We start from the raw sequence: 115,343 nt of genomic DNA on the forward strand, positions 1-115,343 counted from the left end.
CGTCACCGCTTGCCGGCGACATTTATAAATATTATCACCATTTTGTCGCAATTGCAAGAGATTTTTTTGCTGTAATTTTTACCACACGCTTCAAAACCCTGTCTCGCGACACGAGATGTATCTTACCACTTCACGCTCGTCATGTCAATTGGAAAATTAACGATTTTACTCCAGATTTACGAGTTTCCCTGTCTCCCGTTGCCGCCGCCAGAGCATCATGCTGCCGAGAATACCGGCGACACCCAATAGAAAGAGGACGAGCAACTGATATCCCACCGCGGATAGGGGCGCGCCTTTCACCCCGACGATGCGGAAAGCGGCCAGGTAGTGGGTCAAGGGAAGGCAGTTGGAAAAAGCGACGAGCGGCGCTGGCATCTTGCTCAAGGGCCAGGTGAAGCCGGAGACCAGAAAGGACGGTGTGGCGATCAACAGGATGATCTGGTTGGCCCGCAGTTCGTCGGGCACAAGATTCGATACGATCAAGGCAATTCCTACTAGAGACACCGTAAAGGCAAGGGAGATCATAAATAAATCAAAGCCGGCGCCCAGAATGCTGATCTCGGTCAGTTGGTTTGCCAGGACGAGCATAAGGAAGCAGTTAAACAGGCAGATCACAAAGTAGGGCAAGGCCTTGCCCAACACGACGGCCGTGACCGGCATCCGCGATGCGACGAGGATCATGTTGGTCCCCCGCTCCTTCTCCCGGCAGAAGGCGCCCGACATGGTCGTCAGCATCACCTGTTGCAACACCGTCGCCACCAGGCCGAAGAGAAGAAAGACACGGTAGTTGTAAGCGGGGTTATAGCCAACGCGGATGGTGGCGTTGATCGGCTGGAGCATCGCCTTGGCCTTCGCTGGCACGATGCCATTTGCTTCCATCATACGCAACGTAACGCCTGCTGACACTGTCTGAAGAACCGTAGAGGTCCCTTTGGTCGCGCCGTTGGAGATGAGCATGTTGGTGCCATCGATCAGCGTCAACACCTGGGTCGACTTGCCTTCCTTGACATCGCGGTTCAGGTTCTCGGGAATGATGACGGCCACATCGGTCTCCCCGGTCTGGATCCGCTGTTCCGCCTCTTCCGTCGTGTTGACAAGCCCCTGGTAACGGAAGAGTTCCGATTGACCGTACATATTGATGATTTCCCGGCTTAAGGGGCTGCGATCATCATCGACAATGACCAGGTTCATCTCCGTCACCCGCTGACCGTCGTACAGATAGGCGAAAAGCCCGAAGGTGATCAGCGGCGCCAGCAGGATCAAAAAGACCGTTCTCCGGTCCCGCAGGATATGGGTGAATTCCTTTGCCGCCATCAACAGGATTTGTTGCGCCAGTTGCATCAGAATTCCCCCTTCCGATTGCCCAGATCGATCTGGCGGTGGCACCGCCCCACCTCATCGCGGTTGTGACTGAGAAAGGCGATGGCGCGCACCGGATGGGCCTCAGCGGCGCAGCTCTCGGCGAGGACCTGCCAAAAGCGTTCCCGCTCGCGCGAGGGCATCTCCCGCGTGGCTTCATCGAGAATGATCAAGTCGGGATCAACGGACAGAAAGGCGGCCAATTGCAGAAACATCTTGCCCGTAAAGGACAGCGCGGCGGCGCGCCTTTTTGCCTGGTCTTGGAGGTGGCAAAAGGACAAGAGACCCTCCATCCGCCCGTCGATCTGCCGCTCGGGAACGGAAAAGGCGCTGGCCACGAAGCGGACATTCTCCTCCACCGTCAAATCGGCATAGAGGAAAAAACGCTCGGGCACAAAACCGACGCGCCCGCAATGGAGGTTTACCTCACCAGCCGTCGGTCGAGTCAGTCCGGTCATCACCTGAAAGAGCGACCAGCGGGCATCGCCGTCAGGCAGATAGATGCCCGTCAACCCCGCGTCTTCAATATGTAAGGAGATGTCTTGCAGCAGCGGCCGATCGGGCCGCCCGAGCGAGACATTTTTCAATTCCAACAGCGTCTGTGCCATCGGCTATCCACCGCCCTTACCGGCTGGAACCGGTCGTTCCCGCCGGGAGATACACCTTGGCTGTCATCCCCTGTTTGAGGATGCCTTCGGGGTTGGGCAGTTCCACCTTGATGCCGAAGGTTTTTCGATCAAAGTCTCCCATGTCGTGGCTGGCTTTTTTCGTGGCAAAGTCGGCGCTGGCGCTGATCCAGGTGAGTTTGCCGGTCAGCCGGTTTTCCAGGCCTTCGACGGAAACGCTGATCTCCTGATCCTGTTTCAGCTTCGTTACCTGTTCTTCAGGCACATTGGCCTTGACCCAGACGGTGTCGATATCGACCACGGTGACGATGGGCAGCCCGGCCGCCACCATTTCCCCCGCTTGCACCAACTTCGCCGTGACGACACCCTTTTGCGGCGCCCGGATCACCGTGTTGTCCACCATGGCCTGGGCGGCGTCAACCGTCGCCTGGGCCTGATCGGTCACCGCCGCCTTCAACGGCACCTGAATCCGGGAGGCGACAGCCAGCTGCAAGGATGCGGCGGCCTGATCGACCTGCGCCTGCGCCGCGTCGATTTCTTCCTGCCGGGCGCCCGCCTCGATGAGAGACAGTTTTTCCTTCGCCATGTTTAAAGTGGCCTGCGCGGCATCGGTCGCCGACTGGGCGTCATCCCGTAGCTTGGTCGACGCGGCGCCGCTTTCAAAGAGCTTCACCGTTCGATCAAGGTTCAACTTGGCATTGTCATAGGCGGTCTGGGCCTGATCGACGGCCGCCCGCGCCTGTCCAATCTCTTGGGGACGAGCGCCGTTTTTCAAACCGTCCAACTTCGCCCGAGCGGCATCGAGTACCGCCTTGGCCTGGTCCACTTGTCGATCGACCGTATCTGCCGTCAGTGTATGACCATACTGCGCCTGCACCAGGGTCGCTTTGGCCTGATTCAATTGCTCCGCCAGTTCGCGACTTTCGAGGCGAGCCACGATTTGCCCGGCTTCCACACGGTCACCCTCTTTGACGAGAACCTCCTGCACCCGGCCGGCGATCTTGGGCGCAATGCTGAATTCCGTTCCCTCCAGATAACCGGTCGCCGGCTCGCCCGCTTTCACCTTTGCCCGCGAAGCCCAGGGAAAAACGGTGAAACCGATGGCCGTGAACAGCACTGCGCCGATGGCGATGGCAACCGTCAGCCGCTTGTTCATGGTATATTCACCTCTTTATGTACTGACTGGTCAGTTTAATTTGATACCTTGATTATAGAGCCACAATCTCGGGGTCGTCAACTGATAAACACGTTTGCCTTCGCCGGTCAATGACCGACCCCCGTTCGTTCCGCCGGCGATGGGAAAACAGAAAAGGACCGCCAGTTGTCGTTCCAGGCGGTCCTTCCCTCATCCCTATTATATGACGTTGTTCCCTGTCGATCAATGAGCGGCCATAATTTTGAGGCCTTTCGCTTTTATGCGGCTCTTTTCATCGCTCATGCTTCGGCCTTATGGCTTGCTCGTCCCCTGCGACCTTGCTCCATGGACATACTGTTGAAACAGAAAATCCCCAAGTTGTTCACAGTTGATCGCTTCGCCGTCGAGGATCACCCGCAAGGCGACGACCGAGACGAGACCGAAGAGTCCTGTCGCCGAGAGCTCCGCCGGCATGGGGCGCAGTTGGCCTTGTTCCATGCCCGACAGGATGATGCCTGACAGGTGGTTGTAGAACTGGTGGAGGAATTGGCGAAACTGGGTTTGACGCTCCCGGTTAAACCAGACGCCCACCAGCATCAGTTGGCAGAAATCGCGGTTCTGATCAAAAAAGCGGACCAGCGCATGGATCGCCTGGCGCAGTTGTTCGATGGGATCCTCTGTGCCAGCGACGGCTTCGCGGATGTATTCGGATAGTCGTTCGGTCCCTTCCTCCATCAAAAAGGCGATCAGATCTTCCTTGCCGTCAAAATGATAGTACAAGGTGCCTTTGGCCACACCGGACCGCTCGGCCACCTCGTCCATCGTCGCTCGATCAAAGCCCTTTTCGGCAAAGATATCGACGGCGCCCTGAAAAATCTGCTCCACCTTGCGCATGGCTGCCCCTCTTTCCCCGTCTGCCGCTCTTCACTGTCAATCCGCCGGGTCATCCCCGCTAGAAGGTATCTCTCGAGAGAGTATGCTGTGTCAACACCGTTTAGGATTACTCGTCGTCATCGTCCCGCATGGCGACGCGGGCGAGGGCGACCACCTTGTCGTTGGCGCTCATGCGCATGATGTTCACGCCCTGGGTGACACGGCCAAGGATGCTGATCTCATCGACATTTAAGCGGATGATGACGCCCTCGGCAGAGATGACCATCAACTCGTCGCCCGGTCGGACCACCTTGATGCCCGCCATCAAACCGGTCTTGTTGGTGAGGCGCATGGCCAGGATGCCCTTGCCGCCGCGGTTTTGTTTGCGGTACTCCGTCAGAGGCGTCCGTTTGCCCATGCCCAGTTCGGTGATCATCAGCAGCTCATCGTCATCCTTGACCGCGTCGAGGGCGACGACAAAGTCTCCATGGGCCAGTTCGATGCCTTTGACACCGCGGGCCGTCCGGCCCATCTCCCGCACATCTGTCTCGTTGAAGCGAACGGCGTTGCCGTTGCGGGTGGCCAGCAGGATGTCGCTCTGCCCGTCGGTGAGCTTGACGCCGATCAACTCGTCGCCGTCATCAAGGGTCAGGGCGATCAGGCCCTCCTTGCGCGCCGTGTGATAGTGCTGGAGGGAGGTCTTCTTGACGATGCCGCTGCGGGTGGCCGTGAAGAGGTACTGATCGGCGGCAAACTCCTTGACCGGGATGACGGCGTTGACCTTCTCGTCGCCGGTGATCGCCAGCAGGTTGACGATGGCCGTCCCCTTGGCTGTCCGCGACGCCTCGGGGATTTCGTGGGTCTTCAGGCGGTAGACCTTGCCTCGATCGGTGAAAAAGAGCAGGGTGTGATGGGTCGTGGTGACAAAGAGGTGCTCCACAAAGTCGTCCTCTTTCGTCCCCATCCCGGTGACCCCCCGGCCGCCCCGGCGCTGGGCCTTGTATGTATTGACGGGCAGGCGCTTGATGTAGCCGTTGTGGGTGATGGTGATGACAGCGTCCTCTTCGGCGATCAGGTCCTCCACATCGATATCGGCGCCGCCGCCGGTGATCTCGGTCCGGCGGGGATCGGCAAATTTATCCTTGATGTCCGAGATCTCTTTTTTGATGATATCCAAGACCATTTTCTCGGAATTGAGGACAGCGCGAAAATAGGCGATGCTCGATAACAACTCCTGATACTCGTTCTCGATCTTTTCGCGTTCCAGGCCGGCCAGGCGTTTGAGGCGCATGTCCAGGATGGCTTGCGCCTGCTTTTCGCTGAGGCGAAACTCTTCCATCAGGATGGGCCGGGCCTCATCCTCTGTCCGGGAGGTGCGGATGATCTCGATGATGCGGTCGATGTTGTCGATGGCGATGCGCAGGCCTTCGAGGATGTGGGCGCGCGCCTCGGCCTTCTCCAGATCAAAACGGGTCCGGCGGACGATGACGTCTTTTTGATGTTCCAGGTAGTAGTAGAGCATGTCGCGCAGGTTAAGGACCTTGGGCACGCCCTCGACAAGGGCCAGCATGTTGACGCCGAAGGTCTCCTGCATCTGGGTGTACTTGAAGAGCTGGTTGAGGACGATCTGGGGATTGACGTCGCGGCGCAGCTCGATGACGATCTGCATGCCCCGCCGGTCCGATTCGTCGCGCAGGTCGGTGATGCCATCGACGCGTTTGTCCCGCACCAGTTCGGCGATGCGCTCCAGCAGTCGCGACTTGTTCACCTGATAGGGAATTTCATGGACGAGGATGCGCATCTTGTTGCCGTTCATCTTTTCGATGCGGGCTTTGGCGCGCATGATGATGGAGCCCCGACCGGTTGTGTAGGCCTGGCGGATGGCATCCCGTCCCATGATCAATGCGCCGGTGGGGAAGTCGGGGCCCTTGACGACCTTCATCAGATCCTCGACGCCGACCGTCGGGTTTTCGATCATCATGACGACGGCGTCGATCAACTCCGTAAGGTTGTGGGGCGGGATATTGGTGGCCATGCCGACAGCGATGCCCGAGGAACCGTTTAAGAGCAGGTTGGGCACCCGCGACGGCAGGACCGTCGGTTCCTCGCGCTTGTCGTCATAGTTGGGTTTGAAATCGACGGTGTTCTTGTCGATGTCGGCCAGGATGTGGCTCGTGATCTTGGCCATGCGCAATTCCGTATACCGCATGGCCGCCGCCGGATCGCCGTCGACGGAGCCGAAGTTGCCGTGGCCGTCGACGAGCATGTAGCGGGTGGAAAAAGGCTGCGCCAACCGGACAGTGGCGTCATAGATGGCCGCATCGCCGTGGGGATGGTAGCGGCCCATGACGTCACCGACGAGACCGGCCGATTTGCTGTAGGGCTTGTCAGGGGTCCGGCCTGTTTCATAGAGGGTATAGAGAATCCGGCGATGAACAGGCTTGAGCCCGTCTCGCACATCGGGCAAGGCCCGGGAAACGATGACGCTCATGGAGTAATCGAGGAAGGATTTCTTCATCTCGTCTTCAAGTTTGATGGGTACGATTTTTCCGACTATATCTGACATTGGAGTGTTCACCTCATGTCATATTCCGTGCGATGTCCGCGTATACGGTGCTCATCTTTACTATTATAACCAATGTTGCCGCCTCTTTCAAAGGTTGCCTGGTTGGCGCCTCTTGCACAGGGCCAAGGGGCCTGTTTTCACTTTTTTCTCCGCCGCCAGCAGGAATAACGGGGACAGGGTTGAATATATGTTTTCTGAATTTACTGATTATTCTATCAAATTAAACGAAGGGGGTGGTGTCTCTCCGTTGGCCTGGATCCTGACCGGCAAAAGTTAAAAAACCATTTGGAAAGGAAGGCTGCGCAAATGATTTCGTGGCGCCATGGCTCACTCGCCCGCTCGATCGGCGGAATGTCCATCCTCTGTATGTTGACGGCGACGCTCCTGGCCGGCTGTGGCGGGGGTAGCAGCCTCGCGGCGAAAACCGGCGGCGGATCAGCCGGCAACAGCGCCGGCAAGGGGATCAAGATCGGCGCTCTTGTCGACAAGTCCGGAAAAGGCGCCGACTGGGGAAAGAAAAATGAGATCGCCGCCAAAATCGCCGTCGACGAGATCAACGCAGCCGGCGGCATCAACGGTTCCAAAATTGAACTGGTCGTCAAAGACACGGGCGGAAAAAACGAGGAGGCCGTCAACCTGACGCGCACCCTCGCCGAAGAGGGCGTCGCCGCCATCGTCGGTCCCTTTTTCAGCGGCGAATGCGAGGTGGCCTTTCCCCAGGCCAACAAGCTGAGTGTTCCCATCATCTCTCCCTCGTCCGCCAAGGCCGGCGTCTCCGAGAAAAACCGCCCCTGGGCCTTTCGCAACAGCATGACCGACGACAAACTGCTCCATGACGCCACGCCGCGCTTTGTCAACGCCTATAACGTCAAGGCGGTGGCCGTCATCCATGATGAAAAAGACGCCTGGTCCAAAGCGGTCGGCACGACCGATCTCCCCCGCGAATTCAAGGCCCTCGGCGTCACCATCGTCAACGAGGGCAACTTCCTGACCTATAAGACGGGCGAGACCAACTTCGCCGCCATCGTCACCCAGATCAAGACGCTGAACCCCGACGCCATCGCCTTCGGCGGTCTCTACAACGAAGCGGCCAGCTTTGCCAAGGAGATGGAGCGCCAGGGCCTGAAAAAACCGCTCCTCGGCGGCGTGGGCATGTACTCGGCCGCCCTGATCCAACAGGGGGGCAAGGCGGTCGAGGATTTTGTGGCCACTTCCTGTTTCAACGTCTACACCGACAATGCCCGGGTGAAATCCTTCGTCGACAAGTTCAAGCCGGAAGCCGCCAAGATCACCCCGGCCGATGACCTGCCGGGCAGCTTCGAGGCCCAGTTCTATGAGACCTTTTCCATGCTCGCCGACGTGCTCAAGAAGGCGAACAAAACCGACGCCAGCCCGGTGGCGGAGCTGCGCGGCGCCGTCAAGGACGGCCTGTCGGGCCTGAAAGACTTCGAGGGCGTGACGGGCAAAACCAGCATGGACGAGAAGGGGGACGGCGTCAAGGCCAATTACCCCATGGTCGTCAAAAACGGCAAATACGAGGTGTTGAAGTAACCGGCGGTGGACAGTTGCAGAGGGGGAACGCCGCCACCCGGCAGGGTCTGTGGCGTTCCCCCTTTCCATTCGCATTGTTGAAACGGGGGATGGCCCATGCTGCTGCTTCAGCAAATCGTAAACGGTGTGATGCAGGGCAGCATTTATGCCCTCGTCGCCATCGGTTACTCCCTGGTCTTCGGCCTCTTGAACCTGCTCAACCTGGCCCATGGGGAGTTGTTCATGCTGTCCGGTTTTATCGGGCTTTTCCTGATGTCCCATTTTGAGTTTCCCCTGTGGCTCGCCCTTCCGTTGACGATGGTGGCCGCCGGCGCCATCGGCGTCGGCGTCGAGGCGCTCTGTTTCCGTCCCATCAAGAAAGAGCACCACCTGGCGCCGATCGTCAGCACCATCGCCTTCGGATCGGTCCTGGTCAACAGCATGGTCAATCTCGTCGGTTCGGAGCCGCAGGTCTTTCCCGCTCACGTGGAAATCCCCGACATCGCCCTCGGCGCTCTGCTGATCAGCGGTTCCCAATTGCTCAGCTTTGTCATCGCCGTCGCCTTGATGGTGCTCCTTTCTTACATCGTGGAAAAGACGAAGCTCGGCCGGGCGATCCGGGCGATGGCCGAAAATGAAAAGGCCGCCCAGATCCTCGGCGTCAATGTGCGCAAGACGGTGATGATCACCTTTTTCATCTCCGCCGCCCTGGCCGGCATCGCCGGCATCCTGGTGGGCCTGCGCTTCGGCAAGCTGAGCCCCTTCATCGGCGCCACCATCGGCCTCAAGGCCTTGGCGGTCATGGTCATCGGCGGCCTCGGCAACATCTACGGCGCCATGCTGGCCGGATTGATCCTGGGCGTCCTCGAAGCGGCCACCGTCGTCATCCCCGGCCTCTCCCCCTATGTGGACGCCGTCATCTGGGGATTCCTCGTCTTCATCCTGCTCTTTAAACCGACAGGGCTCCTGGGCACACGGGTCCAGACGGAAAGGGTGTGAGCGGGATGGAAGAATCGGTGCTCGTCTTTGCCGGCGTCAACGTCATTCTGGCGGTCAGTCTCTACGTCACCCTCTCCACCGGACAGATCTCCCTGGGCCATGGGGCCTTTATGGCCATCGGCGCCTACCTGGCGTCCGTGCTGACCGTCAATGTTCACGTCCACCTCTATGGGGCCATGGCTGCGGCCGCCCTGGTCAGCGGCCTCGTCGGCATCGCCGTCGGTTTTCCGGCCTTGCGGGTGAAAGGGATCTACCTCGCCATCGGCACCCTCGGCCTGTGCGAAGTGGTGGAGGTCTTCTTTCACAAGTTCGAGTACACCGGCGCCGCCTCCGGTTTCAGTGGCATGAGCGGAACGACGATCCCCCTCGTCTGGACTGTGGCGGCGCTGTGCCTGCTCTTTTGCTGGCAACTCAGCCGCTCTCGGATGGGCTGGGCCTTCAAGGCGATCAAGGAGGATGAGGTGGCCGCCCAGACGATGGGCCTCCCCATCACCTACCTCAAGGTGGCCGCCTTCGGCATCAGCGCCGCCATGGCCGGACTCGGCGGCGCCCTCTACGCCCACTACATTTTTTTTATCGATCCGGCGGCCTTCGGCTATCACACGTCCCTGTTGATCCTCTTTTACGTCATCTTCGGCGGCGCCGAGACCTTCTGGGGCGCCGCGCTGGGCGCCTTGCTCCTGACGTTGCTCCCCACCTTCATCCGGGGACTGGAGGAATGGCGCATCACCGCCTATGGCCTGTTGATCATGGCCATGATGGCGGTTCGTCCCCAGGGCCTGATCGCGCCGGAGACGATCAACAGCCTGAAAGCTGTCTTTTCCCGCTCCCCCGGCGCCGGTGGCGCGACCGGTGGCCTGGTCCATCCCGGCGGCCATGCCTCCTCCCTGTCGGCGTCCCATCCAACTACCGCCGTTGCGCCCGAGTCAACATCCGATGAATCCGGGGGAGGATGAGGCGATGCTGGTCGTCGATGAGGTTCACAAGAGTTTTGGCGGTCTCAACGTCATCCATGAAGTCACCTTCCAGGTGCCTGACGGGGCGATCTTCAGCCTGATCGGCCCGAATGGCGCTGGGAAAACGACCCTGTTCAACATGATCACCGGCATCTACCCCATCGACCGCGGCCACATCTCCTACCAGGGGACGATGCTCAATGAACAGAGCCCCCATGCGATCACCCGCCTGGGCATCGCCCGCACCTTTCAAAACATCCGCCTCTTCCCCCACATGACGGTGCTGGAGAATGTGCGGATCGGCCAGAGCCCGCTGATCGGCGCCGGGTTCAAAAGCCTGATTCCGGGGTATCAGCGGGCTCTGGAAAACCGGTTGCGGACGGAAGCGGAACGGCTGCTCGAACTGCTCCATCTGGCCGATAAAAAGCACCGCTCTGCCGCGGAACTCTCTTACGGCGATCAGCGGCGGCTGGAGATCGCCCGGGCCATGGCCACGGGCGCCCGGTTGCTCCTGCTCGACGAGCCGGCGGCGGGATTGAACCCGGAGGAGAGCCAGGAACTGAACCGGATTATCTTAAAAATCCGCGACGAGGGGCACACGATCCTGCTCATCGAACACGACATGTCCGTCGTCATGGAGATCTCCGACTTGGTCGCCGTGATCAACTTCGGCGAAAAGATCGCCGAAGGGACGCCGGCCGAGGTGCAACAAAACCCGCTCGTCCTCGAAGCCTACCTGGGAAAGGATGACGAATGATGGAGACGATCATCAAGGTGTCGAACCTGTCCGTGTCCTACGGTCCCATCCAGGCGCTGCGGGGAATCGATGTGGAGGTGCGCCGGGGCGAAACGGTGACCCTGATCGGCGCCAATGGCGCCGGTAAGACGACGCTGCTGCGGGCGCTGTCGGGCCTGTTGAAACCGAAGGAAGGAATGATCGAGCTTTTCGGGCGGGATATCGGCCGCAGCGCCCCTCACGAGCGGGTGAGGATGGGACTCATCCACGTGCCCGAGGGTCGCGCCATCCTGGGCCGGATGTCCATCGAAGATAATCTGCTCATGGGCGCCTACTGCCGGGAGGATGAGAAGGAAATCCAGGATGATTTGGAGAAAATCTACAACCTCTTTCCCATTCTCCGGGAGCACGCCCGGTTGCCGGCCCGGACATTATCGGGCGGTCAGCAGCAGATGCTGGCCATCGGGCGCGGGTTGATGGCCCGGCCGAAGGTGATGATGCTTGACGAGCCATCGCTGGGCCTGGCGCCGATCGTCATCCGGGAGATTTTCCAGATCATCCGCACCCTCCATGAGCGCGGCATCACCGTTTTGCTGGTGGAACAGAACGCCAAACAGGCCCTCAAGGTGGCCGACCGCGGCTATGTCCTGGAGAATGGCCGGATCACCCATGCCGACACAGGCGTCAACCTGCTGCACAGCGAGGAGGTCACCAAGGCCTATCTGGGCGAGCGAAAACAATTGGCCTAAAACCGGCATGGACACCGGCAATCAATAATTTCAATGCGCAGCGGATCGGCAGCGGCGCCGGCACCGGCGAGTGGACGGGATGATCGCAGCGGAAAGGCAGTTTTGGATCGTGATTCATTATGGAAAATCATCAAGAAGGGAGAACACCGATGGAACTGATAACCGCCATTGAGGGACGAAGAAGCATCCGCAAATACAAACGGGAAGAGCCGCCCAAAGAAGCGCTTGAGAAAATCATTGACGCCGGTCTCTGGGCGCCGTCGAACATGAACGTCCAGCCCTGGCATTTCGTAATCGTCCGCGGTGAAAAGCGGAACGAACTGTTGGAGGTGATCCGCCACTCCGGCCAGGCGATCCTGCCGAAGCTGGAACGGATTTTCGCCGACAAGCCGAAGGTGATCAAGTTTACGCTCGATTTTTTTCAGGACCTGGGCAAGGCGCCCATCCTCATCTTCTGCTACGGTCCCGAAGCCTGCGCCCCCCTCTCCGGCGACCTGAGCGCCCAGGAGCGGCGTGTCGCCAATTTCGAGTACTCGACAAACCTCCAGAGCGTATCGGCGGCGATCCAGAACATGCTGCTCGCTGCCCACGAGGCCGGCCTAGGGACCTGCTGGATGACCGGCCCGCTCCATGTGGCTGATGAGGTGAATGAACGCCTCGGCGTCAACGGCAAAGAGCTGGTCGCCGTGATCACCCTGGGCTATGCCGATCAGTCGCCGCCGGCGCCGCCCCGCAAACCGGGCCGGGTAGACTGGCTGGGCTTTGACGACTAACGGTCCAAAAAAATCGATTGCAACAGAGAAGCGGAAGGCCGCGCGTCGAACGATGCGTGGCCTTCCGCTTTGTCATCTTGGTCTTTTGGCTTGAGCGCTCGCCTTGCTCACCGCGGGCCTTTGCCCTAGAGGCTTCGCTCCAGCAATTCCGCCAGGTCGAGCGTCTGCACACGCCCCTCAGCTTCCCGGGCCTTGCAGCCGTCGGTCAGCATGGTGAGGCAATAGGGACAGGCCGAGCAGATCACATCGGCGCCGGTCTGCAGCGCTTCGTCGGTGCGGTTCTCGTTGATCCGGCTGCCCAGGTGTTCCTCCATCCACATGCGCCCGCCGCCAGCGCCACAGCAGAAGGATTTTTCCAGGCTGCGCGGCATCTCGGCCAGTTTCACGCCGTTGACGGCGGCGAGAACCTTGCGGGGCGGCTCATAGATCTCATTGTAGCGGCCGAGGTAACAGGAGTCGTGGAAAGTGACCGTCAGTTCGACCGGTTTGGCCGGACGCAGTTTTCCTTCCCGCACCAGTTGTTCCAGCAGGACCGTGTGGTGGATCACCTCAAAGTCGCCGCCGAATTGAGGATATTCGTTTTTGAGGGTGTTAAAGCAGTGGGGGCAGGCGGTGATGATCTTATGGATGTTGAGTTCCTTCCAGGTCTCCACGTTCGTCATGGCCATCTCCTGGTAGAGGTACTCGTTGCCCATCCGGCGCGCCGTCTCGCCGCAGCACCACTCATCGCCACCCAGGATGGCAAAGGAGACGCCGGCTTTTTGAAGCAGGCGGGTCAGGGAGGCGGTTATCTTGCGCGCCCGGTCGTCGAAGGAACCGGCGCAGCCCACATAGAGGAGGTACTCGGCCTCGGGGGCTTCATCCCAGGTGGGCACATCCAGGCCGTCGGCCCATTCGCCGCGGCGACCCTTGGGCAATCCCCAGGGGTTCCCCTGCTTTTCCATGTTGTTGAAGGTTCGCTGCACGTCTTCGGGAAATTCGCTCTCCGTCAAGACCATGTAGCGGCGCATCTCCACCAGTTTGGGGATATGTTCGTTGCTGACGGGACAGGCTTCCATGCAGCCCCGGCAGGTGGTGCAACTCCAAAAGAAGTCTTCGCTGAAGACCTCGCCGGTCACTTTTTTCTCCAAGAGCGCCTGTTCCGCCTCGGTCAGGCAATCGGCCGCTTCACCGGAAGCGGAGTCGGCCGTTGCCGCCGTTTCCCGAGCGGCTTGCAGCGCTTCGTTGGCGGCGCCCTCCTGAGCGTGGCCGCCATTCCGGCGGATCCGCTCCAACAGGGGGCCCTTCTCGTCGATGTGTTGGCGCAATGTCACATGGAGCGCCTTCGGGTTGAGCGGTTTCCCTGTCTGGTAGGCGGGGCACTGGTCGGTGCAACGGCCGCACTGAACACAGGTATAGGCGTCAAATAACTGTTTCCAGGTGAAGTCCTCCATTTTGGCGACACCGTAGGATTCGACCGACTCGTCTTCAAAATCGATCTTGGAGAGCGCCCCTTTGGGTTCGAGTGATTTCCAGTAGGCGTTAAAGGGCGCGAAGACGAGGTGCAGGTGTTTCGACTGGGGGATCAGAACGGCAAAGGCAAACATGGTGACGAAGTGAACCCACCAGAAGATCCAGACGGCTTTTTCCGCCTGCTCCGGCGAATACCCGGCAAAAAATTGCGACGCCAAGGCAGCCACCGGCGCATAGGCCATCTGCTTGACCCCCTCCCCGGCGGCAAACTGGGCGCCATGGGAGAGGGCTTCACTGGAGACGATGATGAGGATAAAGATCAGGATCAAAAAGGCTTCGCCACTGTTTTCCAGCCGCGCCGGCTTAAAGACGGTCCGGCGAAGCAGGCTGCCGATGACGCCGACGGCCACCAGCACGAGAAAGAGGTCTTTGAGCAACAGATAGGCCGGGTTGTCTCCCACCCCGGGGAGGGGGTGGGAGAAGAGGCCCTCGGCGACCATGTTCAGCACACCGAGACCGAGAATCAGAAATCCCCACATGATCAACAGGTGCAGACCGCCGGAAACAGGATCCTGCAGCACCTTTTTCTGACCTAACACATGGGTGAAAAACGCCTTCCACCGTTCATCGGATCGATCGAAGCGATCTTCCGGCTTGCCTAGCTGGGTGTATTGGTAGCGGCGACGGATCTCGTAGAGTGTGTAACCGCCGGCGACAGCGAGAAGGGCCGAAAAGGCTGCTGCGTTGAGTCCGTTCATCCAGCCTGCTCCGCGTTCCAATCGAGAACCCGTTTAAATTCCTCTGTCAGCAGGGGAACCACTTCAAAGAGATCGCCCACGATGCCATAGTCGGCCACTTTGAAGATGTTGGCTTCGGGATCCTTGTTGATGGCCACGATGACCTTGGAACCGCTCATCCCGGCCAGGTGTTGGATGGCGCCGGAGATGCCGGCGGCGATGTACAGGGTCGGCGAGACCGTTTTGCCCGTCTGGCCCACCTGGTCCTGGTGAGGCCGCCAGCCGGCGTCAACAGCCGCCCGGGAAGCGCCGACGGCGGCGCCCAGCACATCGGCCAGGGCTTCGAGGATGCGGAAGTTTTCGGCGCCCTTCATCCCGCGACCGCCGGAGACGATGATCTCGGCCTCCGTCAGTTCCGGACGCGTCGAGATTTGACGAACCACATCGCGGACAAGGACGCGCAGGTCGTCGGCGGCAAGGGACACGGCCGCTGTCTCGACGGCAGCCGTGCCGCCAACGGCTTCGGCGGCGGCAAACACGTTCGGCCGGACCGTCACGATCAGCGGATGGGCGACGGCTGTGACACGTTGAAAGGCTTTTCCGGCGTAAATGGGCCGGATGAATTGGCCGTCGGCATAGTCGATGATGTCGCTGATCTGACCGGCGCCGACCCGCTGGGCGACGCGCGGCGCCACGTCTCGGCCGGTGGCTGTGTTGGCGATCAGCACGATCTCCGGTTGATCGCGCTGGATCAGTTCGCTGAGCACCCGCGCATATTTGGCCGCCGTATAGCTCTGCAGATCGGCATGATCGGCCACAATCACCTTGCTTACGCCGTAGTTGCCCAGTTCCGGGGCGATGGCGGCGACGCCGTCACCGATCAAGAGGGCTTCCACATCCCCCAGCTGGCGCGCCAGGGTGATCATTTCGAGACTGACTTTTTTCAACTTTTGGTCTTGCGCTTCCGCTACGACCCAAATCTTTGCCATGCTCTATGTTCCTCCCTTATCTCGACTGAATATTCCCCGCCCCTTTGTTGCAGCAGGCAGCGAGGAAGCGGTCTGATCAGATGACTTTGGCTTCTTCCCGCAGCGCGGCCACCAGCGACTGCACAGCGGCGGCGGGATCGTCCTTGTAGACCTTGCCGGCCGCCTTGGCCTTGGGCAGGAAGGTTTCGCTGATCTGAACCTTTGCGGCAACGCCGGCCGGCAGCAGGCTGCTGGCGGGGATGGTTTTCAGTTCCTTTTTCTTGGCCTGCATGATCCCCTTCATGTTGGGGTAACGAGGCTCGTTGAGGCCCCGCTGGGCCGTGATGACAGCCGGCAGGGATGCTTCGAGGACCTCGCTGCCGCCGTCGATCTCCCGCCAGGCGACGGCTTTGTTCCCCTCGATCTCCAACTTCGTCACCACATTGAGTTGCGGCAGGTTCAGTTGTTCGGCCACACGGACGGCCACCTGGGCCGAACCGTCGTCGATGGCCCGCCAGCCGCCCAGGATCAGGTCAAAGCCGTCCTGTTGGATCGCCTCGGCCAAGGCGACGGCGATCACCCCTTCATCGGCGGCCAGGCCGTCCGTGTCGATGCGCACAGCCCGGTCGGCGCCCATGGCGAGGGCTTTGCGCAACGATTCCTGCACTTTGGCGCCGCCGGCGGAGATGACGACCACCTCGCCCTTGCCGGCCTTTTCTTTGAGTTGCAACGCCTCTTCCACGGCGAGTTCATCGTAGGGGTTGATGATGTAAGTGACGCCTTCCGGCACGACGGCGCCATCCTTGACGATGATCCGGTCTTCCGTATCAAAGGTTTGTTTGAGCAGTACGGCAATCTTCACTGATGTAACCTCCTCTATTCACCCTTAAATTCGGCTTTGCGCTTTTGCAGGAAGGCGGCCATGCCTTCTTTTTGGTCGGCCGTCGCGAATCCGCTGGCAAACAACTCGGCCTCATAGGCGATCGCCCGGTTGAGATCCAGGTTGCTGCCTTCCCGGAGCGCCGCTTTGGCGGCGATCACCGCCAGGGGTCCCCGGCCGGCGATGCGCCCGGCGATGGCCTTGGCCTCTTCGATCAGCGATTCGGCGGGAACGACCTTGTTGACCAGGCCGATGCGCAGCGCCTCGTCGCTGCCGATCATGTCACCGGTGTACAGGAGTTGGGCCGCCATGCCCTGTCCAACGAGGCGGGGCAGCCGCTGGGTCCCGCCAAAACCGGGGATGACCCCCAGGGTAACCTCGGGCTGGCCGAAGCGGGCATTCACCGAGGCGATGCGGAAATCGCAGGCCATGGCCAGTTCACAGCCGCCTCCGAGGGCGAAACCGTTGACGGCGGCGATGACCGGCTGGGGCAGTTCTTCGATCCGTTGAAAGGCCCGCTGGCCCAACCGGGAGAAGGCCCGGGCTTCGGCCAGGTCGAAGGCGCTCATCTCGGCGATGTCGGCGCCGGCGACAAAGCTTTTTTCCCCGGCGCCGGTCACGATGACGGCGGCGATCGACCGGTTATCGGCGATGGCCGCAAAAGCCTGGTCCAACTCCAACAAGAGGGCCCGGTTCAGCGCGTTGAGCGCTTTGGGGCGGTTGATTGTCACGATGGCGATGGACCCTGCCGTTTCGTAAATCAGGTGTTGAAAATCCATCAGCGCCCTCCCATAAGCAAAAATGATGATGTTGCCGGTTCCCTGTTGGGAAGCCCGGATCGCTTTTTAACTGAGCCATCGCTCATCGAAGGAGATGCCGCGCGATGACCATCTGCTGGACCTGGTTGGTCCCCTCGTAGATCTGGGTCACCTTGGCGTCGCGCATGTACCGTTCCACCGGGTACTCCCGCGTGTAGCCGTATCCGCCCAGCAGTTGCACACAATCGGAGGTGACCCGCATGGCCGTATCGGTGGCATATTTTTTCGCCATGGCCGCCTCCTTGCCATGGGGGCGGCCGGTCGTCTTCAGCCACGCTGCCCGGTAGACGAGCAGCCGGGCCGCGTCGATCTCGGTGGCCCGATCGGCCGCCAGCCACTGGATGCCCTGGTTGGCCGCGATCGGCCGGCCGAACTGTTCGCGCTGTTTGATGTACCGGAGGGCGTAGTCGAAGGCGCCAGCAGCGATGCCGAGACCCTGGGCGGCGATGGCGATGCGGCCGCCGTCAAGCAGTTGCATGGCCACCGTAAACCCCTGGCCGCTGTCGCCGAGAACGTTCGCCTTCGGCACGAGGGCGTTCTCAAAGTGAAGTTCGCAGGTGACCGAGCCGTGCAGGCCCATCTTTTCCACCGGCTTTGAGATTGTCAGACCGGGCGTGTCCCGCTCGACGATCAGGCAGGTGATCCCCTTCGCGCCCCGGCTGGCCGGCTCGGTGCGCACAAAGGTGACGAAGAGTCCCGCCTCGCTGGCGTTGGTGATAAAGACCTTGCTGCCGTTGAGCCGCCAATGGTCGCCCTCATCAGCGGCCATCAAGGCGAGACTGGCGGCGTCCGAACCGGCGTTGGGCTCGGTCAAGGCATAGGCGCCGATCATCTCGCCGGTGACCAGGCGGGTCAGGTATTTCTCCCGCTGGACATCAGACCCGAACCGGGCGATGCTGGCGCAGGCGAGACCCGTGTGAACGGCCACGATCACCGCCGTCGAGGCGCAGACCTTGGCCAGTTCCTCGATCATCAGCACATAGGACAGGTACTCGCCGCCGGAGCCGCCGTATGCTTCCGGGATGGTGAGACCGAGCAGCCCCAGTTCGCCCATCTTTTGGATCGTTTCCCGGGGAAAGCGATGCTCCCGGTCGACCCGCTCGGCGAGGGCAGCCACCTCGTTGCGGGCCAGCTTGCGGACCATCTCCAAAAAGAGTTCCTGCTCCTCGTTCAGCGCGAAGTCCATCAAGCGTACCGGTAAAAGCCGCGGCCCGATTTGCGTCCCAGCCAACCGGCCTTCACGTACTGGCGAAGGAGCGGGCAGGGCCGATACTTGGGATCGCCGTAGCCATCCTGGAGGACCTCCAAAATGGCCAGCACCGTGTCAAGGCCGATCAGGTCGGCCAGGGTGAGGGGGCCCATGGGGTGATTCATGCCGAGCTTCATGATCGTGTCGATGCTTTCCGCTGAAGCGACCCCTTCATAGAGGCACCAGATGGCCTCGTTGATCATCACCTGCAACACCCGGTTGGAGATGAAGCCAGGCACGTCGCGGCAATCGGCCGGTGTCTTGCCCAGTCGCCGGCTGAGGGCTTCCACCGTTTCGTAGGTCTCATCCGAAGTGGCCAGGCCGCGGATGATCTCGACCAGTTTCATCAAGGGCACCGGGTTCATGAAGTGCATGCCGATCACCTGTTCCGGCCGCTTCGTCACAGCAGCGATCTCCGTGATCGGCAGTGATGACGTGTTGGAGGCGAGGATGGCGCCGGCAGGGGCGTGGCGATCGAGTTCGCGGAAGATCTTCGCTTTCACGTCCATGTTCTCCACGACGGCTTCAATGGCGATGTCGCACTCGGCGACGGCGGCCAGATCGTCCGAAGGGGTCAGCCGCGCCAGTGTCGCCTCCATCTCTTCGGGCGACAACTTCCCTTTTTCCACAAACTTGCCCAGGCTCTTGCGGATCCCTTGCAGTCCTCGTTGGACCACATCCATGTTGACGTCATGCAAGATGGTGGGAATACCGGATTGGGCGGCTACCTGGGCGATGCCGCTGCCCATCTGTCCGGCGCCAATGACCATGATGGCGCGAATCTCCATGCTTCTCGTCCTTTCTCTTTTGTGAAATCAGTCGACGCGCAGCATGAGCGCGTCCCCTTGAGCGGCGCCGCTGCAGATGGCGGCAATGCCTGTGCCGCCGCCCCGCCGCCGCAATCCGTGGATCAGCGTCGCGACGATGCGCGCGCCGCTGGCGCCGATGGGATGGCCGAAGGCGACGGCGCCGCCGTTGACATTGACCTTGTCCAGGTCGTAGGCGGCAATTTTTTGACTGATGAGGACGACCGCGGCAAAGGCCTCGTTCACCTCAAAGAGATCCATGTCAGTGAGTTTTTTTCCGGTTTTGGCCAACAGCCGGTTGATGGCGTGACCGGGCGCGCTGGCCAAGTCCCTCGCCTCCAGTGCCACTTCGGTATGACCGAGCAAGGTGGCCAAGGGACGAAGTCCCAGCGCTTCGGCCTTTTCCCGGCTCATCAGCACCAGCGCGCCGGCGCCGTCATTGACGCTGGGCGCGTTGCCGGCCGTGACCGACCCGTTCGGATCGAAGATGGGCGGGAGTTTGGCCAGCCCTTCCCGTGTGGTGGGGCGAGGCTGCTCATCCCGATCGACGACGACCGGCGCGCCCTTTTTCTGCGGCACCGTCACCGGAACGATCTCCTCGGCGATCCGGCCGCCGGCGATCGCATCCGCCGCCCGTTGCTGGCTCCGCAAGGCCCATTCGTCCTGATCTTCCCGGCTGACGCCGTATTGGCCGGCCAGTTCAGAACCGTGCAGGGCCATGTGACGGTCATAAAAGGGGCACCAGAGGCCGTCATGAACCATCAGGTCCACAGCCTCGAAATTGAACATGCGCTGCCCCCAGCGGGCCGATGGCAGATAGTAGGGCGCCTGGCTCATGCTCTCCATCCCGCCGGCGACGGCTGTGTCGATCTCGCCGGCGGCGATCATCCGGGCCGTCAGGGCAACGGAGATCATGCCGCTGGCGCACACCTTGTTCACCGTCAAAGAAGGCGTCTCCCAAGGGATGCCCGCCAGGCGCGCCGCCTGCCGGGAGGGGATCTGACCGGCTCCGCCCTGGAGCACCTGCCCCATCGTGACATACTCAACAGACTCCGGCTCCAACCCGCATTGCCGGAGCGAGCCTTCGATAGCGGCGGCGCCCACCTCCACCGATTTCAGCGACGACAAGGCGCCTCCGAATTTGCCGAACGGCGTCCGGACCGCGCTGACAACGACCACTTCACGCAACAAAGCCACCCCCATTTATTTGCAACCACCCCATGGGTGCGTTGCGGTGTAAGATATAGCTACGCAAAAAAATGCCAAAATCCTGCTAGATTTTTTTCAAAAATCACTTAATTAAGAAAATTACAAATAGTTATATTAATAAGTTGTATATTTGTGTAATTTATGGACGTTCCCTCTAGGGATCATGCCCCTTCCCCGCAGACGCCTCGCCTCGATGGCCCTAAGAATAATTTAATTATTCTGATAAATCAAGCAGGAAGCCTGTCTTGAATGGCGAAGAACTACTCCTGCCCAAAAACAAAATGAATCCTTTTATTGAAATTTCAGGGCCCATCGATGCCCGGGCAGCCAATAAGGCACAGAAGGAGGAAGCGCCATTGCCTGGTTCGTTCAACATGTCCGATTATAAGCAGACCTGCGCCGAGTTTACATGGGAGGTCCCGCCGTCGTACAACTTCGCCCGCGATGTCCTCGATCGATGGGCCGCTGATCCGGATCGGCTGGCCTTGTGGTGGGTCGATGATCACGGGAATGAAGACAAGAAGACCTTCCGGGAACTGAGCGACGCCGCCCAACGGTTCTGCAACGTTCTCGAGGCCCAGGGGGTCGGCAAAGGCGATGTAGTCGTCGTCATCCTCCCGCGCCTCGTCGAGTGGTGGATCATCCACATCGCCTGCCTGCGCATGGGCGCTGTGATCAGCCCAGGCACGATGCAATTGACGGCCAAGGACATCCGGTTTCGCCTGCAAGCGGCCGATGGGCGCTGCATCATCACCACCAACGCCGTCGCCCCGCGGGTTGACGAGATTTATAGCGAATGCCCGACAATGACCAGCCGTATTCTCATCGGCGGTGAGCGGGAAGGCTGGATCGACGGCCACCGGGCTCTCTCAGAGGCCCATGATCGCTTTCCCGCAGCCGACACGGCCGCGGATGACAATGCCATCCTCTACTTCACCTCTGGCACGACGGGCTATCCGAAGATGACGGTGCACACCCATGCCAGCTACCCCATCGGCCATACCGTCACCGGGCGCTACTGGCTCGACCTGCGCCCGGAAGACCTGCATTGGAATCTCAGCGACACGGGCTGGGCAAAGGCGGCCTGGAGCAGCTTTTTTGGCCCCTGGATCTGCGGCGCCGCCGTCTTCATCCATCACAGCGACCGCTTCGATCCAAAAAAGACGCTGCAACTGCTCGACCAGTATCCCATCACCACCTTCTGCGGCGCGCCGACCATCTACCGCATGCTCGTGCTGGAAGATCTGAAGGCCTATCGCTTTGCCCACCTGCGCCACTGTGTCGGCGCCGGAGAGCCGCTCAACCCGGAGGTGATCGACACCTGGAAGGAAGCGACGGGCCTCACGATCCGCGACGGCTATGGGCAAACCGAATCGGTTCTCCTTGTCGGCAGTTTCCCCTGCCTGGAACCGCGCATCGGCTCCATGGGCAAACCGTCGCCCGGCTTTGACATTCAGGTGATCGATGACATGGGCAACATCCTGCCTCCCCACAAAGAGGGCGACATCGCCGTCCGCGTCCGGCCTCACCGGCCGGTGGGGCTGTTCAAGGAGTATTGGCGCGACCCGGAAAAGACGGCCGCCGTCTTTCGCGGCGATTGGTACCTCACGGGCGATCGGGCCTACCGCGATGAAGAGGGCTACCTCTGGTTCGTCGGTCGCGCCGATGATGTGATCCTCTCGGCGGGCTATCGCATCGGCCCCTTTGAGGTGGAGAGCGCTCTGCTCGAGCATGAGGCAGTTGCCGAATCGGCCGTCGTGTCCAGCCCGGACGAGGTCCGCGGCGAGGTGGTCAAGGCCTTTGTCGTGCTCCGTCCCGGCTTCATGCCTTCTGACCAATTGGCGAACGAATTGAAGGAGCATGTCAAAGAGGTGACAGCCCCCTACAAATACCCGCGCCTGATCGAATTCATCCCTTCCCTGCCCAAAACCGTCTCCGGCAAGATCCGCCGTGTCGAGTTGCGCAACCGCGAGTGGAAGGAGCACCGGAATTCCTAACCGCATCATCCCCAAGCGCCAAAAGGCAAAGCACAGGTCCGTTCTCAAAGGGATAAACGAAAAGACCTCTGCGCAGCCACCTTGTCATGAGGTGGCTCGCCCAGAGGTCTTTTTCCTGTTTTTTTTCTTCAGACCGATTGTGCTCACCGCAGACGAGTGGACAGGGGAGGACAGGGAAAGGTCACATATTCCGCCGGTACCGGCCGCCCACCTCATAGAGGGCGGCGGTGATCTGCCCCAGGCTCGCCACAGGGACCGTCTCCATCATTTCGGCAAAGATATTGCCGCCGTTGCGCACCACATCTTTCAGCCGCGCCAAGGCGAGAGCCGCCTCTTCACGATGGCGGTGCTGGAATTCGCGCAGGCGATCGATCTGTTGGCGCTTCTCCTCTTCCGTGGCCCGGCTCAGTTCGATATTTTCTTCCACGTCGGAACCCTCTGGGTTGAGGAAGGTGTTGACGCCGATGATCGGCAGTTCCCCCGTATGCTTGCGCGTCTCATAGAGCAGCGATTCCTCCTGGATCTTGTTGCGCTGGTACTGTGTCTCCATGGCGCCGAGGACGCCGCCGCGCTCATTGAGGCGGAGAAACTCAGCGAGCACCGCTTCCTCGACCAGATCGGTCAGTTCCTCGATGATAAAGGCGCCCTGCAAGGGATTCTCGTTTTTGGCCAGGCCGAACTCCTTGCCGATGATCAGTTGGATGGCCATGGCGCGGCGCACCGACGCCTCTGTCGGCGTGGTGACCGCCTCGTCATAGGCGTTGGTGTGCAGGGAGTTGCAGTTGTCATAGATGGCCGACAATGCCTGCAGGGTGGTGCGGATGTCGTTGAAGTCCATCTCCTGGGCATGGAGGGACCGCCCCGACGTCTGGATGTGATACTTCAGCTTCTGGCTTCGCTCATTGGCATGGTACTTCTGCTTCATGACGACGGCCCAGATGCGCCGGGCCACCCGGCCAAGGACAGAGTACTCCGGATCGAGGCCGTTGCTGAAGAAGAAGGAGAGGTTGGGGGCGAAATCATCGATCTTCATCCCCCGGCTCAGGTAGTATTCCACGTAGGTGAAGCCGTTGGCCAGGGTGAAGGCCAGTTGGGTGATCGGGTTGGCGCCCGCTTCGGCGATGTGATAACCGGAGATGCTGACCGAGTAGTAGTTGCGCACCCGCTCCTGGATAAAGTATTCCTGGATGTCGCCCATCATCTTGAGGGCGAAATCGGTGGAGAAGATGCAGGTGTTCTGCCCCTGGTCCTCCTTGAGGATATCGGCCTGGACGGTGCCGCGCACCCGCTGCAGCGTCTCCGCACGCAGGCGAGCCCATTCGTCGGGATTGGGCCGGCGTCCCTCCCGCTCGGTAAATCGATCGACCTGCTGATCGATGGCTGTCTGTAAAAACATGGCCAGCAGGATCGGCGCCGGGCCGTTGATCGTCATCGACACGGATGTATTGGGCGCGCAGAGGTCAAAACCGGCATAGAGCCGCTTCACGTCCTCCCATGTGCAGACGTTGACGCCGCTGTTGCCGATTTTGCCGTAGATGTCCGGGCGGTCGGCCGGATCCTCGCCATAGAGGGTGACGCTGTCAAAGGCGGTGCTCAGGCGGATGGCCGGATCGTCTTTGCAGAGGTAGTGGAAGCGCCGGTTTGTCCGCTCCGGCGTGCCTTCGCCGGCAAACTGGCGCCGGGGATCCTCCCCTTCCCGCTTGAAGGGAAACACGCCTGCCGTAAAAGGGAACTGGCCGGGAACATTTTCGTTGAGGGCCCAGCGCAGGATCTCGCCCCAGTCGGCATAACGGGGTAGGGCCACCTTGGGGATGGGCGTCCCTGACAGGGTTGTCGTGAACAAGGCGGTGACGATCTCCCGATCGCGCGCGGTTGTGACCCACTGGGCCTGGCGATAGGAGGTACAGAGACCGTCCCAGTTGTCCAGGATCCGGCGGCAATCGGGATGGAGCCGTTCCTGCCACGACCGGATCTGTTCGTCCAGTTCGGCAAGAGCGGCGGAACCGTTCCGATTCGCCGCCCCCTCCTCCCCTTCGGCCAGCAATCGCCGCGCGCCCTGAAGTTGATAGAGGCGCCGGGCCACCTCGACCTGCGCTTCCACGAAGGCGCGGTAATCGCGGGCGGCATGAACGATCTCGGCCAGGTAGTTGACCCGCTCAGCCGGGATGACGCCGCCGGAGGGGCGGGCCTCGGGAAATTCCGCAGAATGGAGGGGAGCGAGCGAGGACAGCCCGTCCGGCGAAAGCGACACACCCACTGGCGCCGCTGCCGGCTCAGCCGGCAAAGGCCAGAGGCCACCGGTTTTTTCGCTCACCATCGCCATCAGGCGATGAAAAAACCGCTCGACACCCGGGTCGTCAAACTGGCTGGCCACCGTACCGAAGACCGGCGTCTGATCATCGGGCCTGTCAAAGTCGTTGCGGCTGCGCCGCCACTGCTTGCGCACGGCCCGCAAGGCGTCTTCGGCGCCGCGCCGGTCATACTTGTTGATGACGACGGCGTCAGCGAAGTCGATCATGTCGATCTTCTCCAACTGGGTGGCGGCGCCGAACTCGCTCGTCATCACATAGACGGAGACATCGCTCACATCGATGATCTGGTGATCGCCCTGACCGATGCCGGAGGTTTCCACGATGACGAGGTCATAGCCGGCGGCCTTGACGACAGCGATGGCGTCATCAATGGCGCGGCTGAGTTCGCTGCGCGAATGGCGGGTGGCGAGCGAGCGCATGAAGACGCGGGGATGGTGGATGGCGTTCATGCGGATGCGATCGCCCAGCAGCGCGCCGCCGGTCTTCCACTTGGAGGGATCGACAGACAGCAAGGCGAGCCGCTTGTCGGGATAGGCCGCCAAAAAGCAGCGGACCATCTCATCGATGAGCGAGCTTTTGCCGGCGCCGCCCGTTCCCGTCACGCCGATGACCGGCGTCTTCGCTCGATGAAGGCGCAACCGGTCAAAGAGGGCAGCCACAGCGGAGTCAGGGGCGAGCACATTGTTTTCGGCCAGCGAGATCCAGCGGGCCACCTGGGGCCAGGCGCGCCGTTCCGGTGACAGCCCCTCCATCCCCTGGGGCTCCGCCGCCGGCGGCGCAAAATCGGCCTGGCTGACGAGAAAATCGATCATCCCCTGCAGCCCCATGCGCCGCCCGTCTTCGGGGGAGAAGATCTTGCCGACGCCATAGGACTCCAACTCCCGGATCTCCCGGGGAACGATCACCCCGCCGCCGCCGCCAAAGACGCGGATATGGCTCAGATCCCGCTCACGAAGCATGTCGATGATGTATTTGAAAAACTCGATGTGTCCGCCCTGGTAGGAGGTGACAGCGATGGCCTGGACATCCTCTTGGGTGGCCGCGTCAATGATCTCCTCCACCGACCGGTTGTGGCCCAGGTGGATGACCTCCACCCCGCCGGCCTGCATCAACCGTCGCATGATATTGATCGACGCGTCATGGCCGTCAAAGAGACTGGTCGCCGTGACAATGCGCACGGCATGGCGTGGCCGGTACGGTTCTGTCATCTCACTTCTCCCCGCTCTCTGCCTTTACTTCAGTACCGACGCGGCGATGACGGTGCGTTGGATCTCGCTGGTTCCTTCGTAGATTTCGGTGATTTTGGCGTCGCGCATCATCCGCTCGACAGGGTATTCCCGGGTATAGCCGTATCCGCCATGGATTTGCACCGCTTTGGTGGTGACCGACATGGCCGTCTCGGAGGCGTAGAGCTTTGCCATGGCCGACTGTTTGCTGTAGGGCAGACCGGCGTCCTTCAAGTACGCCGCCTGGTAAACGAGCAAGCGAGCGGCTTCAATGGCCGTCGCCATGTCGGCCAACATCCACTGGAGCCCCTGATTGGCGCTGATCGGCTTGCCGAATTGTTCCCGCGTCTTGCTGTAGGCCACAGCCTGTTCAAAGGCGCCCTGCGCGATCCCCAGGGCCTGGGCGGCGATGCCGATGCGTCCGCCATCAAGGGTCATCATGGCGATCTTAAAGCCCTGGCCCTCTTCGCCGAGCCGGTTTTCCTCGGGGATGGGGCAGTTGTCGAAAACCAACTCATAGGTGCAGGAGGCGCGGATCCCCATCTTATGTTCCTTTTTGCCGAAGCTGAAACCGGGCGTTCCCTTTTCCACGATAAAGGCGGTCGTTCCCCGATGCTTTTTCGCCGGATCGGTCGCTGCGATCACCACGTAGTAATCGGCCCATTCGGCGTTGGTGATGAAGATCTTGCTCCCGTTCAAGACATAGCCGTCGCCATCACGCTGGGCCGTCGTTTTGAGCGATCCGGCATCGGAACCGGCGCCCGGTTCGGTGAGACCGAAGGCGCCAACGGAACGGCCCTCGGCAAGGGGCGTCAGGTATTTTTGTTTCTGCTCCTCTGTGCCGAAGGCATGGATCGGCCAGGCGCCCAGCGACGTATGAGCCGACAACAACACGCCGGAAGAGGCGCAGACGCGGCTCAACTCTTCGACGGCGATGACATAACTGAGGTTGTCCATCCCCGCCCCGCCATAGCTGTCGGAAAAGGGAATCCCCGTCAACCCCAGTTCGGCCATGTCGTCCCACAGGGCGCGATCATAGGTCTCCTGTTCATCCATCTCAGCCGCTTTGGGCGCAATCTTGGCCTCGGCAAAATCGCGCACCGTCTGGCGCAGCATCTCTTGTTCTTCAGAAAGACGAAAAATCATGGTGGAGACCTCCTACTTTCTTTTCTTTCACAGGCAAGAACGGACCGGAGCGAAGCAGGCGCCTGGGCTTATCGGTTACTGCCTTTCCTTCGGTTCAGCCTTTTCGTATTGTTGGACCACGCCGCTGCGCCGGAATTCGGCAATCTCCGCTTCCCGATAGCCCAGTTCGCGCAGCACCTCAGCGGTGTGCTCACCGAGCGCCGGGGAGTGACGGCGGCATTGGCAAGGCGTTTCGGAGAACCGGAAGGGGATGCCGGTCTCCATCAGCGGGCCTTCGGTGGGATGGATCGACTGGAGGATCATCTTTCGACTGCGCGCCTGCAGGTCAGCGCTCACCTGTTCCACATCCTGCACCGGGGTGCAACAGACATCACGGTGTTGAAAAAAGGCGGTCCATTCCGCCTGCGTCCTCGACCGGAACAACGCTGTGAGCGCCTCCATCCCTCGGCGGCGATCGACTTCCCCATCGCCGAGATCGATCAGATCCTCCCGGTCCACGGCGGCACAAAAGCGCTGCCAAAAGGGATCCTCCAGGGCAGCCAAAGCCATGTGCCGGCCATCGGCCGTCTCATAGGTGTTATACCGGGGCAGTGTTCCGGCGATCGGTTCCATCCCCCGGCGCGGCGGTTCTCCCGTCGTTCCAAAACGGGTCACATAGTGGCCCATCATCGCCACCACCGCATCGAGCATGGCCATATCGATGTACTGGCCCTTCCCCGTCTGATGGCGGTTTTCCAGGGCGGCGAGAATGGCGATGGCCGCCAGCATGCCGCTGATCAGATCGGACAAGGGCACAGCGGGGATGACCGGCGGTCCCCCCTTTTGTCCGATCAGATCCAAGAGTCCACCCAGCGCGAGGTAGTTGAGGTCATGGCCGGCCCGATCCCGGTAGGGACCGTCTTGACCGTAACCGGAGATGGCGCAGTAGAGGAGCCTCTCATTTTTTTCTCTCAGCGACGGATAGCCCAGGCCCAACCGTTCCATGACGCCGGGGCGAAAACCCTCCAGCAACACATCGCTGCCGGCAGCCATTCTTTCGATGATCTCCCGACCCGCTTCGGTCTTGATGTTGACGACCATGCTTCGTTTATTCCGGTTCAGGCTCAGAAAAAAATCGCTCTGTTCCCGGATCGGCGGAAACATCGTTCGCAGGTAATCACCTGTTTCCGGCGCCTCGATCTTGACCACCTCAGCCCCCAGATCCGCCAGCAGCAAAGAACAGAACGGCCCCGGCGCTAAGCGGGACAGATCTAGGATCTGCAACCCCTGCAAGGGTCCGGCAGGGGGGGATTGCCGATGATTTGCCAAATTGAGAAGGTCCCTCCTTCCACTGTCAATTTCCTTGACCACATCCCCTTGTGCAGAACGTGCGCTTGCTTTGCTGGCCATGCATTCCTCGCCGGGCATCTTCCACCGGCAGCAATGAAATCAAACCCATGGAAGGGTATGGTTTTTTTCGCTAGAAAAATAATAAAATCCTGCAATTCTTTTAAAAAATTCTGAATATTAATAATAAATAAAAATCGGCCGACTAGCCGTCGACCGATCCAAAGTGCCTATCTCCTGTTTGGGCTTCTATTTGGGCGCCTTTTCGCCTGGATAGTTGTTACACATCCAGGTTCCGCACATCCTTGGCATGGGTCTGAATGAACTCGCGCCGCGGTTCCACTCGATCACCCATAAGGGTCGTGAAGATCTGTTCCGCTTCGGCGGCATCTTCCATGGAAACCTGCAGCATCGTCCGGTGCTCGGGATCCATCGTCGTTTCCCAGAGTTGTTCCGGGTTCATCTCGCCGAGGCCTTTGTAGCGCTGGATGGTGATGCCGTCGCGGCCGGTCTTCTCCAGGTGGCGGTTCAGTTCGTTGTCATGATAGAAGTAACGCACATCGCGGCTCTTTTTCACCTGGTAAAGAGGCGGCTGAGCGATGTAGATATAGCCGTTTTCGATGAGCGGTTTCATGTGACGGTAGAAGAAGGTGAGCAGCAGCGTCCGGATGTGGCTGCCGTCCACGTCGGCGTCGGTCATCAGGCAGATGCGGTGATAGCGCGCCTTGCCAAGATCGAAATCCTCGCCGATGCCGGTGCCCATGGCCGTGATGAGCGCCCGGATCTCCTCGTTGGAGAGCACCTTGTCAAGACGGGACTTCTCTACGTTCAGGATCTTGCCGCGCAGGGGCAAGATGGCCTGAAAGCGCCGATCCCGGCCCTGTTTGGCGCTGCCGCCGGCGGAGTCACCTTCGACGATGTACAGTTCGCAGAGAGCGGGATCCTTGAAGGAGCAGTCGGCCAGCTTGCCCGGCAGGGAGGTCGACTCAAGGGCCGTCTTGCGGCGGGTCAGTTCCCGGGCCTTGCGGGCCGCTTCACGGGCGCGCATGGCGCCCAGCGCCTTCTCGATGATCCGCTTGGCCACGGCGGGGTGCTCTTCCAAGTAGGTGCCGACTCCCTCGCTGACACAGGCGTCGGCGATGCCCCGCACCTCCGAGTTGCCCAGTTTGGTCTTGGTCTGGCCCTCAAACTGGGGTTCACGGACCTTGACGGAGATGACGGCGGTGATCCCCTCGCGGATGTCCTCGCCGGACAGGTTGTTTTCGCTGTCTTTGAGTTGATTCAACCGGCGGGCGTATTCGTTGATCACCCGGGTGAGGGCCGTTTTAAACCCGGCCTCATGGGTGCCGCCCTCCTGGGTGTTGATGTTATTGGCGTAGGAAAAGACGTTTTCTGCGTAGCCGTCGTTGTATTGTAAAGCCACTTCCACATAGACGGTGTCTTTTTCCGTCTGGAAGTAGATGACCTCTCCATGGACAGCATCCTTGTTGCGGTTGAGGAACTTGACGAAGTCCATGATGCCGCCGCTATGGGCAAAGACGCTCTCCTGACCGGATCGCCGATCGTTCAGGGTGATCTTGACGCCGCGGTTGAGGAAAGAGAGCTCCCGCAGGCGGTGAGAGAGCGTATCGTAGCTGTACTCCAGTTCTTCAAAGATCTGGGGGTCAGGCTTGAAGTAAATCGTCGTGCCCGTATCCGTCGCCTGGCCGATCACATTTAGCTCTGATGTGACCACGCCGCGTTCATAATGCTGCTGGTGGATCTTGCCGTTGCGGCGCACCGTCACCCGCAGCTTTTCCGACAGGGCGTTGACGACGGACAGGCCGACGCCGTGCAGGCCGCCGGAGACCTTGTAGCCTTCGCCGCCGAACTTGCCGCCGGCGTGCAGCACCGTCAGGGCCACCTCGACAGCTGGTTTGCCCATCTTGGGGTGGATGTCGACGGGAATGCCCCGCCCGTTGTCGGTCACTTCGATGCTGTTGTCCTCGTTGATGACCACATCGATGGTGTCACAGTAGCCGGCCAAGGCCTCGTCGATGGAGTTGTCGACAATCTCGTAGACCAGGTGATGCAGGCCCCGGGCACTGGTGGAACCGATGTACATGCCCGGTCGACGGCGAACAGCCTCCAGACCTTCAAGCACTTGTATCTGACTGGCGTCATAATTCGACGCGCCGCTGACAGTCCAGGTATCCTGTTCGGCCACCCGAAAAAACCTCCATTCAGGGAATGCACAATCTCCGGGGGGCTATCTCCCCGATCTGGTGCTTCCAAAAGAACATTTTACCATATTCTTTCGTTTCGCACAAATCAGTTAGCGTTGGCTCTCTTCCCAGGCCTTGAGCATCGCTTTGATGTTGTTGCCCCGTTTCATCAGCTTCGTCGATGAGATGGGGGACAGGTAGATGTATTTCGTTGTGACGATAAAGGATTTTTCTTTTCCTTCTTCGGCGATGCGCTTGACAAAGCCCTCATCGTGGACCGTGCTCAAAAACTCCTTCGTCGTGGCCGCCTGGCTGGACGACTTAAGATCGATGATGGCCACGATCTCCTCTTTGGGGACGATGACCTCCCCGCCAAGATGCAGGAACATGGGCGCCCTCCTATTCAGACCTTCGCGAAAGCTGTCCCGCTTGAATGCGGAAGATGCCGGCCCGGCCCAATTGCTCCGGCAAAAAGGCGTGCAAATGGGTGGTGGTAATAAACACCTGGATATGTTTGCTTTCCAATTCGGCCAGCAGCTGCTGCCGGCGATCGGGATCGAGTTCGCTCATCACGTCATCGAGCAAGACCAGGGGGTACTCCCCCTTGATCTGGTGGATATAGGCGATTTCCGCCAGTTTCAACGACAAGGCGATGGAGCGCTGCTGGCCCTGAGAGCCGTAGGTCCGGGCATCCCGTCCGTTGAGAAACAGTTGCAGATCGTCGCGGTGCGGCCCCGTCAATGTGGACTGCCGGGCGATCTCCTCGGCGCGCCGATCCTTCAGGGCAGCGCGATAGACCTCCAGCCATCGAAGGCGATCCTCGGGCAACGGAAAGGAAGAGCGGTAGGTAAGTTCCAGTTGTTCCCTGTCGCGACTGAGACCGCGGTAAATCTGCCGGGCATAGGGGGCGATGCGGGCCAACCCGTCGAGCCGGCGGCCCAGCAGTTCCACCGCCAACGGCGCCAGTTGATCATCCCACAGTTCCAGCTCGGCCGCTGTGACCGCCCCCTCCCGGAACCGCCGCAGCAGGTTGTTGCGCTGGGTGACCACCCGGGCATAGCGGGACAAGACATCGCCATAGGCCGGCGACGCCTGGGACAGTTCCCGGTCGAGAAAGCGCCGCCGCTGGGCTGGCGATCCCTTGACCAGGGACAAATCTTCCGGGGAAAACACCACCGTATTCAGGGTTTCCGACAATTCGGCGATGCGACGCAGCTTGCGGCCGTTGACCTTGGCCAGCTTTCGCCGTTCGCCGCCAAAAGCGAGTTCAAGGGCGACGCTTTGCCCGTCCGATCGCACCGTCGCCTTGATCCGGTAATACTCTTCCTGCCATTGAACCATCTCGGCATCCCGGGCGTCACGATGGGAGCCGCCGCCGCTGAGGAGGGCGATCGACTCGAGGAGGTTGGTCTTGCCCTGGCCGTTGGCGCCGACGAAGATGTTCACTCCAGGCGTAAAGTTGATCTGCAGTCCCTGGTAATTGCGAAAGTGGGCCAACTCGATCGCTTGGATTTCCATGCGCCACGCCCTGATTCATCTCAAACTTTAGAGGTATAATTTTTCTTTTTCACCAAAAAAAGCAATCTAGTCCGCTTGTTAAATCGTCCGAACAGGCACGATCAGGTAGAGGTAGCGCTCGTCGCCGAGCGGCTTTATCAAGCCCGGCGCCAGCGTCCCCGAGAGGTCAAGGCGCACCTGTTCCGTATCGATGACCTTCAGCACATCCTGGAGATACCGGAAGTTGAAGGCAATGGGGATTGGATCGCCATTGATATCCACAAAGACCTCTTCATAGATATGCCCCACCTCGGGCGAGTTGGACCGAATGGTCAACAGGTTTCCCTCTGCCGACAATTTGATGATGTTCGACCCTTCTTTGCCGATGGAGGCCAGGGAGGCCCGGTCTACGGCTTCCGCCAAGGATTTGACAGGGATCGTCAGGCGCGTCTTGTGTTCCCTGGGGATGACCTGTTGATATTTCGGGTACTGGCCTTCAATGATCCGCAGGATGACCCGCAGGCGATCCGTTTCCAGGAGCGCCTGGGAGCGGGTGAGGGTGATCTGCAGCGGCCCTTCCTCATCGGGCAGCAAGCGGGCCACATCGGAGAGGGTTTTTCCGTGGAGAATCACCTGACGGGGCTGGTTGACGTTCATCTCCACCGCCGTACCTGACAGCAGGGCCAAACGGTGTGTATCTGTGGCCACCCACCGGATTTCCTCCGGTTGAATATCCCAGAGCACCCCCGTAAACCAGGGGCGGGATTCGTCGGTTGACGCGGCAAAAGCGACGAGTCGCGTCATCTCTTTAAACTGCCCTTGGTTGACCGTCAACCGATCGCCATCGAGGATCGCCGGCAACAGCGGAAATTCCTGTGGATTCATCGTATTTAAGGTCAATTCCGAGCCATGATAGCGGACCTTCAGGGCCGGATTATCGTCATTGACAAAAAAGGTGATCGGACCTTCCGGCAACCGGCGGGCCATCTCGTTAAAGATGCGCGCGTTGACAACAGTGCTGCCGGTCCGGATCGTGCGAACAGGGATGGTGTATTCAATGCCCAGTTCCGTATCGGTAGCGACAAGACGCAGCGTCTCATCGTGGGCCTCCATGTAGATGCCGCTCAACACCGGCGTTGTCGCTTTGGAAGATACGGCGCGCGATACAGCGTTGACCGCCTCCAACAGCTCAGCCCGGGAACAGGAAAACTCCATGCTGTGGAAACCTCCTTGGTTTGGCGCCTTTTTTCCCTTTTTATATACCGTAGTCATAGTAAGGGGGCGGGATATGTGGAAAAGTGGGGGAACATCACGATTTTCCTTTGTTCAGGGTGTGGATAACTCTGGGGATAAGTGGGTAACTCCGGGGATAACTTTTAAGCTCTCTGGATTTTTTCTTTTAAAAGTTGAATGGTCATTTCCAGTTGGGGATCCTTTTCGATATCTTTTGTAATTTTTTCATGGGCATGAATGACGGTGGTATGATCGCGCCCGCCAAACTCTTCGCCAATCTTCGGGAGCGACACGTCGATCATCTCCCGGGAGAGGTACATGGCGATCTGCCGCGGGAAGGCCACATCGCGGGTGCGCTTTTTCGCCTTAAAATCTTCAACACGCATATTGAAATGCTCGGCCACGACATTTTGAATGAGGGCGATGTTGATCACCTTTGCCCGATGGGAGGGGATGATGCTCTTCAGCGCTTCTTCGGCCACATCGGAGGTCAGCGATTTGCCGCTCAGGGAGGCAAAGGCGATGACCCGGTTGAGGGCGCCTTCCAGTTCGCGGATGTTGGACTGAATGATATTGGCGATAAAGACCATGACCTCGTTGGGGACATCCAGGTTCTCCAAGATCGCCTTTTTGCGCAGGATGGCGATCCGCGTTTCCAGGTCGGGCGGGTTGATGTCCGTGATCAAGCCCCACTCAAAGCGGCTGCGCAGGCGGTCTTCCAAGGTGGGGATCTCTTTCGGCGGCCGGTCGGAGGAGATGATGATCTGCTTGCTCGACTCATGGAGCGCATTGAAGGTGTGGAAAAACTCTTCCTGGGTTCGTTCTTTGCCCGCCAGGAATTGAATATCATCGATCAAGAGTACGTCGATGTTGCGGTAGCGATTGCGAAAATCGACGGTCTTGTCGTCGCGGATGGCGTTGATCAATTCATTGGTGAATTTTTCGGAGGAGACGTAGACAACTCGGGATTGGGGCCGTTGATCGATGACAAAATGGCCGATCGCCTGCATCAGGTGGGTTTTCCCCAATCCGACGCCCCCATAAACGAAGAGGGGGTTGTAGGCTTTGGCCGGCGCTTCGGCGACGGCCAGGGCGGCCGCATGGGCAAAGCGGTTCGAGTTGCCCACCACAAAGGTGTCAAAGGTGTATTTGGGATTCAAAAGCGGAGGGCTGCTTTCTTCCACCGGCGCGCTTCGGCGCGCCGGTTCGGAACGGCGGTTATCCGGGCCGGGTGTGAAAAAGCGGACTTCCACCGACTCGCCGAGAACGACGGAGAGCGCGTTTTTTACCAAGGTGGCGTAGCGGTTTTCCAGCCAGTCGCGCGCCAGGTCATTGGGCACGCCGATATGGGCCTCTCCGTTTTGCATTGTCACCAACTGCGTGTTCTTCAACCATGTGTCAAAACTGGCCGGTTTCAGTTCTTGTTTCAATATCTCCAATGATTGTTGCCATAGACCGGCAAACTGTGAAGTCATCACAGGCTACCCCCAGTTTGAACGTTTTCCCGAGCGGGGATACGGTTATCCCCCATTTTGGCTCCGATATTCACTGCTGTGGAAAAGATGCGTATATATGTAGAAACGCGGACAACATCCGCGGTTGTCCACAAGATCGGCTGTTGTGGACGCTTTTTTTTGGGGAAAAGATGAGATAGGGCGAAAAAAATCCTTCGCCGTCGTCGAAGGTGTTGATGAAATGCGATTTGACGCGTAAATTATCCACAGTCTGTGGAACACTCTTGGGATAAAAATTAGACTTTCCGAGTTATCCACCTGTGGATAATATTCATCCCCAATTGTAACCTGCGTCGAAGTTATCCACAAGGGGATAACCCGAAAAAATGACGCCTGTCCCGATCATGTTCTTTTTCTTGACTTTCCTTGCGCTGATCCCTATAATGTAGATGTTTGTTCTTGCGAGCCGCCAGGATACGTGGCTTATTGTCTTCGCGGATAGATTCAGCAAATCTGGGCAAAAATAAGGGAGGTGTAGACATTGAAGCGCACCTATCAGCCGAAAAATCGGAAGCATAAACGCGTTCACGGTTTCTTGAGCCGGATGAGCACGCCGAACGGACGCAACGTCCTGAAGCGTCGTCGTGCAAAAGGAAGAAAACAACTCAGTGCTTAAGGCCGCTTCGGGGGCCTTCTTTTGTTTTCCGGGGGGGATCGCGGATGCTGGCTCGGCGCTATCGCTTGCGTCGCAATGAGGATTTTCAAAAGGTCTATAAACGAGGGAAATCCTATGGCGGCCAGTATGTGGTGCTGTACCGGTTTCAGCCTCGCCTCCCGGAGGCCCCTTCCCGCCGCCGTTTTGGTTTTTCTGTGTCCAGCAAGGTGGGCAAGGCGATTGTGCGCAACCGGGTGAAACGCATGCTCCGGGAGATCTGTCGCCGCCATGGCCTCCGTGTCGACGACGGCAGTGACATAATTTTGATCGCCCGGTCAAAAATAAAAGGAATTCCTTTTCGTCTGGTCGAACAAGATGTAATCAAACTCTTCAAACGGGCCAAACTGGGACCGGGGGGATGACATGCGGATGGTGGATGTGGTGATCGTCCCGATTCGATGGTATCGCCTCTATCTTTCGCCGCTCAAAGGACCCACCTGTCGGTTTGCGCCCACTTGCTCCGAGTATGCCATTTTGGCCTTGGAGAAGTACGGGGTGATCCGGGGGCTATGGAAAGCCGCCGGACGGTTGTTGCGCTGTCATCCCTTTCATCCCGGGGGCTATGATCCCCCTTGATCGCCATCAGTCGGTACATAAGTAAGGAGGAGTGCTTGCCTTGTGGCAAAGTCTAGTTGACGCATTTTCCTCGATGATCAACTTCTTTTACATCATCACGCAAAAAATCGGCGTTCCCAGCTATGGACTGGCGATCATCCTGATCACGATTACGATTAAAATGCTCCTGTATCCGCTCTCCGCCAAGCAGATGAAATCGATGCGGGCCATGGCGGAACTGGCGCCGAAACAGAAGGCGCTCCAGGAGAAGTATAAAAAAGATCCCCAAAAAGCGCAGGAAGCGATGATGCAGCTCTATAAGGAGCATGGCGTCAACCCCTTGAGCGGCTGCCTGCCCTTGTTGATCCAGTTTCCGCTCCTCATCGCCTTCTATAATGGACTGACACACTTTCCCTACATCAATGAAGCCGACGCGACGTTCCTCTGGATCTCGAATATCTCCTCTCCCGATCCGGTTTACATCTTGCCGCTGCTCGCTGCGGCGACGACCTACCTGCAGATGAAGGTGACGCCTTCCTCGTCCGGCGGCAATGCGTCGGCGGAACAGACACAGAAAATCATGATGTATTCGATGCCGTTGTTGATCGGTTGGATGGCCCACAGCTTTGCTGCCGGTCTGTCTCTCTACTGGGTGACCTTCAACACGGTCGGTATCCTTCAGCAGCTCTATATGAACCGCAGTCTGAATGTTCGGAAGGAAGGTACCGCGTAATGTCCCAACCGATCGTATTGGAAAAGACCGCAAAAACGGTGGAGGAAGCCCTTCGCGCGGCCCTTACGGAATTGAAACTGGAAGAGAAGGATGTAGAGCTCCTCGTTCTTGAGGAGCCTTCGAAGGGTTTTTTGGGTCTGATTGGAACCCGTCCCGCCCGCGTCCGGATTACGGTGAAGCCTGATCCGATGCGCGATGCCATCCGTTTTATTCAGGACATCTTTCGTGTCATGGGGATTCAAGCGGAAATCAAGCCGGAATGGCGCGATTCCACGTTGTTTATCGGTTTTTCCGGCGACGATCTGGGGATCCTGATCGGCCGCCGCGGCGATACGCTCGATTCGCTGCAGTACTTGGTCAATCTGGCGGTGAATCGCCAAGGCCCGGAACGGGTCCGGATTCTGTTGGACGTAGAAAATTATCGCCAGCGCCGGGAAGAAACGCTGATCCGGTTGGCCAAACGCCTTTCGGAAAAAGTGAAGCGAACCGGTGTCAAGGTGGTTTTGGAGCCGATGAGCCCGCAGGAACGGCGAATCATCCACACGACGCTGCAAGGCGACCCCCGCGTCGTCACCTATTCGGAGGGGGAAGAACCTTTCCGCAAAGTGGTGATCGGACCGAAGACAGATGCCAAACGTCCTCGTCCGGAGGGATTCGGTGCTCCGCGCTGGGGTGAACCCCGTCGTCCACGACCGGTTCGTCCGGAGAACAGGGAATCGCAAGGAAACCGTGAACCGCGGGAGTACGGCGGATACCGGGAAAATCGGGAAGCGCGCGACGGTGCGGAGCAACGGGAGAATAAGGCCCGTCCCCATCTCTACTCGGTTGGTGAAGAGAATAAGAACGAAGGATAGTCATCTGGACAAGGAATTCCTGCTTATGTGGGTATGATTGGGAATATCACAGGAGAGAATAAAAAAGCGCTTAGGCGCTTTTTTTCCTGTATTGGGAGAGGATGTTTCGATGGTCGGCGACACGATTGCTGCTGTAGCCACTCCGCCTGGTGAAGGTGGGATAGGGATCGTGCGGGTCAGCGGTCCCGGCGCCCGGGATGTGATCAAGGCGGTGTTTTTTCCGCGTTACGGCCGTGGCGTCGACGAATGGGCTTCCCATACACTGCATTTGGGCACGATCATTCACCCGGATGATGGACGGGAGATCGACGAAGCCCTCGTCGCCTGGATGGTGGGACCGCGCACCTTTACGACGGAAGATGTGGCCGAGTTTCATTGTCACGGTGGGGCTGTGCCGGTTCGAGAGACCTTGACGGCTGTCCTCCGGGCGGGCGCCCGGTTGGCGGAGCCGGGGGAGTTTTCGCGCCGCGCTTTTTTGGGTGGCCGGTTAGACCTGGCTCAGGCCGAGGCGATCATTGAAGTGATCCGCGCCAAGACCCGTGATGGGCTCGGCGCAGCTCTATCCCAGTTGGAAGGGCAGTTGTCTCGCCGGATCGATCAAGTCCGCGCGGACATACTGGCCCTTTTGGCGCATCTGGAGGCCATGATCGATTTCCCGGAGGAGGACCTGCCGGACATGGGGAGCGAGCGGTTGCGCGTAACGGTGGTCCACATTGGGAAGCAGATCGGCGATCTTGTGGAACGGTCACGGACTGGCCGCGTGCTCCGGGAGGGGTGGCGCACGGTCATCGCCGGCCGTCCCAATGTAGGAAAATCCAGTCTGATGAACGCCTTGCTTGATGAACAGCGAGCGATCGTGACGGAGATTCCGGGGACTACCCGTGACGCCATTGAAGAATACATCGATTTGGGCGGCATTCCACTTCGGATCGTTGATACGGCCGGCATCCGTGAAACAGAGGATATCGTTGAGCGGATCGGCGTAGAGAAGACGCGGGAGTACCTTGAAAAAGCCGATCTGGTGTTGGTCGTGCTCGACGGTTCTGACGGGCTGAACCAAGAAGATGAGGCGTTGTTGCGATCGCTCGTTGACCGTCCCGCTGTCGTGCTGGTCAATAAGAGTGATCTGGCGATCCGCCGTTTGGATGATGTGCGTCTTCGTTCCCTGGTGGGGAAGATGCCGATCCTCTCGGTGTCAGCGAAAGAAGGCTGGGGATTGCAGGAACTGTCCGATCTGATCCGTTCCATGGTTTATGGTCAGGATGGCTCGACTGTTGCAGGTCGTGAGGGAGAGGGCCCGGTTACCCGCGATGGCGGCCGCTCGGCCTTGGTCACACAGGCCCGTCATCGTGAGGCGTTGGAACGGGCGGATTTCCATCTGCGGCAAGCCCTGGAGGCTGTCGATGTTGGGGCGAGTCCTGATTTTTTGACGATTGACCTGAAGGCGGCCTGGGAGGCGTTGGGTGAGATCACCGGCGATACCGTTGGAGAGGATATTTTAGATAAGATTTTTTCTTCTTTCTGTATTGGGAAGTAGGCTTGGCGACGACGATGTTGTTTCACGTGAAACATTTAAGGACCCTCACGATATTGTTTCACGTGAAACAGTGACTCCCCGATTTGGGGGTAATTGACGGTGTTGTTTTCGAAGAAATAAGGGTGGAATTGCAATGGAGTATTCAGCAGGAAGGTATGATGTGATCGTCATCGGCGCCGGCCATGCCGGTTGTGAAGCGGCATTGGCCGCAGCCCGCATGGGGGCGAAGACGCTGATTCTGACGATCAGTTGGGACAATGTGGCCCTGATGCCCTGCAATCCGGCTATCGGCGGTCCGGCAAAGGGTCATCTCGTCCGTGAGATCGACGCGCTGGGCGGACAGATGGGATTGACCATCGATGAGACCTGTATTCAGATCCGGCTCCTAAATACAGGAAAGGGCCCTGCTGTCCATGCGCTGCGAGCGCAGGCGGATAAAAAACGGTATCAACGTGAGATGATACGTGTTCTCGAACACCAGGAAAATCTTGATGTGCGGCAAGCAATGGTGGAGTCGGTGGTGGTCGAGCATGGGCGTGTTTGCGGGATACGTACAAATACGGGCGCTTTTTTCGCTGCATCTGCCGTCGTCATCACGACCGGTACATACTTGCGGGGACGAATCATCATCGGTGATCTTCATTACCCCGGCGGACCTAATGGGTATTTTCCCTCTGTCGGACTTGCGGCGTCGCTGCGTGATCTGGGTGTCCGTCTCGGTCGTTTCAAAACGGGCACACCGGCTCGTGTCGATGGGCGCACGATCGATTACAGTCAGATGGTGGAACAACCGGGTGATCGGGAACCGTTGAATTTCTCTTTTCTTTCGCCTCGAGTTGAGCGAACGCAAGTTTCCTGTTGGCTGACTTATACGACAGAGGAAACCCATCAAATCATCCGGGATAATCTTCATCGATCGCCCCTTTACGCCGGTGTGATCGAGGGCACCGGACCGCGATACTGTCCCTCAATCGAGGACAAGGTCGTCCGTTTTGCTGACAAGAAGGGTCATCAGGTCTTTATTGAACCTGAAGGGGAAGACACCCATGAGATGTATGTGCAGGGGATGTCCACGAGCCTCCCCGAAGACGTACAGGTGACCATGTTGCGATCCCTCATCGGCATGCAAGACGTCAAAGTGATTCGTCCCGGCTATGCCATTGAATATGACTATGTCGATCCGACACAGTTAAAACTATCATTGGAACATCAGGAGATCGGGGGTCTCTTTACAGCCGGTCAGATCAATGGCACTTCCGGATATGAAGAGGCCGCTGCCCAGGGGTTGATGGCGGGGATCAATGCCGCGCGACTCATCAAGGGGGATTCGCCGGTTGTATTAAAGCGATCGGACGCCTATATCGGTGTCCTTATTGATGATTTGGTCACTAAGGGGACCAATGAACCCTATCGGATGCTTACGTCGCGTGCTGAGTATCGCTTGTTGTTGCGACAGGATAATGCGGATCAACGGTTGACGGAAATTGGCCATTCCATCGGGCTGGTTGATGATCACCGGTATCAACGGTATTGCGAGAAAGTGGGATGTGTCAAACAGGAGATTGCTCGTTGGAAATCCACTTCCGTCACACCGGGAAATGGCCGTCTGCAATCGATACTGGATAACAAGCAAAGCGCCCCCCTGTCGAAGGGGGTGTCGCTGTATGACTTGTTGCGCCGTCCTGAATTGTCTTTCGATGATCTGAAGATATTATTGGATGATGATGGATCATCGCAGACAACAGATCCAGAGGTGGCTGAACAGGTTGAGATATCAGCCAAGTTTGAAGGTTATCTGTTGAAACAGCAGTCACAGGTGGAGCGTTTTAACAAGTTGGAGAATAAACGCCTTCCTGACGATCTCGATTATGCCGGGATCCACGGCCTTTCCACGGAGGCCCGACAGAAATTAAACGCCAGAAAACCGGTTTCGATCGGCCAAGCATCCCGAATCTCGGGCGTCAATCCAGCCGATATCTCCATCTTGTTGGTCTATCTGGAGCAACGGCGTCGTCTCACGCCAGTGGATGGAGGACAACCGATTGAATGACGGGAAAGAAACAGGAAAGTTAACGCACTGGGATGCTGACCAGGTCGTCCGTTTCCGCCAGTATGTCCAAATGGGCTTGGAGCAGTGGAGGATTGCCCTTTCATCGGAGAGGATTGACCAATTCACCGTCTATGCAGAAGCATTGTTGGCAACAAACGCGCATTTGAATCTGACGTCCATCACAGATCCCGAAGGTGTCGCTGAAAAACATTTTGTTGATTCTATGAGTCCCCTTCTCTTGGATTTGCCTGATACGGCGCTATCGGTGATCGATGTTGGAACGGGGGCCGGATTTCCTGGACTTCCTCTCGCGCTCATTCGATCGCAGTGGCGAGTCGTGTTGCTGGATTCCTTGCAAAAGCGTTGCCGCTTTCTGAATGAAACGACGGAACGTTTGGGATTGACTAATGTTCAGGTTGTTCACGGTCGAGCTGAGGACACCGCTCGTGTTCCTCAACTCCGTGAAAAGCATGGGTTGGTTTTTAGTCGCGCTGTAGCCAGACTTCCAGTCCTGTTGGAGTTATGCCTTCCTTTTCTTGCTGTGGGCGGTCGCTTTATTGCTTTGAAGGGGCCTGATGGGCCCACAGAGGTAGATGAAGCAAAGACAGCACTGCGTCTATTGGGCGGGGAGATTGATGATGTAAAATCAATCACACTACCGATTTCGGGGGATCGTCGAACACTGATTGCTGTTCGTAAACAAAAACCGATTTCGAACGCTTATCCTCGGAAAGCAGGAATCCCTACGCGCAAACCATTGGTGTAAATGTTTCACGTGAAACATTTACGAGTTGGCCATAGCATTGTTTCACGTGAAACATAGGCGAACATTACAGAATTGTTTCACGTGAAACAATGAATTGCGATTGTAATCGACCTACGATTGCGCCATGTGAATTCACCTTGGTTTTTGTAAAAACGAAAATATGTTCCCCGTTTATTTTCCTGTATACGGCTCTAAAGCAACGTACATAAGGTGATTCCCTTTGAAAAGGGGGTAAACTGCTTGTTGCCCTCTTTTTTCTTTTTTCAGAGGGTGCCCGATATTTCTTTGCTTGAGACCTCTGTAACATAACCCTAATGAAGGACTTGCAGTTTATTGTGTTGAACTGAATAAATGAAAAGGTGAATGACAAGGTGGTGGAAACAGTTGGCTCATATTGTCGCCGTAGCCAACCAAAAAGGTGGCGTGGCGAAGACAACGACAGCGGTCAATCTCAGTGCTTGTTTGGCTGAGTTAGGCCAAAAGGTGTTATTGGTCGATATGGATCCGCAAGGCAATGCGACGAGCGGTTCAGGAATTGATAAATTGCGTGTGCGCCATTGCATTTATGATGTGCTGATCAACGGAGCTCCCTCTGATTCCATATTATCGACAACGGATTGGGAGCGTTTTTCTGTTCTCCCGGCGACCATTCAATTGGCCGGAGCAGAAATTGAGCTGGTTTCGGCAATATCACGAGAAGTCAAGTTAAAGCGCGCCCTGGATCCGTTACGGAATCGCTTTGACTACATCATCATCGATTGTCCGCCATCGCTTGGTCTGTTAACTTTGAATTCCCTCACTGCAGCCGACTCATTGCTGATCCCCATCCAGTGCGAGTACTACGCACTGGAAGGTCTTGGTCAGTTAATGAGCACGATCAAATTGGTACAGAAGCACCTTAACAGCGATCTATCCATTCTCGGTGTATTATTAACCATGTTTGACGCGCGGACGAATCTCGCGATCCAGGTCGTCGATGAGGTAAAAAATCATTTTCATGATAAGGTATTCAGGACAATCATCCCGAGAAACGTTCGCTTGAGTGAGGCTCCTAGCCATGGTCAGCCCATCATTGTGTACGACACTCGTTCACGCGGCGCCGAGGTCTATCGGGAGTTAGCGAAGGAAGTGTTGGAACGTGGTTAAAAAAGGGATGGGTCGAGGCCTCGGAAAGGGGTTAGAAGCGTTGATTCCGGGGATAACTGCTGTAGAAGAAACGAAGATAGAAACACAAGCAGCCACAGAAGTTGAACTCAGCCGAATCGAACCAAACCGTGATCAACCGAGAAAATACTTTGACCAAGAAGCGCTAGAGGAATTGGCGCGTTCCATTGCAGAGCATGGCGTGATTCAGCCGCTGGTCGTGAGGCCCTTCGGAAAGGATCACTACCAATTGATCGTCGGGGAGCGCCGGTGGCGAGCGTGTCAGCAATTAGGAATGGTGAAAGTCCCTGTCATCATCCGTGAATGGGATGAGAAAACTGTTGCTGAGGTTGCATTGATTGAAAATATCCAACGTGAGAATCTTAATCCCATCGAGGAAGCTCTCGCTTTTCGTTCACTGATGGATGATCATCAAATGACACAAGAGCAGATGGCTAAACGGGTGGGAAAAAGCCGTTCTTACATTGCAAATTCGCTTCGCCTGCTCACATTACCCGCTTCATTGCAAGAAATGGTATCAATGGGACGTTTAACTGCAGGCCATGCCAAGGTGATCGTTAGCGTCGCCGATGTAGCGGAACAGGAAAAGTTGGCACTGCAAGGTGCTGACGAGAATTGGTCAGTACGAAGAATGGAAGAAGAAGTTCGCCTTCGAAATCAACAGATTTTCGAACGAGGTTCGGATACTGTGATTGAAAAAGCCGATACGGGTAAAGAAGGCGATGATCAATCGGTTACTTTGGATGGTGGAGCGCCAGTTACAACGAAGCCTCGTGTAAAGGCGGCGCCTCTCGCTCCAAACCCAGAAGTCTCCAGTATGGAGGAGCGGTTGCGATCCATCTTGCAGACCCAGGTGCGAATCCGTTCGAACGGTTCGACGGGATTCATCGAACTTAGTTTCTTTAGCTCCGATGAATTACAGCGACTATGTGACTACTTACTCGGATCTGAAGAGGCATAAAGGTAGTGGGCGACGGTTTTTGGTGAAAACATACACGTAACCATACATTTATAAGCCTTATGTTTCACGTGAAACATAAGGCAGAATCAGAAGCAATGTTTCACGTGAAACATACATCAGAGCAGTTGTCTGTTTTCCGTAGATCAGGAAGTCGCGAAGAAATAATGTTTCACGTGAAACAATAGGCTGCGACGGATGCAATGTTTCACGTGAATCATTCGAGCAACTGATGAGAGGATGAACCTTCGTTGATCTATATGGACAATGCAGCCACCTCCTGGCCAAAGCCGGAATCCGTCTGGGAGGCGGTGCTGCGTGTCGGAAAAACCATCGGCGCCAATCCGGGGCGGGCGGGTCACCAGATGGCCATTGACGCAGGTCGAGCCATCTACAACGCACGGGTGGCCATTGCCCGTTTGTTTCAATTTCCCGATCCCCTGAGAGTTGTCTTTACCTTAAACGCAACAGATGCCCTCAACCTGGCCATCTTCGGCTTGCTCAAGCCGGGAGACCATGTGTTGACCACCCGGTTGGAACATAACGCTGTCGCACGACCTCTTTATATCCTTCAGCATCGTGGAGTAGAAGTCACCTATCTGGACGGTGATGATTATGGACGAATCGATCCGGATGAGATCAAGCAAAACAGAAAAGCAAATACAAAAGCCCTGATCCTAAATCATGCCTCAAATGTAACCGGGGCAATGCAGGATCTGGAGAACATCGTTAAAGCGGCCAAGGCGCTCGACCTGCTTGTCATCGTCGATGCGGCGCAGACGGCAGGTGTATTTCCGATCCAGATGGAGGCTTGGGGCATCGACCTGCTCGCCTTTCCTGGCCACAAGGGGCTGCTCGGTCCTCAAGGCACAGGCGGACTCTGTATCATGCCCGGAATTGATCTGGAGCCATTGCGCTATGGAGGGACAGGCAGCCAAAGTGAATCGGAGCTGCAGCCGCTCTGCCTACCTGACCGTTTCGAAAGCGGCACACCGAATACACCGGGGATCGCCGGATTGGCAGCTGGGGTGGAATACATCCACCAATTCGGGCAAGCAAAGATTGAAGCCCATGAACGGATGCTCACCCAACAACTCATGGAGGGTTTAGCCGGCCTAAAAGGGGTGCGGTTGATGGGACCGCCTATCGGTGAATCGAGAGCAGCAGTCCTTTCCCTCACGGTCGACGGGATGGAAGTCGCAGAGATGGGTTTTCTGCTGGACAAAGCGTTCAATATTGCCGTACGAACAGGATTGCACTGCGCGCCGTTGGCCCACCGGAGAAGCGGCACCTTTACGACCGGAACGGTTCGGTTAAGCCCGGGGATATTTAGCACTGAGACCGAAATAAAGGAGGTCGTAGCCGCCATCACCCAACTGGTGAACGAGGCAAATACGATATGACCGGCACAATTGTCAACACAGTCGCCATCATCGGCGGCGCCATCGCGGGCGCCCTCTTTCAAAAAGCGATTGCCGAGCGGTTCAAAGTGACGGTGATGCAGGGGATTGGCTTATCGGTATCGTTGATCGGCATCCAAATGGCGCTGCAATCAAAAAATCCCCTGATTGTGGTGGCGTCGCTCGTCCTCGGCGGCATCCTTGGCGAAGCCATCGGCATCGAAGCCAAGTTGGAGCAATTTGGGCAGTGGCTCGAGAGCAAGGTCGGCAACAATCACGGCGACGTGGCGAAAGCCTTCGTCACCGCCAGCCTGATCTACTGCGTTGGCGCGATGGCAATCATGGGTTCCCTTCAGGACGGTCTTACCGGCGACGCATCCGTTTTGTTTGTCAAAGCCATGCTGGACGGAATCACCTCCATCATCCTGGCGTCCACCCTGGGGATCGGCGTTGCCCTTTCCGCGCTGCCGCTTTTCATCTATCAAGGAAGCATCACCCTGGCCGCTTCATTCATACAACCCTTTTTGCAGCAGAGCATGATCGCTGAGATGAGCGCCGTCGGCGGCCTGCTGATCACAGGAATCGGAACGAACATACTGGGTGTTACCCAACTGCGTGTGGGCAACCTATTGCCGGGGATTCTTTTTGCCATCATCGGGGCGGGTTTGTTTCCGCCTGGCTGATGGCGGAGGAGGAACGGAAAATGAACCCTACCCTTACGAAATTGAAAAAGAAACACTGGCCAACCGACGATGTGTGGACACCGATGGTGATCGTCCGGAAAAAACAACTGCTTGCCAATATTGAAACGATGGCAAGAAAATGCCAGGAAAAAGGCGTCAAATTGCGGCCTCATTTCAAAGCGCACAAGTTGCTTCCCATCGCCCAGCTTCAACAGGCGAACGGCGCTGCCGGATTCACGGTGGCCAAGCTCTCAGAGGCGCAGGTGCTGATCGACGGCGGGATGCAGGATATCCTTGTCGCCTACCCCCTATGGGGGGAGGCCAAGTGGGACGCCTACTTTCACATGGCAACCAGAACCGCCATGGCGACCATCGTCGATTCGGAAGAACGGCTGGAAGCCTGGCGTCGCCAGGCGATCCGACGGGAACAAAAAGTTGACCTCTATGTCAAGGTCGACAGTGGCCTGCATCGCGTCGGTTATCCCCCAGGGGAACAACTCGACAAGTTGATCCGCGCGGTCACCGCCTGCACCGAAGTCCGGTTTCGCGGCCTCTTGACCCATGCCGGTCATATCTATGGCGCCACCTCTTCGGAAGAACGGGAAACGATCGGCCGGGAAGAGGGCGCTGTTTTGCTGCGAGTGGCGCAAGCGATGAGACAAGAGGGGATCGAGATCCCCGAGATCTCTGTGGGGTCTACGCCGTCGGTGCGATTTAACCTGGATACGCCTGGTGTCACCGAGGTGCGGCCCGGCAACTATGTCTTTCACGACGCCACCCAAGTTCGCCTGGGCGTCTGTCCGCCCGACGCATGTGCCCTACATGTCCTGACCACCGTCGTCGCCTGCCCGACTCCGGACCGCCGCATCATCGACTGTGGCGCCAAGGTGCTCGCCCTGGATCAGGGCGCTCACGGGAACCGCGCCGATGTGGGCTATGGGATGTTGTCCGTTCCCGGTTGGAAGCTTTCCCGTCTATCGGAAGAACATGGGGTGTTGGAACGAACCGCCCCGGATGGTCCCCAACTGCCGCTCGGCGTGACGATTTCGGTCATTCCCAACCACGCCTGTCCCGTCATCAATCTGGCAGAGGAAGTGACGATCGTCGATGACGAAGGAAGGCCTGTAGATACATGGTCGGTCGATGCGCGCGGATGCAGTCGCTAGTGATCCCCGTCGCCCTCCCGCTTTGACAGGGGAGGGTTCACTTTTTTCGTGAAAAGGCAGGATGCGTTTATGCGCGTAAGTTCTATCGTTCTTGGGAATACTTGTGAAAGAATTTTGGTGATCCAATCCCTCACGCCTTCCATGGCGCCGCCAGCAGGTGCAGCAGAAACGGAAAAATGTCGACCAAGTAGAGGAAATAAGGCGGAAACGTGGAAATAAAAATGACGGGCGAAGGGGGGTATTTTGGAAATGCCGGGATTAATCGCATGGGCCAATGATAACCTGGCCGGATTGACATTGATGTGCCTGGGACTCACCATCACGATGATTGTGATCGGTCTGGTCGCAGTGGTGAAAACACAAAAGGTCACCCGCATGTATCAGACCTTGATGAGGGGCCAAGAAGGACAAAATCTGGAGGCGCTGCTTCAAGAGAACATGCAGCTCTCACAACAATTGGTGCAGCGGATCGAGACGATGGATCGCTCGATCGCCCTGCTCGAGGCGATCAGCAAAGAGACGGTGCGCCACGTCGGCATCGTTCGATTTAACGCCTTTGAAAACGTTGGGTCGGATCAGAGCTTTGCCGTAGCCATGCTCAACGACCAACGAAACGGCGTCGTGATCAGCAGCCTCTATGGAAGGGAACTGTCCCAAGTTTACGCGAAGCCGATCCAAAACGGAAAATCAACATACCTGCTATCCGCGGAAGAGGAAGAGGCCATTGGTAAGGCCCTCGCAGATATGGATAAATAATTTACCGACATTTTCCCAGCGAAAAGCAGGAAAAATCTACTTGGTAGACGAATAACGATCTTTCCGGGATTTCAAAAAGCGGGGTGAACCCCATCCCAAAAGTGGAATCACCGCGTCGTGGCCGTCGACAACCCTATACGATCATTTTCGCTCCAGGTTCGGGCCAGGAAACATGGAGTATCAACCTATCACCGGAACGCATGCGCAAACTGTTCATCGGCGGAGCGATTGGCGCTGGTCTATTCCTTGTGATCGTCATCCTTGCTCTGTACACCCTATTTGAGTTTACAGAGTTGCAGCGATTGCGATCGGTCAACCAGGAACAAGCTCGTCAAATCGAAGAACTGAGGGATGTTTCGGATTCTGTTCAGGAAAAGCTCGAACGCGTCAAAGCGTTGGACAAGCAGATCCGTCGCATGGTCGGCATCGATGGCGGGTCCGATGCCGGCGCCGAAGGAACAGGCGATGGGGCGTCTGGAGAAGGCGTGAAAGCGCCCTCGCCCCCCCTGAACCAAAGCTCTGCTGCCCCGGAAATGGCAAAACAGGAGTTGCAGGCGTTTCGAACGGTTCCTTCTCGCTCCGGCAGCGCCATGTCGGAACGAAGCCGCATGGGCGCAACCGTCAGGCAACTCTTTCGCGGTGAACCGGATCAACTGGGGCTGTTGGCTGCTTCGATTCGGCAACTGGATTCTGAATTGACGGATCAGGAAAAAGAAATGCAGCAACTCAATCAAGAAGTGACCAACCGGTTGGCCTACTTGGCCGCCGTCCCCTCCAGCTATCCGGTGCGAGGAGAAATCACCTCTCCCTTTGGCAACCGTCGCTCACCCTTTGGAACGAAGAACGAATTCCACTCCGGGCTGGATCTGGCGTCTCCCTACGGAACCCCTGTGCGCGCTGCCGCCAAAGGCACCGTCGTCTTTACCGGGTGGAAACCGGGACTGGGCCGGGTGGTGGAGATCAACCATGGACAGGGGTTTCAAACAGCCTACTGCCACCTCTCCGCCATCACGGCGAAAGTCAATCAGGAATTGGAACGGGGCGATACGCTGGGCAATGTGGGCAATAGCGGGCGCAGCACCGGTCCCCATCTTCACTTCATGGTCTATCTTCAGGGGCAACTGCAAGATCCCGAGCGTTATCTGCTCCATTGATCAAAAAATCTGTCCGAGAACCAAGGCAGGATGAAGGAGGCGAATGGCCCATGTTCGGCCGTAAAAAAGAAGGAAACGCAACCGCCGTTGATCGCATCGATACGGTCATCGGCAGGGAATCTCTGATCACCGGCACATTAAAAGCCACGGGGACGGTCCGCATTGACGGACAGTTCAGCGGTGAAATCGTCGGCAAAGGCGATATTATCATCGGGGAAACCGGTCGTGTCGAAGCGACCATTGAATCACGCAATGTGATCATCGCCGGAACGGTGCATGGGAACATCGACGCCTCCGGACGCCTGGAAATCGCCTCGACGGGACGGCTGTACGGCGACCTGACGGCCACCAGCCTGATCATCGATGAAGGCGCCGTCTTTCACGGCAGTTCCCGGACAGAGACGCGGCCATCCCGTGCCGTCGAAGAGGATGAAGAGGACGAGGAAGCCTTGGAGACGGCGCTCTAAAAAGCGTAAGAGAGATTGCGAAAAGGCTCCCCCGAGAATCGCTGGACACCGGAATTCTCTGGGGAGCCTTTTTTGTTGGGATGCCTTCTCGAAAAGAGCGAAACACGCTCAGGGCCATACCGGCTCGATCGACTGGGTGTCCAAGGCCGTGGCGGACGAATGAAAGGTCAGCGACGCCACCGGCTTGCGGCGAGCCGCTCGGTAGTATCCGTACAAGAGGCCGCGGCTGATTTGGTTCGAGAGCTTCATCACCTCAGAAAGGCGCGTGTTTTGCAGCACCATGAACTCCATGAAACCGCCCACATTGACAATGCCGGTAATGTGCAGATCTCCGATTTCCGGGAGATCTTTTTTTACGCCCGCGCCGGGGCGCAACCCGCCCAGGGAAAGGGTCACCTGACCCACCTGATCGATCCGTCCGAGCGAGGCGTCGATGGCGATGATCAACGCCCCCGGATGGATCTCTTCGATCGCTTTTTTCTTCTCCACCAGGTTGGTGGCGTGAATGGGATCATCCAGGGTGCCGTAGATATGATAGTAATTAGAGGCCAGCGGCGCCAACTGGGTGCCCACGAGGGGTCCGAGACAATCGCCTGTCGAACGGTCGGTGCCGATGCAGAAGACGACGCGCGGGCGGCTCAAGGTGGGATCCAGATAGAGGATGAGTTCAGCCAGGGCATCACCGAGCGAATGGGCGCATTGCCGGCTGTTCGACGAAAAATATTGTTTTTCTCCGGACAGCAGGCGCTGCCAGTCACGTTGTTCTGCCATGTCCAAACTCCTTTGCGCACTGTTTAGTAACAGCATTCCCATCATGAGGGAAAATAAACCATTCTACCTACGGAATGGGGGATGACCATGGGGGCTCTTTGGCAGGTGCAGGTGGCATCGGTCTATATCGGCGCCGTCTTGGGCGCCGGATTCGCCTCTGGTCAGGAGATCTTTCAGTTTTTTGTCCGCTACGGTCCAGCGGGGCTGCAAGCGGTGTTGCTCTCGGCCGCGCTCTTTGGCCTCCTGGGACCGGCGATTTTTTTCGTCTGCCGGATTTATCGGATCAGCCGCTACCAGGACCTCCTTGACGGGCTATTCGGCGCGAAAATCGGCAAAGTCATGGACGGTGTCATCACCTTTTCCCTCTTTGTCGGGGTGATGGTCATGCTGTCCGGGTCGGGCGCGCTCATGTCCCAGCAGTGGGGATGGCCGCCCTGGACCGGCGTGGCCGCCACGACAGCGCTGATCCTGCTGTCCCTCTGGTGGGGGATCGACTCGCTGATCTGGGTCAACACCATCTTGGTGCCCCTCAAATCGATCATCTGCCTGGCGGTGGCCTTGGCGATCGTCCTCTGGACGCCCTCGATCGACGAAGCGGCGCCGGCAGCGTTGACGGCACTAAACTGTCTGGCCGGGTGGGCCAACCCGCAAACCACGGTGGCGGAGCCCAATGCCCTCCTGCCCGATTCGCCGGCCCTGAGCGGCTTTTTGTATGTCTCCTTCAATCTCACCATGTCCCTGGTGGTGCTCGTCGCCCTGGCGCCGCAGGTGCGCCGGCGGGGAGGCTATGCGGGCGCCGCCGCCGGCGGGTTGCTCCTCGGACTCTTCGCCTATCTGCTGACACTGGCCATGCTGCGCTATGTGCCGGAAATCGCCGCCTACCCGGTGCCCATGCTCTTTCTTGCCGGCGCCTTGCATCCTTGGACCGGACAGGTTTACGCCTTTTTGCTCTGGCTGGCCATGTTCACGGCGGCTTTGGGGAGCGCCTTCGGCGCAGCCCTGCGGCTCGCCAAAGCGGATCAAGGACCGGACTTTCGCCAAAAGCTGATCCTGTCGGTGTTGTCAGTCTGCCCCTTTGCCATGCTGCCCTTCGCCGATCTGGTGGCCACCTTGTACCCCTTTTTCGGCTATGTGGGTCTGCCGCTGGTGCTGGCTGTCGCCTGGGTGTCGTTGAAAGAGCTATGGCGGCGGATGGCAAAGGAATATCCATTTTTTACCATGAACCGATGATGTATCTTATGCGCAACCAAAGGCGATCGTTTTGTTGATAGTAGCGTATAAAGAAAATAGAATAATAATCATGGAACATACCGTTGAAGCAGGACGCATCGGGCGACGTGGAGGAATGGCGATGTCAGCGGGAGAGCCGATCCATGCCATCATCGGAACGGCCGGACATATTGATCATGGAAAAACACGCCTCGTCGAGGCGCTGACGGGAGTCAATACGGATCGGCTGAAAGAAGAAAAAGATCGGGGAATATCCATTGAATTGGGGTTTGCCCCCTTGTCGATCCCCGGCGGCCCACGGGTCGGCATTGTCGATGTGCCCGGCCATGAGCGCTTTATCCGGCACATGGTGGCCGGGGTCACGGGGATGGATGTGGCGATCCTCGTCATCGCCGCCGACGAGGGCGTGATGGCGCAGACGAAAGAACACCTGGATGTGATCGAACTGCTGCGAGTGCCCCGGGGCATCACCGTTCTGACGAAGACCGATCTCGTCGATGATGAATGGCTCGCCATGATCACTGACGAGGTGCGCCGGGATCTGGCCGGAACACGCCTGGCTGAAGCGCCGATTCTGCCGGTATCCGCCGTCAATGGGACCGGAATAGAGGAAGTCAAAAAGGCGCTTGCCGCCTTGGTCGAAGGATTGCCTCGGCGGCCCGTCGCCGGTCCGGCCCGCTTGCCTGTGGATCGGGTCTTTACGGTGAAGGGGTTCGGTGTTGTCGTCACCGGCACCCTGGCATCAGGGGCGCTGCGGGTGGGCGACACCCTCACCTTGTATCCGGCGGAGCGGACCGTACGGATCCGGGGGTTGCAGGTCCACGGTGAAAAGGTCGACGCCGCCTGGGCCGGTCAGCGGGTGGCCGTCAATCTGGCAGGGGTGGAGGTCAGTCACGTGGGGCGCGGCGAAGTGCTGGCCCATGCCGGTTTCCTCCGGCCCAGTTACCGGATCAGCGTTCGCCTGCAAGCATTGTCCCGGGAGGACCGGCCTTTGCGTGATCGAGAACGCATTCGCTTTCACGCCGGCACGAAAGAGACGCTGGGGCGGTTGTCCCTGCTCGAAGGCGACCGGCTCGAACCAGGCCGCTCCGCCTTTGCCCAGATCGTCCTGGAGGAGCCTGTGGTGGTGGCCAAGGGCGATCCCTTCGTCATCCGCACCTACTCACCGGCTCGAACGGTTGGCGGCGGCCAGGTGATCGACGCGACGGCCGGCAAGCTGAAAAAAAACCGGCCCGATGGGATCACCCACCTCACCGTCCTCGAACAGGGAGACCCGGCGGAGCGGCTGGCCCATCACCTGTCCTGCACCGGCCAGCCGGTGACGCCGGCGGAGGCGGCCCGATTGCCGGGCCTTCTCCCTGATGATGTGGAACAGATGATCGCAGACATCGAGGCCGCTCCGGAAGGGGCGGCAACGGTAAGGGAGGGGGCCCTTTCGACGGCGGCGTTGGCGCCACCGCCACCGCCACCGGTTACCCTCCTCGCGGGAGAGGGCATCCGCTACCTGGCCCATGGGGGACAGATCGGCGCCTTGGAAAGGGACCTGCACCGCGAACTGGACGCCTATCACCGCCGCTACCCGCTGCGCCGAGGCATGGGGAAAGAGGAACTGAAGAGCCGCCTCGTCCCCGCTTGGAGCGCCAAGGCCTACAGCGCCCTGCTGGAGACCTGGGAGAAGCGCGGTCACATCGTCGTGGAGGCAAAGACAGTCGCCTTGGCGCAACGGAAGGACAAGCTGCCGGCAACCTTGACCCGCCTGCTGGCCGCGCTGGAGGGGCGGTTTCAGCAGGGCGGCCTGCAACCGCCGCTGCTGGCGGAGGCGAAAGGATGGCTGGTCCGGGAGGGACTCAGCGTCGAGAATGCTGAGGAGTGCCTGAACCACCTCCTCGACCGGGAGCGTCTGCGCAAAGTGGGCGACGACCTGATCTTCCACGTCGACGCCCTTGAGGATTTTCGCCGGCAGATCGTCCATGTGTTGCAAGGAGGGCGGGAAATCACCGTCGCCGAGGCGCGCGATCTCACCGGGAGTTCCCGGCGCTATGTGGTGCCTCTGCTGGAGTGGTTGGACCGGGAACGGGTGACCCGGCGCGCCGGCGATAAGCGAAGCCTCTGGTAAAAGCGAAGGGCCTGCAAAAAAAGGGCACTTTGGCAAATGAATGGAAAATGCTGTAATATCACAAAGAAATGGGACATACCCTCTTTGATAGAAGGAGGGTTGTCCCATGCTTTTTTTATCGCGCCGCTCGCTCATCACCGTTTTTGGACTCCTCTTCCTCGTGCCCGGGCTCCTCTATGTGGGATGGATGAAATCGATGACCGCCCTGGCCACGATGAGAACGGGCCATAGCCCGATTGTCCTGGCGGTGGCGGTCGAACTGACCGGCCCTGTCGGTTCCTGGGGGCAGGCGGCCTTCAAAGGGATCCAGATGGCGGTCGATGAGGCGAACAGCCAGGGGGGGATCGAAGGGCATCCTGTCCAAACCATCTCAGCCGACGCCAGTGACGGAGCGGGGCTTGCCGGACTGTCCGAGCAGGCGCAAAAAAACGGCGTCGCCGCCGTCATCGGTCCGGTTACGCCGTCGAAGGCGGAGGCGCTCGTCAAGGCCGGCCTGCCGGTGCCCTTGATCAGCTTGGCCACAGCGTCGACGGTGCCGAGCATCGGCGACAAGGTCCTCCAGGGCAGCTATGACGACCGGCAACAGGGGGCCGCCGCCGCCCAGTATGCGGCGCGCGTCTGGAGCAAAAAGGCGGCCCTCGTCGTCGAGGAAAAGAGCGCCTACGCCCAGTCCCTCGCCAAGGCCTTCCGGGAGACCTATGAGGAAAAGGGCGGAAAAATCGTCAAGAGCCTGACTTACCAGCGAGGACAACAGGATTTCAGCGCACTCATCCAGCAGTTATCCCAGGCCGATCCCGAGGTGATCTACCTGCCGGGCTATGCGAAGGAAGGGAAAGCCTTTTTGCAGCAGGCCCGTCAGAAAGGGCTCCAGACGCCGGTCATCGGCGGCGACGGTCTGGAGTCGGTGGCCAAAGAGATCGCCGGCAAAGAAAAAGAAGCCTGGCAGTGGCGTCTCTACTACACGACACCCAATTTCATCCCAACCGGCGAAGCGGCGGCCTTTGTCCAAACCTACCAAAGCCGCTACAGTGAAGCGCCCCAGCCCATGGCGCTCTGGGCCTATGACGCCACACGGGGGATTTTGAACGGCCTGCGATCCCCCGAGGTCCGCGCTAATCCCGACGCCTTGCTCCGCCAGATGGCCGGGGCCGGCTGGCCTGTCGCCGGCGGACGGATGCGGATCGATGAAAACCGCCACGCTTGGCGGCCGATGGCGATCATGGGGTCCGAACCGGACCTGCGGCTTGTTGAAGTGATCCCCGCTGCCGGGCCGTGAGTCGCCTCGCGCCGGAGTTGGAAGCGGATCGGATGGCGCAGACGGACCGAGGAGCGGAGAAGCGGTGAGTAGGTGAAGGATCAGGTGCTGAGATAGGCACGCGCGTAGACGCGACCCCATCGGTAGTCGTTTATGCGCAGGTAGATGTTTAGCAAAGGGCGCGACCCGGCAAGACTACCTCCTGGATGGAACCAATCCATGAAGGAGGAGAACCGCTTGGCTCGAACGCCCTTTTCTCCTGCCTTCCGGCTCCTGACCCTGTTCACCCTGTTGTTGGCATGTTGTGGCGGAGTGGCCTTCTATCTACCGCACTTGGAGGCCCGTGAAGCTTCGCCGCTGCCGCTCCTGCGCCTGCACGTAGTCGCCCCTTCGGACGACCCGGCCGACCAGGCGCTCAAGCTGAAAGTTCGCGACGCGATCCTGGCCTATGTCGATCCGCTGCTGGCGGACTGTCACTCCGTTGAGGAATCGCGCGAACGGGTCCAGGAACACCTGGACGAGATTCAGACCCGCGCCGCCGCCGTCATCAGAGAAGCCGGCTATGACTACGCCGTCACCCCGGAGGTGGGTCGCTTTCACTTCCCGGCCAAGGTGTATGGTCACCTGAAAGCCCCTGCAGGAGAGTACGAAGCGCTGCGGGTGGTCATCGGAACGGGGCAAGGCGCCAACTGGTGGTGCGTCCTCTACCCGCCCCTCTGCCTGAGCGACCGCACCGGCGCCGTGGCCGCGGAGAGCCCGTCAACGGTGAAGGCAGTCAACGCGATCGAATCGGTCAGCCCACAGGACGGTGAGACCTCCGGCAAACTTGCCGTTGAGGTTCGCTCCAAACTCTGGGACATGATCAACGGCATAGAAAAACCCTGAAGCTCATCGCTTCAGGGTTTTTTTGCTCCGATCGGAGGTTATGTAGACCCACAAAGGCCGTCACCGACACGTTTTCCAACCTTGCGCTCGCAAGTGGGCGCTTCGCCGCCAGCGTTTGCCTTCCCGTCGTAGCGGGCTTGACAGCGGCTGACCAGATCCAGCTCCCGTAAAGTAAAATTATCGATTGAAAACATTAATCGGCAACGCACCCAGCAGGCGCACCGGAATCGTTCCGGCAAGTAGTATTCTACCCAAAAGAGGAGAGATTGTCACTAGGAGGTAGGTGGAAAACAAATGACTCTTCCCGTTTTGCTGTCGTCAATGTACTCCGATGGCTGAGTTGCATGGACTCCGGACGAACGGTACAATATAAGTATTGCTTCAAACTGGGATATTTTCAAAGGGAACTTGGGGGTGAATGGGGACTGGTGTCCTCCCTGGGCTTCAAACCCACGTGGCGCGCGGCCAACCCGGGCGCGGTAGGTTCGATTCCTACCCACTCCCGCCAATAAACGTTTGAGTAAAAATTTCACTGAAGCATAAAGCATAGTTTTGCGCAATACGTAAAACTATGCTTTAAGTTTGGAAAACATAGAACTGGGCAAACTGCTTTTTGAGAAATGAGGTGCTCGTGATGTTGGGATTAAAGAAATTAATTATTGATTTCTTTGATTTTGCGCAAGAAAACGACGTCGAATTATATAATGAATTTAGTTTACAGCATGAATTGGGGATTTATTTGAGAATGACAGTTCCAGATCACAAAGTGCAATTTGAACGAAACACTTCTTTTTTTACCAGCGATCACAATACCATTAAGAAGGAGATCGACATTTCAATCTTTACGATCGATAAAAAAGAAAAGTACGCTATTGAATTAAAATGTCCTTTAAATGGGCAGTATCCAGAACAAATGTACTCTTTTGTAAAGGACATTCGGTTTATGGAAGAAATGAAAGAGAGGGGGTTTACCGGAACGGCCTGTGTCGCCTTAGTGTCGGATAGACCCTTTTACGAAGGAAAAGTTAATAATGGAATTTATAAATATTTTAGGGAGGACTATGCTGTATACGGGAATATCTACAAACCGACTGGCCCTACCAAAACCGATAATTACATAGCTCTTTCCAGAAGGCATGAATTCATATGGAGAGACCTAAACGCTCAAAGAAAATATTACGTGATTGAAATATAGCTGGTCTAATACTAATTGGGCAACGCTCAAAGGGGGACGGAGCTTAACCGTAGGATATTATATTTAGATTATCTTCTCAAAAACGATCTACCTCCTTTGCTTATTCCGCCAAAGGAGGTTTTTCTTCATGCGCAAGTCCGCCATACTGTTCCACAATAAAATCCATAAAATATCTGCTGGCGATCGGCAATACCTTTTTGTTCTTAAAGGCCAATGAAATCGTTCGGACGATCGGCGGAGATATCTCTTTCGTGACAATGTCATAGTCAGATCTGCTTAGCACCAATTTCGGTAGGATGGAGACGCCCAACTCTTTTTCAATCATCGACATGATCGTGTAATCGTCATGGGCGCGGTATTGAATGTTGGGTTGCAGATTTTTCTGCTTGAAATATTCCAAGGGCTCGCTCAATTGCCCTTCGTCCAAAAGGATAAAGGGTTCATGGACGAGATCTTGTAATGAAATCGACTTCTTGGCCGTGAGCGGGTGGTTCCTGGGGATGACGGCCAACATTTCATCCTTTTGCAGGGGGATGGTATTCAGATCGGCGGCTGCATCGGCATCGGGATTGACGAAGCCAAAGTCAACGCTTCCCTCCTTAATCCACAGGGCGATGCTTGTGTACTCACCTTGATGAAGCTCAAAGACCACGGAAGGATACTTTTGCTTAAAATCTTTCATCAAGCCTGGCAGCCAGTTGCTGGACACGCTTGAAAACGTTCCGATGCGCACGATGCCTGTTTGCAGCCCCTGCATCGCTTTGTGTTTTTCCATGAGCTCACGGTAAGCGTGATAGACCCCTTTGATGTATGGCAGCAATTCCTCGCCGTCCGGCGTCAGTGTGACCCCTTTTCTGGAACGGAGAATAAGGAGGGTCGATAATTCCTTTTCTAAGGAATGAATCATCTGACTGATCGCCGATTGGGTGTACCCCAGTTCTTCAGCCGTTTTGGTAAAGCTGCCGGTTTCCATGATTTTGATCAGCGCAAGGTAACGATTCATCTCAGCCTCTTTTCATTAGATTTGCTAATATAATCATTATAGGAATTTGTTTTACTTATGTAAAGGCGGACGGTAGAATGATAAAACCAAAGGAGAAGATTCTGAAGGGGAAGGATCATGAACACCAATATTTCGAACTGGAAAAAGGGCGTTAGAGACGGGATTCCCATATGCCTGGGCTATTTTGCCGTGTCCTTTACCTTCGGCATCATGGCAAAGAACGCCGGGCTTACGCCGTTTCAAGCGGTCCTCATGTCGGCAACCAACATCACATCGGCCGGGCAGTTTGCGGCGCTTGGCCTCATCGGGGCGTCGTCGACGTACATAGAGATGGCCTTCACCCAACTCGTCATCAACCTGAGGTACTGTCTGATGTCCTGTTCGCTGTCGCAAAAGATAAATGCCAGCACTGATTTTTCCCATCGATTTTTGGTTGCCTTCGGCATCACCGATGAAATATTTGGGGTGTCTGTTTGTAAAGAGGGGAAACTGCATCCCTTCTACAATTACGGGTTGATGACCTCGAGCATACCGGGCTGGACGTTGGGCACCTTTTGCGGCGTCCTTTCGGGGAGCCTCTTGCCGGAGAGAATCGTCAGCGCCTTGAGCATCGCCCTCTATGCCATGTTTATCGCAGTCATCATTCCGCCGGCGAAGGGCAATAAAATCTTGTCCGGAATCATCCTGCTGTCGATGCTGGTGAGTTTCCTATTCGCCAAGATCTCCGTTCTCAGCGAGATCTCTTCCGGATTCAAAATCATCCTGTTAACGCTATTGATCGCAGGCATTGCTGCCCGACTGTTCCCGATACAGGAGGTTGCCAATGAGCAGTAACGTTTATGTATACATACTGGTCATGGCGGGAGTCACCTATCTGATCCGGTTAATCCCGTTGACGCTGATGCGTAAGGAAATCAAGAACGGTTTTGTCCGATCCTTTCTACACTATGTGCCCTATGTGACACTGGCCGTGATGACCTTTCCCGCCATATTGAACGCAACGGCCAATGTATGGTCTGCATCGATCGGCTTCATCGTGGCCATCATCCTCGCCTACCGGGGCAAGAGTCTCTTTATGGTTTCCTTGCTCGCCTGTGTCTCTGTTTTTTTGATCGAGCTTATCTTATAGCCCAGTTTCGACGCCCCAAAGTGCTCTACCGTCGATTTAATTTAAGTATAATCGTTGCTACGAACGTTGCTACGAGCCTTCGGTCTAAACATCGATGTATGGTGCGTAAAAACGAAGAATTCCTATTTATTTTACGACCTCCTTGAAAATCACTGCAACCGTAAGAAAGGCGCCATTTACGAAAAAAGTAAATGGCGCCTTTCTTACTTGCCCGATTAGCGAACATGAAACCGTTTGCGGAATTCTAACACATACTTCTCCGAGACAATCGCATCTTTTCCACGAAGTCCACGAAATCGTAACACGATTGATTTGTCGCCTCTTGAAGCACTATCAATTTGTTCAAGGTTGACTACATAACTTCGATGAGTACGCATCATGGAAGGATATAGTAACAGACGAGGAATTAGCTCAGATAATTCCTCTGTCGATTGGATAATAATATTATCCGATAAATGAAACAATACACCACTTGTTTTTGATGTTTCAATAAAAGAAATGTCTTGAAAAGGAACACATCGATAACTGTCCTTTGTTCGGAACATTATTGTTGTTTCTTTTTTTAAAGAATTCAAATCGATCTTTTGGTATAGTCGTTCAACTACACGAGTAATCGCTCTGTGAACTCGTCGTTCAGAAGCGGGTTTTTGTATAAAATCAACGGCACGCACATCATATCCGTCAGATGCGTAGGATGAATTTCCTGTATACGGAATAACTTCGACTTTTGTGTCAGCTAATATAGGAAGAATAGCTTGGATCGCATTTTGCTCATCTCCCATTTCTACATCTAGAAATACCACATTTGCCGAAGAAAGAAATAGTTGTTTTGCTAACGATTCAAATGACGTTACTACCTCGATAGAAATAATGCGGGGATCCGTCTTCAAAATATCTCTTAAATCATCTGCCGCACCGATATCGTCATCAGCAATAATGGCTCTGAGCAAAGTAACATCATCCTTCGTGTACTAGATTCGGTGTTGGCAACGGAAAGGCAATTGTAACCTCAGTTCCGCCCGTAATAGTAGAAACACGGGTATACCCTTCTCTGTCACGAATGACTCTCTTGATTTGAGCTAAGCCTTGGCCTCGCCCTTGTCCCTTTGAAGAAAAACAGGTACTAAAAGCTGCTATTCTGGCCACTAGTGGCATTTCACCTGAATTACGAACAATGAAAAATGACATCTCATAGTCCTCATCAATAATAATTTCAATCCATCCACCAGAACCTGCTGCTTCGGCAGCGTTTGTCAATGCATTGCCAATTGTAGCAGTAAGATCGACGGGATTTACTTGTGCTCTCCATGGTGCGCGAACATCAATGGAGGTTTTCACATCATTGAATCGAGCCAGAGTAGCGGATATGATGGCTGCGAGATAGGAATCTCCAACTTCCTCCAAGTCCGTAATATCACCGAGTTCGCCAATAAGGTTCTTCATGTAATTTGACGCATCGTTCAATAGTCCACGCCGAAGCAGTACTTGAATATTTGATAAGTGATTACGTAGATCGTGACTAATTCCCCGCTCCCTACGTTGTGGGGTATGGAAGGCATAGTGTTCTAAAATATAGGAACGTCCTGCAGTAGTTGCAGAAAATAAAGAGAAAGTCGTGGCCCCTGCAAGAATGATTGAGCGGAATGGGCCTCCGAGATGATTGTAAAGTATCCCTTCGATCGAAATACCTAGCGCTGCAATTTGAGCAAGAACGGCAACAATAATTGCTAATCCATTTCTGTTTCCCACTGAGTAAATAAATGCATCGACATAGGGACGCAAGGTTACCCGAAAATGACGAAGTGTGATCCAGACTCCGCCCATGCAAATGAGGACACCGGTGCCGCCGACAAATAACGGCCAAATACCATAGTCTGCTGGCGTGCCGGGCGCCATATCGAGCCAACCCCATAAAACTCCATATAGGGCATCTATTGAAAATATAATAGTAGACAAAACAGCAACTGCAGTTGTTGTGTATCGCCACGGCATTAAAAGAAAATAGCGAGTTATGACACAGATAAAAAGAGTCTCAATAATAGTATTGAGATCTGGATTTATACCAGTAAAATTCCCGGATATCGTTAATATACTATCGTAAATAAATGCTGCTCCAAGTACACGAATAAAACTAACCTCAAAGGCAAACAAATCAGCCATAATTTTAAAACATATTAAAGAATGAAAAAAAGCTGGATAAAAAAAGAAGAACAAATCCCGAACAGACATTAATTTCTCCTTTTCGGCGCCAATATTCCGCGTTTGGGGAGACTATTTCCTATTGAAAGGGTAATTGTGTCGCGTTTAAGTGACAAGATGTATTATCTAGATATCGTACTTGGCATTTTCAATGTATCAACTAAAGAGATCATTATTTTTCAAGAAACCAACATGGATCTACTATTTCATAATATACAATATATTACCAGAAGTGCGTTGAATTTGTTAACACCCAAACACATATTCGTGACGGAGAGGTGTACCGGTAGAGTGTGCACTCCTTCTGTTTGGAATGTTTTTTTGGTCACTTACATTTTAACAAACAGGGGTGCACTTTTTGGCATCAAGATGACGTTTTCGTCATGGATAAAGCTTTACATTTTAGGGCTTCGGTCCCACTCTCAGAGGTGCGAACTTTGAGTTGTGAAAATGGAAAGGTATTACGGAAGACCGAGTTAGACAATCGCCTCATGACTCCGAATAGTGATCAGTTAATTTATGGTGATAAAGTCATATTGCTTGCGAGAGCAAGTTCAAAATTAACTAAAATGAGACCTAAAAAACTGTTATCACAAATTGGGATTTAAGAAAGGTGTGTTCGCTCATGAAGAAAGTATTATTTTTTGGAGTCTTAGTAGGATCATTACTCACTTCGTCCATTGCTTTTGCGGACCAGGCTATTAAGCTTATTGTAAACGGAGTAGACATCACTCCTAACATGGAAGCAAAGCCTATTATAGTTGATGGAAGGACATATGTTCCGGCTCGTCCTTTAGTAGAGGCACTTGGAGCGACTGTTTCTTGGGATAATAACACTAACTCCGTAATTGTAACCGGAAGTAATAGTGAAGGTAAATCTGGCGAGGTCGGCCTTTGGGAAAAGAAGCCAATAGCAACTACAGGATATAATTGGGATTTTCATAAAGATGAAAAGGTAATATCTACAGCCAACGGTGGTAAACAAGGGTCCATAACATTTGATTTAGATAATGTCGGTATTAAACCAGTACGATTAAAAGGAACCATTATTTATGAAAATACATACGATGGATACTCAATTATTGAGATATTTGGTAATGGGGAATCTATCTACAAAAGCAACCAGCTTAAAGGAGTTGGAACTCCGATCCAAGTAAATCTACCAGTTGAACATTTCTCGAATGTTACAATTCAGCTTCATCGTTATAATAAAGACGGGCAACTTGATGCTTCTGGGTATCTGTATTTAACTCTCTCCAATTTGCGAATTACCAGTAACTAGAACACTACGTAAAGCGGCCTCGCAATTTATCTGTAGGGTCGCTTTTTAATTTATTCCTGAATTCGTGAAGCAATATCCAGAATAATCCTGAATTTCGACGCAAACCCCGTTTAATAGACAAAATTGAGTGTAATCGAGAAGAGATAAACTCAATTATTCCTTTGAGATGTTTACACTCGTCTAGACTCGGCAGATGCTGAGAAAGGAAAAACCCGGTAACTGAAGCCGCCGAGCTGCATAGAAAACCGCGATTCTTCCAACACTTGGTTTGAATAGAAACCGAGGGAAGAAGGGTTTTGTATGCAACCACAGTCTGCTCAGATTAAAATACTTTTAGCTCCCGTTTTTTTGTGTGGGTTGGCAATTACAGAAATGCTAAAATGGGGCTATGAACAACACAGATTTATTTCAATTAGCCCTCGGCTTAACACCGCCATGGTTTGTCTCTGAAACCCGGTTTAACGCCGAGGCCCAAGAACTGCATATTACGATCGACTTCGTGCCCGGAAGCTCATTTGCTTGCCCGGCTTGTGCTGAAGCTGGCTGCAATGTCCACGATACAAAGGAGAGATCTTGGAGACACCTGAACTTCTTTCAGCACAAGACCTTTATCCATGCACCTTTGCCTCGAACGAAATGCGATCGATGTGGGGCAGTCCGCCAGATAACGGCGCCGTGGAGTCGACCCGGCAGTGGATTCACCCTGCTCTTTGAGGCCTATGTGATGACACTCATGAAAGAAATGCCTGTTAAATCAGTCGCGCGAATCGTTGGGGAACATGACTCTCTCCTGTGGCGAATCCTCCATCACTATGTTCATACAACTCGTCGAAAAGAAGACCTGTCGGCCGTCGAGAAGAGAAGCATCGATGAGACGGCTCGGACCAAAGGGCACAAGTACGTCTCGAGCGTGATGGACGCCGAGACCCGGCGAGTCATCTTTGCCACAGAGGGAAAGGGCGCCGACGTGCTTCCAAAGTTCAAAGAAGATTTTCAATCCCATAGGGGTTGTGCGGAGAATATTACCGATGTTTGTATGAACATGTCCCCAGCCTTTATTTCCGGCGTGGAGAAAAATCTTCCGGAAGTAGCGATAACCGTTGACAAGTTCCATGTGATCAAACTTATCAACGAAGCGGTGGATCAAGTTCGACGGGAAGAACAAAAGACGATGCCGGAGTTGAAAGGAACGCGCTATACCTGGTTTAAAAACAAAAGGCATCTAACGATGAAGCAAAAAGCAATTATGGAGGATGTGCTGGCCCAACGAAACGCAAAGACCGGCAAAGCATATCAGCTCCGACTCACATTTCAAGAAATGTACGAAAAAGACCCCATGGATGCGCCGATGTTCTTTAAAAAGTGGTACTTCTGGGCGACACATAGTCGGTTAGCGCCGATGAAAGAAGTGGCACAGACCATGAAGCGACATGAGAAAGGCATCCTGCGGTGGTTTGTCTCAAACGTTACGAATGGGTTGCAAGAAGGGATCAATAGCGTGATTCAGGCGGCCAAACGTAAAGCGCGAGGGTACAGGTCAGTACGCAACTTTATTTCCATGGTTGCGGGTGGGCTAGACATTCGTAAAGCACCGGAGAGAATTTGATACATTTTCAGCAAACAAATGTTCAACCACACAAAAAAGCCAAGAGCCAGTAGATCTACCTAGAAATATAGTTGCAACGACCCGAACACATAGACGCTGAAAGGACGCAAGCCAACAATGAACAAGCATCTGCAGTGAGTGATCACATAAATGGTTGCCTGCCTGATTTCGTCAGAAAAACGAGTTCAAGGATTATCCGGACGAGGTCATGGCAGTCGAGTATTCGATAGGTACAGCGTTGGACATGGCGGAGGCCATAGGAGTTGTTAAGTGCGGCTACATCCTTTTCAATGGATATTATCACTTTTTGTGCCATTTCTAAGTCGTGCTCATAAATTAGTTCACGGATTCTGGTATTTGAATTAGAAAATAGAAAAAAATGCGTAAGCGCCATTCACGAATCAACGTGAATGGCGCTTTTCTTAACCAATGGCTTCCCCTTCCTCCTCAACCATGTCACAAAAACAGGCCGTCAGATCTGGGTCCCACTGCTCCCCTGCGTGGCTGCGGAGGATGGCGAGCGCCTCCGCTTGGGGGAGCGCCTTGCGGTAGGGCCGATTGCTCGTCAAGGCGTCATAGGTGTCGGCGATGGCGAGGATGCGGCCGCCCAGGGGGATGTCCTCGCCCTGCAGGCCGTCAGGGTAGCCCTTGCCGTTGTACGCCTCATGGTGGTGGCGAATCAGGGGCAGCACCGGGGCCAGGGTGTGGATGGAGGCGCAGATCTTCTCTCCCGTGACGGGGTGGGCCTTGATGGCCTCAAACTCGTCGGGTGTCAACTTGCCGGGCTTAAAGAGGATTTCGTCGCGAATGCCGATCTTGCCGATGTCGTGAAGCAGTCCGGCGATTTTGATCACCTCGGCCTCCCCAGGATCGTCCATCACCCGGAGGGCCAATTGGTGAGCAAAGTCGGAGGTTCGCTTGGAGTGGTTGACGCTGTAATGATCCCGGGCTTCTAAGGCTTGGGCCAGGGAAAAAACGACGTTTTGGAAGCTCTCCAACTCGTCATGGAGCGCCTTGATCCGCAGCAGCGACTTGACTCGCGCCTGCAGTTCCAGGGGATTGAAGGGCTTGGTGATAAAATCGTCAGCGCCGATCTCGAAGGACTTGATCCGTTCATCCATGCCGTGCAGGGATGTGATCAGCACGACAGGGATCAACTGGGTTTCTTTGTTGCTTTTCACTTTGGATAACACACAAAAGCCGTTCATATCCGGCATCATCACATCGAGGAGGATGAGGTCGGGCTTTATCGTACGCAGCATCTCCAGGGCTGCCTGCCCACTGTCGGCTTCAATCACCCGGTACGGTTTCAACAATCCGCACAGCAGCATGCGGTTGGCTCTGTTGTCATCGACGACCAGGATTTTGGGAATCTCCATCACGTTCACTCACAATCTGTCTGTTCGTCGCCTATTTTGCGCAGAAGGCATGCGACTGCACTGTTTATGTATAAATGAATAATTGTAAATGACTTGATATGAGTATACGCGAAGGGATCCGCAGGGAGCAAGAGACAGGCCGGAATCACTGAATATTCTCCCGATGTCTCCAAGCGAGCGAGCGATGTTGGAAAAGGCAGCAGGAGTACGAGGCGTCCGCTGCAATCAACTCGATTTGTTTATTCTGGTGATGTAGACTGCTGGTGTAATTGCTGTAGATTCGATACAATAAATGTTAGCGCCACAAAGGGATAGTGGGCCGGTTTTTGAATATGACGGCAGAAAAAATAAGCAAAGATGACAGATAGGGAAGAGCGTCCGGAATGAAAAGTTCGAAAGTAAAGCCGGAGTAAAACTGGAAATAAAACCCGAAGTAAATCCCAAAGTAAATCCTAAAGTAAATCCGGGAAGTAAAGTCGGCGGGGAAAGCCGATGAGAAAAATCGGCGAGAAAAGCCGGAAACAAAACAGAGGAAATCTGCGGGACGAAACAATGGTCTTGCTGAAATAACAGGCGCGCAGATCGACATTGGCTAGGGGAAGTGAAATCGGCGGCATGAACAAAAATTGGGCAAACGGGATCATCGCCGGGGCGCTGGCCGGCGCGGTGATCGCACTCGTTCCATTGGTCCTCTCCTTGCAGGGCGAGCCGGTGCTGGGCCTGGATCGCATGGGGTGGGCGGCGATCGAGGCGGTGCTTCTCTTCGGTCTTTTCGGCCGCGCAGCCTATCTGAAATGGAGTCATCACCAACTGAGCCAGGCTATTCAGGCGTTGACCCCCTTTCGGGAAGGCCCCCTGGAAAAACCGGCGCTCAAGCTGCTGCTGGAGGATTTGCAGAAGCGCAACGACGAGCAGCATGGGCTGAACCTCGATGTGGTCATGGCCAAGCGGGAATTGAGTCATGCGGCGCTGGGGATCAGCGCGCCATTGGCAGAGCGACTGAACCGGATCTATGGCGCCCAGTAGGGGCGGACGGTTGGGAGCGGGCCATCCTCGGCAGGATGGGCAACCTCTGTCTATGGTTTTTATATGTTGCGGATCGGCGGCAGAACCGATAGACTTTCAGTAGAGAATGCGCCTCCAATAACAAAGTCGAACAGCGCGAGAGCGTGGCAGACGATGGCCACAGAGGAGGTTGTCATGAGCGATTCGCAGGAAGCGACGAGAGACGCCATCACGGTGTTTGTCAAACTCTTTGCCACCTTTCGTTTGAACCGCTTTCCCACGCGCCTTATGGAGTTTCCCGCCGGGTCGGCTGTTCGCGACGCCTTGTCCGTGCTGGCCATTCCCGAGAAAGAAGTCGCCATTTGCATGGTCAATGGCCATTCCAAGGAGATTGACCATATCCTCTCCGACGGAGATACCTTGTCCCTCTTTCCCCCTGTCGGCGGGGGTTGACAGCAGAATCGCCTCTTTTGCGAATGAAACGCCACAGTATCATGGTGACCATGTGCTGTGGCGTTCTGCATCTGAATGCCAACAACAGAAAGGGGAGACGGACAGTGGGGGAAATGCCGGATCAGTTGCGACTGCATCAGGTCTTGGAGGCCATCAAGGCGCTGTCAGAGGAGGACCAGCAGGTGCTCCGCGACGCCTTGCAAAACATCCGGTCTGAAACGCCGGGGATCATTGTCCAGGTGATAGATATGGACGAGGAGGAGAACCCGGAGATCTCCATGGGTGCGTTGATTCATGGTTTCATCGATTTGAACCTGTCCCTGACGGCGGGAAAGACCAAGCTGGTCACCTCCGTGTTTCACGAGGGATACCGGCAGGATTCCACCATACGCCTGCTGTACAACCCGCGGTTCAAGGCGTTCTTGTTTCCGCTCCACTAGGGATGCGAAGAGATAGAGGCTACGCGAGATAGAGGCAATGCGAGAAAGAGGCAACACGAGATTGACGTAATGCAGGATAGACGCAATGGGAGATAGCAAAAAAGCGCCGTTTTCGGCGCTTTTTTATTTGCTAAAATTACCAATCGAATAAGTCCGTTTGTCCCGGCAATTTCCGGCCATCCCCCGTATAGGGTGTAGAGGGTATTCCTCAAAACCGAGGTGGTGTGCCATGCAGGGGGACGGGCAGGCTGCGGCAAAACCGGTCGTCGACGCCGCGGCAGCGCCCGGAGGCGGACAGTCCGCCCAGGAAGAGCGGCATGTCGACAGGACAATGGCGTTGCGTTGGTTTGCGCTCCTAACGCTCACGGCGTTGCTCGCTTTGTTGGCCCAGGCCAGCCTGGTCAATGAAGGCTTGCTGCGGCAGCAGATCCAGGCGCGAAGTCAGATCGAGAGCCTGGAGGCCCAGGTCCGGCAGTTGAACGACACGGTGGAGCAGTTGCAGCGCGAGAAGCAACGGTGGCGGGCAAACCAAAGCCCAACAGGCGCTGCGTACGGGGAGAAACTTCCGGAAAAAAAAACGGCCTATCTGACCTTCGATGACGGCCCCAGCGAAAACACCGCGGCGGTCCTGAACATCCTGGCCCGTTACCATGTAAAAGCCACCTTTTTTGTCAACGGCAACCCGACGGCCGCCGGCAAGGCGCTCTACCAGCGGATCGTCCAGGAGGGGCATGCCCTCGGCAACCACACCTACAGCCATGACTACAAGAAGGTCTACGCCTCGATGGACGCCTTTTTGGCGGATGCCCGTCGACTCGACGACCTGATCGAAGAGGCGACAGGGCTTCGGCCCGAACTCCTCCGCTTTCCCGGCGGCTCGAACAACCTCGTCTCGCCGAGCCGCAGGTTCATGAGCGAGTTGACGCGCCGGGTGATCGACGCCGGGTATCAGTATGTGGATTGGAACGTCGATTCCCTCGACGCCGCCAAGACGACCCAAGACAGGGCGATCATCGTCGACGCCGTGACCCAGCAGGCGGCTGGTCAAGATCGGGTCATTGTGCTGTTTCATGACAGTCAACCCAAGCGGACGACCGTCGAGGCGTTGCCGGAGGTCATCGAGCGACTGCAGGCAGAGGGATATGGCTTCGAGTCGCTGACCAAGAACGCCTACACGGTCAAATTTTTATAAAAAAGGGGTAGCAAAAACGAGGGGACGATCACGGAGGCTCAGGAAGTTGCAACAGCAGCTTCATTTTTTTTGAACAATTCCAGAGATTCGCACAAACCTTCTCCGGCCTCGATCATAGTCTATGGTGAGATAGAACTCCCATGGAGGGTGAGGATATGACCAGCAAGCCGCTCTGGTTTCCGCCGGTGTCGTGGCCGACGGGGTTTCGCAACGAAAAGCCGCGCACACAGGGCGTGACCATGATCTTTGACAAGGGAATCGGGTTGGTGTCCTTTCATGACCTGCTCGAAATGGCCGCCGATCACATCGATTTTATCAAGCTGGGTTTTGGGTCGGCGGCGCTCTACCGGCCGGAAATCCTGGAACAGAAGGTAAACCTGGCCCGTCGCTACGGTGTCGAGGTCTATGTAGGGGGAACCCTCGGCGAGATCGCTTACTGGCAGGGCGGCTATGAGGAACTGCTGGCGGGCCTGCAGGCCGTCGACATCCGCTGGGTCGAGATCTCCGACGGGACGATCCAGATCCCCTCCCGGGAACGGCGCGCCCTGATCCGCAAGGTGACGGACAGGGGGTTTCAGGTGTTGACGGAGGTGGGGAAAAAAGATCCCCGTCAAACGCTTCCGCTGCCGGCGATCATCCGCCAAATCAGGGAAGACCTGGCCGAAGGCGCTTCCTATGTCATCGTCGAGGGGCGTGAATCGGGAAAAGGGGTCAACTTCTACGACAGCAAGGGAGAGATCCGCGACGATGACCTGGAGGCGATGGTGGAGGCCGTCGGAAAGGTCGATGCGCTGCTGTGGGAAGCGCCCATGAAAGAGCAGCAGCAAGCCCTGATCAAGCGTTTCGGCGTCAATGTGAACCTGGGGAATATTCCGGTCCATGAAGCGATTGCCCTGGAATCGCTGCGCCGCGGCCTGCGCTCCGACACGCTCGCGCTAGCCATCGAGGAAAAGGCGCGGCAAGAAGCGAGCGCGGCGGACAACGGGCGCCCCTAGGCGGCAAGCCTGGTGCGGCGATGACACTGGCGGGCAGAGGCCGGTGGCGGAGCCGCCCTCAGCGGGTTCGAATCATCGATGGTGAGCGGGAAGGGAACCGGAGGGAAGCCGCTTGTATGTCGAGGTGATCGCTACCCATCAGAACGTGACCCGTGACGAGTTGGAAGGCCGGTATGTCATCGTCATCGACACCCTGCGGGCCACCTCCACCATCGTCACCGCGCTGGCCCACGGCTGTAAACAGGTGTTTCCTGTGGCCAATCTCAATGAGGCGAGGGTGCTCGCGTCCAGCTGGGACAGTGACAAGGTGTTGCTGGGGGGAGAGGGGCAGGGACGTCCCCTCCCGGGGGTCTTCCTGGGCAACTCCCCTCGCGACTATACGGCGGAAGTGGTGGGCGGCAAGACGCTTTTCTTGGTCACCACCAACGGCACGGTGGCCCTGCAAAAAGCGCAGAAGGCCGCCCCGGTGCTGGTGGGCAGCCTTTTAAACGGCGAGACGGTGGCGCGCCGCGTTCTTCACGACGATCCCGATGACCTGGTCATCCTCTGCGCGGGAACGCAGGGTTACTTCGCCCTGGAGGACATCGTCACGGCGGGCAAGATCATCGGCCACATCTGGGAAAGCCGCCCTGCCGTCGTCAATGAGCTGGCCATCGCCGCCTTCCAGTTGTACCAGTTCAATCAGCAACAGCTGCCGTCGCTGATGGCGCAGACCATCCATGGCCGGCGGCTCGTCGACATGGGCGATGGGGACGATCTGCGCTTTTGCCTGCAGGAAGACATCTTCCCCCTGCTGGCCCATCAGGCGGTGGCCCGCGTCTGCCTCTTGACGCCCGAGCCGGCGCTGGCTCAGGAGAACAACGGCAGTCGTGGCAGTTCATGGCATGGAACCCAAGGGAGAGCATAAGATCAGTAGCAGATTACCCGCGGGAGGCGTTGCCCTTGCGTGGCGGGACTGTGCTGCTGATCTTTGTTTTGCTCTTGGGCGCCATCGCCCGTTCTCCCATGACGGTCATGGCCGCTGCGGCGATCCTGGCGCTGAGTTATCTCGGCTGGGGCGGCCTGCTGGAATGGATTGAACAGAACGGGGTGGACATGGGCCTCATCATGCTTACGTTGGCCATGCTGGCGCCCTTTGCGACGGGCAAGGTGGGCGCCCGGGAGGTCTTGCTTTCCTTCGCCTCCCTGCCGGGGCTGATCGCCCTGATCGGCGGCATCCTGGCGACCAACCTGAACAAGCAAGGCATCGACCTCTTGTCGGGGGAGCCGCAGATCATCGTGGGGATGATCGTGGGATCACTCGTCGGCATCGTTCTCTTCGGCGGCGTCCCCGTGGGACCGCTGATGGCGGGCGGGCTGACGGCGCTCTTTTTGCAGATCTACTGGTGGCTGACGCGCTGACCAGCAGCTGAATGGCTCAGGGCGGATGGCTCATAGCCCAGGTCTTACGGCTTATGGGTGATGGCCGGTGGCCGAGCCGTTGCGGCAGGTCAGCGGGCCAGCGCAGGCGTTCGCAGACGCGCTCTCTGTGCGTGGCGGCGCTTCCGCAGTGTCGACGGCTGGCAGTGACTAGTCCTCTTTGCGCCCGATCGGTTCTTCCGGCCGGAGGGCCGGATGGGGACCGGAAGCCGCCGGGTAGTTCGGCGGAGTCGGCGGCGCGTGATAGACGTTCATGGGCTGGTGCTGGCGGTACTTGTTGAGGTTGACCAGTTCGCGCAGGTCCTGGCGGATGGCGCTCAAGGTGAAGACGAACCAGACGAGCAGGACGATTTGAATCAATGCGGCGATCATCATCATGTTCATCCCGGGTCCCATCGTATAGGGCAAGGTGGCACTCCCCCTTCTATCGACGTCGGAGCCGAATCGCGTCGCGAATATCGGTCACGGCTTCGGTCATCTGGTTGACCTGGCAGATGTACCAGATGACAAGGCCGAGCCAGCCGGCGATCATGTAGGGCATCATGTGCAGCCACCGGCGGCGGCTGGCCGGGGAGCGGCGATAGCGGTAATGCATCGGTTCACCTCCTCCCATCGAATGGAATCGAGAGAGCGATTGGGCGGACGGAAAGGGAGATGGCACGGTGGAGATGGAGATCCAGAAGGGTGCCCCGAATTCACAGGGCGATTGGGGATAAGTCTGTGGATAACCTGTGAAAAAGGGCGTTGGGTTGTGGATTTTTTTGCTCGGTCTCTGTTAACCGGCTGCGCCGGTGGCCTGGCTTTTTGGCGTTTTCAGGAAAAACCAGGCCAGAACCAGCGTGGCGGCGCCGGCCACCGCCCAGGGGCCGTAGAGCGCCCAAGGGCCGCCTTTTTCCAGCAGGCTGAAGACGGGGGGACCGAGGGCGACGCCGATGAAGCGAACGCCGCCGTAAAAAGCGGTGATGGCGCCGCGTTTTTCTTCGGAGGCGGAAGAGGTGACGATGGTGTTCAGGCTGGGCAGCGTCAGGCCGGTGCCGAGGCCGAGGACGGCCAAGAGGGCCAGTACGGCGGGGATCGTCTTAAACAGGGCCGACAAGACCAGTGCCGTCGAGAAGAGTCCGAGGCCTGTCAGCAGGGTCGTCTTCAGGTATTGGGGTCGTTTTTGCAGGAAAAAGCCGGTGCCCAGGGCGGTGCTGGCCGAGGCCAGCACGGGAATGGCCAGGACAAGCCCCTTGCGCACGCCTTGCAGGCCATAGGTGGCTTCCAGGGCGTCGGAGAGGTAGGAGAGGACGCCGAAGAGGGTGAAGAGGGCGAGCATGCCGCCGAAGAAGGCGATCAACAGTGTGGCCGCCTTTTTCTGAAACAGTTCGGAGACGCCGGAAAAGTAAGCTGAAAAGCTTTTGTTGGCCTGGCCCGGCGATATCGGTTTCTCTTTGACCAAAAAGGCGATGGCCAGGGCGACGGGAACGGCGAGGGCGGCATAGACGAAGAAGAGGGACCACCAGATGAGCAGGACGAGCAGGGAACCGAGGATGGGGCTGATGACCTTGCCGAGGCCGTTGGTCGACTCGAGCACCCCGAGGGCCTTGTTGCGCGACTGGTTCTGGTAGAGGTCGCCGATGAGCGCCATGGCGATGGGGGCCGTGCCGGCGGCGGCGAGTCCCTGGACGATCCGTCCCGTCAGCATGACGGCGTAGGAATTTTGAAACAGGACGGGGGACAGGCCGGAGATGAGGCCGCCGATGCCGTAGAGGAGCAGCGCCGGCACCATGATCTTCTTTCGCCCGATGCGATCGGACAAAAAGCCCAGAAAGGGTATGGCGAGACCGGCGGGGATGGAGAAGAAGGTGATCAGGAGGCCGACCTGAAAGGGGCTGATGCCCATGGCCTCGCGGATCTGGGGGAAGGCGGGGATCAGCATGGAGTTGCCGAGCACCATGATCAGGGGGACGCCGGCGAGGGCGGCGAGCACCCAGTTGTCGGCTTTGGCCGCGCCGGCGGCGCTGCTCTTCCCGTCCTCTCGCGCTGACGAGAGGGCGGGGCTCAAGGTGCCGGCCCACTCGCTGGCAAACTCTGTTCCGGCAAACTCGGCGATGTTCGTCTCCGACCGGGACGGCCGATCGATGGCGCCGGCCCACTCGCCGCTCGGTATGTCCTGTTTCACCTCAATCGGGTCCAGACGGGAAGCGCGATGGGAATGCTCCATGGCGATTGGTCCTCCTGTCGCAGGGCGTTCCGTTCTCGTTTCATTGTTTCCCGTCGACGGGCGCCCGTTGAACGGGGATTGCTGGCAAAAAAAAATGCGCCCCGCCGTCGTCGGTCACCGGGGGCGCGAAGGGGAAAATGGAGCAAGGATTGCGCAAATCGCGAGGCGTTAGTCTTCCATGGTCGAGAGATCGCCCGTCGGCAGGCCCAGTTCCCAGGCCTTGAGGACGCGGCGCATGATCTTGCCGGAGCGGGTCTTGGGCAGTTTGTCGCGGACCTCGATCTCCCGAGGCGCCGCATGGGCGGCCAGCCCTTTTTTGACGAAATCGACGATCTCCGTTTTTAACTCGTCGGTCCAGAGGTAGCCTTCGCGCAGGGCGATAAAGGCCTTGATGATCTCGCCGCGCAGCGGGTCAGGTTTGCCGATGACGCCGGCCTCGGCGATGGCCGGGTGTTCCACCAGTTTCGATTCCACCTCGAAGGGGCCGACCCGTTCGCCCGACGTGTTGATCACGTCGTCGATGCGGCCTTGGAACCAGAAGTAGCCCTCTTCGTCCATGTAGGCCGAATCGCCGGAGATGTACCAGCCGTCGATCTTGAAGTACTCCTGGTATTTGGCCGGGTTCTTCCAGATCTTGCGCATCATGGAGGGCCAGGGCGTTTTGACGGCCAAGTTGCCCATCTGCAGGGGCGGCAGCTCGTTGCCCTTGTCATCGATGATGGCGGCATGGATGCCGGGGAAGGGTTTGCCCATGGAACCGGGCTTGATCGGCATGCAGGGGTAGTTGGAGATGATCTGGCCGCCCGTTTCGGTCATCCACCAGTTGTCGTGGATGCGGCGGTCGAAGGCCTTGAGGCCCCAGCGGACCACCTCCGGGTTGAGCGGTTCGCCGACAGAGAGGACATGGCGGAGGTGCGAGAGGTCAAACTGTTTGACGATATCGTCGCCGGCCCCCATGAGCATCCGGAAGGCGGTGGGGGCGCTGTACCAGACGTTGACCTTGTAATCCTGGATGGTTTTATACCAGTCGTCGGGGCGGAAGCGGCCGCCGCGGACGACGGAAGTGACGCCGTTGAGATAGGGCGCCCAGACGCCGTAGGAGATGCCGGTGACCCAGCCGGGGTCGGCCGTGCACCAGTAGATGTCGTCAGGCCGCAGATCGAGGATCCACTTGCCGGTCTGGTAGTGCTGGATCATGCCGTTATGGACATGGAGCACGCCTTTGGGCTTCCCCGTCGATCCCGAGGTGTAGAGGAGCAGCATGGGGTCTTCCCGGTCCACCCATTCGATGGCTGTCTCCGGCGGCGCGTCGGCCATCTCGGCCCGCCAGTCCAATTCGCCTTCGCCGAGGCCGCCGTCGAGCGGATCGACCATGAAGATGTGCTTGAGGTGAGGCAGTTCCTCTTTGGGGATGCGCTTGCGGAGCGCTGGCGTGGTCACGATGGCGACGGCCTCGGCGTCGGCCAGGCGGTCGCGGACGGCGCCTTCCATGAAGGCTTCAAAGAGGGGGCCGGCGATGGCGCCGATTTTGATGATGCCCAGGAAAGACCAATACAGTTCCGGGCTGCGGGGCATAAAGATGAAGACCCGGTCCCCTTTGCCGATGCCGTGCTTGCGCAGGACATTGGCAAAGCGGTTGGACTGTTCCATCATCTGCCGGTAGGTGACCGCCTCCTGGCGGGTGGGGTCGGAGTAGTACAGCGCCACTTTTTCGCCGAGGCCTTTCTCCAGCACGTTTCGGTCGATGGCTTCGTAGGCGATGTTGACCTTTCCGGTGTTGTGCCAGGAAAATTCGCGCTCCACATCTTCCCATCGAAAGGTTGCGCGGGCGTCCTCGTAGGATTTCAGGTTGCAATCGCCGGGGAAGACAGGGATACGCTCGGTGTGCATGCCATACCCTCCTATTGACTGTTTATTAGGAATTTTCAGAATTTAGAGTTTTTATGGGACTTATTTTAGCAAAAGAAATCGGTGGCGTACAGTCTTTTTTTGCGACGCCACCGATTTTTCCGGAACTCTTTTTTGAATCGGTTCGCAGGGTTGGGGTTCCGATTCGGCCCCAGTGGCCTGTCGATATTGGGGATAGATTGGGGAGTCAGTGGATAACTCTGTGGATAAGGTGCAAAAATCCACAAAAATTGTGGATAACCCCTTCGTAGGCTGTGGAAGACACCTTTACAAGTTGGGGATTTTCAACTGCGGGATTTTGACGAGGAACTGTTTGCGCTGCTCATGGCGCGCCTCAGCGTCAACGACAAAGGCCCGGTAGCGCTCGATGGCGTCGGCGATGTTGCCGATGACCGTCTCGAGGGGGTATTTGGACACGAAGACCCATGTCGGCAGCAGGTTGACGTCCGAGGGGGTGATGAAGTCGCGCCCCATGATCTCGCCGTTTTTGGTCAAGGTATAGAAGATCTTCTTCTGTTCATCATAAACCAGCACGATCTCGGGGTAGTGGTGACCGGTGTTGGCGATGGGAAACTTGATCCCGCTCCGGTAGATTTTATCGAGGGCCGGCAGGATGTTTTCGATCACTCGCTGCAGCAGGGACGTCTCCTGGGTCTCCAGCGTCGATACTTCCCAGGTGATCTTGGACAGTTTTTGGTCAAGGCCATCGATCTCGGCAACGAGTTGTTCGGGGGTGTCGAGCAGTTGCTCTTGCAGTTTCGTCATGGCGGACCCCTCCTCTAGACGGTTCTTCGTGAAGGCGCTTTGGGAAGACCTTGTGGGAACGACCTTTTGGTAACGGCCGTTATGGGACAGGCATGGGTCGATTATGCTAGTGTAATTCGATTCGCAGTGGGAAAACCCTGCCGGGCTGGCGTGGGCCGGAAGGAATTGGCCCTGTCGATCGAGAAGGTAGGCCCAATCGGACAATCTGTGGCCCCATGAACGCAAGCATGTGGCCCCATGCCGAGTGAAAAAAGCGCATCCTCGTGCGTCGTCCGCGTGCGTGCTGGGTGATGTGAATGGAGTGCACGTTCTATGACCGTTGATGAGCGGGTTTTGGCGGCAGGCGACCGCTGTGATGAGGTCTGTGTCCATGCCGATGTGGTGGACAAGCGGCGGGAGCAACTGTTGCCCTTGGACACCTACCAGGATCTGGCCCAGTTGTTTAAGGCCCTGGGCGACCCGAGCCGCAGCCGGGTGCTGCACGCCCTCTCCTTCGGCGAACTCTGTGTCTGTGATTTGGCGAGCCTGCTGGAGATCAGCCAGTCGGCTGTTTCCCACCAGCTGCGGCTCTTGCGGGGGCTGCGTCTCGTCAAGTACCGCAAGGACGGCAAGATGGTCTATTACAGCCTTGATGACGAGCATGTCCGGGGCTTGCTGCGCCAAGGATTGGAGCATGTAAGCCACCGGTGACGAGGCGCTGACGGCGAGCCTTTTTTGAACGGTGTCATCGTTTTGAGGATTTGCATCTTTTTGCCCGGCGGCAGACCCTTTGGTCTAGCCGCCGGGCTTTTTGTGTATCCATGTAAGGACAAACTATAGGAAAGCGGGGGATGAGCATGACGGTTCTCGTCATGCGGGTGAGGCATCTGGCCGCCGAAAAGGCCTGGCTGGGCGCTGTGCTGGCGGCCTTGGCGCTGATCGCGGCGGCGACCTGGCTGGCCCTGCGCGCCGAAGGCGGCGCCGTGCCTGTCCTGTTCCTGGGGATCCTCTTGGAGGCCTTGCCCTTCCTGTTGCTGGGGGTGATCGTCTCGTCGCTGGTGGAGGTCTTCATCCCGCCGGACGGGATGCGGCGTTTGCTGCCGTCGAAGCCCTGGGCGGCCATTTTGGCGGCGTCGCTGCTGGGGATGCTCTTCCCCTTTTGCGAGTGCGGCATCATTCCGGTGGTGCGGCGGCTGGTGCGCAAGGGCATGCCCCTTTACGCCAGCATGGCCTTCCTGCTCGCCGCGCCGATCATCAACCCCGTCGTCATCGCCTCGACAGCCATGGCCTTTCGCGGCCATGAGGAGATGCTCGTCGGCCGGTTGCTGGGGGCCTTGCTGGTGGCCTGGCTGACCGGGATGGCCTTTCTCTTCTGGCGGGGCGACGGGATTCGCGCCGATGAAGCCGACGGCTGCAGCTGCGGTCACGGCCATGGCGCAGGGGAGGCTCGTTGCGGCCACGACCATGGACACCGTCACGGACACCGCCATCCCTCCACTTCCGGCGACGGCGGCGCCTTTCCCTGGCTGGGCCGGTGGCGGGACGCGGCGGATCATGCGGTGGACGAGTTTTTCGATCTGATCCCCTACTTTTTGACGGGGACGCTGATCGCGGCGGTCATGCAGGGGCTGTTGCAGCCGGACTGGCTGACCGAGGTGGCGAGAGACAGCGGCCAGTCGACGCTGATCATGATGCTGCTGGCCTTCGGCCTATCCGTCTGTTCGAACGCCGACGCCTTTTTGGCCAGCGCCATGACGCCCGGCTTTACGGGCGGCTCTGTGCTCGCTTTTATGGTCCTGGGTCCCATGCTGGACATGAAAAACACCTGGGTGCTCTTTCGGTCGTTCCGGCCGGCCGTTGTCTTGTTCCTGCTCGTCTGGCTGCCGGCGCTGGTCTATCTCTTCGCCTGGGGGGCGAATCAGGGATTTTTTCCAATGTAAAGGGGGATGGACATGGGCGCCGATGCGGTAAAGCTGGTCTACCTCACTGGGCTCGCCCTCTGGGCGGGCTGGATCGTCTACTCGGGACGAGCCGAGTTGTATATTCACCCGCGCTTCTCGCCGGCCCTTGCGGCCGCCGCCTGGGCGTTGGCCGCATTGGCGCTGTCTCAGGCGTTCCGCCTGATCCGGCAGCGGCGGTTCATGCTATCCGCTTGGCGACTTCCCGCCGGCCGCGCGGTCGTGAAACCGTTGGGAGCGGGGGTGCGCTATGGGCTGCTGACGCTGCCCCTCCTGTTTGCCCTGTTGCCGGGCGGCCAGGTGCTCGGCGGCGACTATGCCGCCCACAAGAGCCTGCGCCACGCGCCGGAGGCGGAAGCGCCGGCGGGGGAGGGCTTTTTCTCCGGTCTGCAGGCGCATTTTCACGATCCCGACCGACGTTGGTTTGGCGGAACCCACCCGCCGGCGGCTCGGGAGGGGCTGCCGGCCGCCCAGGGCGACGCGCCGGCGACCCGGGAAGGAACACCGCCGGCTGGAGGAACGCCCGGCGGGGGAGGGCAGGACGGCGCGCCGCCACCGGGGGGCGACGGCGCGAAAAAAGGGGGGCCCGCCAAAGCGGAGCCGGTGCTATTTGATGAGAGGAATTTCCTGTCGCTGCTCATGGCGATCAATCAGGAGCCGGGCCAATTTGTCGACCGTCCCGTTGAGATCAGCGGCTTTCTCGTCGATGCGCCTGCCGGCGGCGAAGGGCTCTATATCGGGCGCTATGTGGTCAACTGCTGTGTCGCCGATACGGTGATCATGGGATTGCCCGTCGAGAATACGGAAAGATGGATGAAGGGAGAGGACAAGATAAAAGTGGGGGATTGGGTCAAAGGGACGGGCCGGCTGCAAAAAGCCGTCAAAGCTGGCGCGCCGGGGGGGCTGATCGTCTCGCTGAAAGAGTTGGCCGTCGAGAGCCGGCCGCGCAACCCCTATATCTATGCGGAATGAGGGGAAAGGGGAGGAAGAAAGAGGAGACACAGGCTGCCGGGGCGAAAGATTCCGGCAATAAGGCATGGCAGCGAAAGGAGACATGGCATTGCGAAGGTTTGCCCCTTCCAACCGAACGCAGCAATCGCAGCGACGAAACCGCCCTCCGGTCGCTCCGGATCGGTTCCGGGAAAAAACGGCGGAGGAGCCGGGCGGGATCGCCCACCCCGGAGAACTGTTGCCTGTGGAGGCCCTGCCGGCGGATCTGCGCGTCTTTCGGCGCACCTTGCGCCCCCAAAAACTGCCCAAACCGCCGGCGTCCCATCCCGAGAATCCCATCTGGCGCGGCTTACAACTCGACGATTTTCAGGTCGAGGCGATTCGCGCCCTTGACGACGGCTTTGACTGCCTGGTCGCCGCCCACACGGGCAACGGCAAAACGCTGATCGCCGACTACCTTGTCGACAGGGCGATTCAAGAGGGCCGGCGCGTCTTTTACACGGCGCCGATCAAGGCCCTGTCCAACCAGAAGTACCGCGACTACTGCCGCCACTATGGCGAGGGCAATGTGGGTCTCCTGACGGGCGATCACCAGATCAACCGCCAAGCGCCGATCATGGTGATGACGACGGAGATCTTTCGCAACATGCTGATCGAGAAGGACATCCCCGGCGAACTGTCCCATGTCGTCTTCGACGAGGTTCACTACCTGAACGACCCTGAGCGGGGCGCTGTCTGGGAGGAGTGCCTGATCCTGCTGCCGCCGCAGGTGCGGTTGCTGGGCCTCTCGGCGACGGTGCCCAACATTCACGAGATCGCCGACTGGCTGAGCCATGTCCACGACCGGCCCGTGCCGATCGTGCGCTACCTGCACCGCCACGTGCCCCTGGAGCACAACTACTACCAGCGCGACACGGGCCTATTGGAAGCCGGCGACGTGATCCGGCTCTGGGAGGAGTTTTCCGAACCGGCGGCCGATCTGGCGGAACAGAAGGCCCGGGAACGGCGATCACCTTTTAAAAATTTTTCCCGCGGTCTGCCGGCGACAAGCCATCGCAGCCTCGTGGGCTGTTTGACGTCGATGGAACTGCTGCCGGCGCTCTACTTCCTCTTCAGCCGCAACGGCTGTGAAATGGCGGCCCGGGATTGGCAGGGCCATACCTTTCTCGACGAGGCGGGGCGGGAGGCGGCTGAGGCGTCCCTGGGCGAGGTGGAGGAGCGGTTGCCGGGGCTGACGGCGACGACGATCTGGGCGGCCATGCGGGACATGCTCGGCCGCGGCATCGCCTTTCACCATGCCGGCCTGCCGCCGGTGGTGAAGCAGGCCGTCGAAGAGATGTTCGGCCGCGGCCACATCCGGCTGCTCTACGCCACAGAAACCTTTGCCGTCGGCATCAACTATCCCGTGCGGACGGTCTGCATCGATTCGACGACCAAGTTTGACGGCAAGAGCTTCCGCGTCATGACGGGCACCGAGTACCACCAGATGGCCGGACGGGCCGGTCGCCGGGGCATGGACGAGCAGGGCCTCGTCATCGTCCGCGTCGACTACAACAACTACGCGCCCGAGCGGTTTCCGAATTGGCCGGAGCGGCAGCCGGAGCCGATCCGTTCGCGTTTCACCCTGTCTTTTAATTCCGTCGTCAACCTGGCGGCCCACCACTCGAAGGAGCAGGTGGACAAGATCCTGACGAACAACTTCAAGGCCTACCAGGAGTCGGCCGAGATCCGCCAGGCCCAGAAGCGGCTGGAGCGGCTGCGGACGAGCCTGGGCGCGGCTCGTTGCTATCTCGTCGGCAAAAACGCCTGCCCGGCCGTGCGGTACAGCCTGGACAAGGAGATGCGGACGCTGGAGCGGCGGATCCGGACATGGAAGCAGCAGAAGGTGAAGAGCGACCGGCTGAAGGCGCGGCTGGAGCAGGCCACCCAGCGCCAGGCGGAGATCCGGGAGCAGTTGACAGGGTTGCCCCACATGCGCTGCCACCGCCAGGATCAGGCCAACTGCCAGAAGCGCAACACGGAGACGTCCGGTTTTTATCAATCCTGGGAAAACGCCGAAGGACAGCTGGCCCGCGCCCGCGATCAGATCGACAAGATCCGCCGCGAGTATGAGCGCATGGTCGGTTTTTTGAAGGATAAACAGTACCTGACCGAGGAAGGGGCGCAGTTGCCCCGGGGCGCCGTGCTGGGCAAGCTCCATGTGGAGGAGTTGCTGGTGACGGAGTGGCTCTTTGAAGGCCTCTTCCATGATGTGACGGAGACGCAACTGGCGGCGCTGATCGGCGGCGTCGTTCAGGAGGAGAGCCGCTTCGAGCCCCATGTGACGGGGGCGTCCCGCACCATGGGCGGCTGGGTGGAAAAAGCGCGGGACACCTTCTTCCGGGTCCGCGATCTCGTGCCGGCGGGCCTGCCCCAGCCCCACTTTCGTTCGGAAGGTTGCTACCTGATCAAAACGCTGATCGAGACGGCCAACTGGTCCGACTACCTGAACCTGGTCAACATGGCCGAAGGCGACGCCATCGCCCTGGCCCGCCGGACCATGGATGTGCTGCGCCAGTTGGCCCGGGCCGTCGAGGAGGACGAGGCCCTGCGCAAAAAAGTGGGACGGGCCCAGGATCTGGTGGCCCGTCCGGAGGTTGTCGCCGGGTTGTAATTCACGAGAGCGATGGGGCGGCGGCGATGCTTGCGAGGCGCTGGCGCGGCGCCGCCATGGAGTGAGCAGGGCGGGGGCACGATGCTGCGGGATGGGCGGAGAGCGTTGCTCAGGTTGTTCCCAGCGCCGCCTTCAGGAATTCCTCCATCTGCGCCTTCGTCTTGCAGTAGCGGCTGTGCAGCCTGTCCGACTCCTGGCCGTCGCGAAAGACGATCAGCGTCGGGATGCCCCGGATGCTGAAGCGCTGGGCCAGGTCGGGCTGTTCGTCGGCGTTGACCTGGCCGAAACGGGCCGTGCCCGCCAGGGTTTCGGCCAACTGCTTATAGCCCATCTCTGTCCGGACACAATCGGGACACCACTTCGTGTAAAACTTGACGACATACAGGCCGCCGTCGCCGACGGCGTTGTCAAAGGTCTCCCCGTTTAACTGGTCGATCACAGGCGTTCCCTCCCTGTTGGTGTACTCTTTTCTCTCTCTATTGTAGCATTTCGACACGAAAAAGGGTAAGTATGGACTTGGTTCCATATCGTGCCAGATGGAGGCGGCCGTGAATTTATATGAAGCGTTGTTTCCTTTTTATGACACCGTCTTCCCGGTCAAGGCGCCGGTCGTGGATTTTTTGGCGGGACAGTTTTCAGCGTCGCCTGCCGTCGCCGGCTCGGGCTCAGGGGAATCGGTGACCGATGGGGGCAGCGCCCCCGGCGGCCTTCGTCTCCTCGACGCCGCCTGTGGGACCGGCGGCCATGCTCTGGCGCTGGCGAAACGGGGTTTTTCCCTGAGCGCCATTGATCTGCAGGCGGAGATGATCGCCGTCGCCAGACAGAAGGCGGAGGGCCTCGCCTCGCCGCCGCGCTTCGCCGTGATGGACATGAGCGCTGTCTATCCGGAGACCCTCGGTCGCTGGGATGGTGTCTACTGCATCGGCAATTCCCTGCCCCACCTGGGCGATATGACGGCCATTCGCCGCACCCTGGCCCGCTGGGCCGCAGGGATGCGCACCGGCAGGGGAACGATCGTCATCCAGGTGGTCAACTTTGCCCACGTGCTGGCGAAGGGAGGCCAATTGCCGACGCTGGAAGGGACCCAGGCGGGGCGGGGCGTCCGTTTTGAGCGGCGCTATGAACCGGGGGAGGAGGGCCGGATCCGGTTCTTGACGCGGCTGATCGTCCGTGAAGCCGATGAGGCGGCCGAGCGGGCCGATGAAGAATGGACGGCGGAAACGCAACTGCTGCCCCTATCGCCCCTTGACCTGAGCGGAGCCCTTTCCGAATTGGGGTACGACGATCTGCGCTGGTTCGGCGACTTGACCGGCAAGGAACGCCGCGCCGACAGCCCGGCGGTGGTGGTGGTGGCGCACAAAGCCTGAGCGGCGGCGGTGATGGGCCGAGGCGGTTGACAGGAGGCGCGCCGGGGAGTACCATAACATTATCGATTCACTAATATTTGAGGGGGAACTCCCGTGGAGATCACGCGCAAAGCCGAATACGCCATCGCCGCATTGCTCGACCTGACCCTGTTGCCGCCCGGCGAGTTCACCCTATCGAAGGATATCGCCAAGCGGCAGGGGATCCCGACCAATTTCCTGCCCCAGATCATGGCGGCCCTCAGCCGCCACGGCTGGGTCGAGTCGACGCGGGGCGCCGGCGGCGGTGTTCGTCTCGCTGTCGAGGGGGGGACGATCACCTTGCAGGCGGTCATCGAGGTGGTCGAGGGGCCCATCGCCATCAACCGCTGCCTGGTGGCCGCTGGCGCCTGCCCGAACCAGGCGGGGTGCCCCCTCCATCATGTCTGGGCGCGGGCCCAGGGCGCCATGCTGGATGTTCTCGCCAACACGACGATCGCCGACCTGGCCCGGGCGAAACGGGCCATCGGGGAAACGGGGTCCGGGGAGGGAGCCCCTGCCTGCTGCGGCGGGTAATGGTCAGCAAGGGGAGGAATGCCGATGTTTCGGACACTACGGAAACAAGAGCGGGAACTGGCGTCTGTTGAGACGATCGAACTGTTGAGAACCGGCGAATACGGGATTTTATCGACGGTAGGCGAAGAGGGATACGCCTACGGCGTGCCTGTAAGCTATGCCTATTTTGACGAAGCCGTCTACGTTCATTGCGCCCCGGAAGGGCACAAAGTAGATAACATACGATACAACGACAAGGTATCTTTTTGTGTCGTCGGGAAAACGTGCCTGTTGCCGGAGAAATTCAGCACCAAGTATGAGAGCGTCATCTTGTTTGGGCGAGCCAGCGAGGTATGTGATCAGGAAAAAAGGGCGGCCCTGGTAAAACTGATCGAAAAATACTCGCCCGATCATCGGGAGCGCGGCGAGGCCTATATCGAAAAAGCATGTTGCCAGACGAGGGTCATCAAAATCGCCGTTGAGCACATAACGGGCAAGGCAAGAAAGTGAAGGATGCAAGAGGCGCATCGACGTGGGCGTCTCTTGCATCTTCTCTTTTAACGAAAAACCTTCCGCGGTTGGGGCCGGGAAAAATCAGAAACACTAGGTGCGGGTAAAGGAGGCGGTAGGGCCTTATGGACGCGCAGACACCCATCCCGCCCGGTTTTTCCGATATGCTCGCGCCCCGGGGGGCGAACAAGCAGCGAGACAAGAAGACCTTTGCCATCGTGCCCCACCATCCCGGCGGCTTCATGAGCCCGAACCAGTTGATGCGGATCGCCCAGGTGGCCCAAAAATACGCCACCACGGTCAATGTGACCTCGGGTCAGCAGATCATGCTGATCGGCCTGCAGCGGGAGAACGTGGAAAAGGCCTGGCAGGAGTTGGGCCGTGAGCCCGAGGGCCTCTTGGGTCCCCGGTGCCGCGGCGTCCGTTTCTGCCCCGGCATCGCCTTCTGCAAGCGCGCCACCTCGGACAGCATCGGCTTGGGGACGTTGCTGGACAAAAAATTTCGCGGCATGGACATGCCCAACAAAGTGAAGATGAGCGTGGCCGGCTGCTACCTCTCCTGCACCGCCCCAGCCATCCGTGACATTGGCATCATCGGCCTTGATCATGATCGCTACCGGATCCTGATCGGCGGCGCCGGCGGCCATGCGCCCCGCCTGGCCGACCTGTTCATCGAAGGGGTGAACCGCAAGCAGGTCCTGGCCATCTGTGAGCGCCTGCTCCATTACTACCGGGAACGGGCCAACCCCGGCGAGCGCATGGGCGAGTTTGTGCCCCGCTTCGGCCTCGATCGGATCCGGCGGGAGGTGCTCGGCGACATGGCCGATCTGCCCCGCTGGCCGACGGCGCAAGAGGAGGCGCAGCGGCACGTCCAGCCGGGAGAACTGTTTTCCCTGGAGACGCAGACGGGTGGCGAGCCGAGTTGCCCCTTGCCCTGATCCGATCGTGTCCCGTGCAACTGGAAAAATAAGGGATCACCATCGATCGACACCAGAAAAACACCAGCGGGAGGTGTGAAGGCATGATCACCAAGGACATGATCATCGGTGATGTCGTCGCCCAGTATCCGGAGACGGTTCCTGTCTTTCAATCCTTTGGCATGCAGTGTCTTGGCTGTCCCTCAGCCCGCGGCGAATCGGTGGAAAAGGCGGCCGGTGTCCACGGCTTTGACGCCGATCGGCTGGTGGAGGCGCTCAATGAGGCGCTAAAAAAATAGTCCACCAACCGGTTCGAGGGGGGAGAAAAGAACGAACCGTCGTAGATTTCTAGCGCAAAACCGGAATAGGACGAGATAGAACCGCAAAAGAGGATCGAGGGAAAACAGGGAGTCGGCATGGCATCCGATTCCTTTTTTTATCGCCGTTCATTCACCGAGTCAGATCCTTTGGCCGGTCCGGTCAAGAAAACTCTTTGCCACCTCGCGGCAGGCGGTTTACAATGATAATCGCCGGATGCCAAAGGAGGAATGTGCCGGTGACCTTGGCCAGATGGATGCATCTATTGTGGGAAAACAATGCCTTGCATTTACATAACCTGATCTATCATTCCAGAGAAGACCTGCAACTGAGCAACGACCTGGTCCAGGAACTGCTCGTCATTGAGGAGCGGGTGGCTGCCGCTGGAACGGAGGGGATCCTCCCGGCCAGCCTGCCCCGGCATGTGGCCGACTCGATCGCCCGGCTGAACAAGGTAGGGCTGTTGGAGGTTCAATGCAAGGAAGACCGGGTCTTCCTGTCCTTTGAACCTCTCTTCGATAAACTGTTGAAAGGCCGGATGGGCGACGGCGACGTCAGCCGGCAGTACATGCTGATCATGGAAGAAGTCCAGGAGGAGATCCGACGCCTCGAGGACTTGCGAAACCGCCAGGTGCTCGAGCGGCGCCAGATCGATGAGGAGCGCAAGGCCCTGTTGGAGCGGGAGGAGCGTTTGGCGTCCCGGGACGACGATCTGCGCCGGATGCAGCTGTCGCTGATGGAGAAGGATCAGTCCCTTCATCTGTTGCAGATGCGTCTGGCCGAGGAGGAGCGGCAGTTTCAGGAGGAACGGCGCCAGTTGGATCAGGAACGCTCTGATCTGGAAGGCATGCGCCGGGAACTGGACGATGCGATCAAGCTGCATACGGAGCGGCAGACGGGCTATGGGCCGTCGGCATCTGCCGGCGCTTTGCCGCTGGGCGCGCCGGCGGGGTATGGCGCGATGGCGAACGGCGCTGGTTCGTCCGCCGGCCTGAGCGCTGCCCCCGGCTATGGTCCCGCCGCTGCGCTGGGAGGCGCGCGCGGCAGCCAGTTCCCCCCTTCTGTCATGGAAGACAACGGTCCCTTGATGCACTTTTTGCAGCAGTTGCGGGGCGGGGCGGCCAACGCCGAAGAGGCCCGCGACCTTCGCAAGATCCAGATGCGCCATCACTGGTCTGACGCTTTTTTGCTTGATTTTTTGCAGGCGGCGGCCCGCGGCGGCGTCCGCGCCATTCCGGAGTTTCGCCGCCAGGCCGAGATGGTCGCCGCCTGGGGGATTGCCGGTTCGGACAAATTGGCCGAGTTTTTCGGCAAAAAGACCTATCTTGAGGAAAAGGTGTACGAGGTGTGGCTGACCCTGGGCAGCCCCAACAAGATCAACGATATCTTCCGGGACACCTATGTGAAGTGGTCCCAGACCTGGGGCTTTTCCCATGAGGTGATCCTGCGCGCCTGCCAGGAGGCCTACAAGGGCGCGGCCAACCCGAGCATCAACTATGTCGACAAGGTGCTCTCTCGCTGGCATGAGGCCGGTGTGCGGACTGTCGAGGATGGCGAGCGGGAGATCGATCGCTTCCGGCAGCAGCGTTCCCGCGGCGGCGGGGGACGTCCGGCAGGGCATCTGCCCCATGCCGCTTCGGCGTCCCAGCGCGGTCCCCAAGCCGGGGTCAACGTGGTTCCCAAGAGTGAGGAAGAAGCGAAGGCCTACGAACAGTTCCGCGACCTCTAGGAGGAGCGACAATGATCAACCGAGACAACAAACGGCTGCAAAAACAGGCCGAGCGTGATCGACGCGTGGAAAAACTGCACCAGACCTATCCCGAACTGGCCTCGCTGGAACGGCGGCTGCGGTTGACGGGCATCCGCCTCGTTCAGGGGGCCATCGGCCGGCTGACGCCGGAGGAGTTGGCGGCCCTCAATCAAGAGCGGCAGGAATTGACGGCGGCGCGCCGGGACCTTTTGCAACGGCTGCGCATTGACGCCAGCCTGTTTGAGGTTCACTGGGACTGCCCCCGCTGCGAGGATCGCGGCTGGACCGATTTTGGCGTCAAATGCCCCTGCCTGATCCAGGAAGAGATCGACGAGGCCTTTGCCCAATCGGGCCTGACAGGGGATATGAAAAGCCAGACCTTTGCGACCTTCTCCATGGCCTGGTATGAGCGGCAGGAACACCTGCATCCCGGTCTGGCGAGCCGGATGCGGATCGCCGTGGAGCGCTGCCGTGATTTTTCCGACGCCATCATCGCCGGCAGCGGCAAGGGCAACCTGCTCTTTTACGGCACCGTCGGCACGGGCAAGAGTCACCTGTCGAGCGCCATCGCCAACCGTCTTTTGGGGGCCGGAAAGACGGTCATTTACCGCACGATCAGCCAGATCATGAGCAGCATCATGGAGGCCAAATTCGATTTCCAAAACAGCGGGCGCCAGCCGGAGGTGCTCACGGCCTTGCGGTCTGTCGATCTGGTCATCATCGACGACTTAGGGACGGAGAAGCCCACCGACTTTGTCGTCACGGAACTCTTTGAATTGGTCAACGACCGGTTGCGGATGGGCAAACCGATGGTGGTTTCGACGAACATCGAGTTGGGCGAGCTGGCCTCTTTTTACAACCATCGCCTGGCCGATCGCCTGATCATGCAGTCCTACTGCATCCTCTTCGAGGGAAAAAGCATCCGCCAGTTGATGAAGGTGGCCGGACACTCGGCCAACGGATAAGGGCAAAGGCCACCTTGCGGCGAAAAGGGGGTGACCCGCCGTGAACGCCCTCGATATCCTGATCGTGAGCCTGATAGCCTTCACCTTTTATCGGGGATACCGCCGGGGATTGCTGGCCTCCCTCTTGGGTGTGGGCGCCTTTTTTTTCGTCTTCCCCTTGGCGACGTCTCTCTATAAGCCGCTGGCGGAACTGCTCGACCGCCAGGTGGGGGCGGTGACGGCCTTGCAGGGATTTTTCCTGCAACGGTTCACCCCGTCGCTCCCGGCGGCCCAGGTGCGTCCCGATGTGGCGCCGAGCCTGAATCTGGAGCGGGTGCTCAAGGACCTGCCCTTGCCCGACTTTTACAAACAGGAGATGGCGAGGCAACTGTCCGACCTGAACATGGTCGCGCCAGAGGGCGTGCGAAACCTGGCCGAACTGGTCGCCAACTATGTGGCCCACTCGGTCTGGAACAGCATCATCTTTGTTCTCTTTTTTCTGGTGATGGCCCTCGGGGTGAAGATGGCCGTCGCCGGTTGGATCCGCCTGCGCGGCGACGGCTTTATCGGCAGGGCCGACAAGCTGCTCGGCGGGGTGCTCGTCTCCCTGACCGCCTGGGTGGTGACGGCGGCCGTCCTGTCCTGGTTTTTCGCCGGTCCTGTCGCCGGGGCGTCGCCGCTGCGGGTGGAGACACAGCCCTTGTACGAGACATCGCGGCTCATGCCCTATGTCAACGCGTCGAATCGGTGGATTGGCGAGCGCTTTACCGGCTACACTTTCCGGTGAACGACCACGTTGTGGCCGCCGGAGGCGACGGCGGCTCGCCGCCCCGGAGGGAATGCGTCCTGAAGCAGCCTGGAGCCCTTTCGTGGGAACAGAGAGGAGCGCGAATATGGAAAACAATGAAAACCACAAGGCAACAAACCCCCTGACCTGGCAGACCGAACCGGTCTGGGACCGCTTGAGCGCCGATGAACGCCAGCAGATGATGGCCTTTGCTGAGGGCTACCGTCGCTACCTGTCGACCGTCAAGACGGAGCGGGAGTCCGTCGAATACGTGGAGCAGCGCGCCCGCGCCCAGGGCTTTGCGCCCTTTGCGGAAAAGGCGGCCCAGGGGATCCAGGCCGGCGACAAGGTCTATTTCGTCAATCGCAACAAGGCCATCCTGCTCGTCCAGGTCGGCGCGCGCCCCCTGGCCGAGGGGATTTCACTCGTCGGCGCGCACCTGGACACGCCGCGGATCGACCTGAAGCCGAACCCGCTTTATCAGGACGAGAAGATGGCCCTCTTTAAGACCCATTACTACGGGGGCATCAAGAAGTACCAGTGGCTGACCATTCCCTTGGCCCTGCACGGCGTCACCATCCTTCCCGACGGCACAGTCCGCAGGATCAACCTGGGCGAGGCCCCAGAAGACCCCGTCTTCACCATCACCGATCTGTTGCCCCACTTGGCCAAGGAGCAGATGGAGAAAAAGCTCTCCGAGGCCATCGAAGGCGAGGGGCTCAATATCCTCGTCGGCGGTCTGCCGGCAGGCCAGGGAACGGGCGGAGCGGCAGCGGAGAAAGAGGCCAACCGCTTCAAGCAGGCCGTGCTGGAGATCCTGCACCGCCATCTGGCGATGACGGAGGAGGACTTCCTGTCCTCGGAGTGGCAGGCCGTGCCGGCCGGCGCGGCTCGCGACATCGGCTTTGACCGCGCCTTTGTGGGCGGCTACGGCCAGGATGATCGTGTCTGCTGCTACACGGCGGCGGAGGCGCTCTTCGACCGCGCCGGCGGCGGGCGCACCGCGGCGGTGCTCCTGGTGGATAAGGAGGAGACCGGCTCCGACAGCAACACGGGGATGCGGTCGCGCTTTTTTGAAAACGCCCTGTCCGAACTGATCTACGCCGCCACGCCGGGCGGCGATCGCATGCCGCCGGAACTGACCCTCCGGCGCTGCCTCTTCAATACGAAGGCCCTGTCGGCAGATGTGCTGGCGGCGATGGACCCCAATTACGGCGGCGTCCTCGACGAGCGCAACGCCGCGCGGATGGGCTTCGGCGTCGCCGTGGCGAGGTACACCGGCAGCCGGGGCAAGTACGGCACGTCGGAGGCGAACGCCGAATTCATGGCCGAAGTGCGCCGGATCTTCCAGACGGCAGGGATCGCGTGGCAAAGCGGCGAATTGGGCAAGGTGGACCAGGGCGGCGGCGGCACGATCGCCCAGTTTCTCGCCATCTACGGGATGGAAGTGCTCGATTGCGGCGTGCCCTTGTTGAGCATGCATGCGCCCTTTGAAGTGGCCCACAAGGCCGATGTCTATATGGCCTACCGGGCCTATAAGGCCTTTTTGGAGGGCGACGGCTGACCAGAAAATCGTTCCGGGGGGAGAATCCATGAGCAAAGAAACAGGCGCGGCGGCCCGGCCGGAAGCGCCCGTGATGGGAAAAGATCTGTCCGGCCTTTCGACGGCCTTTGCCTTGCCGGAAAATTCAGTGCTGTTGATGACGGCCGATCGCATCGGCCGGGGCGACGACGAACTGGGCAGGGTGCTCGTCAAGTCCTTTTTGTACACCCTGTCTCAGGCCGACGTGATCCCTAAGACGATCATTTTTCTCAACAGCGGCGTCCACCTGCCCTGTGAGGATTCGGAAACGCTGCAGAGTCTGCTGGCGCTGGAGGAGCGGGGCGTCGAGATCCTCAGCTGCGGCACCTGCCTCGACTTTTATAAACAAAAAGAAAAATTGGTGGCCGGCAAGGTGAGCAACATGTACGCCATCGTGGACATGCTGACCCGGTCCACCCATGTGGTCACCCTGTAAGCGGTGATGAGAAAAGAAAAGCAACCCTTCTGGCGGCGCTGGCAGCCCTGGCGCGCCTGGAAGACGGCGGCGCAAGACCCCGCCGCACAGGTTCGCCACATGTTGCGCGACCTGGGAGAGGGCATCGTCCCGCCACAGGAGCGGTTGGCCCAACTGCTGGCGGCGCCGCCAGAGGAGCGGAGCCGCTGGTGGCAGGAGGCTGTCGGGGCGGAAACCGCCGGAGCCGAAACTGCCGGAGCATCGGCGCCGGACGCCGGACCGGCCGCGCCGGCGAGCGTCGCCTGGCGGCTGGCGCGCATCCTCCAGTTGGAGCCCCATTGGCAGGCCGTCATGGCGGCGCCCCAATCAGGGCCGAAGGAACAGGTGATCGAGGCCGTGGGACCGCTGCTGCTGCCGGAGGCGTTGCCACTCTTGCAGGCGGCGGTCCTGGACCGGTCGCCTTCGGTCGGTCTGGCGGCGACGGCCTACTTGGCCCGGTCGGCCGACGCGCATGTAACGGCCTTCTTCCTCGACCTGCTCCAACGCCCTGACGGCGGCCCTTGGATCGACCGGGCCGCCCGGGGGTTGGCGGCGCGCCGTTCCATCGACGGACCGGCCATCTGGCGCCGCCTGCTGGCGATGACCGGCGACGGCCAGGCGTTGTTGCGCCTGCGCGCCTGGGAGGTGCTGGCCTCTTTCGGACCGCCGGCCGAGGGGGAAGCGGTGGAGCACCTGGAGCCGTGCCTGCGGGCCGCTCTGGGGGATCCCGACGCGGCGGTGCGGGCTCGGGCGGCCGAAGCGACGGGGCTCTTGGCCCGCGGAGGATTGGCCCTCGAACTGGTGGCCGCCGCTCGTGACGGCGACGCCCGCGTGCGGGCCGAAGCGGCCCGCGCCCTGGGGCGGCTGGCCGCCCTGGATCTGATGGGGAGTGAGGGCGCGGACGCCGGGAAGACCCGGGAGGCTGTCCGGCAGGCGCTCACCGACTGCCTGGCCGACGAAGACTACCGGGTCAGCGGATGCGCCCGGCAAGCGCTCCATTACATAGCAGAGGCGTGAGGTGAGATATGCTGAACTGGTTGTCCGAGTTCACCCATGGGCGGGCGGTGGCGATGGGGCTAGGGGACTGGGCGCAGCCGATCGCCGCCTTTGTCACAGGAGCGGCCCACCTGCTCTTCGCCCTCTTTCTGGCCTGGATCGCGCTGCGCTTCGGCGACAAGGCCATCGATCAGGTCTTTCGCCAGCGCCTCGGTATCCACATCATCGATGAAAAGCGGGGCGCCACCCTGGCGTCGCTGTTGAAGAGCCTGCTCTTTTACAGTGTCTTTTTCATCGTCGCCCTGGAGATTTTGAACACCGTCTTTGGCGTGCAAACGCAGGCGCTGCTGGCCGGCGCCGGCGTCGTCGGCGTGGCCGCCGGTTTTGGCGCCCAGAGCCTCGTTCGCGACGTGATCACCGGCTTTTTTATCATCTTCGAAAACCAGTACGCCGTCGGCGAGTTTGTCACCATCGGCAAGTACATGGGCGTCGTGGAGGAGATCGGCCTGCGGGTGACCAAGGTCCGCGACCTGACGGGCGAACTGCACATCATCCCCAACGGCCAGGTCAAAGAGGTGAGCAACCGCAGCCGCGGTCCCATTCAAGCCCTCGTCGACATCGGCGTCGCCTATGAAGAGGACATCGACCGGGCGCTGGTGGTCCTCGAAGCGGCGGCGAAGGAACTGGCCGCAGAATGGGCCGATCAGATCACAGATGGACCGACGGTGCTCGGCGTCACCAACCTGGGGCCCTCGGAAGTGGTGATCCGCGTGACCGCCAAAACGGCGCCCCTGGAACAGTGGCGGGTCGAGCGGGAGATGCGGCGGCGTTTCAAGGCGGTCCTGGACCATGCCGGCATCGAGATTCCCTATCCGCGGCAGGTGCTGGTCCCCTACGGACGGAGTTCCGCCGTTGAGATGGCCACGACCGGCGACGGTTCCCGCAAATGAGGTGAGCGAGATGGCCCATTTCTCCATCGGCGACAAGGTTCGCCTGCGCAAGACCCATCCCTGTGGGTCCACGGACTGGGAGATCACCCGGACAGGCATGGATTTTCGCATCCGCTGCCTCGGCTGTGACCACCAGGTGCTGATCCCGCGGGTGAAGTTTGAAAAAGCGGTCAAAACGGTCATCGCCCGCGTGGGCGAGCCTGAGCCGCCCAAAAAATAAAGCGCATCCCGCCGGCAGGGCGCGGGATGCGCTTTTTTCCATTATCCAGGCAATACTAGCGGGTGGAGGTGATCCGCCCATGGGCGTTGATCGCAAGAAACTGGCCTTATTGCTGTTCGAGACGGCTGCGGAGATCCGCTGGGAGCGGGCGGAAGAGGCGGCCTGCCGTGCCCGCCGGTGTCGCGTCGGCGACACGGTTGGCGCTGTCGTCGCGTCCCCTGTCCCGGAAAAGGAGGCGATCGAGGGGGCTGCCGTCGTTGCTCCCCTTGGCAGCGGCGACAGCGGCCTTGTCGCCGGGCGGGTGGACCGAAGGGGCGACAGCAGCCGTCCGGCTTCCCTGGTCGCCGCCGGTGTGTCCGGCCGTTCCTTCCCCGACATTCCGGTAGTCGTCGAGACGCCAATGACCGTCTTTGTAGACCAGCCGCACCCATAACTCATAGTCGACGCTTTTTTCCAGTCGCCGGTTGTTGACCTGGTAAGAGCTGAAGGTGCTCACATCGGCGACGGCTTCCACCGTATTGTCGTGGGGCTCGATCGCCACATCGCGCACGAGAAAGACGCGGATATTGAACTCCGGCTTTTCAAACTGTTTGTAGCGGGAAAAGAAACCCTGCCAGTCGTGGATCGCCTGTTCCGCATCGTCACGGCGGGGAGAGGCGTCGGTGAGGGCCTCCTCGATGAGGTGCTTATCGTTTGTGGTAATGGCTTGTCCCAAACGGGTAAAGTCCCCCTGTATATGGGTCCGCACCACCTTGGCCGCCTGGGTGTATTCAGCCAGGCGTTCCGGCGGGTAGGCTTCCGGCGGGGTCAGGTAGTGGTCCCAGGCGCGGTTCAGGCCCCAGATCAGGCCCGCCCCCAGGGGGATCAGGAGCGCCGCGGCGAGGCCGTAGGCGACCCAACGGCTTTTGAAGAGTTGGGCCGGCCATTGGCGCAGTGTCGAAGTCACGCCGGCAACAAAGCCGGTCCGCGTCGCCGGCGGCGCGTTGCCCGATTCTGCCGTTGGCGCGGCCGGATCGGCGGCGGCATTGGCGATGGCGGGGGCAGCGGCGGCAACGGCGCCGGAAGCAACGCCGATAGGCGCGCCGAGGTCTGCGCCAAGGACGTCACCAAGGCCCTCACTGAGAGGGTCGCGGGATGAGCTGTCAGAGGAGCCCCTGATGCCAGTCAGGGCTTCGAGACCATCGGAGGGTCCGTCCAGCGCGCTGGGGATCCCACCGAGCCCCCCGAAGCCATCCAAGCCATCCAAGCTACCCAAGCCGTCTAACCCATCCAATCCACCCAGGGCGTCTAGCCCAGTTGAACCGTTCGATTCCGCCGCTTCTGATGCGCTCGGCCCCGTGAGTTCACTCGAACTGCCGGGGGTTTCTCCCGGGGCGGTGGCGAAATCCCCGCCTTCGGGATAAACATCACCAGCGCCAGCGGGGCTAAGGGATTCATCGGACGGCGGTGACGCCGTCTCCGGGGAAGCCGATGCTTCCTCAAGGCGTTGCAAATCCGCCTCCAGATCGGCGAGGGAGAGACTGTCAATATTCAAAGCTTCGTCAAAAGGAGAGTGTTGCTCATCGGCCATGATCGTAGCTCCTTATTGCGCAGCGATTGATACAGGAGATGTCACGATTATTGTACTATAACCGATAGGGAGATGGACTTAAATTCTCTTAAAAATGTCGTAAAAAAACGTCATCAAAAAAAAGGATCGCCTGTCAAAGACATCCCTTATCGCAAATATTCAATCGTCCTTGAAGATGGAGCCGAAGACAACAAACAACACGATGATTCCCAGCACAAGGAGGACCTGCCCCTTGTCGTCTTCCAGATAGTCCTTCCAGCGGTCCAACTTGCCGAACCAGTCGGAACTGCTTTGCTTGGCCATGGTTGCACCTCCCCAAAAGGGTTCTCAGCACAACCTATGCCGCAAGCGATCGTCCGGCAACACCGTATTTTGCGCCCGAATGTCCGCGTCCACCGGCTTCTCGCTTCTCCCTTGCGCCGGTCTTGCAATCCCCCAGGCCTTGGTCTAAACTAAACGGTGGCAAAGTGTAAATTTCATCGGGAGTTGATCGTTGTGCCGGTCCAGGCGGGTATCGTCGGGTTGCCCAACGTGGGCAAATCCACCTTGTTCAATGCCATCACCAAGGCGGGCGCGGAGGCCGCCAATTATCCCTTCTGCACCATCGAACCGAACGTGGGCGTGGTGGAGGTCCCCGATCCCCGGTTGGACAAGCTGACCGAAATGGTCAAACCGAACCGGGTGGTTCCCGCTGTTGTGCGGTTTGTTGATATCGCTGGTCTGGTCCGGGGCGCCTCCAAGGGCGAAGGGCTTGGCAACAAGTTCCTGTCCCACATCCGCGAGGTGGACGCCGTGATCCATGTGGTTCGCTGTTTCGAAGATCCCGACGTGACGCACGTCGATGGCAAGGTGTCACCCTTGCGGGACATCGACACGATAGAGCTCGAACTGATCCTCTCCGACTTGGAGACGGTGGAACGCCGCATGGATCGGGTGCAAAAGATGCTCAAATCGGGCGAGAAGAAAGCCCAGGAAGAGATGACTGTGCTGCAGAAACTGCGGGCCGCCTTTGAAGACGAGAAACCGGCCCGGTCCATCGACTGGACGCCGGAAGAGGCCGAGATCGTCCGCAACCAGTTTTTGTTGACGAGCAAGCCCCTCCTCTACGTGGCCAACGTCTCTGAAGAGGACGTGGGCAAGGCGGACAACCCGCTGGTCCAGGAGGTGCGCGCCCGGGCAGAGCGCGAAGGCGCCGGCGTCGTCGTCATCTGCGCCAAGATCGAAGCGGAGATCGCTGAGTTGACCGATCCGGAGGAGCGCGCTGTTTTCCTGGAGGATCTGGGCCTGGAAGAATCAGGTCTCGATCGGCTGATCCGGGAGACCTACACCCTGTTGGGACTGATCACCTACTTCACCGCCGGTGTGCAAGAGGTCCGCGCCTGGACGATCACCCGCGGGACGAAGGCGCCCCAGGCGGCCGGTGTCATTCACACCGATTTTGAGCGCGGCTTCATCCGGGCCGAGGTGACGGCCTATGATGATCTGGTGAGCTGCGGCAGCCAGACGGCGGCTCGTGAAAAGGGCGTCCAGCGCCTCGAAGGCAAGGAGTATGTCATGAAGGACGGCGACGTGGTCCACTTCCGCTTTAACGTGTGATCGAGCCGACCGAAACGGCCAGGGATCATCGTAGAATTTGCGGAAGGCCGTTGCTTCCCATCGAATCAGATGATAAAATTGAAAATAAATGGAATGAAAAGGAGAAATTGCCATGTTGAACCGGGTAATCCTCATCGGCCGTCTCGGCAGGGATCCGGAGCTGCGGCACACCAACAGCGGCACACCCGTTTGCTCCTTCAGCATCGCCGTCGACCGTCCCCAGTCGTCAAACCAGCGCCAGGCGGGCGCTGAAAAGGTTACCGACTGGTTTACCGTCAACGTGTGGAACCAACAGGCGGTCACCTGTTCCCAGTACTTACATAAGGGCCGTCTCGTGGCCATCGACGGTCGCCTGCAAACCCGTTCCTGGACGGACCAACAGTCAGGGCAGAAGCGCTCTGTCGTCGAGGTTGTCGCCGATACGGTGCGGTTCCTCGAACGCGGCGAAGGGCAGGGCGGCGCAGGCGCTGCTGCCGGCGCCGGCATGGGCGCTGGGGCTGGCGGTTATGGCGGTTCAGCCGCAGGCGGCGGGTACGGAAGCGGAGGAGCCTCCGGTTTCGGCGCGCCAGCAGGGGGCGGTTATGGCGGCAGCGGCTCCTTCGGCAGCGAGATCTCCTTCCCCGATCCGCCGGGAGAAGACGATCTGCCGTTCTAACAGGCGATCAGAGGGAACCGGACACCGGTAGAACTCGGTTGGCGAGGATACATGTATTCTATGACGAAACTTTTGTAAAAAAAGGGCTTGTGCCTATGCATTGTCGTATAGGCGCAAGCCCTTTTTTAGCGGGAGGGTCTGGATGGAGCGGATCAGATCAGAACGATGACCACGCTACGCGTTTTTTTGTTTAACCGATAACAGGGGCTCCACCGGATAACGTTGGACTCATGCCGGTTTCCTCTGGTTTTGTCAGATATGTCTTCAGCGAGAGTTTTTGAATGAGCCCGTTTACGGATGTCATCTTATGAACCCGCAACGACTGGAGGACGATCTGCGCCGACGCATAGGCGTCATCACAGGCGTCGTGGTGGTTCAGTTGCACGCCGAGGAATTCCGCCACCGTGTTCAGCTTGTGGTTGCGCAGGGACGGCCAGGTCTTTCGCGCGGTCTCCACAGAGCAGATATAGCGGGCATCGGGAAGCGAAAGGCCGTAGTGTCGCAGGGTGTTCTCCAATACGCTCTTATCAAAGGTCGCGTTGTGAGCCACCAGCAGTTGACCTTGCAGGTAGGGGCGCAAAGTGGGCCAGAGCATGTCGAAGGTGGGCTCGTCCTTCACCTGTTCGGCCGTGATGCCGTGGATGTATGTAAAGGGAAAGTAGAGCACCGGCGGCCGGATCAGCCAGGAGCAGCTTTCTGCGACCTTGCCGCCGGCCACGACGGTGAGGCCGATGGCGCAAGCGCTGTTGCGGGCGCTGTTGGCGGTTTCAAAGTCAATGGCGGTAAAATCCATGATGGTCCTCCTCAAGAAAAGGCGGTAGGTCCAGCGTGAGCGGGTGAACGCTCAAGCTGGGTTCAGCGTATACCAGAAACCGGCCCCATGTCAAACCGGTCAAAGGGGCACGATCCTTCCTGTCGAATATTTTCTAAATTGTTAGTATTCTCATTGATGGTGTCCAGACATCGATAGTAAAATGATGGTATAAAAAAGATCAGGGGAGTTGCGGCAATGAAAAAGAAACATTTCGCAAGCCTGACTGTAGGGCTGTCCGTGTTGCTCAGCCTGCTGAGCCTTGCGGGCCTATGCCCAACTGGATTCGCGCAGGACAGTGAACAACTGCCGGTGGGTTACAGGGCCTCCGAAACAGCCAGCCCCAATGGCGATATCGCCATCGAAGTAAAAGACGGCGAAAATTGGGTGTATGCCGTAAAGATACCCTTTGACCAATATCTGCGTGCAGGCCGCGCCAATCTGGCCGCCCTTCTCCCTGATCCAAAGGCGCCGGTGAGCATTCGCCTGACAAAACACGGCGGCGGGAGCGCCCATCTCGATGCGGCGCAGTTGGGCGGACTTTCTCCTTCCGCAACGACATCCCCAAACAGCCTGGCGCTAAAAAAACTGAGCCAACAAGACGACGATGTGTTGGAACTCCCGGAAAACGGTCTGGAAGTGACCTTTCCCGCCGGTCGGAGCGATTCAATCATCGCGATCAGCGGCAGAATTGAAACCGCTACGATCAGCAAGACGCCCTTTCAGTTCCCGCTGGAAAATACATACCGGGAAATGACCGTCGACTCCGCTTTCTACGCCTACAACATGGGCTCGGTCAAGGGCCGCCTGACGGTTGACGGCGATATCAGCGAGGTCGATCAAAGCGCGCCGTTCATCAAGGAATACGTCACACCAGGCTCCGGTCATCCGCCGGGCTACACCTATGCCTGGGTCATGAACGATGAACAGAACCTCTATGTCGCCATCGACTTTACGCCGGACAACACCATGGATGGGGATAAGGATTATACGAAGGTATATGTAAAAACGCCGGCGGGGCTGAAAGCCTATAAGGTGTCTGTGCCGGAAGCTACCTGGGGTCGGCCCGGTTTTGTATACACCGACAAGGTGGCGTACCAGCACAAGGTGTACGAGTTTGCCATCCCCTTTTCCGAGATCGGCGTCGACCCGGAACAACGGGAGATCCAATTGGCCTTTGCGGCGTACGGCACCGCCACGCCGGGAGACCGGATGCCGGCCATCGCCTATGACCCCCAAGCGAACCGATACCTCAGCCTGTACACCAATATTGGCTATTCCGGGCAAAAGTTAGTAGGCAATCTTATCGACGCCCAGGGGGCGCTCGTGAATGGCGCTGGGTTTCCGATCAGTGAGGCCATCGGGTTCCCCGATCCAAATGATGAATCGGTATCTGTCGTTCGCGGTGTTTACGGCGTTGATACCCCCAGCTTTCTCGCGGCATGGCCCAGTTATATCAACGATGAAAATGGCTTTAAGAATGTGATCGCCAGTCAATTCATTCGCGCGAGCGACGGTTCCCCTTTGGGCAACACCACAGTGGTCACGGACGTGTATGCCATCCCCACAGATCAGCATGCCGCTGTCGCTTATGACCCGATCAACCACCGTTACCTGGTGGTGTGGGAGGATGACCGCGATCAGCCCGCCGGGTACCGGAGCTACGATATATATGGGCAGTTGCTCAATGGGGACGGAACGCTTCGGGGCGGGAACTTCGTCATCTGTAACAACGGTGATCAGGATGATGTCTACATGACGGCGAATCAATATGACCCTGTTGTGGCCTTTGACAGCCAAAACGAAAAGTACTTGGTGGTCTGGCAGGATTTTCGCAGTTTCCACCACAACGATATCTACGGTCAGTTTGTTAACGCCGACGGCGCCTTAGCCGGACCGGCGAGCGCGATCAATATGCCCATCTCGACCTCTGCCGAGGAGAAGTACGATCCGGCCTTGGCTTATGATGATATGAATCACCGGTTTTTGGTGGTTTGGCAGCAGGGAGATTACGGAAGTCAGGATATTTACGGAAAGCTGATCAGTGTCAGCAGCAGTTCACCGCCTGCTTCACTGCCTGACCTTCCGATTAGCACTGCGCCCAATAACCAGTCAAACCCCGCTGTCGCGTTTAACAGCACCGATCAGAAGTTTTTGGTTGTTTGGAGCGACGAGCGAAACACGTCCACGAACCAGGACATCTACGGTCAACTGGTCAACGCCGACGGTTCGTTGGATCCCGCTGGGGGAAGCAGCGCCGCCAACCGGGTGATCCAAGCGACGACAGAGAGAGAAGTTGGGGCCTCGGTGGCGTACAATCCCCATGACAACAATTTCTTGGTTGCCTATACCGATTCCGGAACGAGCCTGTACTCTCTGGAATATACCCAGTTTCCGCCGCCGCCAAGCGACTTGCAAGTCGTGAGCCTCTCCAGCGACGGGATGCAGGGCGACGACTCATGCCAAAATCCCTGCGCCAGCGCCGATGGGCGATACGTCGCGTTCTCCTCCTCGGCCGATAACCTCGTCAGCGGCGATACCAACAATTCAAGGGACGTTTTTTTGCGCGACCGGCAGACGGGAGAAACGATCCGGGTGAGCGTCTCTTCTGAAGGCGTTCAGGGAGACGGAGACAGCGACTACCCCTCCATTAGCGCCGATGGCAACCGCGTGGTCTATCGATCGTACGCCACGAACCTGGTAAGCGGCGACAGCAACAACAAGAGCGACATTTTTCTTTATGACAAATTGAGCGGTCACACGACGCGGGTCAGTGTCTCCACGACAGGCGCCCAGGCGGACGGCGATAGCGATGATCCTGTGATCAGCGCCGACGGCAAGCGGGTGGCTTTCGACTCGCCCGCCACCAACCTGGTCGCCGGCGACACGAATGGGGTCTGCGATGTGTATGTGCGCGATCTGGTCAATGGGGAGACGGGCCGGGTCAGCGTCGCTTCTGGCGGCGCCCAGAGCGACGGCAACAGCAGCTGCCCGAGCATCAACGCCGACGGGCGGTTTGTGACCTATTCCTCTGACGCCACCAATCTGGTTGCCGGCGACAATAACGCGGCGGGAGACGTTTTCCTCCATGACAGGCAAACAGGCGCCACCACGCTCGTCAGCGTCGCCAGTGACGGAAGCCAGGGCAATCGCGGCAGCAGATCGGGATCCAGAATCAACGCCGACGGCCGGTTTGTGGCCTTCGATTCGGAAGCCACCAACCTGGTGAGCGGGGATACGAACGAACAAGGGGATGTGTTTGTCCGTGATGTGCTCAACGGCGTGACCACCCGGGTCAATGTGGCTTCCAATGGCGCGCAGGGGGACACGTACAGCTTCGTCCGAAGCATCAGTCCCGATGGACGCTATGTGACCTTCGATTCCGGCGCGACGACACTGGTGACGGGGAACACCAACGGCTACCTGAACAGCTTTGTTCACGACCGGCAGACAGGAGAAACCACCTGCATCAGCAAGACCCCCTCCGGGGGACTGGGCGACGGATCGAGCGCAGATCCCGTTATCGTCGCGAACGGCAATGTGGTTTTTTCCTCCGGCGCCACCAACTTGGCGCCTGGGGACAGCAATAGCTGGGACGATATTCTTATGTACACAGGCCCATTGTTTTCAGCGCGGAACGATGACAGCGCCCCCGTCTGGTCTGGAGGGGAGCTTACGGTCACCGACATCAATGAGACCAGCGTAAAAATCACCTGGCCGGCAGCGAGTGACAATGTCGGCGTGACGAATTACCGCCTGTATAAGAACGGCCTCGTTGAGAACACCGTCGCCAACACGGGGGAAGCGACGATCACGAACCTGTTGCCAGGTTCCGTCTATACCTTTGCCGTGCAAGCCGGCGATGCGGCAGGCAACTGGAGTGTCGCCGGACCTCAGAAACAGGCGCAAAAAGGGTTCGGGCTGCGAGCGGGGACGCTCGATTCGTACGCCTATGCGATCGGTCCCGGCGATGCCCACCAGACGGGGTTGACAGCGAAGTACAACGACGGGTCGAGCCTGGATAAATCGCAGGTTGCGACCTACTCCTCTTCGAACCCCGCCGTGGCCTCGGTGGACGCATCGGGCCGGGTGATCGCCCATGAACAGGGAACGGCGCTGATCCGGGCGGAGTATGGCGGAAAATCGGTTGCCGCCTTCGTTGCCGTCGGACCTGCGCGCGCTTATCGCTTCACGGTCAATCCAAGCAGTGTGTCGGTGACGGGCGGTCACATCCATGTGCCCGTCTACGTGACGGGGGCTTCGGCCGAATCGGCGCCGGCGAAGGCGCTCTTCACCCTCTTGGCCGATGGCGTTCCGGTGTCCACGACGCAGCAAGACATCGCCGGCAATGGGATGGCAAATGTGTCTTTTGACCAAGTGGCCTACCAACAGGATAAAGCCTACCTGGTCAGGGTCCTGATCTGGGACTCTGGCGAGACCATGCATCCACAGGCCTGGCCGCTGACGATCCCTGTGCCCTGACCGCAACTCCATGGGTAAATCCGGTCCTGGTGTGGCAAAATACCTGTCGCATCCACATAAATCCGCAAGGGGAGCAGCGTGGCTCCCCTTTTTGCGCAGGGCGGGGAAGGAAATTGCGGCGTAATCCCCGAATTGTCCATATTGAGGTGAGAGAATGCCGATTCGTGGAATGATGGAGGGGGCCATGCTGGCGGCCTTGACGGCTGTTTTGGCGCTCTTGGGTGTATTCATCCCCCCTTTTTCGCTGTTGACCAACCTGATTTGGACCATCCCCATCGTCGTCGCCATCGCCCGCAACGGCTGGACTGTCGGGGTGGTGACCTTGGCGGCGGCCATCACCGTTATCGCCCTGATGGCGGGAATCTCCACGGCGCTGATCCTGCTGATCCAGTTCGGTGGTTTGGGACTCATTTACGGGATCGCCTTCCGGCACGGCTGGTCGACGATTCGCGCCTTTTTCGGCGGCGCCGTCGTCGTCGCCCTGTCCTTTGTCGCCTTCCTGGCCCTTTTCTTCGTCTTGACCGGTCTCACGCCGGAGAGCTTGTCCCAGCAGGTGGACAGCATCCCCAATGCCGTCATCGAGATGTACCGGAGCGCCGGACTCTTCGAGAAGTACGGCGAGCAGGGCGTCACCGAAGAAAGTGTGCGGGTGTTGTTCTCGTCGATCATCTTGTTTTTTAAGCAGATGTTTCCCAGCATCCTTGTCACCTACGCCATGCTGACGGCGGCGACGAACCTGCTCCTCTCCCGGTGGATGCTCCGGCGCATCGGGCAACCGGTTACGGCGCAGCCTCCCTTTCGGGAGTGGCGTCTCCCTTGGCAGGCCGTTTGGGTGGTCATCGCCGGCCTCGCCGCCGCCCTGGCGGGGGACTATTGGCAAATCCCCGCGCTGGGGACCGCCGGGATCAACGTCCTCTATATCTGTTACCCGGTGCTGCTGATCCTGGGCTTCGCCGTCGTCGCCTATCTGCTCAACAAATACGTCCTGTCGCCCTTCGTCCTCTCCATCGTGGCTGTGCTGATTTTTCTGTTTCCATCGTTGGCGCTCACCTTTGTGGCCACCGTCGGTCTCTTCGATCTGGTCTTTGACTACCGCGCCAAGATGGACAAAATCCAGGGCGCTTGAAGCGCCGGATGGGGGAAGAGGGTATGCTTCCCGGAATGAAATCGCGCCTCTCCTTTTGGCTGCTCGCCATTCCCGCCGTCGCCGGCGCCGGAGTGCTCATCGCCATCCTCGCCCCGGTGCACCGCGCCATCGCGGGCGCGGTGGCGGCGCTGCTGGTCGGCGTGCTCTTTTTCGCCGTTGAAAGCGCCTACCGCTGGCGGCGACAAGCGGAAACGCGGCTGAATCACTTGCAGGAACAACTGGAGTCATCGGGCGCTGACCTGTTGGCCCACCTGCCCCTCGGTCTCGTCTATATCGACAGCAACGGCGCCCTGTTGTGGCACAATCCCGAGTTCGCCCGCATGCTCGGCCGCGAGGGGTATCGCTTCAAGGGGAAACTGCGCAGCCATCTCCCGGAACTGCACTTCAAGAAAAACTCCGGCTTTTCCGAACTGGTGGCCAGCCGCCTCGTCATCCGCGACCGGCAGATCAAGGTCTCGCTCCGTTCCGGACCGGAAGAAGGGCGACGCCTGCTGGCCTTTGACGATGTGACCGAGTACGAACAACGGGCCGCCCGCGAGGAAGGTCCGGTCATCGGTCTCTGCATCATCGACAACTTCGACGAGGCGATGGCGCCGCTGGAGGATGAGAACAAGTTCGCCGTCGCCGCCGAGATCGACAAGCTGCTCAACGAGTGGGCGCTGGGCTTTGAAGGCTACATCCGCAAGGTGTCCGAAGACCGCTACGTGCTGCTGATGACCGGATCCGGCTTGCGGATCTGTCAGGCCCACAACTTCGATGTTCTCGATCGCATCCGGGCGATCCGGCTGGAAAACCGCATCGCCATCACCCTCAGCATCGGCCTCGGCGTCGGCGAGGATTCGATGGCCGATCTGGGCCGGTTGGCCCGGAACGGCGTCGACCTGGCCATGGAGCGCGGCGGCGACCAGGTGGTCGTCAAGTCGGCCGAGCGGGTCTACTTCTACGGCGGCAACACGGAGGCCGTGGAAAAGCGCACCCGCGTGCGCGCCCGCGTCGTGGCCAAGTCGCTGCGGGCCTTGATCCTGGGGGCCGATAACGTGGTCATCCTGGGCCATGAACAGGCCGACCTCGACGCCGCCGGCGCTGCGATCGGTCTCTCCCGCGCCGTCGCCGCCCTCGACAAGCCCGTCTCCGTCGTTCTCGACACCCGCGGCGGCGCACTGGACCGGCTGATGCCCTATGTGCAGGCCAGCGCCGAGTTGGACAAAACGCTGGTGTCCCTGGAAGAGGCGCCGGACTTTGTCAATGCCGGGACGCTGCTGGTCGTGGTGGACACCCACAAGCCCTCGCTGCTTCCCGATCGCAGCCTCTTGGACCGCGCCGGCCACGTGGTCATCATCGATCATCACCGCCGCGGCGAGGAGTTTATCGAAAAAACCAGCCTCGTCTACCTGGAGGCCTATGCCTCGTCGACCTGTGAACTGGTGGCGGAAATCCTCCAATACCTCAAAGAAGACCTGGAATTGGGCAAAATCGCCGCTTCGGCGCTCTTGGCCGGCATCACCGTCGACACGAAGCATTTCGTTTTCATGACCGGGGCGAGGACCTATGAGGCCGCCTCGTACCTGCGGCGCTCCGGCGCCGACCCGCAGCTTGTCCAGACGATCCTGCGCGATCCCATGGAGACGGTCGTCCGCCGGGCGGCCATCATCGGCGGGGCGGAAGTCCACTTCGGCCACATCGCCATCGGCGTTCAAGCGGAAGCGACGCCGTGCGCCACCGTCATCTCGGCCCAGGCCGCCGACGAACTGCTCGAGGTGGAGGGGATCCAGGCCTCATTCGTCCTGCGGCCCTTCCCGAAGGGGACGGCCGTGTCGGCCCGCTCCCAGGGCGAAGTCAATGTGCACGCCATCTTGGAGCGGCTCGGCGGCGGCGGTCACCTGACCATCGCCGGCGCCCAACTGGCCGGACTCACCCTGGCCGAGGCGAAGGAAAAACTCCTCGCCGCCATCGGCGCCTACCTGGATCAGCAAAAAGAGCAAAAAGCGCTGGCTGAGCGCGACCACCCGGCCGAGGGCGCTGACACCGCTGTTAAGCGGGAGGGCAAGCGCTAAGGCTGACGCCAACGAGATAGGCGAAAAAGCAGACATCTGGCCGACACCTATAGATATGTGTCGACAGATGCGATACATTGGATAGAGGACATTTTTGAGGAGGAACGAACATGAAAGTCATCTTGCAGCAAGATGTAAAAAACTTAGGAAAAAAAGGCGACATCGTCGATGTGGCCGAGGGATATGGACGCAACTTCGTTCTGCCGCGCGGGCTGGCCATTGAAGCGACGCCGGCGAACCTGAAGAACCTGGAGCGGCTGAAAGCGATCGAGGCGAAGAAAAAAGAGCAGGAACTGATCGACGCCAAGGAACTGGGCGCCAAACTGGCGGGCATCACCGTCAAGGTCGGCACCAAAGCCGGCGAGGGCGGCCGCCTGTTCGGCGCTGTCACCAACAAGGAGATCGCCGAGACGGTGGAAAAGCAGTTCGGCCTCAAAGTGGACAAGCGCAAGTATGAACTGAAACAGCCCATCAAGACGCTGGGGGTTTACCCCATCACCGTTAAAATTCACCCTGCCGTGTCGGTGGAACTCAAAGTCGACGTCGTCAGCGAATAACTATCCTGTGGGCTCATCCCATTTTCCCTGCGCCACCGTCACCTTGCTGTTGCGGGGTTGACCAATGGGGAGGTTTTTTTCCGCAGGAAGGAGCAACGACAGCATTCATGAAAAAAATTATGGAGACCTTGAACCGGACGAGGTTGAGCCAACTGATCAGCCGCCGTTCCGATGAGGATTTGCTGGCCCATCAGGTCGACGCGCTCTTCGGCACCCTCTCCGACATCTATGGCGCCGATAAACTGGTGTTGCGGGCGAGCAAGCTGGAGATCCTGCCGCTGATGCGTTCCAACCAACTGGAGGAGCGCGTCTGGGCCTTGCAGCGCCTGGTCCTGCACGGACCGGCGCCGCAGAAACCGCCGACAGCCAAGGAGATCCCCCAGATCCTCAACGAGATCGAAGACGAGATCGCCGGCATCATCGCCCGGCGCTCCGTCGAGGACAAACTGGAAAAGCTCGTGGCCGACAAGATGCAGGAGCGCCACGAGGAGTACATGCGCGAGATCAAGATGCAGGTGCTGAAGGAGACGGGCGGCCCCGAGAACGCCCAGACCCTCAAGCGCCTGGCCCAATTGGAGAAGATGAACAACGTCACCCTGGCCCGTTCGGCCATGGAGATGTTGCGGCCGCAGCAGTTGAACGAGGTGGTGGGGCAGGAGCGGGCCGTCCAGGCCATCCTCTCCAAGCTGGCCTCCCCCTATCCCCAGCACATCCTCTGCTACGGACCGCCCGGCGTCGGCAAGACGACAGCGGCCCGGTTGGCCTTCCAGGCCGCCAAGGGACGGAGCGTCACCCCCTTCCCGGAGGAGGCGCCCTTCATCGAGGTGGATGGCACCACCCTGCGCTGGGACCCCCGGGAGGTGACCAACCCGCTCCTGGGCTCTGTCCATGACCCCATCTACCAGGGCGCCCGGCGCGATCTGGCCGACACGGGCATCCCCGAACCCAAATTGGGCCTCGTCAGCGACGCCCACAGCGGCGTCCTCTTCATCGATGAGATCGGCGAGATGGACCCCATGCTGCTCAACAAGCTGCTCAAGGTCCTGGAAGACAAGCGCGTCAGCTTCGACTCGGCCTATTACGATCCCCTTGACCCGAACGTGCCCCAGTGGATCAAAAAGATCTTTGATGAGGGCGCGCCGGCCGACTTCATCCTCGTCGGGGCCACCACCCGCGGCCCGGGGGAGTTGAACCCGGCGTTGCGCTCCCGCTGCGCCGAGATCTTCTTTGAGCCCCTCACCCCGTCCGACATCAAAGACATCATCGAAAATGCAGGCCAGCGCCTGGAGGTTCGCCTCGAAACCGGTGTGGCCGAACTGATCGCCGAATACACCATCGAAGGCCGCAAGGCGGTCAATCTCCTGGCCGACGCCTATGGTCTCGCCCTCTTCCGTCGCGAAGAGGCCGAAGCGGGAGGAGAGAACGGTGATGAGGAAAAGACGCCGTTGATAGGCGTCACCTGTGACGATGTCCTCGAAGTGCTGCGCACGGCCCGCCTCAGCCCCTATGTGACCCGCAAGGGCGAACACAAGGCGGAAGCGGGTCGCATCTTCGGCCTTGGTGTCGCCGGCTTCGTCGGTTCCGTGCTGGAGATCGAAGCGGTCGCCTTCCCCGCCAACGGCGAGGGCAAAGGCCATATCCGCTTCAACGACACGGCCGGCAGCATGGCCAAAGACTCCGTCTTCAATGCGGCCTCCGTCTTTCGTCGCCTCGCCGGGAAGGAATTGGCCGATTTTGACCTCCATGTCAACGTCGTCGGCGGCGGGAACATCGACGGCCCATCGGCCGGTTTGGCCATCTTCCTCTCCGTCTACTCGGCCATCCAGGAGCTTCCCCTCTGGCAGGACGTGGCCGTCACCGGCGAGATCTCCCTGCGCGGCGGCGTCAAAGCCGTCGGCGGGATTTTTGAAAAGATCTACGGCGCTCGCCAGGCCGGCATCCGCCGTGTCCTCATCCCCAAAGAAAACGAAAAGGATGTCCCCTCCGGCCTGACCGGCATCGAGGTCATCGCCGTGGAAACCGTCGACGAGGCCTTGGCCCTGATCCAGGCGGGTCCCGCCGTCGTCTCGACGGGACAAGCATCGTAAAAAGGGATGCCATCGACCAGGCGGCGCGAAGGGTCATATTGACATCCATCCGGCGGCCATAGGACAATAGAAAGCGTCGACACCATAGCAAAAACCCGGGCCGAAACGTCCCGGGTTTGCCCGCTTTTTGATGCGCGGAGGGAGTACATACAAACGCCATGAGCAGCCTATTTGACCGCCTGCCTCCCCAAAATATCGAAGCCGAACAGTCGGTGCTGGGCGCCATGCTCTTAGACGCCGAGGCCGTCTACAAGGCGACAGAACTGCTGAAGCCGGAGGACTTCTACAAAGAAGCCCACCAAACCGTCTTTCGCACCTTGCAAACCCTCTCCCAAAGGGGCGAGGCCGTCGACCTGGTCACACTGACGGAGGAACTCCGGCAGACGGGGAACCTGGAGCGGGTCGGCAGCATCCCCTACCTGATCGAACTGGGGAACGTGGTGCCGACAGCGGCCAACGTGGAGCATTACGCCAAGATCGTCGCTGAAAAGTCCCTGCTTCGCCAGATCATCCGCGCCTCCACCCGCATCACCCAGAAGGGCTATGACGGCGCCGAAGAAGTGGATCAACTGCTCGACGAGGCGGAGCAGGCCTTCCTGGATATCGCCCAGCGCCAAGCCCGCGACGGCATGGTCCCCCTGCGGGATGTCCTGGTGGCCACCCTGGACCACATCGAGCACCTCTACAACCGCAAGGGCGACGTGACCGGCGTGGCCACCCACTTCCGGGAGTTGGACCGGATGACCTCCGGTCTCCAGCCGTCAGACCTGATCATCGTCGCCGCCCGGCCGGCCATGGGGAAGACGGCCTTCTGCCTGAACATCGCCCAAAACGCCGCCGTCCGGGACAAGGTGCCTGTGGCCCTCTTCAGCCTCGAAATGTCGCGGGAACAGTTGGTCCAGCGGATGCTCGCGTCGGAGGCGCTTCTGGACCAGCAGCGGCTGCGCACCGGCGCCTTGACCGAACAGGACTGGGACACGTTGACCAACGCCATTCCCCCCTTGTCGGACGCGCCCATCTACATCGACGACACGGCCGGCATCACCGTCATGGAGATGCGGGCCAAGTGCCGGCGCCTTAAAACGGAGAAAAATCTCGGCCTCATCGTCATCGACTACCTGCAGTTGATGCAGGGCGGCGGCGGCGGCCGGCGTTCGGAAAACCGGCAGCAGGAGATCTCCGAGATCTCCCGCTCCTTGAAAGCCCTGGCCCGCGAACTGAACGTGCCTGTCGTGGCCCTCTCGCAGCTCTCCCGTTCGGTGGAACAGACGACAGACAAGAAGCCGAACCTGAGCCACCTGCGCGAATCGGGCGCCCTCGAGCAGGACGCCGATATGGTCATGTTCATCTACCGCGAGGAGTATTACATCCCCGATACGGAGAAGAAGGGCATCGCCGAGATCATCATCGCCAAGCACCGGAACGGCCCCGTCGGTTCGGTGGAACTGGGCTTCCTGAAGGAGTTCACCAAGTTCGTCAACCGCGATTACCGGTGATTACCGGAATTTCGTACGAACAATTGCTTGCAAGGATGCTGGAAAATCGTCGGGATCCCGGGTGAGCGCGAGCATCAAAAAAGGCCAACCGCAGCGGTTGGCCCTTTTCTGATCTTATTTTGCGACCCCCTCATAGCCGTCGACTAGGATCTCAATCTCTCCCGACTGGGGATCAAACATGAGGCCATGGATGGGGACATCTTTGGGGATCAAGGGGTTGGTGCGGATGCGGGCGACAACCTCGCGCACGTTTTCGCAGGGGTGGTGGAACCGATCGATCCAGGAGGTGAGTTCCTGATCGACCATATAGAGGGCATCGGGCGAGATGCCGCGAGCCAGCATCTTGGACTTTAACCCTTCGGCGGACGTGTTCGCGATCCCGCAGTCCTTATGGCCGATGACCATGACCTCTTCCACACCCAGTTCAAAGATGGCAACCACGAGGCTGCGGATCGTCGCTTCAAAAGGGCCGGTCACCGAGTTGCCGGCGTTTTTAATCATTTTCGCCTCACCGCGACGGATGCCCATGGCAGGCTCAAGAAAGTCCACGAGCCGCGTATCCATGCATGTGAAGATGGCCAAGCCCCGGCTCGGCGTCTTCGTCACAGGAGCGCAGTCGGAATGGACAAACTCCTCGGGTAAGCGCCGCATGAATTCACGGTTGGCGGCGAGAATCTGTTCCAGTCGGCTCATCGTGCATCTCCTTTACCCTATTTCCGATTTCTTCCTGTACGAAAGATCGTAATAGGTATTCGCCTTTCCGTGAGAGAATCCTGCTGGTCCCGGTCGGGAGTCTGCAGGTCGCCGTCGCCCCGCTGGCTATCCTTGACTTGTGGCGGCGATATTTGGTAACATAGATAGGGCTAGCCCCTTGCGCCCGCAAGGGGATTTTGACGGAAACTGTGGCCTCGCCACAGTTTTTTATTGCCCGGGAATACTAGCGAAAAGTGGAACACCGTACAAGGCGTTCGTGGTTTCCCGTCAGGGTGCATTCAGGGTTTACTCACCTACCGCTTTATAGTATGGTGTAGTGGTGAAGTCCCGGCGGACAGCATGTTTGCCAGGGTCCGCAAAAACCGGCAGCGTTGATAAAGCCCTTCCGTCGCTCACCCGATCGGGAGGCTTTTGATAAATCGAAATGAGATGGGGGTACCGGGTATGTCATCGGTCGTAGTCGTCGGCGCCCAGTGGGGCGACGAAGGTAAAGGGAAGATCACCGACTTTCTGGCCCAAAATGCGGACGTTGTCGCGCGCTACCAGGGAGGTAACAATGCGGGACATACGGTGGTCGTGAAAGGGAAGGAGTTCAAACTCCACCTGATCCCCTCGGGCATCCTCTACCCCGATAAAACCTGCATCATCGGCAACGGTGTCGTCGTCGACCCCGGCGTGCTGATTGAGGAACTGAAGTACCTGGAAAGCGAGGGCGTCTCAGCCGACAACCTGCGCATCTCGGGACGGGCCCATGTGATCATGCCCTACCACCGCCGCCTTGATGAGGTGGAGGAAGATCGCCGCGGCGCCAATAAAATCGGCACGACCAAACGGGGCATCGGTCCCTGCTATGTCGACAAAATCGCCCGTGTGGGCATCCGCATGGCCGACCTGCTCGATCCGGAAGAGTTCCGGGCGAAGCTGGAACAAAACGTGGCCGCCAAAAACGAACTCTTTGAGAAGGTCTACGGCGTCGAGGGTTTTGACGTGCAGGCGATCTTTGATGAATACCGGGCCTACGCCGAACGGCTCCAGGCGTACATTGTCGATACGTCGGTCCTCCTCGATGACGCCCGCAAAGCCGGCCGGCACATCCTCTTTGAAGGCGCCCAGGGAACGCTGCTCGACATCGACCACGGCACCTATCCCTTCGTCACGTCGTCCCATCCCATCGGCGGCGGCGCCACCGTCGGCTCCGGCGTCGGCCCGACGACGATCAACAAGGTCCTCGGCGTCGTGAAGGCCTATACGACCCGTGTCGGCGAAGGTCCCTTCCCGACGGAACTGAATGACGAGATGGGCGACCAGATCCGGCAGGCCGGCCATGAGTTCGGCACCACCACCGGCCGCCCTCGCCGTTGCGGCTGGTTTGACGCCGTCATCATGCGCTACTCCGTCCGCGTCAGCGGTCTCACCTGCATGGCTGTCACCAAGCTGGACGTGCTCGATCAACTGCCGGTGATCAAGATCTGTGTGGGCTACCGGTATCGGGGCGAAGTGCTCGAACACTTCCCCGAAAGCCTGAAGAAGCTGGCCGAGTGTGAACCGGTGTACGAAGAGATGCCCGGTTGGATCTGCGACACCACCGGCTGCCGCACCATGGCGGAACTGCCGGAAAAGGCGCGCCGCTATGTGAAGCGCATGGAAGAACTCTGCGGTTGCCCCGCTTCGATCGTGGCGGTTGGCCCCGATCGGGAGCAGACGATCGTCGTGGAAGAAGCGTTTTAAAAAGCTTATTGGCTGGAACCGTTCGGAAAGCGAGCGGAAACGAAGCGGGCTGTCCCGACCATAGGGGCAGCCCGCTTCAATTTCGCTGTCCGGCCCAGGACCAACGATTTTATCGCGTCAGAGTCGATTGAGAATGAAATCGCAATAGAATATCCCCCGTAGGTTAACGATTGGACGGAAGTAACTCTTTTTCCGTTGACGGAATAGTCATATAAAAGAACTGTTTGTAACTTGCGGTCAAAGTATTGACAGGCAAAAGTGTCATCAGTATACTTCATACTTGGTAAGCGTCCTTTACGCAACGGCCAACCGCAAACAGGCGGTCCATGGGCCGGGCATGGAGAAAGGGCCCGTTGGTCAAGCGGTCTAAGACACCGCCCTTTCACGGCGGTTACAGGGGTTCGAATCCCCTACGGGTCACCATTCTTTTTTTGAAAATCCTGTTGCTTAGGTCTGGCATGGGGGTTCTCAGGGCATAGGATGGAGCAGTGGTGTAGAGGCCTAACATGCCAGCCTGTCACGCTGGAGATCGCGGGTTCGAATCCCGTCTGCTCCGCCAGTTCATACGCTTACAAAGGGCTCGTTTTCAGTATTTAGCTGGGGGCGGGTTCTTTTTTGTCGCTTTTTCAACGGCCTGGACCAACGAACCGCTCCGTTCCTTGACTTTTGCCGGGAACGGGGTATTCTAATAGAAGAAGATGGAAGAAAAATCTCTTTCCATCGGTCATCGATTCCATCGCCTTTGATTGGCAACGCAATCGCTCATGAAGGAGGCTCTCAACTTGCCTGATCCGATCGCATTTTATATCGGCGACCAGCCGATCCGTTGGTACGGGATCCTGATCAGCAGCGCCCTGCTCATCGGCACCTTGCTGGCCCAGCGGGAGACGGTGCGCCACCGGATTGACCCCGATTTCCTCTACAACCTGATCCTGTGGGCGACGCCGCTGGCCCTGCTTGGCGCGCGCGCCTATTATGTCATCTTCAACTGGAAGTACTACGCCAATGACCTCGGCGAGATTGTGGCCATCCGGCACGGCGGATTGGGGATCTTCGGCGCCCTGATCGTCGCCTTTGCGTTCAGCTGGTATTACACGCGCAAGCATGGCGTATCTTTTTGGGAGATGGCCGACATCGCCGCGCCGTCGCTCATCCTCGGCCAGGCCATTGGCCGCTGGGGGAACTTTTTCAACCAGGAGGCTTACGGCTACCCGACCGATGTCCCTTGGGCGATGATGATCGATGGAGAGATGCGTCACCCCACCTTCCTCTACGAGTCGATTTGGGACATCGTCGGTTTTCTCCTGCTGCTTGTCTTGCGCCGCCGCCCCTGGATGCGCCGCGGCGAGGTCTTTCTTTTCTACCTGGCCTATTACTCCCTGGGGCGATTCTGGATCGAGGGGCTGCGCATGGACTCGGAGATGGTCGGCGACTTCCGGTTGCCCCAACTGTTGAGCCTGGCCTGGATGGCCTTTGCCGTCGCTGCCTACTACTACCGGCGGAAAAGGGGCTATGCCGATGAACCGGCCACGCCGACCACGCCAGAGTCGGCGAACCTTGAGACGAAGCGGGGCTGACGACCACGCCGTTTTCGCGCCCCATCCCCGCCGTGACGGGAATGGGGGTCATTCTTTGCCCGATTTGCCGGGAACGCTTTACCCTGGCGGTGGAAAGTGCTATAATACCAACGGATTTTTGGCTAGGGAAGGACAAGGGGGGAATAATCTGTGAGCAAACATATCGTCACTGTGCAGAAAGGCGCTCTGCAGGCCACGGCCCAAACCGGCGGCTGCGGCGAATGCCAGACCTCCTGCCAATCGGCCTGCAAGACCTCCTGTACCGTAGGGAACCAGGTTTGCCAGAAAGGCTAAGGTCGAATCGTCATATAGGACCGAAAAACCCTCTATTCGCGACCTGAAACCGGATAGAGGGTTTTTTCTTCTTTCCCGAATGCTTCCCACTGAGCTGGAATTCCCCCGACGGGTTTGCGAAGATGTCCCGGCTGTTTCCCCGATGGCTCTTTTCGGTGTCCGCTATATTGCGGACCTTTGACGCTAAGATGAGTGACGATAAATAGTAAAGGTTGATGATGCAATCATGGCAAACCAAGCCGCTTCTCCCTGGTGGTCCGACCTGGCCGGCTACGATTTTTCGGCGCACCTCTTTCCCTTCGCCCATGGCGACGCGGCTTTTTGTTATGATGTGAACTCCAACTCGCTGCACCGTCTCGATAAAACGGCGTGGCAGGTGCTGGAGGCCTTGATGGTGGCCCAGGGCGACGGCGCGGCGGCGCGCGCGGCCCTGGTGGAAGCTGAGATGGACGGTGACACCGTTGACGAGGTGCTGGCCGAGCTGGGCGAACTGAAGGCGGCGAACATGCTCTTCACGGACGATCCGCTGGCCGATGGTTTTGCGCCCCAGTCGGCGGCGACAAACGTCGCCACTTCCGTCGCGACAGACGCCGCGACAGACGCGGAAAAAGCCGCCAGCGGTGTTCCCGCCGCCGGCGGCGCCATGGCCGATCCGATCGTCAAAGCCCTCTGCCTTCATGTGGCCCATGACTGCAACCTGCGCTGCGGCTACTGTTTTGCCGGCACCGGCCCCTTTGGCGGTGACCGCAGCCTCATGCCCGTGGAGACGGGGAAACAGGCCATTGACTTTTTGCTCGCCCATTCGCAGGGACGCCAGCATGTGGAGATCGACTTCTTCGGCGGCGAACCGCTGCTGAATTTTGATGTCGTCAAGGAACTGGTGGCCTATGCGAAGGCACGGGCGGCCGAGGAAGGCAAGATCCTGAAGCTCACCTTGACGACGAACGGGCTGCTGCTCGATGAGGAAACCGGCCGCTATCTCAACGACGAGGGCCTGTCGGTCGTCCTCTCCCTGGACGGCCGCCGTGAGGTTCATGACCGCATGCGCCCCTATGTGGACGGCTCGGGCTCCTATGACGACGTGGCCGCCAACCTGCTGGCCTTCGTTCAATCGCGGGGCGGCGAAGATTATTATGTGCGGGGGACCTTTACGGGCCACAACCCCGACTTTGCCGCCGATGCCCTCCATATTCACGATCTCGGCTTTCGCCACATCTCGGTCGAGCCGGTTGTGGCGGCGCCGGATATGGACTACGCGTTGCAAGCCGAACATATCGAGCGGCTCGATGAACAGTACCGCATCCTGTCCGAGGAGATTGTCCGCCGCAATCAAGCGGGCCAGCCGATCAACTTCTTCCACTTCCAACTCGACCTCGTCCACGGTCCTTGCCTGGCCAAGCGCCTCTCCGGCTGTGGCGCCGGCTTTGAATACATGGCCGTCGCCCCCAATGGCGACCTTTATCCCTGCCATCAGTTTGTCGGCCGCGACAACTACCGCCTC

General features: G+C 58.6%; 102 protein-coding genes, 3 tRNA genes, 1 other RNA gene and 2 pseudogenes (1 of these 108 running past the window's edge). 71 read left to right on the forward strand and 37 right to left on the reverse strand.

Annotated features, from left to right (window positions below; all coding sequences use genetic code 11):
* Positions 1–165 precede the first annotated feature (165 nt).
* From GTO89_RS13775 to gyrA, 5 genes are all read right to left on the reverse strand, one after another.
* On the reverse strand, positions 166–1,341 hold the full coding sequence (locus tag GTO89_RS13775) for an ABC transporter permease (RefSeq protein WP_161262678.1): 1,176 nt from the start codon (positions 1,339–1,341) through the stop codon (positions 166–168).
* Positions 1,341–1,967, reverse strand: coding sequence for an ATP-binding cassette domain-containing protein (locus tag GTO89_RS13780; protein ID WP_161262679.1), 627 nt, complete (start codon positions 1,965–1,967; stop codon positions 1,341–1,343). Before GTO89_RS13780 ends, GTO89_RS13775 begins: the two co-directional genes overlap by 1 nt.
* A 16-nt stretch (positions 1,968–1,983) precedes the next feature.
* Positions 1,984–3,141 (reverse strand): HlyD family secretion protein, encoded by a 1,158-nt coding sequence (locus GTO89_RS13785; protein ID WP_161262680.1) that lies wholly within the window; start codon positions 3,139–3,141, stop codon positions 1,984–1,986.
* Between the two features lie 291 nt (positions 3,142–3,432).
* Positions 3,433–4,014, reverse strand: a complete 582-nt coding sequence (locus GTO89_RS13790; RefSeq protein ID WP_161262681.1) for a TetR/AcrR family transcriptional regulator — start codon at positions 4,012–4,014, stop codon at positions 3,433–3,435.
* Between the two features lie 106 nt (positions 4,015–4,120).
* On the reverse strand, positions 4,121–6,559 hold the full coding sequence (gene gyrA / locus GTO89_RS13795; protein WP_161262682.1) for a DNA gyrase subunit A: 2,439 nt from the start codon (positions 6,557–6,559) through the stop codon (positions 4,121–4,123).
* Positions 6,560–6,865: 306 nt separating this feature from the next.
* On the opposite strand from gyrA, the gene GTO89_RS13800 reads away from it, so the two are divergent.
* The 6 genes from GTO89_RS13800 to GTO89_RS13825 all read left to right on the forward strand — a co-directional run bounded on the left by GTO89_RS13800 (position 6,866) and on the right by GTO89_RS13825 (position 12,302).
* On the forward strand, positions 6,866–8,110 hold the full coding sequence (locus GTO89_RS13800) for an ABC transporter substrate-binding protein (protein WP_161262683.1): 1,245 nt from the start codon (positions 6,866–6,868) through the stop codon (positions 8,108–8,110).
* A 96-nt stretch (positions 8,111–8,206) separates the two neighbouring features.
* Entirely contained in the window at positions 8,207–9,088 is an 882-nt protein-coding gene (locus GTO89_RS13805; protein ID WP_161262684.1) for a branched-chain amino acid ABC transporter permease, read from the forward strand.
* Positions 9,089–9,093: 5 nt separating this feature from the next.
* Positions 9,094–10,044 (forward strand): branched-chain amino acid ABC transporter permease, encoded by a 951-nt coding sequence (locus GTO89_RS13810; RefSeq protein WP_161262685.1) that lies wholly within the window; start codon positions 9,094–9,096, stop codon positions 10,042–10,044.
* Between the two features lie 4 nt (positions 10,045–10,048).
* Complete coding sequence (locus tag GTO89_RS13815; RefSeq protein WP_161262686.1) at positions 10,049–10,801, forward strand: ABC transporter ATP-binding protein; 753 nt, start codon at positions 10,049–10,051, stop codon at positions 10,799–10,801.
* 8 nt (positions 10,802–10,809) lie between these two features.
* Complete coding sequence (locus GTO89_RS13820; RefSeq protein WP_204758253.1) at positions 10,810–11,529, forward strand: ATP-binding cassette domain-containing protein; 720 nt, start codon at positions 10,810–10,812, stop codon at positions 11,527–11,529.
* A 149-nt stretch (positions 11,530–11,678) separates the two neighbouring features.
* Entirely contained in the window at positions 11,679–12,302 is a 624-nt protein-coding gene (locus GTO89_RS13825; RefSeq protein ID WP_161262688.1) for a nitroreductase family protein, read from the forward strand.
* A gap of 125 nt (positions 12,303–12,427) precedes the next feature.
* On the opposite strand, the gene GTO89_RS13830 is transcribed toward GTO89_RS13825, so the two are convergent.
* The 7 genes from GTO89_RS13830 to GTO89_RS13860 all read right to left on the reverse strand — a co-directional run bounded on the left by GTO89_RS13830 (position 12,428) and on the right by GTO89_RS13860 (position 20,400).
* Positions 12,428–14,512 carry a (Fe-S)-binding protein gene (locus GTO89_RS13830; protein ID WP_161262689.1) on the reverse strand — a complete coding sequence of 695 codons (2,085 nt, stop codon included), beginning with the start codon at positions 14,510–14,512 and terminating at the stop codon, positions 12,428–12,430.
* Positions 14,509–15,480 (reverse strand): electron transfer flavoprotein subunit alpha/FixB family protein, encoded by a 972-nt coding sequence (locus tag GTO89_RS13835; protein ID WP_161262690.1) that lies wholly within the window; start codon positions 15,478–15,480, stop codon positions 14,509–14,511. The genes GTO89_RS13830 and GTO89_RS13835 overlap by 4 nt, the downstream gene beginning before the upstream one ends.
* A 76-nt stretch (positions 15,481–15,556) precedes the next feature.
* Positions 15,557–16,321 carry an electron transfer flavoprotein subunit beta/FixA family protein gene (locus GTO89_RS13840; RefSeq protein ID WP_161262691.1) on the reverse strand — a complete coding sequence of 255 codons (765 nt, stop codon included), beginning with the start codon at positions 16,319–16,321 and terminating at the stop codon, positions 15,557–15,559.
* Positions 16,322–16,335: 14 nt separating this feature from the next.
* Positions 16,336–17,118: an enoyl-CoA hydratase-related protein gene (locus GTO89_RS13845; protein WP_161262692.1), complete on the reverse strand. Its 783-nt coding sequence runs from the start codon at positions 17,116–17,118 to the stop codon at positions 16,336–16,338.
* An 82-nt stretch (positions 17,119–17,200) separates the two neighbouring features.
* Entirely contained in the window at positions 17,201–18,343 is a 1,143-nt protein-coding gene (locus tag GTO89_RS13850) for an acyl-CoA dehydrogenase (protein ID WP_161262791.1), read from the reverse strand.
* Positions 18,343–19,194 carry a 3-hydroxyacyl-CoA dehydrogenase family protein gene (locus GTO89_RS13855; RefSeq protein WP_161262693.1) on the reverse strand — a complete coding sequence of 284 codons (852 nt, stop codon included), beginning with the start codon at positions 19,192–19,194 and terminating at the stop codon, positions 18,343–18,345. Before GTO89_RS13855 ends, GTO89_RS13850 begins: the two co-directional genes overlap by 1 nt.
* A gap of 27 nt (positions 19,195–19,221) precedes the next feature.
* A complete protein-coding gene (locus tag GTO89_RS13860) occupies positions 19,222–20,400 on the reverse strand; it encodes an acetyl-CoA C-acetyltransferase (RefSeq protein WP_161262694.1) in 1,179 nt (392 codons plus the stop codon).
* A 395-nt stretch (positions 20,401–20,795) separates the two neighbouring features.
* Between GTO89_RS13860 and GTO89_RS13865 the strand changes: the two genes are divergently transcribed.
* Positions 20,796–22,418 (forward strand): AMP-binding protein, encoded by a 1,623-nt coding sequence (locus GTO89_RS13865; protein ID WP_170294540.1) that lies wholly within the window; start codon positions 20,796–20,798, stop codon positions 22,416–22,418.
* Between the two features lie 181 nt (positions 22,419–22,599).
* Here the strand turns inward: GTO89_RS13865 and icmF are convergent, their stop codons facing one another.
* The 8 genes from icmF to dnaA form a co-directional block, all read right to left on the reverse strand.
* Entirely contained in the window at positions 22,600–25,938 is a 3,339-nt protein-coding gene (gene icmF / locus GTO89_RS13870; RefSeq protein ID WP_161262696.1) for a fused isobutyryl-CoA mutase/GTPase IcmF, read from the reverse strand.
* A 24-nt stretch (positions 25,939–25,962) separates the two neighbouring features.
* Complete coding sequence (locus GTO89_RS13875; protein ID WP_161262697.1) at positions 25,963–27,102, reverse strand: acyl-CoA dehydrogenase; 1,140 nt, start codon at positions 27,100–27,102, stop codon at positions 25,963–25,965.
* A gap of 75 nt (positions 27,103–27,177) precedes the next feature.
* Positions 27,178–28,410, reverse strand: coding sequence for a CaiB/BaiF CoA transferase family protein (locus GTO89_RS13880; protein ID WP_161262698.1), 1,233 nt, complete (start codon positions 28,408–28,410; stop codon positions 27,178–27,180).
* 298 nt (positions 28,411–28,708) lie between these two features.
* A complete protein-coding gene (gene gyrB, locus GTO89_RS13885) occupies positions 28,709–30,634 on the reverse strand; it encodes a DNA topoisomerase (ATP-hydrolyzing) subunit B (protein ID WP_161262699.1) in 1,926 nt (641 codons plus the stop codon).
* Between the two features lie 108 nt (positions 30,635–30,742).
* A complete protein-coding gene (gene remB, locus GTO89_RS13890; RefSeq protein WP_161262700.1) occupies positions 30,743–31,021 on the reverse strand; it encodes an extracellular matrix regulator RemB in 279 nt (92 codons plus the stop codon).
* A 10-nt stretch (positions 31,022–31,031) separates the two neighbouring features.
* Positions 31,032–32,150, reverse strand: a complete 1,119-nt coding sequence (gene recF / locus GTO89_RS13895; RefSeq protein ID WP_161262701.1) for a DNA replication/repair protein RecF — start codon at positions 32,148–32,150, stop codon at positions 31,032–31,034.
* Positions 32,151–32,228: 78 nt separating this feature from the next.
* Positions 32,229–33,344: a DNA polymerase III subunit beta gene (gene dnaN / locus GTO89_RS13900; protein WP_161262702.1), complete on the reverse strand. Its 1,116-nt coding sequence runs from the start codon at positions 33,342–33,344 to the stop codon at positions 32,229–32,231.
* A gap of 161 nt (positions 33,345–33,505) precedes the next feature.
* A complete protein-coding gene (dnaA, locus tag GTO89_RS13905) occupies positions 33,506–34,837 on the reverse strand; it encodes a chromosomal replication initiator protein DnaA (RefSeq protein ID WP_161262703.1) in 1,332 nt (443 codons plus the stop codon).
* A gap of 520 nt (positions 34,838–35,357) precedes the next feature.
* Between dnaA and rpmH the strand changes: the two genes are divergently transcribed.
* The 16 genes and pseudogenes from rpmH (at position 35,358) to GTO89_RS13985 (ending at position 49,774) form a co-directional block, all read left to right on the forward strand.
* Positions 35,358–35,492, forward strand: coding sequence for a 50S ribosomal protein L34 (gene rpmH / locus GTO89_RS13910; RefSeq protein ID WP_161262704.1), 135 nt, complete (start codon positions 35,358–35,360; stop codon positions 35,490–35,492).
* 44 nt (positions 35,493–35,536) lie between these two features.
* Positions 35,537–35,893 carry a ribonuclease P protein component gene (gene rnpA, locus GTO89_RS13915; protein ID WP_161262705.1) on the forward strand — a complete coding sequence of 119 codons (357 nt, stop codon included), beginning with the start codon at positions 35,537–35,539 and terminating at the stop codon, positions 35,891–35,893.
* A 1-nt stretch (position 35,894) separates the two neighbouring features.
* Complete coding sequence (gene yidD, locus GTO89_RS13920; protein WP_407929496.1) at positions 35,895–36,107, forward strand: membrane protein insertion efficiency factor YidD; 213 nt, start codon at positions 35,895–35,897, stop codon at positions 36,105–36,107.
* Positions 36,108–36,138: 31 nt separating this feature from the next.
* Entirely contained in the window at positions 36,139–36,819 is a 681-nt protein-coding gene (locus GTO89_RS13925; protein WP_328793922.1) for a YidC/Oxa1 family membrane protein insertase, read from the forward strand.
* Positions 36,819–37,442: pseudogene (gene jag / locus GTO89_RS13930) on the forward strand (RNA-binding cell elongation regulator Jag/EloR); the annotation flags it as partial. The gene GTO89_RS13925 and the pseudogene jag, both read left to right, overlap by 1 nt.
* A gap of 340 nt (positions 37,443–37,782) precedes the next feature.
* Entirely contained in the window at positions 37,783–39,210 is a 1,428-nt protein-coding gene (gene mnmE / locus GTO89_RS13935; protein WP_161262708.1) for a tRNA uridine-5-carboxymethylaminomethyl(34) synthesis GTPase MnmE, read from the forward strand.
* A 133-nt stretch (positions 39,211–39,343) separates the two neighbouring features.
* Positions 39,344–41,260, forward strand: a complete 1,917-nt coding sequence (gene mnmG, locus GTO89_RS13940; RefSeq protein ID WP_161262709.1) for a tRNA uridine-5-carboxymethylaminomethyl(34) synthesis enzyme MnmG — start codon at positions 39,344–39,346, stop codon at positions 41,258–41,260.
* The gene (rsmG, locus tag GTO89_RS13945; protein WP_161262710.1) at positions 41,253–42,026 is read left to right on the forward strand and encodes a 16S rRNA (guanine(527)-N(7))-methyltransferase RsmG; all 774 of its coding nucleotides are present in this window, start codon (positions 41,253–41,255) and stop codon (positions 42,024–42,026) included. The genes mnmG and rsmG overlap by 8 nt, the downstream gene beginning before the upstream one ends.
* A 363-nt stretch (positions 42,027–42,389) precedes the next feature.
* Positions 42,390–43,172 (forward strand): ParA family protein, encoded by a 783-nt coding sequence (locus GTO89_RS13950; RefSeq protein ID WP_456237456.1) that lies wholly within the window; start codon positions 42,390–42,392, stop codon positions 43,170–43,172.
* Positions 43,165–44,151 (forward strand): ParB/RepB/Spo0J family partition protein, encoded by a 987-nt coding sequence (locus GTO89_RS13955; protein WP_161262712.1) that lies wholly within the window; start codon positions 43,165–43,167, stop codon positions 44,149–44,151. Before GTO89_RS13950 ends, GTO89_RS13955 begins: the two co-directional genes overlap by 8 nt.
* 248 nt (positions 44,152–44,399) lie before the next feature.
* Entirely contained in the window at positions 44,400–45,551 is a 1,152-nt protein-coding gene (locus GTO89_RS13960; RefSeq protein WP_161262713.1) for an aminotransferase class V-fold PLP-dependent enzyme, read from the forward strand.
* Positions 45,548–46,231, forward strand: coding sequence for a DUF554 domain-containing protein (locus tag GTO89_RS13965; protein ID WP_161262714.1), 684 nt, complete (start codon positions 45,548–45,550; stop codon positions 46,229–46,231). The genes GTO89_RS13960 and GTO89_RS13965 overlap by 4 nt, the downstream gene beginning before the upstream one ends.
* A gap of 20 nt (positions 46,232–46,251) precedes the next feature.
* The gene (locus tag GTO89_RS13970) at positions 46,252–47,397 is read left to right on the forward strand and encodes an alanine racemase (RefSeq protein WP_161262715.1); all 1,146 of its coding nucleotides are present in this window, start codon (positions 46,252–46,254) and stop codon (positions 47,395–47,397) included.
* A 249-nt stretch (positions 47,398–47,646) separates the two neighbouring features.
* Positions 47,647–48,153, forward strand: coding sequence for a DUF4446 family protein (locus tag GTO89_RS13975; RefSeq protein WP_161262716.1), 507 nt, complete (start codon positions 47,647–47,649; stop codon positions 48,151–48,153).
* An 83-nt stretch (positions 48,154–48,236) separates the two neighbouring features.
* On the forward strand, positions 48,237–49,307 hold the full coding sequence (locus tag GTO89_RS17875) for a peptidoglycan DD-metalloendopeptidase family protein (protein ID WP_161262717.1): 1,071 nt from the start codon (positions 48,237–48,239) through the stop codon (positions 49,305–49,307).
* Positions 49,308–49,357: 50 nt separating this feature from the next.
* Positions 49,358–49,774: a bactofilin family protein gene (locus GTO89_RS13985; protein WP_161262718.1), complete on the forward strand. Its 417-nt coding sequence runs from the start codon at positions 49,358–49,360 to the stop codon at positions 49,772–49,774.
* Between the two features lie 108 nt (positions 49,775–49,882).
* On the opposite strand, the gene yyaC is transcribed toward GTO89_RS13985, so the two are convergent.
* The gene (gene yyaC, locus GTO89_RS13990; RefSeq protein ID WP_161262719.1) at positions 49,883–50,545 is read right to left on the reverse strand and encodes a spore protease YyaC; all 663 of its coding nucleotides are present in this window, start codon (positions 50,543–50,545) and stop codon (positions 49,883–49,885) included.
* Between the two features lie 87 nt (positions 50,546–50,632).
* Here yyaC and GTO89_RS13995 point away from each other — a divergent pair, with 87 nt between their 5' ends.
* The 4 genes from GTO89_RS13995 to spoIIR all read left to right on the forward strand — a co-directional run bounded on the left by GTO89_RS13995 (position 50,633) and on the right by spoIIR (position 56,031).
* Positions 50,633–51,775, forward strand: coding sequence for a YkvI family membrane protein (locus tag GTO89_RS13995; protein ID WP_161262720.1), 1,143 nt, complete (start codon positions 50,633–50,635; stop codon positions 51,773–51,775).
* Positions 51,776–51,896: 121 nt separating this feature from the next.
* Positions 51,897–53,891: a selenocysteine-specific translation elongation factor gene (gene selB / locus GTO89_RS14000; RefSeq protein WP_161262721.1), complete on the forward strand. Its 1,995-nt coding sequence runs from the start codon at positions 51,897–51,899 to the stop codon at positions 53,889–53,891.
* 106 nt (positions 53,892–53,997) lie between these two features.
* Positions 53,998–55,167 (forward strand): ABC transporter substrate-binding protein, encoded by a 1,170-nt coding sequence (locus tag GTO89_RS14005; RefSeq protein ID WP_161262722.1) that lies wholly within the window; start codon positions 53,998–54,000, stop codon positions 55,165–55,167.
* A 216-nt stretch (positions 55,168–55,383) separates the two neighbouring features.
* Positions 55,384–56,031 (forward strand): stage II sporulation protein R, encoded by a 648-nt coding sequence (gene spoIIR / locus GTO89_RS14010; protein ID WP_161262723.1) that lies wholly within the window; start codon positions 55,384–55,386, stop codon positions 56,029–56,031.
* Positions 56,032–56,072: 41 nt separating this feature from the next.
* Here spoIIR and ssrS read toward each other — a convergent pair.
* Positions 56,073–56,253: non-coding RNA, 6S RNA (gene ssrS, locus GTO89_RS14015), on the reverse strand.
* Positions 56,254–56,441: 188 nt separating this feature from the next.
* On the opposite strand from ssrS, the gene GTO89_RS14020 reads away from it, so the two are divergent.
* A tRNA-Sec gene (locus tag GTO89_RS14020) sits at positions 56,442–56,539 on the forward strand.
* Positions 56,540–56,665: 126 nt separating this feature from the next.
* On the forward strand, positions 56,666–57,226 hold the full coding sequence (locus GTO89_RS14025; protein WP_170294535.1) for a hypothetical protein: 561 nt from the start codon (positions 56,666–56,668) through the stop codon (positions 57,224–57,226).
* A gap of 100 nt (positions 57,227–57,326) precedes the next feature.
* Here GTO89_RS14025 and GTO89_RS14030 read toward each other — a convergent pair whose 3' ends face one another.
* A complete protein-coding gene (locus GTO89_RS14030; protein WP_161262725.1) occupies positions 57,327–58,229 on the reverse strand; it encodes a LysR family transcriptional regulator in 903 nt (300 codons plus the stop codon).
* A 117-nt stretch (positions 58,230–58,346) separates the two neighbouring features.
* Here GTO89_RS14030 and GTO89_RS14035 point away from each other — a divergent pair, with 117 nt between their 5' ends.
* Both GTO89_RS14035 and GTO89_RS14040 read left to right on the forward strand, forming a co-directional pair.
* The gene (locus tag GTO89_RS14035) at positions 58,347–59,063 is read left to right on the forward strand and encodes an AzlC family ABC transporter permease (protein ID WP_161262726.1); all 717 of its coding nucleotides are present in this window, start codon (positions 58,347–58,349) and stop codon (positions 59,061–59,063) included.
* Positions 59,053–59,358, forward strand: coding sequence for an AzlD domain-containing protein (locus GTO89_RS14040; protein ID WP_161262727.1), 306 nt, complete (start codon positions 59,053–59,055; stop codon positions 59,356–59,358). The genes GTO89_RS14035 and GTO89_RS14040 overlap by 11 nt, the downstream gene beginning before the upstream one ends.
* Before the next feature lie 215 nt (positions 59,359–59,573).
* Here the strand turns inward: GTO89_RS14040 and GTO89_RS14045 are convergent, their stop codons facing one another.
* Entirely contained in the window at positions 59,574–60,308 is a 735-nt protein-coding gene (locus GTO89_RS14045; RefSeq protein ID WP_161262728.1) for a LytR/AlgR family response regulator transcription factor, read from the reverse strand.
* A 7-nt stretch (positions 60,309–60,315) separates the two neighbouring features.
* Positions 60,316–61,587 (reverse strand): ATP-binding protein, encoded by a 1,272-nt coding sequence (locus GTO89_RS14050; RefSeq protein ID WP_161262729.1) that lies wholly within the window; start codon positions 61,585–61,587, stop codon positions 60,316–60,318.
* A gap of 595 nt (positions 61,588–62,182) precedes the next feature.
* Between GTO89_RS14050 and GTO89_RS14055 the strand changes: the two genes are divergently transcribed.
* The gene (locus GTO89_RS14055; protein ID WP_161262730.1) at positions 62,183–62,839 is read left to right on the forward strand and encodes a copper amine oxidase N-terminal domain-containing protein; all 657 of its coding nucleotides are present in this window, start codon (positions 62,183–62,185) and stop codon (positions 62,837–62,839) included.
* Between the two features lie 388 nt (positions 62,840–63,227).
* Entirely contained in the window at positions 63,228–64,445 is a 1,218-nt protein-coding gene (locus tag GTO89_RS14060) for an ISL3 family transposase (protein ID WP_161262731.1), read from the forward strand.
* A gap of 422 nt (positions 64,446–64,867) precedes the next feature.
* Here GTO89_RS14060 and GTO89_RS17985 read toward each other — a convergent pair whose 3' ends face one another.
* Entirely contained in the window at positions 64,868–65,443 is a 576-nt protein-coding gene (locus GTO89_RS17985; protein ID WP_407929497.1) for an HD-GYP domain-containing protein, read from the reverse strand.
* A 21-nt stretch (positions 65,444–65,464) separates the two neighbouring features.
* Positions 65,465–65,824, reverse strand: a pseudogene (locus GTO89_RS17990) (response regulator); the annotation flags it as partial.
* A 615-nt stretch (positions 65,825–66,439) separates the two neighbouring features.
* Here GTO89_RS17990 and GTO89_RS14070 point away from each other — a divergent pair.
* The 7 genes from GTO89_RS14070 to GTO89_RS14100 all read left to right on the forward strand — a co-directional run bounded on the left by GTO89_RS14070 (position 66,440) and on the right by GTO89_RS14100 (position 71,310).
* Positions 66,440–66,850: a hypothetical protein gene (locus GTO89_RS14070; RefSeq protein WP_161262733.1), complete on the forward strand. Its 411-nt coding sequence runs from the start codon at positions 66,440–66,442 to the stop codon at positions 66,848–66,850.
* 174 nt (positions 66,851–67,024) lie between these two features.
* On the forward strand, positions 67,025–67,282 hold the full coding sequence (locus tag GTO89_RS14075) for a MoaD/ThiS family protein (protein WP_161262734.1): 258 nt from the start codon (positions 67,025–67,027) through the stop codon (positions 67,280–67,282).
* A 104-nt stretch (positions 67,283–67,386) separates the two neighbouring features.
* The gene (locus GTO89_RS14080) at positions 67,387–67,722 is read left to right on the forward strand and encodes a hypothetical protein (RefSeq protein WP_161262735.1); all 336 of its coding nucleotides are present in this window, start codon (positions 67,387–67,389) and stop codon (positions 67,720–67,722) included.
* A 229-nt stretch (positions 67,723–67,951) separates the two neighbouring features.
* Positions 67,952–68,914: a polysaccharide deacetylase family protein gene (locus tag GTO89_RS14085; protein WP_161262736.1), complete on the forward strand. Its 963-nt coding sequence runs from the start codon at positions 67,952–67,954 to the stop codon at positions 68,912–68,914.
* A 155-nt stretch (positions 68,915–69,069) separates the two neighbouring features.
* Positions 69,070–69,909 carry a phosphosulfolactate synthase gene (gene comA / locus GTO89_RS14090; protein ID WP_161262737.1) on the forward strand — a complete coding sequence of 280 codons (840 nt, stop codon included), beginning with the start codon at positions 69,070–69,072 and terminating at the stop codon, positions 69,907–69,909.
* 112 nt (positions 69,910–70,021) lie between these two features.
* A complete protein-coding gene (locus GTO89_RS14095) occupies positions 70,022–70,816 on the forward strand; it encodes a 2-phosphosulfolactate phosphatase (RefSeq protein WP_161262738.1) in 795 nt (264 codons plus the stop codon).
* 35 nt (positions 70,817–70,851) lie between these two features.
* Positions 70,852–71,310 (forward strand): DUF441 domain-containing protein, encoded by a 459-nt coding sequence (locus GTO89_RS14100; RefSeq protein ID WP_161262739.1) that lies wholly within the window; start codon positions 70,852–70,854, stop codon positions 71,308–71,310.
* A 168-nt stretch (positions 71,311–71,478) separates the two neighbouring features.
* Here GTO89_RS14100 and GTO89_RS14105 read toward each other — a convergent pair whose 3' ends face one another.
* From GTO89_RS14105 to GTO89_RS14125, 5 genes are all read right to left on the reverse strand, one after another.
* Positions 71,479–71,736, reverse strand: coding sequence for a hypothetical protein (locus GTO89_RS14105; protein WP_161262740.1), 258 nt, complete (start codon positions 71,734–71,736; stop codon positions 71,479–71,481).
* Between the two features lie 16 nt (positions 71,737–71,752).
* Complete coding sequence (locus tag GTO89_RS14110; protein ID WP_161262741.1) at positions 71,753–71,923, reverse strand: hypothetical protein; 171 nt, start codon at positions 71,921–71,923, stop codon at positions 71,753–71,755.
* 180 nt (positions 71,924–72,103) lie between these two features.
* Positions 72,104–73,534: an MFS transporter gene (locus GTO89_RS14115; RefSeq protein ID WP_235920482.1), complete on the reverse strand. Its 1,431-nt coding sequence runs from the start codon at positions 73,532–73,534 to the stop codon at positions 72,104–72,106.
* 168 nt (positions 73,535–73,702) lie between these two features.
* Complete coding sequence (acsA, locus tag GTO89_RS14120) at positions 73,703–75,424, reverse strand: acetate--CoA ligase (protein ID WP_161262742.1); 1,722 nt, start codon at positions 75,422–75,424, stop codon at positions 73,703–73,705.
* Between the two features lie 285 nt (positions 75,425–75,709).
* Positions 75,710–76,207: a hypothetical protein gene (locus tag GTO89_RS14125; protein ID WP_161262743.1), complete on the reverse strand. Its 498-nt coding sequence runs from the start codon at positions 76,205–76,207 to the stop codon at positions 75,710–75,712.
* Between the two features lie 312 nt (positions 76,208–76,519).
* On the opposite strand from GTO89_RS14125, the gene GTO89_RS14130 reads away from it, so the two are divergent.
* From GTO89_RS14130 to GTO89_RS14145, 4 genes are all read left to right on the forward strand, one after another.
* Positions 76,520–76,897, forward strand: coding sequence for an ArsR/SmtB family transcription factor (locus GTO89_RS14130; protein ID WP_161262744.1), 378 nt, complete (start codon positions 76,520–76,522; stop codon positions 76,895–76,897).
* 140 nt (positions 76,898–77,037) lie between these two features.
* Positions 77,038–78,126: a permease gene (locus GTO89_RS14135; RefSeq protein WP_161262745.1), complete on the forward strand. Its 1,089-nt coding sequence runs from the start codon at positions 77,038–77,040 to the stop codon at positions 78,124–78,126.
* Between the two features lie 12 nt (positions 78,127–78,138).
* Positions 78,139–79,116, forward strand: coding sequence for a TIGR03943 family putative permease subunit (locus GTO89_RS14140; protein WP_161262746.1), 978 nt, complete (start codon positions 78,139–78,141; stop codon positions 79,114–79,116).
* A gap of 82 nt (positions 79,117–79,198) precedes the next feature.
* The gene (locus GTO89_RS14145) at positions 79,199–81,748 is read left to right on the forward strand and encodes a DEAD/DEAH box helicase (RefSeq protein WP_161262747.1); all 2,550 of its coding nucleotides are present in this window, start codon (positions 79,199–79,201) and stop codon (positions 81,746–81,748) included.
* A gap of 109 nt (positions 81,749–81,857) precedes the next feature.
* Here GTO89_RS14145 and GTO89_RS14150 read toward each other — a convergent pair whose 3' ends face one another.
* On the reverse strand, positions 81,858–82,187 hold the full coding sequence (locus tag GTO89_RS14150; protein WP_161262748.1) for a thioredoxin family protein: 330 nt from the start codon (positions 82,185–82,187) through the stop codon (positions 81,858–81,860).
* 109 nt (positions 82,188–82,296) lie between these two features.
* Between GTO89_RS14150 and GTO89_RS14155 the strand changes: the two genes are divergently transcribed.
* The 13 genes from GTO89_RS14155 to GTO89_RS14215 all read left to right on the forward strand — a co-directional run bounded on the left by GTO89_RS14155 (position 82,297) and on the right by GTO89_RS14215 (position 93,074).
* The gene (locus GTO89_RS14155) at positions 82,297–83,115 is read left to right on the forward strand and encodes a class I SAM-dependent methyltransferase (protein ID WP_161262749.1); all 819 of its coding nucleotides are present in this window, start codon (positions 82,297–82,299) and stop codon (positions 83,113–83,115) included.
* Positions 83,116–83,208: 93 nt separating this feature from the next.
* Positions 83,209–83,667, forward strand: a complete 459-nt coding sequence (locus GTO89_RS14160; RefSeq protein ID WP_161262750.1) for an RrF2 family transcriptional regulator — start codon at positions 83,209–83,211, stop codon at positions 83,665–83,667.
* A gap of 24 nt (positions 83,668–83,691) precedes the next feature.
* Complete coding sequence (locus tag GTO89_RS14165; protein WP_161262751.1) at positions 83,692–84,156, forward strand: pyridoxamine 5'-phosphate oxidase family protein; 465 nt, start codon at positions 83,692–83,694, stop codon at positions 84,154–84,156.
* A 125-nt stretch (positions 84,157–84,281) separates the two neighbouring features.
* The gene (locus GTO89_RS14170) at positions 84,282–85,094 is read left to right on the forward strand and encodes an NAD(P)/FAD-dependent oxidoreductase (RefSeq protein ID WP_161262752.1); all 813 of its coding nucleotides are present in this window, start codon (positions 84,282–84,284) and stop codon (positions 85,092–85,094) included.
* A gap of 83 nt (positions 85,095–85,177) precedes the next feature.
* Positions 85,178–85,372 carry a DUF1858 domain-containing protein gene (locus GTO89_RS14175; protein WP_161262753.1) on the forward strand — a complete coding sequence of 65 codons (195 nt, stop codon included), beginning with the start codon at positions 85,178–85,180 and terminating at the stop codon, positions 85,370–85,372.
* 257 nt (positions 85,373–85,629) lie between these two features.
* On the forward strand, positions 85,630–87,120 hold the full coding sequence (locus GTO89_RS14180) for a DnaD domain-containing protein (RefSeq protein ID WP_161262754.1): 1,491 nt from the start codon (positions 85,630–85,632) through the stop codon (positions 87,118–87,120).
* A gap of 11 nt (positions 87,121–87,131) precedes the next feature.
* Positions 87,132–88,106: an ATP-binding protein gene (locus GTO89_RS14185; RefSeq protein ID WP_161262755.1), complete on the forward strand. Its 975-nt coding sequence runs from the start codon at positions 87,132–87,134 to the stop codon at positions 88,104–88,106.
* A gap of 40 nt (positions 88,107–88,146) precedes the next feature.
* Positions 88,147–88,872, forward strand: a complete 726-nt coding sequence (locus GTO89_RS14190) for a CvpA family protein (RefSeq protein ID WP_161262756.1) — start codon at positions 88,147–88,149, stop codon at positions 88,870–88,872.
* A gap of 106 nt (positions 88,873–88,978) precedes the next feature.
* Positions 88,979–90,436 (forward strand): aminopeptidase, encoded by a 1,458-nt coding sequence (locus GTO89_RS14195; RefSeq protein WP_170294536.1) that lies wholly within the window; start codon positions 88,979–88,981, stop codon positions 90,434–90,436.
* Positions 90,437–90,464: 28 nt separating this feature from the next.
* Positions 90,465–90,890, forward strand: a complete 426-nt coding sequence (gene yedF, locus GTO89_RS14200) for a sulfurtransferase-like selenium metabolism protein YedF (RefSeq protein ID WP_161262758.1) — start codon at positions 90,465–90,467, stop codon at positions 90,888–90,890.
* A gap of 6 nt (positions 90,891–90,896) precedes the next feature.
* Positions 90,897–91,925: a HEAT repeat domain-containing protein gene (locus GTO89_RS14205; protein WP_161262759.1), complete on the forward strand. Its 1,029-nt coding sequence runs from the start codon at positions 90,897–90,899 to the stop codon at positions 91,923–91,925.
* A gap of 8 nt (positions 91,926–91,933) precedes the next feature.
* Complete coding sequence (locus GTO89_RS14210) at positions 91,934–92,854, forward strand: mechanosensitive ion channel family protein (RefSeq protein WP_161262760.1); 921 nt, start codon at positions 91,934–91,936, stop codon at positions 92,852–92,854.
* Positions 92,855–92,864: 10 nt separating this feature from the next.
* Positions 92,865–93,074 carry a DUF951 domain-containing protein gene (locus tag GTO89_RS14215; RefSeq protein WP_161262794.1) on the forward strand — a complete coding sequence of 70 codons (210 nt, stop codon included), beginning with the start codon at positions 92,865–92,867 and terminating at the stop codon, positions 93,072–93,074.
* A gap of 106 nt (positions 93,075–93,180) precedes the next feature.
* On the opposite strand, the gene GTO89_RS14220 is transcribed toward GTO89_RS14215, so the two are convergent.
* Positions 93,181–94,644 (reverse strand): hypothetical protein, encoded by a 1,464-nt coding sequence (locus tag GTO89_RS14220; RefSeq protein ID WP_161262761.1) that lies wholly within the window; start codon positions 94,642–94,644, stop codon positions 93,181–93,183.
* Between the two features lie 159 nt (positions 94,645–94,803).
* Positions 94,804–94,947, reverse strand: a complete 144-nt coding sequence (locus GTO89_RS14225) for a hypothetical protein (protein ID WP_161262762.1) — start codon at positions 94,945–94,947, stop codon at positions 94,804–94,806.
* 192 nt (positions 94,948–95,139) lie between these two features.
* Here GTO89_RS14225 and ychF point away from each other — a divergent pair, with 192 nt between their 5' ends.
* Both ychF and GTO89_RS14235 read left to right on the forward strand, forming a co-directional pair.
* The gene (gene ychF / locus GTO89_RS14230; RefSeq protein WP_161262763.1) at positions 95,140–96,240 is read left to right on the forward strand and encodes a redox-regulated ATPase YchF; all 1,101 of its coding nucleotides are present in this window, start codon (positions 95,140–95,142) and stop codon (positions 96,238–96,240) included.
* A gap of 112 nt (positions 96,241–96,352) precedes the next feature.
* On the forward strand, positions 96,353–96,895 hold the full coding sequence (locus tag GTO89_RS14235) for a single-stranded DNA-binding protein (RefSeq protein ID WP_161262764.1): 543 nt from the start codon (positions 96,353–96,355) through the stop codon (positions 96,893–96,895).
* A gap of 190 nt (positions 96,896–97,085) precedes the next feature.
* On the opposite strand, the gene GTO89_RS14240 is transcribed toward GTO89_RS14235, so the two are convergent.
* On the reverse strand, positions 97,086–97,688 hold the full coding sequence (locus GTO89_RS14240) for a 3'-5' exonuclease (RefSeq protein ID WP_161262765.1): 603 nt from the start codon (positions 97,686–97,688) through the stop codon (positions 97,086–97,088).
* A 216-nt stretch (positions 97,689–97,904) separates the two neighbouring features.
* On the opposite strand from GTO89_RS14240, the gene GTO89_RS14245 reads away from it, so the two are divergent.
* From GTO89_RS14245 to dnaB, 6 genes are all read left to right on the forward strand, one after another.
* Positions 97,905–102,188: a fibronectin type III domain-containing protein gene (locus GTO89_RS14245; protein ID WP_161262766.1), complete on the forward strand. Its 4,284-nt coding sequence runs from the start codon at positions 97,905–97,907 to the stop codon at positions 102,186–102,188.
* A gap of 154 nt (positions 102,189–102,342) precedes the next feature.
* Positions 102,343–103,314, forward strand: a complete 972-nt coding sequence (locus tag GTO89_RS14250; RefSeq protein ID WP_161262767.1) for a YybS family protein — start codon at positions 102,343–102,345, stop codon at positions 103,312–103,314.
* A gap of 23 nt (positions 103,315–103,337) precedes the next feature.
* Positions 103,338–105,389, forward strand: coding sequence for a DHH family phosphoesterase (locus GTO89_RS14255; protein ID WP_161262768.1), 2,052 nt, complete (start codon positions 103,338–103,340; stop codon positions 105,387–105,389).
* Between the two features lie 110 nt (positions 105,390–105,499).
* A complete protein-coding gene (gene rplI / locus GTO89_RS14260; protein WP_161262769.1) occupies positions 105,500–105,946 on the forward strand; it encodes a 50S ribosomal protein L9 in 447 nt (148 codons plus the stop codon).
* Positions 105,947–106,053: 107 nt separating this feature from the next.
* Positions 106,054–108,033, forward strand: a complete 1,980-nt coding sequence (lonC, locus tag GTO89_RS14265) for a Lon family ATP-dependent protease (protein WP_161262770.1) — start codon at positions 106,054–106,056, stop codon at positions 108,031–108,033.
* Positions 108,034–108,191: 158 nt separating this feature from the next.
* Positions 108,192–109,529, forward strand: coding sequence for a replicative DNA helicase (gene dnaB / locus GTO89_RS14270; RefSeq protein ID WP_161262771.1), 1,338 nt, complete (start codon positions 108,192–108,194; stop codon positions 109,527–109,529).
* A gap of 114 nt (positions 109,530–109,643) precedes the next feature.
* On the opposite strand, the gene GTO89_RS14275 is transcribed toward dnaB, so the two are convergent.
* Positions 109,644–110,222, reverse strand: a complete 579-nt coding sequence (locus GTO89_RS14275) for a beta-class carbonic anhydrase (protein WP_161262772.1) — start codon at positions 110,220–110,222, stop codon at positions 109,644–109,646.
* A gap of 465 nt (positions 110,223–110,687) precedes the next feature.
* On the opposite strand from GTO89_RS14275, the gene GTO89_RS14280 reads away from it, so the two are divergent.
* From GTO89_RS14280 to scfB, 6 genes are all read left to right on the forward strand, one after another.
* Positions 110,688–111,971, forward strand: a complete 1,284-nt coding sequence (locus tag GTO89_RS14280; RefSeq protein WP_161262773.1) for an adenylosuccinate synthase — start codon at positions 110,688–110,690, stop codon at positions 111,969–111,971.
* A gap of 347 nt (positions 111,972–112,318) precedes the next feature.
* A tRNA-Glu gene (locus GTO89_RS14285) sits at positions 112,319–112,394 on the forward strand.
* Between the two features lie 59 nt (positions 112,395–112,453).
* Positions 112,454–112,530: transfer RNA gene (locus GTO89_RS14290), tRNA-Asp, on the forward strand.
* Between the two features lie 223 nt (positions 112,531–112,753).
* Complete coding sequence (gene lgt / locus GTO89_RS14295) at positions 112,754–113,548, forward strand: prolipoprotein diacylglyceryl transferase (protein ID WP_161262774.1); 795 nt, start codon at positions 112,754–112,756, stop codon at positions 113,546–113,548.
* Between the two features lie 150 nt (positions 113,549–113,698).
* On the forward strand, positions 113,699–113,842 hold the full coding sequence (gene scfA / locus GTO89_RS14300; protein ID WP_012282115.1) for a six-cysteine ranthipeptide SCIFF: 144 nt from the start codon (positions 113,699–113,701) through the stop codon (positions 113,840–113,842).
* Between the two features lie 226 nt (positions 113,843–114,068).
* Positions 114,069–115,343 carry the 5' portion of a thioether cross-link-forming SCIFF peptide maturase gene (gene scfB / locus GTO89_RS14305; protein ID WP_161262775.1) on the forward strand. The gene runs 246 nt beyond the window's last position, so only the first 1,275 of its 1,521 coding nucleotides appear in the window; the start codon lies at positions 114,069–114,071; its stop codon lies off the right edge, out of view.

The sequence above is a fragment of the Heliomicrobium gestii genome (genome assembly GCF_009877435.1).
Classification (GTDB): domain Bacteria; phylum Bacillota; class Desulfitobacteriia; order Heliobacteriales; family Heliobacteriaceae; genus Heliomicrobium; species Heliomicrobium gestii.

What these genes read in the sequence shown, in the direction of transcription:
- GTO89_RS13775 (WP_161262678.1), bottom strand. Translation starts at nt 1,341, where the DNA reads ATGCAACTGGCGCAACAAATCCTGTTGATGGCGGCAAAGGAATTCACC.
- GTO89_RS13780 (WP_161262679.1), bottom strand. Translation starts at nt 1,967, where the DNA reads ATGGCACAGACGCTGTTGGAATTGAAAAATGTCTCGCTCGGGCGGCCC.
- GTO89_RS13785 (WP_161262680.1), bottom strand. Translation starts at nt 3,141, where the DNA reads ATGAACAAGCGGCTGACGGTTGCCATCGCCATCGGCGCAGTGCTGTTC.
- GTO89_RS13790 (WP_161262681.1), bottom strand. Translation starts at nt 4,014, where the DNA reads ATGCGCAAGGTGGAGCAGATTTTTCAGGGCGCCGTCGATATCTTTGCC.
- gyrA (WP_161262682.1), bottom strand. Translation starts at nt 6,559, where the DNA reads ATGTCAGATATAGTCGGAAAAATCGTACCCATCAAACTTGAAGACGAG.
- GTO89_RS13800 (WP_161262683.1), top strand. Translation starts at nt 6,866, where the DNA reads ATGATTTCGTGGCGCCATGGCTCACTCGCCCGCTCGATCGGCGGAATG.
- GTO89_RS13805 (WP_161262684.1), top strand. Translation starts at nt 8,207, where the DNA reads ATGCTGCTGCTTCAGCAAATCGTAAACGGTGTGATGCAGGGCAGCATT.
- GTO89_RS13810 (WP_161262685.1), top strand. Translation starts at nt 9,094, where the DNA reads ATGGAAGAATCGGTGCTCGTCTTTGCCGGCGTCAACGTCATTCTGGCG.
- GTO89_RS13815 (WP_161262686.1), top strand. Translation starts at nt 10,049, where the DNA reads ATGCTGGTCGTCGATGAGGTTCACAAGAGTTTTGGCGGTCTCAACGTC.
- GTO89_RS13825 (WP_161262688.1), top strand. Translation starts at nt 11,679, where the DNA reads ATGGAACTGATAACCGCCATTGAGGGACGAAGAAGCATCCGCAAATAC.
- GTO89_RS13830 (WP_161262689.1), bottom strand. Translation starts at nt 14,512, where the DNA reads ATGAACGGACTCAACGCAGCAGCCTTTTCGGCCCTTCTCGCTGTCGCC.
- GTO89_RS13835 (WP_161262690.1), bottom strand. Translation starts at nt 15,480, where the DNA reads ATGGCAAAGATTTGGGTCGTAGCGGAAGCGCAAGACCAAAAGTTGAAA.
- GTO89_RS13845 (WP_161262692.1), bottom strand. Translation starts at nt 17,118, where the DNA reads ATGGATTTTCAACACCTGATTTACGAAACGGCAGGGTCCATCGCCATC.
- GTO89_RS13850 (WP_161262791.1), bottom strand. Translation starts at nt 18,343, where the DNA reads ATGGACTTCGCGCTGAACGAGGAGCAGGAACTCTTTTTGGAGATGGTC.
- GTO89_RS13855 (WP_161262693.1), bottom strand. Translation starts at nt 19,194, where the DNA reads ATGGAGATTCGCGCCATCATGGTCATTGGCGCCGGACAGATGGGCAGC.
- GTO89_RS13865 (WP_170294540.1), top strand. Translation starts at nt 20,796, where the DNA reads ATGTCCGATTATAAGCAGACCTGCGCCGAGTTTACATGGGAGGTCCCG.
- icmF (WP_161262696.1), bottom strand. Translation starts at nt 25,938, where the DNA reads ATGACAGAACCGTACCGGCCACGCCATGCCGTGCGCATTGTCACGGCG.
- GTO89_RS13875 (WP_161262697.1), bottom strand. Translation starts at nt 27,102, where the DNA reads ATGATTTTTCGTCTTTCTGAAGAACAAGAGATGCTGCGCCAGACGGTG.
- remB (WP_161262700.1), bottom strand. Translation starts at nt 31,021, where the DNA reads ATGTTCCTGCATCTTGGCGGGGAGGTCATCGTCCCCAAAGAGGAGATC.
- recF (WP_161262701.1), bottom strand. Translation starts at nt 32,150, where the DNA reads ATGGAAATCCAAGCGATCGAGTTGGCCCACTTTCGCAATTACCAGGGA.
- dnaN (WP_161262702.1), bottom strand. Translation starts at nt 33,344, where the DNA reads ATGGAGTTTTCCTGTTCCCGGGCTGAGCTGTTGGAGGCGGTCAACGCT.
- dnaA (WP_161262703.1), bottom strand. Translation starts at nt 34,837, where the DNA reads ATGACTTCACAGTTTGCCGGTCTATGGCAACAATCATTGGAGATATTG.
- rnpA (WP_161262705.1), top strand. Translation starts at nt 35,537, where the DNA reads ATGCTGGCTCGGCGCTATCGCTTGCGTCGCAATGAGGATTTTCAAAAG.
- yidD (WP_407929496.1), top strand. Translation starts at nt 35,895, where the DNA reads ATGCGGATGGTGGATGTGGTGATCGTCCCGATTCGATGGTATCGCCTC.
- mnmE (WP_161262708.1), top strand. Translation starts at nt 37,783, where the DNA reads ATGGTCGGCGACACGATTGCTGCTGTAGCCACTCCGCCTGGTGAAGGT.
- mnmG (WP_161262709.1), top strand. Translation starts at nt 39,344, where the DNA reads ATGGAGTATTCAGCAGGAAGGTATGATGTGATCGTCATCGGCGCCGGC.
- GTO89_RS13950 (WP_456237456.1), top strand. Translation starts at nt 42,390, where the DNA reads ATGACAAGGTGGTGGAAACAGTTGGCTCATATTGTCGCCGTAGCCAAC.
- GTO89_RS13965 (WP_161262714.1), top strand. Translation starts at nt 45,548, where the DNA reads ATGACCGGCACAATTGTCAACACAGTCGCCATCATCGGCGGCGCCATC.
- GTO89_RS13970 (WP_161262715.1), top strand. Translation starts at nt 46,252, where the DNA reads ATGAACCCTACCCTTACGAAATTGAAAAAGAAACACTGGCCAACCGAC.
- GTO89_RS13975 (WP_161262716.1), top strand. Translation starts at nt 47,647, where the DNA reads ATGCCGGGATTAATCGCATGGGCCAATGATAACCTGGCCGGATTGACA.
- GTO89_RS13985 (WP_161262718.1), top strand. Translation starts at nt 49,358, where the DNA reads ATGTTCGGCCGTAAAAAAGAAGGAAACGCAACCGCCGTTGATCGCATC.
- yyaC (WP_161262719.1), bottom strand. Translation starts at nt 50,545, where the DNA reads ATGGCAGAACAACGTGACTGGCAGCGCCTGCTGTCCGGAGAAAAACAA.
- GTO89_RS13995 (WP_161262720.1), top strand. Translation starts at nt 50,633, where the DNA reads ATGGGGGCTCTTTGGCAGGTGCAGGTGGCATCGGTCTATATCGGCGCC.
- selB (WP_161262721.1), top strand. Translation starts at nt 51,897, where the DNA reads ATGTCAGCGGGAGAGCCGATCCATGCCATCATCGGAACGGCCGGACAT.
- GTO89_RS14005 (WP_161262722.1), top strand. Translation starts at nt 53,998, where the DNA reads ATGCTTTTTTTATCGCGCCGCTCGCTCATCACCGTTTTTGGACTCCTC.
- GTO89_RS14025 (WP_170294535.1), top strand. Translation starts at nt 56,666, where the DNA reads ATGTTGGGATTAAAGAAATTAATTATTGATTTCTTTGATTTTGCGCAA.
- GTO89_RS14030 (WP_161262725.1), bottom strand. Translation starts at nt 58,229, where the DNA reads ATGAATCGTTACCTTGCGCTGATCAAAATCATGGAAACCGGCAGCTTT.
- GTO89_RS14035 (WP_161262726.1), top strand. Translation starts at nt 58,347, where the DNA reads ATGAACACCAATATTTCGAACTGGAAAAAGGGCGTTAGAGACGGGATT.
- GTO89_RS14040 (WP_161262727.1), top strand. Translation starts at nt 59,053, where the DNA reads ATGAGCAGTAACGTTTATGTATACATACTGGTCATGGCGGGAGTCACC.
- GTO89_RS14050 (WP_161262729.1), bottom strand. Translation starts at nt 61,587, where the DNA reads ATGTCTGTTCGGGATTTGTTCTTCTTTTTTTATCCAGCTTTTTTTCAT.
- GTO89_RS14055 (WP_161262730.1), top strand. Translation starts at nt 62,183, where the DNA reads ATGAAGAAAGTATTATTTTTTGGAGTCTTAGTAGGATCATTACTCACT.
- GTO89_RS14060 (WP_161262731.1), top strand. Translation starts at nt 63,228, where the DNA reads ATGAACAACACAGATTTATTTCAATTAGCCCTCGGCTTAACACCGCCA.
- GTO89_RS14070 (WP_161262733.1), top strand. Translation starts at nt 66,440, where the DNA reads ATGAACAAAAATTGGGCAAACGGGATCATCGCCGGGGCGCTGGCCGGC.
- GTO89_RS14075 (WP_161262734.1), top strand. Translation starts at nt 67,025, where the DNA reads ATGAGCGATTCGCAGGAAGCGACGAGAGACGCCATCACGGTGTTTGTC.
- GTO89_RS14085 (WP_161262736.1), top strand. Translation starts at nt 67,952, where the DNA reads ATGCAGGGGGACGGGCAGGCTGCGGCAAAACCGGTCGTCGACGCCGCG.
- comA (WP_161262737.1), top strand. Translation starts at nt 69,070, where the DNA reads ATGACCAGCAAGCCGCTCTGGTTTCCGCCGGTGTCGTGGCCGACGGGG.
- GTO89_RS14110 (WP_161262741.1), bottom strand. Translation starts at nt 71,923, where the DNA reads ATGCATTACCGCTATCGCCGCTCCCCGGCCAGCCGCCGCCGGTGGCTG.
- GTO89_RS14115 (WP_235920482.1), bottom strand. Translation starts at nt 73,534, where the DNA reads ATGGAGCATTCCCATCGCGCTTCCCGTCTGGACCCGATTGAGGTGAAA.
- acsA (WP_161262742.1), bottom strand. Translation starts at nt 75,424, where the DNA reads ATGCACACCGAGCGTATCCCTGTCTTCCCCGGCGATTGCAACCTGAAA.
- GTO89_RS14125 (WP_161262743.1), bottom strand. Translation starts at nt 76,207, where the DNA reads ATGACGAAACTGCAAGAGCAACTGCTCGACACCCCCGAACAACTCGTT.
- GTO89_RS14130 (WP_161262744.1), top strand. Translation starts at nt 76,520, where the DNA reads ATGACCGTTGATGAGCGGGTTTTGGCGGCAGGCGACCGCTGTGATGAG.
- GTO89_RS14135 (WP_161262745.1), top strand. Translation starts at nt 77,038, where the DNA reads ATGAGCATGACGGTTCTCGTCATGCGGGTGAGGCATCTGGCCGCCGAA.
- GTO89_RS14140 (WP_161262746.1), top strand. Translation starts at nt 78,139, where the DNA reads ATGGGCGCCGATGCGGTAAAGCTGGTCTACCTCACTGGGCTCGCCCTC.
- GTO89_RS14145 (WP_161262747.1), top strand. Translation starts at nt 79,199, where the DNA reads ATGGCATTGCGAAGGTTTGCCCCTTCCAACCGAACGCAGCAATCGCAG.
- GTO89_RS14165 (WP_161262751.1), top strand. Translation starts at nt 83,692, where the DNA reads ATGTTTCGGACACTACGGAAACAAGAGCGGGAACTGGCGTCTGTTGAG.
- GTO89_RS14170 (WP_161262752.1), top strand. Translation starts at nt 84,282, where the DNA reads ATGGACGCGCAGACACCCATCCCGCCCGGTTTTTCCGATATGCTCGCG.
- GTO89_RS14175 (WP_161262753.1), top strand. Translation starts at nt 85,178, where the DNA reads ATGATCACCAAGGACATGATCATCGGTGATGTCGTCGCCCAGTATCCG.
- GTO89_RS14185 (WP_161262755.1), top strand. Translation starts at nt 87,132, where the DNA reads ATGATCAACCGAGACAACAAACGGCTGCAAAAACAGGCCGAGCGTGAT.
- GTO89_RS14195 (WP_170294536.1), top strand. Translation starts at nt 88,979, where the DNA reads ATGGAAAACAATGAAAACCACAAGGCAACAAACCCCCTGACCTGGCAG.
- yedF (WP_161262758.1), top strand. Translation starts at nt 90,465, where the DNA reads ATGAGCAAAGAAACAGGCGCGGCGGCCCGGCCGGAAGCGCCCGTGATG.
- GTO89_RS14205 (WP_161262759.1), top strand. Translation starts at nt 90,897, where the DNA reads ATGAGAAAAGAAAAGCAACCCTTCTGGCGGCGCTGGCAGCCCTGGCGC.
- GTO89_RS14210 (WP_161262760.1), top strand. Translation starts at nt 91,934, where the DNA reads ATGCTGAACTGGTTGTCCGAGTTCACCCATGGGCGGGCGGTGGCGATG.
- GTO89_RS14215 (WP_161262794.1), top strand. Translation starts at nt 92,865, where the DNA reads ATGGCCCATTTCTCCATCGGCGACAAGGTTCGCCTGCGCAAGACCCAT.
- GTO89_RS14220 (WP_161262761.1), bottom strand. Translation starts at nt 94,644, where the DNA reads ATGGCCGATGAGCAACACTCTCCTTTTGACGAAGCTTTGAATATTGAC.
- GTO89_RS14225 (WP_161262762.1), bottom strand. Translation starts at nt 94,947, where the DNA reads ATGGCCAAGCAAAGCAGTTCCGACTGGTTCGGCAAGTTGGACCGCTGG.
- GTO89_RS14235 (WP_161262764.1), top strand. Translation starts at nt 96,353, where the DNA reads ATGTTGAACCGGGTAATCCTCATCGGCCGTCTCGGCAGGGATCCGGAG.
- GTO89_RS14240 (WP_161262765.1), bottom strand. Translation starts at nt 97,688, where the DNA reads ATGGATTTTACCGCCATTGACTTTGAAACCGCCAACAGCGCCCGCAAC.
- GTO89_RS14245 (WP_161262766.1), top strand. Translation starts at nt 97,905, where the DNA reads ATGAAAAAGAAACATTTCGCAAGCCTGACTGTAGGGCTGTCCGTGTTG.
- GTO89_RS14250 (WP_161262767.1), top strand. Translation starts at nt 102,343, where the DNA reads ATGCCGATTCGTGGAATGATGGAGGGGGCCATGCTGGCGGCCTTGACG.
- GTO89_RS14255 (WP_161262768.1), top strand. Translation starts at nt 103,338, where the DNA reads ATGCTTCCCGGAATGAAATCGCGCCTCTCCTTTTGGCTGCTCGCCATT.
- rplI (WP_161262769.1), top strand. Translation starts at nt 105,500, where the DNA reads ATGAAAGTCATCTTGCAGCAAGATGTAAAAAACTTAGGAAAAAAAGGC.
- lonC (WP_161262770.1), top strand. Translation starts at nt 106,054, where the DNA reads ATGAAAAAAATTATGGAGACCTTGAACCGGACGAGGTTGAGCCAACTG.
- dnaB (WP_161262771.1), top strand. Translation starts at nt 108,192, where the DNA reads ATGAGCAGCCTATTTGACCGCCTGCCTCCCCAAAATATCGAAGCCGAA.
- GTO89_RS14275 (WP_161262772.1), bottom strand. Translation starts at nt 110,222, where the DNA reads ATGAGCCGACTGGAACAGATTCTCGCCGCCAACCGTGAATTCATGCGG.
- GTO89_RS14280 (WP_161262773.1), top strand. Translation starts at nt 110,688, where the DNA reads ATGTCATCGGTCGTAGTCGTCGGCGCCCAGTGGGGCGACGAAGGTAAA.